Below are 114,958 nucleotides of genomic sequence, written 5' to 3' on the forward strand. Positions count from 1 at the left end.
CTGGCGCGGTTGTCGAGCGACTGGGCGGTGAAGAAGTTGGTGGGGTTGTCCAGAGCCGAGTTGACACTCTTGCCGGTGGCCAGACGATTCTGGGTGGTGGCGAGAAGATCGGCGGTGGACTGGAGGGAGAGCAGGTTCTGACGAACCGATGCGGAGAGAACGATACCGGACATTGGATGTTACCTTTCTGGTAAACGACGCTACTGTTACGCGTCCTGGGATCTTGATTGACCCAGCGACCGGCGGACGGTGGCTCCGAGAATCTAACGAAGCATGAAATGAAACCCGCGCTTTCGCTGAGTCGCGGCGTGATTCGGCTCGCCTACGCAGCGGCGGCGGGGCGCCGCCCGGCAATTTCATCATTGATATGATAGAGATTTTTCGTGGCGACGGTCGGGATTCAGAACTCGTTAACTAATGTTGAGGGAGTATTGCACCCTGCACCGCCACAACATGCGCTTCGGTTACGAAAGCGTTGATGGAGAACAGGCAAATGGCCCTCAAGGTCGAGCTCAGGCCGCACGAACGCATCATTGTCGGCAACTGCGTCATCACCAACACCGACCAGCGCGCCCGCCTTCTGATCGACGGCGACAACGTGCCGATCCTACGTGAGCGCGACATCCTCACGCCCGAGACCGCCGATACCCCTGCCAAGCTCGTCTATCTCGCGGTCCAGCTCATGTACATCTCGCCGGACCCGCAGACCCAGCACGGCACCTATTTCAACCTGGTGCGCGACATCGTCACCGCCGTACCGAGCTCCTGGCCGATCATCGAGGGCATCAACAACAACATCCTGAACGGCGACCTCTACAGGGCGCTGAAGGATGCTCGCAAGCTGATCGCCTATGAAGAGAAGCTGCGTGACCAGTACAACGCTGCGCATCCCGAGGGCCACGTCAGCACGGCGGCCTGATCTTCGCAAAAAGTTCGCGCAAACGACAACGGCCCCGGATCATCTCCGGGGCCGTTGTCGTTTTCAGCCCATTACGAACACTCCGCCGCGAGCGGCGGCGCCTCGACCTCGATCAATCCGCCGGTCCGCTGCATGCCGAATTTGATCACGGCCGCCACCAGCGCGTCGATATCGCTCTTCGCAGTACGGTGATTGACGATCGCGGCGCGGATCGCGAACTTGCCGTCCAGAATCGTGCCCGACGGCGCGGCGATGCCGGATTCCTGGACATCGGCGACGACTTCGCGATTGACCGCGTCGTCGGCACGGTAGCGGAAGCAGACGATATTGAGATTGACCGGCGCCAGCAGCTCGAGCCGGGGCTCGGCGAGCACACGCGTCTCCAGATATCTTGCGAGCGCGCAGCTTCGCGCGATCGCCTCGCCGAGCCGATCGGTGCCGAACGTCTTCAGCGTGAACCACGTCTTCAGCGCGCGGAAGCCGCGCGACAGATCCGGGCCGAGATCGCAAGGCCAGACAGCGCCGGCCGCAAGCCCCCTCGCCTCCCGGCTCAGATAGGCCGCCGGCTGCGCAAACGCCTGCCGATGACGTTCGCCGTCGCGCACCAGCAGAAAGCCGGCGTCGTAAGGCACCTGCCCCCATTTGTGGAAGTCGAGTGCGATCGAATCCGCAAGCGCGATGCCATCGAGCAATGGCGCGAGCTCGGGCGACAGGATCGCGAGCGCACCGAAGGCGCCGTCGACGTGAAACCAGATACCCTCATCGCGACACAACTCAGCGATCGCCCTGAGATCGTCGATCGCACCGATATCGACGGTGCCGGCCGACGCAGTGACCAGGAACGGCTTGAAACCGACGGCGCGGTCGATTGCGATCCGCGCGCGTAGCGCAGCGACATCGAGGCGATGATCGGCATCGACATCGATCTTGCGCAGCGCATCGGTGCCGAATCCGGCGATGTCCATGGCGCGGGAGATGCAGCCATGCGCAGCCTTCGACGCGTAGGCCGTAAGCAGCGCGCCGTCGCTGCCGATGCCGTGCTGCCGCGCCAGCGCGCCAAGCACATTCGTACGCGCCACCAGCACCGCCATCAGATTGGCCATCGACGTGCCGGTGACGAAGATCCCGCTCGCACCTTGCGGAAAGCCGAACAGGCCGCGCATCCACTCGACAATCTGGCGCTCGACCTCGATCGGCATGTGATCGCGTCCGCCGAGATTGGCATTGAGGCCAGCTGCAAGCATCTCCGCGAGCATGCCGACGGCGGTGCCGCCGCCATGCACCCAGCCCATGAAGCCGGGATGAACATTGCCGGTCGCGTAAGGCGCAACATGTTCGGAGAACTCGCGATAGACTTCAGCGAGACCGGTTGCCTCGCGCGGCACGTCTGTTCGAACAGCCGCGCGGACCTCGTCGGGGATCGGCTGCCAGACCGGCCGCGCGCGGACATTGGCAATGCCGTCGATCGCTTCGTCCAGCATGCGATGGGCAAGCGTGCGAAACGCGCTCCAGTCCTGCGGATCGAGCGATCCGCTGGTGCTGCCGGCTTTCTGATTCCGGATGACCTCGTTCATGCTGCGCTCCCGACGTCCGCCTGTGCGGCCGCCTTGGCATGCCGCGACAGCATCGCGGTGAATGCGGCAAAGATCTTGCGCATCTGCGGCGGCTTGTACGGAAACACGACCGGCGAATCCATGTTGTGCACGACGGCGGTGTTGTCCGCTTCGAACACCAACAGCTCGCCGTCTTGGTTCTCGGCGCAATCGACGATGAAATAATCGAGCCCGACGCGCCGGCTCATTTCGTCGAGCGCGCGTCTATGTCGCGCGGCGAAGGCGCGATCGAAGTCCTGCATGAAGATTGCTTCTTCAGCGCGCTTCTCTTCGTTGAACGCCATGTAGGCGTTGAGATACCAGATGTCCCAGCGATCGGCGATCGCCATGTGGCAGGCATAGGGCTTGCCGTCGACCATGGTGAGCCGGATCTTGCGATAGAAGCCGTCGGGGCTCGCGTAGTTGACGAAACGCGCCACGAAGAAGTCCTGCTCCCGCCGCTCCGCAAGATAGGCCGCGAGCGCAGCGGAATCATCGAGCTTGGCAAGTCCAACGCCGGCATGCGTACCGCGCGGCCGCGCAATCATCGGGAAGTGCAGTTCGTCTGTGATCTCCGTGCAGGCAATCCGGCCTTCCGCAAGAGCCGACAATTGTGCACGGGTCGCATGGGCGGTCACGGGAATGTCGAGACCGGGGATATCAGCGAGCAGCCGGAATAATTTGTCGCGATCGAGATTGCCGATCAGCTCGGGGCGATTGAGCAGCGGCCGCGGCCAGCGTGGCGCGGCCTTTTCGATCAGCGCAAGCGCTTCGCGACACTCCTCGGAGTCGGATGCGACCACGATGGCAACATCATGTTCAGGCAGTGTTTCCGGCAGCCCGGTTGCCTTGGTAACGTAGAGGGTCAGGAGCTCGATGTCGGAGCCTTCGAGCAGGAATTCGATCGGCGTGTTGCCGCCCATGTCGATGTCGGCAGCAAGCGCAAGCACGCGCAGGCCCGGCTTCGGCGCGGCAGTGGGCGTACGAAACAGCTGATGGAACGACAGCACCTCGGACTGGATCACGAGGCCGGCTTCCTTCTCTCCCATCAGCTGGGCGATCAGGGACAGATCGAGGCCCTCGCCGGCCTGCGCCGTCCCTTCGGCAATCCGCGCCAGCAGATGCTCGCGCAGCGGGTGCAGATCGACGCCCTCGAAGGCCTGGCGCGTCAAATGCGCAAAGCCGATACGGTCGGCATAATTCGGCGCGGCAAGCGGATGCAACATCTCACACCTATACGGGCTACGCCGGCACAGCGGCGGTACGGTCAAGCAGCAGCTCGATCTTCACCAGGACGTGGGCGATGCGATCGAGAATGTGCTGCACATTACGTTGCGCTTGCGCGCCGTCGAGCGACCAGGCGTCGGTGACGAGCCGCGCGCCGACACATAGCCGCAACGCGGCCCGCGGCGCGCCGTCCGGCTGCTCCAGCCGCACCGGCTGGCCGACGAGACAGCGTTGCGCCGCGACCTGCCGGTCCGCCGCGCTGCCGCCGATGTCATCGTTCATGTCGCGAGCAAGCGCGCGATGGACGGTGCTGGTATCCGAGATCGACACCGGCCTATTGTGGCGCAATAGGGTGAACGGAAAGATCGACCGCTGCATAAATTCTTCATCATCGGCATTAGTGGTGCCGACGGGTGACGGGACGGCGCGCAGTGACGGAGACAGCGCAATCATGCTGTCGATGCCGGCTGCAAGCTCGGCCATCGCCTTCGCGCGGAACGGGCCGGGCACGGCGTAGTAGCTTCCGATCTCGGCCAGCGCCGCTTCCCAGCGCAGCCATTGGCCGAAATTCGGTCGGCGTTCGAAGCGCGAGCGTAGCGCCGTCCACGCCATCGGCCAGTCGCAGCGGCCGGCATAGTCGAAGAAATCAGGCGCAATCCCTTCAATCCGTTCGAGCGCACGCGACAGGCCCTTCGGCAGCAGCAACGCGCCACTGAAGGCGGGACCACCGAAGAACTTGGAACCCGTCATCAGCACCATGTAACCGCGATCGAGATAGGAGCGCAGTCGTCGTCGGCCGAGCCGCGCCTGGCAGGCATCGACGACGACCTGAACCTCGCGCGGCCAGCGCCGCGCGATCTCATCGAGACAAGCGGCACTCGGTGCACGCCAGCCGAGCTTTGACGAATCCATGATGTGCAACAGAACGCGCCGGCCTTGCGCGAGGCTGGCCTCGATTGCACGGATGACCTCTGCGTCCGCGTCGGAGCGCATCGCCATGCCAAAGGCCCGGTCAAGCAGCGGCACCGCGATCGTGTCGCCGGCAAGGCCTGCGATCGCAGCATCCTTGCGCACCGCAACACCGCTCGCCGTCACTGTGCTGAAATGGCGCCCGCGCGCGGTATGCGCCGTACCGCTACCGGTCTGGTCGGCACCGACCACGACCGTCACCGGCGGCGCGCCGAGCACCGCGTGGGCAAGGAACAGAGCGTGGAGCTGGGAATCCGTGCCCGAGGGCGAGAACACGACGTCGACGCGAGGCGAAAGCTGGAAGTGACCGCGCAGCTCCTCGCGCATGTCCTCGCAACGCCGGTCGAAGGCGATCTCGATCTCGTCGAACAGCGATTTGTGGACCAGTTCTTCGCGCGCCAGCGCGGCGCGGTCATAGGCGGGCTGCGAGATCGTCGACGCCGTCGAGGAGGCGAAATTCCAGATTTCGGGTTCAGGCGACGGCGCGCAGCCATAGGCGTTGACGCGCTCTTTCGGATCGAGCGCCAACCGCCCATCACCGCCGGAGACGAGCAGCGTATCCAGCGGCGTGAACAGATCGCGCAGACGATAGCGCGAGCCGCCCCGGGATGCGCGCTCGATGTCTAACGGGCGGGATGCGCCGATGCTCATCCCGACAGGCTCACGCCGCGTCGGCCGCCGCAGGGGCCGGCGCGAATTGCGAGGCGATGTCGCCGTGGAACACCGAGGGACCGACATGGTCGAGCGAGCTCTGGATGTCGGCCCAGATCTCGCCACCTATATCGGTCCAGCGCTTGCAGAAGGCGAAGTCCTCGGAGAGGTAAGTGCCGGTCGCCGGATCGATCATGCATTCGAATAGCGCGAACCGATTCCGGCTCGCGGCCAGCGTGTCGTGCGAATGCTCGCGGAAGAATTGCAGATTGGCATAGTTCGGATGCCGGCACATCGCCTCCAGCGCCTGACGGCGGATCATCAGGAAGCCGGTGCCGGCATAGCGCACCCGGGTAAAACCGTTGACGACCACGATGCGATCGGGGTCCTCGATCTCGAGTACGTAGTCGAGCGAGGCCGCCGTCACGTCGGTCCGGCCGGCATGGATCGCCCTCCTCGCCTTGTCCCAGTTGACGCGCTTGATCGGATAGCAGCCGGCGACGACGTCCGCGCCGCATTCGATCAGCCGGAACACCTGCTCGGGCTTGAAGCCGATATCGGCGTCGATGAACAGAAAATGCGTGGCGTTCGGGTCGTCCAGGAACATCGCGACAAGATTGGCCCGTGCGCGCGTGATCAGCGCATCGCCGTCGCGCAAGTGCACCTTGAGGGCGAGATTAGACATGCCGTGCACGGCGCGCTGGAGCGCGAAGATCGAGCTCGCGTAAATGCTCGACACCTGTCCGCCGAAGCACGGCGTCGCGACCACCAATTGCATCTTGTCCGACATCGACGGCTCCGCCCGCTCAAATCCTCTCCAAGAGGTAAAGAGGCATGGTTAACGGCGCCTTAATGCGCCGTTACAGGTACTTGACCAGCGAGAGCTGCGCGAGGTTGGCGGTAGTCTGGTAGGACGCCTGCAGCGCGTTCTGGAGCGACAGGATCTCGCTCGCGACCTGGTCGGGCGACGCCGACTCCGCCTGATCGACGATGGTCTGGAGTTGCGCCTTGGCCTGGGTCTGGCGCGTGGAGGCGTCCTTCATCGTGTTCTGGGCCATCGCGATGTCGGTCTGGATGTCCTCGATCTTCTGTTGCCCGGCCTGCGGCGTCAGCGCCTGCGTCGTGCGCAGGCTCAGCGCGGCCACCTGCCCGCCCGAATACTGCCCGGTCGGCGAGGTCGAGAACGTGCCGAACACGGCGATCGCCTGCAACTGGCTGCGGATCGCGTTCTCGTCGGCCTGCGCGCCATATTGCACCGTGACGGAATCGTCGACCCGCGCCACCGCCGTCGAGCGCGCGGAGCCCGGCCCGTCATTGCCCGTGTACCATTTCACTGTGTTGGCCGAGCCATTCACCAGCGTCGTCGCCGAGCCGAGGGGCGAAGAGCCGACGCGCAAGGGAGCCTTTGCCGCCGTGACCGGGGAGGTCGTGAAGCCGAGCGCCGCGAACGCCGCACTGTTCGAGCTCGTGATGTTGAGGCTCGCGGGATCGTCCGTGTTGATCGTGATCACGCCGCCATGGATGGTCGACGGCTTCGTGGTGCCGGTGATCTGATCGATCTTGCCAAGCAGAGTTGTGACGTTGTCGGTAATGTTGATCTGGTTTGGGCCGGTGGCGCCCGAGGTCATGAACGTCAGAGTCTGACCGTTGACCGTGATGGTGTCGCCAGCCACGAAGCTCGTTGACAGGACTTCCGGGCCGCCCGTGGTCGCAGTGCCGCTCAGCACAGTTGAACCGGTGATCGGAGGCGTCGAGCCCACGTTGCCGCCACGCGTCACGGTGCTGAGACCGAGCGCCGTGGCCGCCGCGCCGGCGGTGACCGTCACGTCGGTGCCGGTGCCGGTCGCGATCTGGATATTGCCGCTGGCGCTCAGAGTCACGTTGGCGGCGGGGACGCCCGCGGCCGTTGCGATCGCATTCAAGATATCAGACACCTTCGCGGCGCTGCCTGAAGCCAATCCGATCGTGGTATTGCCGCTGGCCGTCGTGACAGTGGTGACGGTCGGGTCGAAGGTGATCGTGCGGGCGCCGCTCGCGCCGGTGATGGTCAGGGTGGTACCGGTCGGAACGTTGGCGAGCGCGTTGAGAGTGGTTCCGTTGAGATGGGGCGTCGCCGAAGGATCGAGCGACGTGGTCGTAGACGCAGGCGCCAATGCGCTGTCCTGCAACGCGACCGAGCCCGTCCCGGTCGTCGAGGTATAGGCCGAGATCAGATTGCCGGTGGCCGCCACATTCGCGGTGGCTGATCCCATCGTATTGAAGAAATTGTCGCCGGCGGCAACGGCCGACGCCGCCACCAGCGAGGTGTTGGCGAGCTTCGTGATCGCCGTGTTCAGCGCGGTGTTGAGGTTCGCCGAGGTGATGGCCGGGTTGGAGGGAACCGGTGGAATGATGTTGGGATTGCCGGGATCGATCGCAAAGCTGCCGACCGGCGTCGGTGTCGCAGTGGACGCGGTCAGGTTGATTTGCTCGGTCGAGCCGTCAGGCAGCGTGAACTGCAAGCTGAGCTTGTCGCCATTGTTCGGATTGACGCCATTGAGATTGACCGAGAACGCCACCGGCGAGCCACTCGGGCCGGTTACGGTCGCGCCCGTCAGCGTCGAGGACACCGCCGCGATCTTCAGACCGAACGGCGACGTCGGCGAATCTTCCTGCACCTGTATCGCGCCTGATGGCAACGTCGACTGCACCAGCCGCCCCATGCCGTTGGTGCCGAGGTCGGCGGCCTGGCGTTCGGCCATGACGGTCTTCAGGCCCGCCTGCGTGGTGGTGCCGTTGATGATGTCGCCGGCATCGGCCACCGATTGCGTGTTGTAGGCGGTGCCGGAGAACAGATAGCGGTTGCCCGACTGCGTGTTGAGGACGCCGACCATCGAGCCGAACTGGGCGGCGGCGGTGTTCTGCGCGATCGTCTGGCCGTTGACGTTGAGATCCTGCGAGGTGCCGGCGGAGCCGGTCTGCACCGTATTGCGGATCGTCGTCAGCGACTGCAGCGCGGTGTTGGCGAGGTTGATGTTGACGTTGACGTTGGTGATCGTGTCGGTATAGGCGGCGATATTCGAAAGCTGCGCGCGCGAGGCGATCGCAAAGCCTTCGTTGGTGCCCATCCCGGAATAGTTCTGCGACAGCTTGCCGGTCGAGAGCTGCGTCGACAGGTCGGTGAGCTGCTGGTTGATGTTGCGGATCTGCGCGCCGAGGACTGACGAGCCGTAATTAATGCTGCTGATCGACATGTTTCAGAGCCCTACTGATTACCCCTGAGCCTGGAGCAACGTGTTCATCATGCTCTGCACCACCGACATTACGTGCGCGTTGGCGGCATAGGCATTCTGAAGTTGGATCAGGTTCGACATCTCCGAGTCCAGGTTGACGCTGGAGGTCGAATTGAACTTGGCCTGCAGCGTCGAGACCACGACGCTCTGGCCCTGCTGGAGCTGGGTCGCCTGGGTCGAGGCGTTGGCCTGCACGCTGAGGAACTGCTGGAGGAAGTTCGAGACGCTGCCGGTGAACGGCTGGCTCGCTGAGCCGAGACCGGTCTGCGGCGAATAGGAATACACCGCAGTGGTGAGCTGCGAGTAGAGATAGTCCGAGCGCGTCGTGTCGCCCGTGGGCGTCACCGGCGAGGTGCTGTAGATCGACAGCCTGGTCGGGTCGGCGGTGAGCTGCGTGTTCACGGCGATGCGGCCGGCAAGGCCGGTCATCTGCGAGCCGGATCCCGTGATCGCGCCGGTGTAGAGTGCCTGGCCGCCATCGGTGAACAGCGGCAGCTGCGGGCCGCCCGAGGTCAGCGAGGAGACCGTCTTGCTGCTCGACGCCGCAGTGACCTTGGCGAGGCCGCTGTTGTCGTCGGTGACGCGCAGCGTCGTCGCCGTGGCGGGCGACGGCGCCGGGGAGAACGACAAATGCGAGCCCGGCAGCGCGGTATTGAGCGCCGCCGCGATCGCGCCCATGCCGCCTGAAAAATTTAGGCCGATCTGCACCGGATTGGCATTGGTGCCGTTCGGCAGCGGCAACGCCGTCGGATCGGTCACATTCACCAGCGTGACCTGGCGCTGGGTGTTGGTGGAGTCGATATAGGTGATGTTGACGGTGTTGCCCGGCTGCGCGCCGGCGAGATCGATGTCGAAGCCAGCGGGCGGACCGGAGACGGGGGTGCCCGCCGTGGTCTTGTCCGACATCGCGCTCGACATCGTCGCGGCGAGCTGGTCGACCTGGTTCTGCGCCTGAACCAGCGTCTGGTCGCGCAGCTTCAGATCGGCCGCGATCTGGCCGGAGGACACGACGTTGTTGCCGGCGACGTCTATGGACGAGCCGTTCGGCAGCTTGATGGTGAGCGCGCCAACGCCGGACTTGGTTGGATCGATGTTGTAGAGCGAAGTCGCACTCAGCGCGCCTGCGGACGCGAAGGAGAATTGCGAGGCGAGCCCCGCGCCGACCAGCTGGATGCCTGTCGTGGTGTAGATGTTGGCCTGGTTCGACCCGTCGGTGGTGACGCGGACGTCGACATATTTCGACAGGCTGTTGATGGCCTGGTCGCGCTGATCCATCAGGGTTGCCGCGGACGGATCCGTCGGCGCCAGGCCCTGCAGCTTGGTGTTGATGTCGGCGATCTGGTTCAATGCCGCGTTCGCAGCTTGCGACGAGGTGCCGAGATCCTGCTCGACGTTCGAGCGCAGCGACTGGATGCCCTTGGTGGTGAGGTTGAGCTGCGTCGCCAGCGCTTGCGCGGCGCCGAGCGCAACGCGCTGCGCCGACGAGGAGCCTGCGCTGGTGGAGAGCGCCTGCAGCGAAGAGGTGAAATCGTTCAGCGCGTTTTCGAGCGTGCCGCTGTTGCCGGGCGTGCCGTAGACACTCTGAAGCTGCTTCAGAATGTTGGCCATCTGGTCGGCATAACCGCTGCCGCCGGTCTCGGTGCGCAGCTGGTTCTGCACATAGCTGTCGATGTCGCGGCTGACGCCTGTCGTCTTGGCCGTCGAGCCGAAGTCACCGGTGGTGACTTCGATCTGGTTCGGCGTCTGGGCGACGTAACCCGGCGTCTGCGAATTTGCGACGTTCGACGAGACGATCGAGAGCGCAGCCTGGTTGGCACGCAGACCGCTCATCGCACTGGCAAGGGCTGAACTCAAACCCATGTTACTTGCCGCCTTTGGTTACGTTACGCGCCGGTCAGCGCAACACGTTGAGGAGATCCTGGACCATCGAATTCGCCGTCGTGATCACCTTGGTGTTGGCCGAATAGGCCTGCTGGGTCACGATCAGCTTGGTGAATTCGTCGGCGATGTCGGTGTTGGATCCCTCCAGCGACGAACCGCTGATGGTGCCCGAGGCGCCATCGATCGCAGGTCCGGACTGGTCGGTCGCAGCGTAGGCGCCCCCGTCAAGCGCCTTGAGGTAGTTGGTCCCGTTGAAATGCGACAGCGACACCTGGGCGAGGTCGAGGTTCTGGCCGTTGGAGAAGGTCCCGACCACGAGACCGTTGTTGTTGACGGCGACCGAGCGGAGCTGGCCGGCGGCGTAGCCGTTTTGCGTGATGGTGTTGATCGTCACCGCACCGCTGGTGCTGGCATATTGCGTCAGGCCGCCAGAGGAGATGTTGAAGGCGACCGAGCCGAGCGACTGACCGCCGACGCTGACGTTGTTGATGGTGATGCCGGAGCCACTCGGCGAGGTCAGCGAGCCGTCGGCAGCGAAGGTGAAGGCCTGCCCGGTGTTGACCCAGCCGACCGTCGTACCGGTCGCATTCGGGTCGGTCTGGTAGAACAGGTTCCAGCTATCGGAATGACCCGCGCCCAGCGACGCACTGTCGGTCTTGGCCCAGCGCAATTGCAGGTTCACCGGCGTGCCGGCGGCATTGTAGGCGGTCACCGCGCCGCCGCTGATCGATTCCTTTGTGAAGGTGGCGATGTCGTTGCCGATCACGCCGCCGGTGCCGGCGGTGCCGCCACCGTCGCGGTTCTTGGTGATGGTCGAGGTGAAGCCGAGCGCGGCGAAGGCCGCGCTGTTGGAGCTCGACACCGACAGGTTCGAAACGGTGCCGGTGTTCAGCGTGATCACGCCACCGGCGCTGATCGATGATCCCGACGCACCGGAAAGAGCATCAATCTTGCCGAGCAGGGTCGTAATGTTGTCGGTGACGTTGATCTGGTTCGGGCCGGACGCGCCCGACGCCATGAAGGTCAGTGTCTGACCGTCGACCGTGATGGTGTCGTTCGCAGCAAACCCTGATGTGAGCACTTCGGCGCCGCCGGCCGTCGCGGCGCCGCTCAGCACAGTCGCGCCGGTGATCGCGGGGGAGGACAGCACGTTGCCGCCACGCGTCACGGTGCTGAGGCCAAGCGCGGTGGCCGCCGTACCGCTGCCGACCGCCACGTCGGTGCCGGTACCCGTCGAGATCTGGATGTTGCCCGTGGCGTTCAGCGATGCTGTAACACCGGCGCCACCCGCGGTTTGAATCGCGGTCAGGATGCTCTGAACCGTCGCCGACGTGCCCGCGCCGAGACCGATCGTGGTGTTGCTGCCGGCCGTCGTGACGGTGGTGCCGCCGTTGAAGGTGATGGTGTTGCCGTTAATGGTCAGCGTCTGGCCGCTCAGCGCGGTGAGGATGCTGGAGGCGAGATGGGTGCCCACCGAGTTGTCGAGGGACGTGGAGGTCGAGGCCACCGCGGCTGAATTGTTCTGGAGCGCAACCGTGCCTGTCCCCGTCGTCGACGAGTAGGGCGAGCGGATATTGCCGGTTGCGGCTGCACCTGACACGGTCGCGCTGGTATAGGGCGCGGGCGGCGTGCCGACCGGCAACGGGTTGGCCTGGAAGTCCGACGGGTTCAGTCCTCCGGCCGCCAGTAGCGTGCCGGTCGCAGCAGTCGAGCTCGCCACCGTGTTCGGCACGGATGGCAGGTTCGCGGCGTACTGGATCGAGGTGGTGGCCTGAGCCGGGATGAAGTTGTTTTGGAATTTCAGGACGGTCGCAACGTTGCCCTGCGGGTTGCCGGTCTTCGGGTCGACCGTGACGCCCATCAAATAGTAGCCGGCGCCATTGACGAGGTTGCCGTTGGAATTGAGCTGGAAGTCGCCGCGCCTTGTGTAATAGGTGACGCCGCTGAACTGCGGCAAGTTGTCGACGACGCTGGTCGCCTTCTGGATCGAGAAGAAGCCGTCACCGGTGATCGCCATGTTGGTAGCGACGGTGGAGGACGAGATCGTGCCCTGGGTGGTGATGGTGGCCTTGGCATTGGCAGTCACGCCGCCGGCGACCTGCTTGCTCGGCACCGAGGCGTCGGGAATGAGATCGACGAAGCTGGTCCCGATGCCCTTGTAACCGGTGGTGGATGAGTTCGCGATATTGCCCGAGATGTTCTGAAGCGCGTAGGACTGCGCCTGCAGGCCACCCACCGAGGTGTTCATTGCATCGAAGATACCCATAACTTTGTCTCCAAATCCGATCTCGGCGGCCGGCAGACCCGTGGCCGCAGTCGGAGGAGACGTCGCAAGGCCTATGCCAACGCGGGTATTCCCATGAAATCAATCACTTAAATAAATATGCCCCAGCCGATGGACCGGGGCATATTTGCCGGACCGGCAACAATTGCCGGGGAAACTCGTCAATAAGACCTCACGTCGCCGACGGTGTCGCCGGGTGGAAAACCAGCCCGAAACCGTCGATGCAATAGCGCAGGCCGGTCGGCTTCGGACCGTCGTCGAAGACGTGGCCGAGATGGCCGCCGCAGCGCCGGCAGTGCACCTCGGTGCGCACCATGCCGAAGGTGCGGTCCTCGGTCTTGCCGACATTGCCCTCGATCGGCTGGTAGAAGCTCGGCCAACCGGTGCCGCTCTCGAATTTGGTCTCGGACGTAAACAGCGGCAGGTCGCAGCCGGCGCAGGCGAAAGTGCCCTTGCGGTGCTCGTTCAGCAGCGGGCTCGAGCCCGGGCGCTCGGTGCCTTCCTTGCGCAAGATCTCATATTGCTGCGGCGTCAACTGCGCCCGCCACTCGGCGTCGGTCTTCTCGATCTCGAACTTTTGCGCGGCCTTCTCTCCGGCCTCGGCCGGCGTTGCTCTCAGCCAGCGGAAGGCCGAAAGGCCAAACAGGCCGGCGACAGTCGTTAGCAGGATGCGGCGGTCAAACATCTCATTCTCCGTGCGGGAGCTGTACGCCCTGAGATACGGGCTCTGACGGCCAATGTTACACGTCAAGGCCGAATTTTTCGCGCCCTTATTGCGGAACGCCTTGCACCTGCGAGGTCTCCGGGGCGGCAGGTTCCGCCTCCTCGGCCGCAGTTGGCTGTGGCGGCGGCGGGGCCATCCGCGGCCGAACCCCTGAGGGCGGACGGCGCGGACCGGTGCCGGCGGCCCGGTTGGCCTCGGCGAGGCGCGCCTCGCGTTCCCTGTCCTTCACCCGCGCCCGCTCGCGATAGCGGGCAAGCGTCCCCGCGGCCGCGGAACTCGCCCTGCCCCATAGGCCGACCAACTGGCCCGCAACCCGTCCCGTCGCGCCGCCGGCCCAGACCAGCTCGAACGGCGAGAACAGCTTCCAGCGCTCCTCACCCCACAGGATGCTGCGCGCAATCAGTTGTCCGGCCATGGCTGAGGTATTCATGCCCTGGCGGCCGAATCCGCTCGCCACCCACAGGCCTTTGCGCAGCTGGCCGATCTGCGGCATGCCGTGCACGGTCTGCCCGGTGGCGCCGCCGAACATGTCAGTAACCTCGACATTGCCGAGTTCGGGGAAGATCGAGCGGATGCGACGCTTGACGCTGCCCGCGAAGCGCTGCGGTCTCGCGGCCCAGGTGGTCTCGGGGCTCTCCCACATCAGGCGGTCGCCATCGACGATGCGGAAGTGATCGACGCCGTCGGAATCCATCACCGATCCCTTGAAGCCGATGATTTCGTGCACGCGCTCGCCGAGCGGCGCGGTGATGCCGGCATAGCGCCAGACCGGCAGCAACGTCTCCGACAGGCGCCGCAGGGGCGCGCCGAGATGAATGTTGCCGGCAAGCACGATGTGGGAGGCGCGCAGTCGCGCCGAGGGCGTGACGATGCGCTTGCGGATACCGGAATGGTCGATGCTGACGACTGGCGTGTCCTCGAAGATGCGCGCACCGGCGCGCCGTGCCAGCGCCGCAAGGCCATGCACATATTTGCGGCCGTCGACCTGGAACGCCTTGGGGTAGTAGACACCGTGGAAGTAACGATCGGTCTTGAGCGCTGCGCGCACGCGATCGACCTGCCAGCCTTCGACCTCGGTATCGAAATCCTCGTACAGCATCTGGAGGCGGCTGATCAGCCGGTCGCCGGCATCGACGTTGGAGACCTCGAGCACGCCCTCGGTGAGGCCGATATCAGGCATGTTCTCTTCGGTCGCGTTGGCCCGTACGAGCTCCGCGCCCTCCTTCGAGAGCGCCCACAATTCGCTGGTATCCTCGAAGCCGATGCGCTCGATCAGCTCGGTGAGCGGCAACGCAAAGCCCGGCATCACGGTGCCGAGCTGGTTGCCGGAGGCGTTCCAGCCGATATGACGGCCCTCGAGCACCGCGACGCTGGCCCCGAGCCGTGCCGCCTCGAGTGCAATGGAAAGGCCGGCAAGCCCTGCCCCGATCACGCAAATATCAGCGTCAAGATCGAAGGACAGCCGAGCGCGCTCGCGAAAGCCGGCTTCTTCCTGGGACGCGCTTGTGAAAGTCTCGCTCATAGCGTTTCTTAGAGCATGATCCGGAAAAGTGCGCAGCGGTTTTCCGATAAGATCATGCTCAAAATAATAAGCTGATACCAATCGGGCGCTTGTCACCTTGTCCTCAATGGGCCGCCTGTAGATTATTCTGAACGTGGAACGATTCGAGAATGCCATGCGCCGTTTGATGCTGCTGCGTCACGCCAAGACCGAGACCGACGCGCCAAGCGGCCGCGACCAGGACCGCCGGCTCGACCATCGCGGTCAGCGGGATGCCGCCGAGATGGGCGACTGGATGGCCGCCCATCCGCCCGTCCCCGAGACCGTGCTGGTGTCGCATGCCGTCCGTGCCAGACAGACCTGGGACATCGCCTGGGAAGCGATGAAAGACCGCGTCGCAGCGCCTAAGGTCGAGATCCTGCCGGAACTCTACGGCGCCGATCCCGCGCAGATTCTCGAAACCATTCGCACTGCAACGATCCCGGCCAATCCCAAGCAGCTCCTGCTGGTCGGGCACAATCCCGGCATGCATGAGGCGGCCCTGATGCTGACGGGCGGCGGCGACCAGGCCAGTGCCAAGGCACTCGCCGACAATCTGCCCACGGCGGGGCTTGCGGTCCTTGACTTTGATGTCAAGGATTGGGGGGACGTGGCCTACCGCCGCGGCAAACTGGTGCTGTTCGTCAGCCCCAAATTGCTTCGACTGGGATGATCGCGCGACGTACCGGGACAACGTGCTGACCGGAAGATTTGGAGGCGCAGATGTTCAAGTCCATTCTCGTGCCCATCGACCTCGCCGACACCGATCTAGCAAAGCCAGCGATCGCAACCGCGACGACGCTGTCGCAGAACTGGAGCGGATCGGTCCGGCTGCTCAACGTGCTGCCGATGACGCCAGTGATGCTGGCCGAATATGTCCCGGCCGACTTCGACGAACAGCAGCGCCAGACCTCTGAAGAGGCGCTCGCCATCGTCGCCCGCGAGTCGGGCATCGACGCCTCCCACATCTCCAGCGTGGTCCGCCAGGGCGGCATCTATCACGAGATCCTGGAGGAAGCCGCGCAGATGAAGGCCGACCTGATCGTCATGACCTCGCACCGGCCGGCGATGCGCACGTATTTCCTCGGCTCCAATGCCGGGCACGTGGTGCGTTATGCCAAATGCTCCGTACTGGTGGTGAGGCACTGAAACAGGAACAATGGCGTGAAGCAATTCTGGCGGAGGTGGACCTACGAGGTCCCGCTAGCAATCGGCGATGCGCTGTGGGAGGTGCTGGTCGTGCAACTCGCCGCGCTGCTCGACAGGCTGACGGTGCGCAAGGTCATCGCCTTCATCCCCGTCGTCATCCTCATCGCCGCCTACTATCACAGCATCCCGATTCCGCCGGAGCTAATGCTGGTAGGCGACTTCCTCGCCTATATCGACATCTTCTCGGTGCTGTTCCTGCTCGGCGTGCTGAGCCGCATCACGACGATCATGTTCGTCGTCAAACAGGCGGCGGCGCGCATCGCGGCGCTCGCGGACAGTACCGTTTCACGAGTAAAGCGCTTCGATATCAGGCATGGGCGCCAGCGTAGCACTCCGATGCGTCCGCGTCGTAAGCCTAGTGCATCTGAGGAAGATCGAGCTTATGGAGTGTGGGGTCAGATCGCGCTCGCCTGATTGCAGCGATGCGGGGTCAAAGCTCTCACCAAGCCGTCATTGCGAACGCAGCGCTTGTTCGGCGGTACGCTGCAGAGCCGGGGCCCATGCATCAGCGTATCAGCTTCTGGGTCCCGGCTCTGCGCCGCAACGCCAAGGGCGTTGCAGCGCGTCCGGGACACAGAAGAGCAAGCTCACAGATACCGCGTCAGCTCGGTCTTGAACTGACCGTAGACGGCGTCTTCGATCTGGCTGCGGTTGATGCCGATGTCGCGCAGGGCGCGCTCGTCGAGATCGTTCAGCGTCTTGATGGCGGAGCGGCGCTCCAGGCGATCGAACAGGGCGTAGGCGGCGTTGACGAGCGTGGCAAGAAATCCGCTCGACGAGGATGGGCGTAAAGACCGCCCGGCAGTTTGCGAGATCGTAGTCATGTTTCTTCTCCGGCCTTATATCCCGCGCGGCGAAGCAGAGGTGCCGTTGGCGCAAACGCTGGAAGCGCTTGCACCTCATCTTACCGTCGGATTGCTCTCGCTCACCTCGGTTCAATCGCGGAACTTGATGGAACTTAAATGCTCCAGTACATTGCTCGGAGCAAGAAAAACATTGCTCTCGGTGCAATAATGTCCAAGTTCGAGTACGTGAAGCTTGCGGATGCCATTGCCGCAGATATCTCTAAAGGAACGTTAAAGCCCGGCGACCGGCTGCCGCCACAGCGCAATTTTGCCTATGACCGTGGCATTGCGGTCTCGACTGCCAGCCGGGTTTATACGGAGCTGCTGCGCCGTGGTCTCGTGGTCGGCGAGGTCGGCCGCGGCACCTTCATCTCCGGCGACATCAGACGCGAGGTCGAAACCATCGCCGAGCCGCGCGACGCCCGCATCGATTTCGAGGTCAATTATCCGCTGCTGCCGCAGCAATGGGCGATGATCGCCAAGAGCCTCGCGGGGCTCGAGCGCGTCGATGCGCTGGAAGCCGTGCTGCGCTCGTCGACCAGCACGGGCACCAAGAGTTCGCGCGTTGCTGCGGCCACCTATCTCGCGCGCAAGGCTTTTACGCCGCAGGCCGAGCAGATTGTGTTCACCGCCAACGGCAAGCAATCGCTCGCCGCTGCGCTTGCAGCGCTCGTGCCGACCGGCGGCCGTTGCGGCGTCGAGGCGCTCACCTATCCCTACGTCAAGAGCATCGCCGCGCGGCTCGGCATCACGCTGGTGCCGATCCCGATGGACGAATTCGGCGCGCGCCCCGATGCGATCCAGAAGGCACACCGCGAAGCGCATCTGTCGGCGCTGTATCTCCAGCCCATCATCCAGAATCCGCTCGGCGTCACCATGAACGCGACACGGCGCGCCGACATCATGCGCGTCGCCGAGAAGCTTGATCTCACCATCATCGAGGACACCGTTTACGGCTTCCTCGCCGACGACACGCCCCTTGCAGCGCTCGGACCGGACCGCTGCATCGTGCTCGACAGCCTCTCCAAGAAGGTCGCACCCGGTCTCGCGCTCGGCATCCTCGTCGCGCCGCCGCACTTGCGCGAAAGCCTGATGGGCGCGGTGCGCACCGGCGGCTGGATCGCCTCAGGCCACGCACTCGCAGCAGGACAACGGTTGATGGCCGACGGCACCGTCGCCGAGCTGACGCGGCTGAAGCGGATCGATGCCGCGCGGCGCCAGCAGACCGCGGCACGGCTGCTCGCCGGCTATCAACTCTCGGCCGATCCACGTTCCTATCATCTCTGGCTGACGCTGCCGCCGCATTGGCGCTCGCAGACCTTCGTTGCCGCGGCGGCCCGGCGCGGCATCGCGCTGACGCCGTCCTCGACCTTCGCAGTCGCGCATGGCCATGCCCCGAACGCGGTGCGGCTTGCGCTTGCCCCACCCTCGTTCGAGCAGCTCGATTCCGGCCTGCGCACCATCGTGTCGCTGCTCGGCACCAAGGAGGAAGATTTCGACTCGACCGAGTAGCCCTCTCAGGGCTCCGGCCATTCCGCGATAAAACCCTTCGCCTTGTAGGGCTCGATCTTGTCCCATTCATGCAGGACACGACGTCGAAACTCGGCATTGGTATGCCAGAGCGCGCGCGACGTCGCAAAGCTATCGACAGTGAGCAGCAGCTTCGTCACCTCGGGCCAGTGTCGGTGCAATGTCATCGGATAGCGCCGCGCCGTCCAGGTGTTGCCGAGACAGATTACGCTGCGGATGTCGCGCAGTCCCAGCGCCGCATCGATGACGGGGAGCGAGAAGATCACGTTCTCGCCGGTGTTCATCGCGCGGTGCTCCTCCAGGATCCGGTCCGCCGGAATGCCCGCAGCGACCATCGCCGCCTTGATGATCGTGCACTCGGATTGCTCCGCGCCCGGCGTCACGCCGCCGCTGACAATCGACCAGCGGTAGAGGCCCTCGCGCCAGAGCCGCGCGGCCGTCTCGACGCGCAGCGCAACGTCCTCACGGGTGCCGAACAGAAACAGCAGATCGGCCGGCCGGAGCGGCGTATCGATCAGATGGGTGCGGTTGATCTCGGCGATCTCGTCCGCCGTCGGCACGCGCGTGCTGCGATTCATTGATGTCATCGTGGCAGGATGCGAGGCCGACGCGCGGCTGCGAAGTCAATTTTGATTGCGGCTGATTGCAAGCGCTACGGCAGCAAGCCGGCCGGCAACCGATCGAAACTGTAGCTGCGCGGCTGATTGCGCCGGATGAAGCCGCCCACCTGCCAGGCGAACAGCGCCGCAAAGCCAAGGATGAACAATATGCCGGCGAGTTCGCCTGTTATCAGCGCGCGGATAAGAAGCCCGGCCATCGCCACGGCCAGCGCCGCCAGGAAGGCCAGCACTGCAGCATAGGTCTTGCGGCCGAGGCCGGCGGTCAGCTCCGCCCGGCTGCCGGCCTTCGCCATCCGCGCGTGCAGCGCGACGACGAAGTCGCGGAAGCCGTGGTCCTGCGGCGCCATCAGCGCCGCGGTCTGCCAGCTCGTCGACAGGATCGCGATGCGACCGCCCTTGACGTGGCTGAGATCGGCGCGAAAGCGGTGCTGCTGCATCGAGACCGGGCGGAACGACAGCCTGATTGCACTGATCTCGTCATAGCGCCAAAGGCCGGCGCGACCGGCAATGTGCCAGGACAATCCCTCCTCAGTCAGCTCGAAGCGATGCGCCGAGCCGATCAGCGACGCCTTGTAGGCATAGCTGACGACCGGTCCGCCCTGCCCGTCCGTATCCTGCATCACTCGATCCCGTCTGCGATGCGCTTGCGCGATCGCCCTTCCCCATCCTACAAGCGAGCCATGGCTGAGACGATCTATTTTCCGCGCCGCCTGATTCTCGGGGCCGCTGCGATCGCTGGCGTGCTGCTCGCGCTTGCGGTGCACATGCTGGGTGCGCGCTACGGGCTCGACCTCGGCGGCCTCTGGCGTTCCGACACGCACGAGTTCATGCCGACCGGTGCTGCGATCGCCTGGTGGCTGATTGCATCAGTCGGATTCTCCGGTGGTTATTTCACGGCGACGTTGATGCAGAGCGCGGTCTCCGGCCAGATCCCGCAGCGGATGCGCCAATTCCTGATCGTGGTCGGCGTGCTCCTGCTCGCGGGCGCCGGGCAAGCGGCCTCGGCGCCGAGCCCGCTTCCGACCGTTTCCGGTGTGCTCGCGGGCCTCGCGGCGCTGTGCCTCGGTGCCGTCATGGCTTTCTGCGGCGCGCATTTCGCGCTGCGCGGCGGCAAGTCCAATTAAGCCGAAGCCCGCAGCCGGGGCCGATCCAGCATCATCGCGACCTCGCAGGCGGGCCGCGGCTGGCTGAACAGATAACCCTGCGCCTGGGTGCATCCCTCGCGCCTGAGCAGCTCGAGCTGCGCGTCGTTTTCAACGCCCTCCGCCGTGGTGACGATGCCGAGGCTGCGTCCAAGGCCGGTGACGGCGCGAATGATCGCCACGGAATCCTCGCGCGTGGCAAGCTCCGACACGAAGGAGCGGTCGATCTTGATCTTGTCGAAGGGGAAGCTGCGTAAGTAGCTCAGCGAGGAATAGCCGGTGCCGAAATCGTCGAGCGAAATCCGCACACCCATGGCGCGCAAATCGTGCAGCGTGGTCAGCGTCGCCTCGCTGTTCTGGAGCAGCACGGATTCGGTGATCTCGAGCTCGAGGCGACGCGCCGCGAGCCCTGAATTCCTCAGCGCTTCCGTCACTGAGGCAATCAGACTTGGATTCTTGAACTGGACCGGCGACAGATTGACGGCGACGCCGACATCGTCCGGCCACGTCGCGGCATCCGCGCAGGCGCGGCGCAGTACGAGCTCGCCGAGCTGGACGATGAGACCGGTCTCCTCCGCGAGGGGAATGAAGTTGATGGGCGAGATCAGGCCGCGCTCCGGATGATTCCAGCGCAAGAGCGCCTCGAAGGCGACAACGCGATCGCTGGCGACGTCACGGATCGGCTGATAATACGGCTGGAACTCATCGCGCTGTAGCGCCGCGCGCATATCCATTTCCAGCAGGCGCCGGGCCTGCGCGCGCGCATCCATGCCGGTTTCGAAGAAACGATAGGTGCCGCGGCCGTCGGCCTTGGCGCGATACAGCGCCAAATCCGCGTTTTTCAGCAGCTCGTCCGGACTGCTGCCGTCCTGCGGCGACAACGAGATGCCGATCGAAACGCCGATCACGATTTGATGGTCCTCGATCTCGTAGGGCGCGGAGACCACCTCGACGATGCGTCTTGCAAGTGCCCGCGCGGCAGCCTCCTCCGCGCGACCGATCTGGACCACGGCGAACTCGTCGCCGCCGAGGCGGGCCACGGTGTCGTGCTCGCCGACCGTCGCCTTCAGCCTTTGGCCGACCTGCTTCAGCAGCGCATCGCCAATGGGATGGCCGAGCGAATCGTTGATGTCCTTGAAGTGATCGAGGTCGAGGCAGAACACCGCGAGCTGGTCGTCCGCGGCCGCCCGGCCCAGCCCCTGCTCGAGCTGCTCGTGGAACAGCACGCGGTTCGGCAGATTGGTCAGCGCGTCATGACGCGCCATGTGCGAGATCTTGGCCTGCGCGTCCAGCCATTCGGTGATGTCCTCGAAGGTGGCGACCCAACCGCCGCCCTGCATCGGCTGGTTGACGACACGGATCGAGCGATCGAACCGGCGAACCACATCCGTCGTTGTGCGTCCCTCCCGGGCATCCTCGACGAGGCGCGCGAAGAATTGTTCGGCATCGCCGTTCCACTGGCCCTTCGCCGCCTCCTCGCGGAGGATATCGAGCAGGACGCGGCCGGTGAGCTGAATGTCGGAGCGGCGGAGCATCGCCGCGTAACGCTCGTTGAACAGGATAATCTTGCCTTCGGCATCGAACATGCACAGTCCCTGCGACATGTTCTCGAGCGCGGTGTCGAGCACGATCTGCTGGCGGCCGATCTCGCCCTTGGCGCGACGGTCGAGCACGGCGGCCGTGAGCGCGATAGCGATGATGGCAACGGCTGCGCTGGCGGTCAGGATGGACAACGACGCCGGCGGAATCGAAAGACCGCCGATCGCAAGCGTCGGATCTGGCGTCAACTGCAATGCGCCCATCGCCGTGAAATGGTGTGAGACGATGGCAACCGTCAGCAAGGTCGTTGCGGCAAGCGCGTTGGATAGGCTGTCGTCTCGACCTGCCACGTACAGGGCGCAAGATCCAAAGACGATGCCGAGCAGGATGGATACCGTCACCGTTCCCGCGGCCCAACCGACATGGGCAGGAATCTCGAACGCCATCATGCCGGTGTAATGCATCGCCGCCACGCCGCCGCCCACGACAGCGCCGCCAAGCGCGACCAGAGCTCCGCGCCTCGTCGAAACCGAAATACTGAGACCGATGAAGGTGACCGCAATCGCAAAGATCAGCGAGAGGATCGTCACGGGGATGTTGTAGGCGCCACCGGCGCCGGGCCCGTAGGCCTGCATCGCGATGAAATGGGTTGCCCAGATGCCGCAACCGGCCACAACGGCGTCGAGCGTTATCCAGACGAGGCGAGCACCGCCATTCGCCGCACGTGCCCGATGAAAAAGACTGATTGCCGCCGCGCTTGCCAGCAGACACACGGCGCCGCCGAGTGCGACCAGACGCCAATCATGCTGGTCCGTAAGACAAAACAGAACTTGATACATTGCCGGCCCCTATTCCATCGGGCAGTACAGCCGGCAGAGGTGGACAGTCGGTAACCGGCTATGCGCCGGTTGCCGCAATGGTGAACAGAGAATGTGTGCGGCCGCTCACATATCTCGCGCCCGCGCGGTGACGCCAAGGCCGATCACGCCGGCGGCCAGCAGCAGCACCGCCGCCGATATGATTAGCGATTGGTGAAGGCCGCTCATGAACGCGCGATCGGACGCCACCAGCGAGCCGAATAGCGCGACGCCAAGGACGCTGCCGGTTTGCCGTGTCGCGTTGAGGACGCCCGCAGCGATACCCGAGCGCGCCTTCTCGACGCTGCCGAGCATGGTCGAGGTCAGCGGTGGGACCAGGAGGCCAAGCCCGCTGCTGATCGCGATCATCTGCGCAAAGATCGCGGGATAGCTCGTCCCGGCCTCGATCCAGACGAGGCCAAGACAGCCGAGCGCAGAGATGCAGGCGCCGGCCACGATGATCGGGCACGGGCCGATACGCTCGGCCAGGCGCGGCGCCAGCAGATTGACCGGCAGCACCGCTCCCATCATCGGCACGAAGGCGAGCCCGGTCCACCACGCGGACAGGCCGTTGATGCGCTGGAAGTAGAGGCTCAGCACGAAGATCAGGCCGTAGATTGCGACGTTGACAAGCAGGCCGACGATCGTGGTCAGGGTAAACAGCCGATGACTGAACAACGAGAGCGGCAGCATCGGCTGCTCAGTGCTGGCCTCGCGCCAGACGAACAACGCCGCGAGGATGGCGGAGGTCACGAAGGCGGCGATCACCGCCGGATGATCCCATCCGAGCGCGCCAGCTTCGATGATCGCACCAGCGAGCGCACCCAGCGCCCCGATCGCGGCAAGCTGGCCGGGTAGATCGATCTCGCGTGAGCGCGCCCGCGTGGTCTCGGTCGCATAGCGCCAGCTCAGCCACAGGCCTGCGACGCCGATCGGCAGATTGACAAGGAAGATCGCACGCCAGCCGACCAGCGTGATCAGCGCACCGCCGACGAAGGGGCCAGCGGTCAGCGCCAGGCTCGCGCCTGCCGCCCAGACCGCGACAGCACGGCCGCGCGCACGATCGTCCGGATAGGCGTGATTGAGAAGCGCCAGCGAATTCGGCACCAGGATCGCCGCCGCCAGTCCCTGCACCAGCCGCGCGCCGATCAACACGATCGCGTTGGGAGACAGCGCACAGGCCAGCGAGGCCGCAGTGAAGATCGCGAATCCCGCTATGAAGATGCGCTTGGCGCCGATGCGATCGCCGAGTGCACCGGCCGTCAGGATGAAGGCGGCAAAAGCGATGGTGTAGGCGCTGACCACCCATTGCAGCTCCGCGACGCCGCCGCCGAGTGTCTTGCCCATGGCGTCGAGCGCAGTGTTGACGATGGTGACGTCGAGCTGCACGACGCCATAGCCGAGGCTCATCGCGGCCAGCGTCAGCGACGTTGCAAGGCGCGGTGCGTTGCGCGGCGCGCCGCTCGCGAAGGTCTCATATTTGATGGTATTTGCTCGCATGCTGCCACCTCGATTGCGGCCCCATGCGACATATATGCCGCTCTCCCGCTGGCATGCTTCGGCAATGATCGAATGATGGGTACCCGAAATGCAAGCGCCGCGTGGGGGAACCGCGCGGCGCTCTTTGGAGACCGGTCAGGCTTAGCTCGCCGCCCTCAGGTTCACCTTGCTCTCGGCCAGCGTCGTCAGCTTTTTGTCGGTTGCCTTCTCTTCCTCGAGCGTCTTGGCAAGCACGGCCGCACAGTCACTGCGGCCGAGCTGCTTGGCCCAGGCGATCAGACTGCCATAGCGGACGATCTCGTAATGTTCGGCGGCCTGTGCCGCGTTGATTAGGGCTGCATCGAGCACCGCCTTGTCGGCGACCTCGCCCGCAGTTTCCTCGGCCTCTTCGATGATACCGTCGATGGCCGGGCAATCGACTGCCTTCACCGCGACGCCGTGCATCTTGAACACTTCCTCGAGCCGCGTGACGTGCTGCCTGGTTTCTTCAAGGTGCGTCAAAAAGCCCTGCTTCAGCTGCGGATCGGTGGCCTTATCTGCCATTTTCGGCAGGGCTTTGGTGAGTTGCTGCTCGGCGTAATAGATGTCCTGCAGCTGATGCACGAACAGGTCGTTCATGGTCTTGATGTCTTTGGTGAACAGTCCCATCGTTCCAATCCTCGAGAAGTCTTTGGGAACACGACGGCACCGGCTTGGACAAAAGCCGCGATTTCGCCGTGTTCGATTGCTGATGGAGCGCTAACCGGTGCGCAGCGTCGTCGTTCCAAAAAACTCTCGCCTCGCTTGCGCCGGAACAATGCTTGCCAGCGCGGGATTTGGGACCATTTGCAAATACGGGGGCGCAGTCGAAGCTTCACCCTCGACTCATATGCTTAACGCGCCGTCCATGTGAACCACGTATGACAAAACGGCCGGTCCGGCGCAGAACCTGTCGTTGTCAAGGGCTGCACAAGTCGGTGTTTTTGCCTTAAATGAGCTAGATCATGCCTAGCGATCGCCCCTCATTTCGGGCAGTGATCGCAACCGACCGGCCAATGTCTGACCCGGTCGGTCTTGCCCCCCCGCCGGGAGGATGAATGGACGGACTGCTGCCCGCGCTGAAACGCGGCTTCAAGAGATGGATCGGCTGGCGACGGCTCGGAGTTGCCGCGAGCGTGATGATCATCGCCTTCGCGGTGACCACGCTCGTGCGGACCCTCAAGGGCATCGATACCGGCGTCATCCTGACCGCATTGGCCGATATTCCCCGCGGACATATCGGGCTCGCCGCGATCTGCGTGTTCTTCGCGTTCTGTACGCTGACCTTCTATGACTTTTTTGCACTGCGAACGATTGGCAAGAAACACGTGCCGTATCGCATCGCAGCGCTGTCCAGCTTTACGTCCTATTCGATCGGCCACAACATCGGTGCCACGGTATTTACCGGCGGCGCGATCCGCTTCCGGATCTATTCGGATTACGGGCTGAACGCGATCGACGTCGCCAAGATCTGCTTCCTCTCCGGCCTGACCTTCTGGCTCGGTAACATCTTCGTGCTGTCGATCGGCATGGCCATCCATCCGGATGCGGCGTCCTACATGGATCAGCTGCCATCGTCGATCAACCGGCTGATCGCGTTTGGCGGCCTCGCCTCGATCGCCGCCTATCTGGTCTGGCTCAGCATGGGCGAGAAACGCCGCGAGCTGGGCCAGAAGGGCTGGAAGGTGGTGCTGCCGTCGGCGCCGCTGACGCTGGTACAGATCCTGATCGGCGTGGTCGATCTCGGCTTCTGTGCCTTCGCGATGTATCTGCTGATTCCGGCCGATCCGCCGATCGACTTCCTGTCGCTCGCGGTGGTGTTCATCCTGGCAACGCTGCTGGGCTTCGCCAGCCACGCACCCGGCTCGATCGGCGTGTTCGACGCCGCCATGCTGGTGGCGCTGCCCGAATTCGGCCGCGAGCAACTGCTCGCGACCCTGCTGGTCTTCCGTATCCTCTATTTCGTGATCCCGTTTGGTCTGGCCATTTCCATTATGGGCACAAGAGAGCTCTGGATGAACGTGGTCCGGCCCTGGCAGGAACGGCGGCGGCTGGCGGAAGCTTGCGCGCAGGCCAACCTGCCCAAGGAGGTGACGCCGATGGAGCGCGAACGGTTGGTGCGCCAGGCCAGCAAGCGGTAAGGTCGGCCTGCGGCCGCGCCGGAAGCCCGCAAAAGGCGGCAAGCAGAAGGTTGCAGGCCGGGGAGCTATGCTCTCTTATTTCCGCCTCAACTTTGCCGTTGAAGACGCGGGCCATGATCCCAGTTTCCCCTCGCCGTTTCCTTGCGGGCGCCCTGCTGTTGGCCGGGCTCCTCACCGTTCTGCCGCTTCAGCGCGTCCTCGCGCAGGATGCCGGCGCCATGCAGATCAATTGGGAGGTCCGCAACCGCTTCCGCCTGTTCCGCGAGGAGCGCGACTTCCTGCTGCATGTCGAGAATGCGCGTAACCGCAGCATTCTCGCCGCGGAGCAGTCGCTGGAGCTCCAAAGCGAAGGCCGCGGCTGGGCCCGCAACATGGTCAACCGGCTCTGCATCGACCTGCAGGGCCGGGTCAACCAGCCCTGCACCCGCGACAACGTCAAAGAGAACTACCTCACCCCGGTCGACCATCCCATCACCGTGCGCCTGACCGGCGCGGTGCCGGTCGGCGCCACCTGTGCCTGGTCGTTCGACGACGGTGACGGTCCGCAATCCTCCACCTTCGACTGCGCCGAACCGGTCAATCTGCGGGTCCGCTACGGCAAGCAGACGGTGGCAACCGTCGATGTCTCTTCGGGCTCGGATCCAAGCCAGCGCCTTCAGACCGAGATCCAGGTCCGCGACATCTTCATCGCCGGCCTTGGCGACAGCATCGCCTCCGGCGAGGGCAATCCGGACCGGGCGCTGGCGCTGTCGGACGAGGGCTTCTGCTTCCGCTCCTATCTCGGCACCGCCGGCGGACAGTATTACCGGCCGAGCCGCGCCGGCTTCAAGGGTGGCCGCGCCTGCGAGGCGCCGGATACGCTCGCCAACTGGCAACGCTACGGCGCGCTCTGGTTCAACTCGCCGTGCCACCGCTCGCTCTACAGCTATCAGGCCCGGACCGCGCTCGCCCTCGCCGTGCGCTACACCCATATTGCCGTCACCTATCTGCCGCTCGCCTGCACCGGCGCCAGCATCAGCGACGGGCTGCTCGGCTCTCAACGCGCCCGCGAATGCCCGCCCGGCAAGTCCGGCGTCTGCAACACCAGCGTGAATGCGCAGGTCGCCGAACTGCGCGAGGCGCTCACCGCGGCGAAGAAGCGTCAGCCGGATCGCAATCTCGATCTCGTGCTGCTCTCGATCGGCGCCAACGACGTCTACTTCTCCGGCCTGGTCGCCGACGTCATCGTCGACACAGCGACCGAACGTGCACTGTTCCGCCGCTCCGGGGTGATGGCGAGCGTCGACGATTCCCGTGACGCGCTCCAGCGCGAGCTGCCGCAGAATTTCGCCAAGCTGCGCGAGGCGCTGAAGCCACTGGTCGGCGGCGATCTCTCGCATGTGGTCTATGTCTCCTACGCCAATCCGGCGCTTGCAGACGGCGGCGTGCCCTGTCGCGGAGGCCGCGGCGGCTTTGACATCCATCCTGCCTTCAAGGCCGATCCGCAGCGCCTCGCGCGCGTCTCGACCTTCGTCGACACGGAGTTCCTGCCGCAGCTGAAGGGGCTCGCCACCTGCACGAACGGTGCGCTGTGCCGCGATCCCGAAGCTGACCGCATGACGTTTGTCGATACCCACCAGGCCGCATTCGCCGATCACGGCTTCTGCGCGCATGCCGGCAACGATCCCGAATTCGACCGCACCTGCTTTGCCGAGAACGGACAGAGCTTCAATCCGGACATCGTGTCGGGGGCGAGCCAGCCGATGTTGTGCGGCCGCGGCGCCTCGGAGTATCGCGCCTACCTGCCGCGCGCGCGCTGGATCCGCGACGCCAATGACAGCTATTTCGCGGCGATGACCTATCCCCAGGGGTTGCCGGCGGCGAGCCAGCCGAACGACATCCACGACGCGACCTGGGGCGTGCTCTCGGCGGTCTACGGCGGCGCCGTGCATCCGAGCGCCGAAGGCCACGCCGCGATGGCGGATGCGACGCTGCCCGCTGCAAGCGCAGTGCTGGGGCTGGATGCCGTGCCGCCGGGCGTCACGCGCGGATTGCTAGCGCCACTGCTGGGCGGCACGCAGCAGTAGGCGAGCTCTCTCCACCGTCATTGCGAGCGCAACGAAGCAATCCAGAAGCTTTCCACGGAGGGACTCTGGCCTCCGTGAAAGGCGCGATGAATCGAGAAGCTGCGGCTTACTGGATTCCCCGCCTTCGCGGGGAATGATAGTGGAGCACGTGGCGCCTGCCGTTCCATCAATTCAAAACCGGCATCAATCGATACCCCCTTCAACTTGGACACTTTCCCGCGCGCGCCTCTAGGAGTCGCAGAGAGGAAACAATTCGAGTTCGAGGAGGCGCCAGATGAGCGCAGTGGTGTCCGCAACGGATGTGAGGAGGTCTCGCGTCAGGCTGTTCATCGTGACCATGCTGTTCCTGGTCACTACGGTCAATTACGCCGACCGCGCCACGCTCTCGATCGCAGGCCCCGCCCTCTCCAAGGAACTTCATCTCGATCCGGTCGCCATGGGCTGGATCTTCTCGGCCTTCGGCTGGTCCTATGTCGTGGCCCAGGTGCCGGGCGGCTGGCTGCTCGACCGCTACGGCTCGCGCCTCGTTTATGCCTTCAGCATCATCGTCTGGTCGCTGTTCACGATGATGCAGGGCTGGGTCGGCTTCCTCAGCGCCGGCGTTGCCGTCACCGTGCTGTTCGCGCTTCGCCTCCTGGTCGGCGTCGCCGAAGCACCGTCCTTCCCCGCCAACGCCCGTATCGTCGCGGCCTGGTTTCCCGGCAATGAGCGCGGCACGGCGTCGGCCTTCTTCAATTCGGGGCAGTATTTCGCCACCGTGATCTTCGCGCCGCTGATGGGCTGGATCGCCCATGATTACGGCTGGCGCTACGTGTTCTTCGTGATGGGCGGGCTTGGAATCCTCATGGGCCTCGTCTGGATCAAGACCGTTTACGGCCCGAAGGAGCATCCCGGCGTCAACGAGGCCGAGTTCGACTACATCAAGGAGGGCGGCGCGCTGGTCGATCTCGACGCGCCCAGAGACGAGCGCGCAGCGGACTCCGGTCCGAAATGGGACCATATCCGCCAGCTGCTCTCCAATCGGATGATGCTCGGCGTCTATCTCGGTCAATACTGCATCAACACGCTGACCTATTTCTTCCTGACCTGGTTTCCCGTGTACCTCGTCAAGGAGCGCGGCCTGTCGATCCTGCAAGCCGGCTTCGTCGCGACGCTGCCCGCATTGTGCGGCTTCGTCGGCGGCGTACTCGGCGGCATCATTTCCGACGTCATCCTGCGCAAGACCGGCTCGCTGACCTTGGCGCGCAAGATCCCGATCGTCGGCGGCATGCTGCTGTCGATGTCGATCATCGCCTGCAATTATGTCGACGGCCAGGCGCTGGTGGTCGGCTTCATGGCACTCGCCTTCTTCGGCAAGGGCATCGGCGCGCTCGGCTGGGCTGTGGTCTCCGACACCTCGCCTGAGGAAGCCGGCGGTGTCTCCGGCGGCCTGTTCAATGCCTTCGGCAACCTTTCCTCGATCACCACGCCGATCGTGATCGGCTACATCGTGGCCGCAACGGGCTCCTTCAACGGCGCCCTGGTGTTCGTCGGCATCAACGCGCTGGTGGCCGCCGTCGCCTATCTCGTGGTGGTCGGCAAGATCGAGCGGGTGGTGCTCGAACATTCCTCCTGAGCGCTCCGAGTGATCGGAGTGGGACAGGCAACTCAACGGCGGCTCCCAAAAGGCCGCCGTCTTTGTTTTGGAGGCGATCGATGCTAGAAGTGCCGGGGAAACGCCTTATCCATCCAAGGCATGTATCGATGTTCGACCTCAACCAGCTCCGCTGTTTCGTCACGGTGGCGGAGGAACTGCATTTCGGCCGCGCCGCCGCGCGGCTGAACATGACCCAGCCGCCGCTGTCACGGCAGATCCAGGTGCTCGAGCATATCATCGACGCACCACTGCTGGAGCGCACCAGCCGCTCGGTGCGCCTGACACCGGCGGGCCGCAGCTTCCTGCCCGAGGCGCGCCGCATCCTGAAGCTTGCGGAAAGCGCTTCGCAGGTGGCTCGCCGCATCGCGCTCGGCAAGACCGGCTCGGTCAAGATCGGGTTCACAGCCGCAGCCGCCTACGGCTTCCTGCCTGAGCTGGTCGCGGCCTGCCGCGCCAAGCTGCCGGAGGTCGACTTCTCGCTGAAGGAGATGGTCTCCGGCGATCAGTTCGAGGCCCTCACCTCGGGCCAGATCGATGCCGGCCTGCTGCGGCCGCCGATCGCGCGGCCGGAGCTTGCCAGCCGCCGCGTCGTCGCCGAGCCCCTGCTGGCCGCGATCCCGAAGAAGCATCCGCTGGCGAATGCCGAGAACATCACCATCAAGGACTTCGACGACCAGCCCTTCGTGATGTATTCGCCCTATGAGAGCCGCTACTTCCACGATCTCCTGGTGGCGCTGTTCACCCGCGCCGACATCCTGCCGCGCTATGTCCAGCACTTGAGTCAGATCCACTCGATCCTGGCGATGGTGCGCGCCGGTCTCGGCCTTGCCATCGTGCCCGCCGCGGCCGCCGGCCTCAAGATCTCCGACGTCCGGCTGCGGCCGCTGAAGCTGCGCAACCGCGTCCCGGTCGAGCTCTTCATGGTCTGGCGCCGCGACGACGAGAATCCGCTGCTGTCGGCGCTGGTCAAAATCGCCAGCGAATTGTCGTCCGCGGAGGTCGTGGAGGATTGATGCTCAATCCGCATCGGTCGATATAGGCTTTGGCTTGGACGCGCATCGAACGGTTTCCTAAACAGCGGTCTATGGACGCGTGCCTCAGTGAGCGTCCCCGACACATACGAGAGCAGGGAGCGGCGCCCATGAGCAAGATGACCCCGCAGGAAATGGCCCAGAAGATCGGATCGGGCCTCCTGTCCTTCCCCGTCACGCCATTCAAGGCGGACTACTCCTTCGACGAAGCGACCTACCGCGCCAACATGGATTGGCTGTGCGGCTATGACGTCGCAGGTCTGTTCGCCGCCGGCGGCACCGGCGAGTTCTTCTCGCTGACCCCGACTGAAGTCCCGCAAGTGGTCAAGGTCGCCGTCGACGAGACCAAGGGCCGCGTGCCCGTTCTCGCCGGCACCGGCTATGGCACCGCCATCGCTCGCGAGATCGCTGTTGGCGCCGAGAAGGCCGGCGCGGATGGCCTGTTGCTGCTGCCGCCCTACCTCACCCATTCCGAGCAGGACGGCCTTGCCGCCCACGTCGAGGCCGTCTGCGCCTCCGTGAAGATCGGCGTCATCGTCTATAACAGAGACAACGCCATCCTTCAGCCGGATACGCTCGCGCGCCTCGCCGAGCGCTGCCCGAACCTCGTCGGCTACAAGGACGGTATCGGCGACATCGAGCTGATGACCCGTGTCTATACCAAGCTCGGCGATCGCCTGACCTATGTCGGCGGCCTGCCGACCGCGGAGACCTTCGCGCTGCCCTATCTCGACATGGGCGTGACGACCTACTCCTCGGCCGTGTTCAACTTCGTGCCTGAGTTCGCCACCAATTTCTACGCCGCGGTCCGCAAGCGCGACCATGCGACCATCCATGCCGGTCTGAAGGATTTCATCCTCCCGCTGATCGCGATCCGCAACCGCAAGAAGGGCTATGCGGTCTCGATCATCAAGGCCGGCATGAAGGTGATCGGCCGCGATTCCGGCCCGGTGCGTCCGCCGCTGACCGACCTGACCGAGCAGGAGGTGACGGAACTGGCCGCGCTGGCGAAGAACCTGCCCGCCATCCACTCGTCACAACAGGCTGCAGAATAACAAACGACAACAGGGAGGAGTGTGCGATGGACCGGACAGATATTTCTGGTGCGTCAGTCGCTGGCGCACCGGTCGTCACGGCGATGCAGGTGATCCCGGTTGCCGGCCGCGACAGCATGCTCCTCAACTTGAGCGGCGCGCACGCGCCGTTCTTCACCCGCAACATCGTCATCCTCACCGACAATGCCGGCCATACCGGCGTCGGCGAGGTGCCGGGCGGGCAGAAGATCTGGCAGACGCTGCAGGACGCCAGCGATCTCGTGATCGGCAAGACCGTCGGCGCGATGAACAACATCCTCGCCGATGTCCGTTCGACCTTCGCCGACCGCGATGCCGGCGGACGCGGCAAGCAGACCTTCGACCTGCGCGTGATGATCCACGCGGTCACCGCAATTGAATCCGCCCTGCTCGACCTGCTCGGCCAGCATCTCAATCTGCCGGTCGCAGCCCTGCTCGGCGAAGGCCAGCAGCGCAGCAGCGTCGAAACGCTCGGCTACCTTTTCTTCGTCGGTGACATCGGCAAGAGCAAGCTCGACTACGTCAAGGGCGAGACCGGCAAGGCGGAATGGTTCAACCTCCGCCACCAAGAGGCGATGACGCCGGAGACCGTGGTGCGCCTGGCGGAAGCCACGCAGGACCATTACGGCTTCGCCGATTTCAAGCTCAAGGGCGGCGTGCTCCGCGGCGAGCAGGAGATCGAGGCCGTCACGGCGATCGCCAAGCGTTTCCCCAATGCCCGCGTCACGCTCGACCCGAACGGCGCCTGGTCACTCGACGAGGCCATCAGACTCTGCAAGAACATGCACGGCATCCTCGCCTATGCCGAGGATCCCTGCGGTGCCGAGGCCGGCTTCTCCGGCCGCGAGATCATGGCCGAGTTCCGCCGCGCCACGGGTCTGCCGACCGCGACCAACATGATCGCCACCGACTGGCGTCAGCTCTCCCATGCGCTACATCTAGGCGCGGTGGACATTCCGCTCGCCGATCCCCATTTCTGGACCATGCAAGGCTCCGTGCGCGTCGCCCAGACCTGCCGTGACAACGGCCTGACCTGGGGCTCGCACTCCAACAACCACTTTGACATTTCGCTCGCCATGTTCACCCATGTCGGCGCGGCTGCCCCCGGCAAGGTGACCGCGATCGACACCCACTGGATCTGGCAGGATGGCCAGGCGCTGACCAAGGAGCCGCTGCTGATCCGCGGCGGCAAGATCGCGGTCCCGGATCGTCCGGGTCTCGGCATCGAGATCGACCGGGCGGCCATCGAGGCCGCGCATGAGCTCTACAAGAAGCATGGACTCGGCGCCCGTGATGACGCTATTGCCATGCAGGATTTGATCCCGGGCTGGACCTTTGACGACAAGCGTCCCTGCCTCGTTCGCTAAGAAACTGAGGCATGATCCCGGAAAAGTGGGTACCGGTTTTCCGACTAGGATCATGCCCCCTTAAATGACTTGGAGGACTGTATGACTGCGATCCTGAAAAACTTCATCGGCGGCGAGTGGGTCGATGGCTCCGGCGTCACCAAGAACATCAACCCCTCCAACACCAACGATGTCGTCGGCGAATACGCCAAGGCCGACAAGGCGCAGACCGAGAAGGCGATCGCCGCCGCGAAGGCCGCCTTCCCTGCCTGGGCGCAGTCGACGCCGCAGGTGCGCTACGACGCGCTGAACAAGATCTCCACCGAGATCCTCGCCCGCAAGGAAGAGCTTGGCCGCCTGCTGGCGCGCGAGGAAGGCAAGACGCTGCCCGAGGGCATCGGCGAGGTCGCCCGCGCGGGTCAGATCTTCGCGTTCTTCGCCGGCGAGGCCCTGCGGCTGATCGGCGAGAAGGGTGCTTCGGTGCGTCCCGGTCTCGATGTCGAGCTGACCCGTGAGCCGGTTGGCGTCGTCGGCATGATCACGCCCTGGAATTTCCCGATCGCGATCCCCGCCTGGAAGATCGCGCCCGCGCTCTGCTACGGCAACACCGTGGTGTTCAAGCCGGCCGAGCTGGTGCCCGGCTCGGGCCACGCGCTCGCCGAGATCATCACGCGCTCGGGCATTCCGGCCGGCGTGTTCAACCTCGTGGTCGGCTCCGGTTCGGTGGTCGGCCAGACCCTGCTCGAACACCCCGATGTCGCGGCGATCTCCTTCACCGGCTCGGTGCAGACGGGCCGCAAGATCGCGCAGGCCTGCGTGCTCTCGAACCCGATGAAGAAATTCCAGCTCGAGATGGGCGGCAAGAACCCGCTGGTCGTGCTCGATGATGCGGACCTCAAGACCGCAGTCGAGGTCGCCGTCAACGGCGCCTATTTCTCGACCGGTCAGCGCTGCACCGCCTCGTCCCGCCTGATCGTGACCGAAGGCATTCATGACCGCTTCGTCGCCGCGGTGGCCGAACGTCTGAACAGCCTGTCGGTGGACGATGCGCTCAAGGCCGGCGTGCATATCGGCCCGGTGGTCGACCAGAGCCAGCTCGACCAGGACCTGCGCTACATCAAGATCGGCCAGGACGAGGGCGCCAAGCTCGCCTTCGGCGGCGAGCTGCTCAAGCGCGAGAATCCCGGCCACTATCTCCAGCCGGCGCTGTTTACCGAGGCCAACAACAACATGCGCATCGCGCGTGAAGAAATCTTTGGCCCGGTCGCCGCCGTCATCCGCGCCAAGAATTACGAGGACGCACTGGCGATCTCCAACGACACCGAGTTCGGCCTCGCCTCCGGCATTTGCACCACCAGCCTGAAATACGCCTCGCACTACAAGCGCAACAGCGAGTCAGGCATGGTGATGGTCAATCTGCCGACCGCCGGCGTCGACTACCATGTGCCGTTCGGCGGCCGGAAGGGCTCAAGCTACGGCGCCCGCGAGCAGGGCTCCTATGCACGCGAGTTCTACACGACGGTGAAGACGGCTTACACCTATCCGGGTTGATGGGCTGACTTCGTAGTCTCGTAGGTAGGGTGGGCAAAGCGAAGCGTGCCCACCACTGACCCTCGGTGTGAAGACGGTGGGCACGGCGCGTTGCGCCTTTGCCCATCCTACGATTTCGGAGGCAAGCGCAGATGGACCAGGACGTCGCAGCCAAAGAGCAGCCCCGCTACATCAAGCTCAACGCGCGCGACAATGTCGCGATCGTGGTCAATGATTTCGGGCTTCCCGCCGGCTCTCGCTTCGCTTGCGGACTGACGCTGCGCGCCTTTGTCCCGCAAGGGCACAAGACCGCCCTGGTCGACATCGCACAAGATGAGCCGATCATCCGCTATGGCGAGGTGATCGGCTACGCGCTTTCGCCGATATTGGCCGGCGAATGGGTCGACGAAGCCCGCATCCGTATGCCCGAGGCCCCTGCGCTCGACAAGCTGGAAATCTCCACCGCCGTCCCCGCGCCGCTGGCGCCGCTCGAAGGTTACGCCTTCGAGGGTTATCGCAATCCTGATGGATCGGTCGGCACCAAGAACATCCTCGGCATTTCCTCCTCCGTGCAATGCGTCAAGGGCACGATGGAATACGCAGTGAAGCGCATCCGCGCCGAGCTGCTGCCGAAGTACCCGAACGTCGACGACGTCGTGCCGCTGACGCACGCCTATGGCTGCGGCGTCGCCATCACCGCGCCGGACGCAGTCGTCCCGATCCGCACGTTGCAAAACCTCGCGCTGAATCCCAACTTTGGTGGCGAGATCCTGGTCGTCGGCCTCGGCTGCGAAAAGCTCGCGCCCGAGCGGCTGGTGCCGGAAGGCGTTGATAACGCCATCGTGCGCATGCAGGACGAAGCCTTTGACGGCTTTGGCGCGATCGTCGATGCGATCATGACCCAGGCGGAGGCGCGGCTGAAGGTGCTCAACACCCGCACGCGCGAGACTTGCCCCGCGTCCGACCTCGTTATCGGCCTGCAATGCGGCGGCAGCGATGCCTTCTCCGGCGTCACCGCCAATCCTGCCGTCGGCTTCGCCGCCGACCTGCTGGTGCGCGCCGGCGCCACGGTGATGTTCTCGGAAGTCACGGAAGTCCGCGACGCGATCCAGCTCCTCACACGTCGTGCCATCAACGAGGACGTCGGCCGCGCGCTGGTGCGCGAGATGGCCTGGTACGATTCTTATCTCGCCCGCGGCGGCGCCGATCGCAGCGCCAACACCACGCCCGGCAACAAGAAGGGCGGCCTCGCCAACATCGTCGAGAAGTCGCTCGGCTCGATCGTGAAGTCAGGCTCGAGCGCGATCACCGGCGTGCTGTCGCCCGGCCAGAAGGCGACGCAGAAGGGCATGCTGTTCGCGGCAACGCCGGCCTCCGACTTCATCTGCGGCACGCTCCAGCTCGCCTCAGGCATGACGCTGCAGGTGTTCACCACCGGCCGCGGCACGCCTTACGGCCTCGCGGCTGCGCCCGTGATCAAGGTCGCGACCCGCACTGAGCTCGCCCGTCGCTGGAAGGACCTGATCGATTTCGATGCGGGCGGTATCGCCACCGGCGCAAAGACCATCGAGGAAACCGGCTGGGACCTGTTCCGCCTGATCCTCGATGTCGCCTCCGGCCGCACCAAACCGTGGTCCGACCGCTGGGGTATCCACAACGATCTCACGCTGTTCAATCCGGCGCCGGTGACGTGAATCGGCGCCGCGCCCGCGAGCGGTCGAGGCCCGCAGTGGTGCGAGAGTCCGGGCTCGACGCGTAGAGCAGGATCATCCGTCTTTCGCGAAGCCGTCCTGAAACACTGGCGCGGAAAATTTCCTCCTCGTTTCATTCCGCCGTGTCGCGCAACCAAATTTATCCACCGACCGCGATCGAATGTTCGCACACAAGCGAACCTGTCGCGACTGTGGCGCGACCAAACCTCCGATTGACGTTTTTCCCACGGAGATTTTGAAATGCGTATTCTCTCGATGATTGCCGTGACAGGCGCGATGATTGCGAGCACAGCCAGCGCATTTGCCGGCGAGCTTCCCTCCTATGAAGTGAAGTCGTTTCCGATCTCGGCGACGCAAGTGCAGGTGCTCGGCGGCGCCGGTGTCGAGGAGCAATCGACCGCGCCCACGATGATCGTCGCCGGAATGCCCGCCTCGCCCGCACAGATGTCGGTGCTGTCACCGCGTGTGAAGCGGTTCGCCAGCACGACCTCCGACAGCGAAGCGCGCTAGGCGTCATCCGCAATTCGCAGCGCTCGCATCCCGTGCGGGCGCTGCAAGCATTCTCAGGTCATGCTGCCCGGCATGAAGCACCGCACACGCGGGTGGCCATCTATATAATGCTTCCACACCATGGTGCGCCCAATCTTGTTCGGTTCGGTGATCACGGCGCCGTCGGGCACGACGACCCACTCCTCGTCCAGATGCACACGGTAGTGTCCCTTGTCGGACTCCCAGTCCACATCGGCAACGACATAGCCGTCGGCATCGGAGCAGCACTGTCCGTACTCGCTGCGCAGGCTCTCGAACCACGGCTTGAGCGGAGAGTTGGCGTAGCGTCCATCATCGCGCGCGAGTGCGGATGTCGCCAGCAGCGTCACCAGCGCCAGCAACGTCGCTGCACATGGTCTTGCAAGTCTCATGGCGTTGTCTTTCGGATCGAAATCAGCGCCGTAGGGGACAGACAGGACCGCTCGCGCCCTTAACAGGCACGGAATCGGCAAATCGCTCCCCAGCGGCTTTGCCGACAGCTATGCAAATCCGGCGCCAGCGTGCATTCCGGGGAACTACTGGCACAGGTGTGCCGAGCATTCGTCTTTCGACGAACGCACCTCTGCGGAGAATAGCGGTGGTGTATGTGGCGGAAGCCTTAACGGCCGTGCGGCGAGCCTACTTCTTCGCTGCCGGCGCCATCATCATTGCGCCGCCCTTCTTGGCCGCAGGCGCAGCCTTCGGCGCGGTCGCGGCGGATTGCGCGGGGAGATATTTGGCGATGATCGCGGGATCGACCTCAGCCATGTTGGCATCCGGCAGGCGCTGCCAAGTCTCGTCCTTGCCGAACAGGGAAATGCCGAGGAAGCCGCGCATGGTCAAGACCTGCCCATCCGGGCTGACCGTCATCTTGGCCTTCCAAATGTTGCCGTCACGCGGATTGACCACGTTGCCGCCCTCATACTTCAGCCCGTCGCGCTTCATGTCGCGGATGAAGGAGAGCCCGAGCACCGGCTGGTTCTTGCGATCGTCAGTGCATTTCGCACAGACCTCGTTCGGATCGTCGCCGGGGCGGGGGAAGGTCTTGGCGATGACGCCTTCGAAGATGCCGTTGTGATCGATGAAGAGAAACCAGCCCACCGGCCTGCCGTCTTCGACCTTCTGCCAGAGGCCCGCTGCGGTCGGCTGCTGAGCCTGCGCTTGCGCCGCAGCCGGGTTCGCCGCGCCAATCGACAGGGCGACAGCGAGCGTCAGAAGCGAGAGCAGCCGAAAGCTCGAAAAAGGATTCCGCATCATCATCACCTTGCTAAGCCAAACACCTTGCTTGCCAAGACCGGATTGGCCGCAGACTACGGCGATTTCGCGAACGATTCCAGCACCAGAACTATGGGAGGTCACACGTCCGACACCGGTGCCACTAGTTGACACCGAGCTTCTTTTGCAGGCTGGAGGACGAGGTCGTGTACTGGAACACGAGCCGCTTCTCCGGATACACGTAGCGGTGGGCTTTTTGCGACATCAGTGCGCCCTCGTGGAAGCCGCACAGGATCAGCTTGATCTTGCCTGGATAGGTGTTGATGTCGCCGATCGCGAAGATGCCGGGCACGTTTGTCTCGAACGCTGACGTCTCGACCGGCACCAGATTGTTCTCCAGCGCAATGCCCCAGTTCGCAACCGGACCAAGCTTCATGGTCAGTCCGAAGAACGGCAGCATGGTGTCGCAGGCGATCTCGCTGACATTGTTGTCGTTGCCCTTGACCGTGGCGCCGGTCAGCCGGCCATCAGCACCTGACAGCGCTGTGACCTGGCCCAGCCGCAGATCCATCTTGCCGTCGGCAACCAGCCCGCGCATCTGCTCGACGCTGTGGGGCGCGGCGCGAAAATCGTCGCGACGATGCAGCAGCGTGACGCGCTTGGCCAGGGGATGCAGGTTGAGCGTCCAGTCGAGCGCGGAATCGCCGCCGCCGACGATCAGCACGTTCTTGTCGCGAAAATTTTCCATCTTGCGCACGGCGTAGTGCACCGAGGTGCCTTCATAGGCTTCGATCCCCGGCACCGGCGGACGCTTGGGCTGGAACGAGCCGCCGCCGGCTGCGATCACCACCACCTTGCATTCGAACACCTTGCCGGTGTCGGTGGTGCAGCGGAACGCGGGATCGCCGATCTTCTCCACGGTCTCGACCATCTCGCCGAGATGGAAGGTCGGATGGAACGGCTTGATCTGCTCCATCAGCGCCTCGGTGAGGCCCTGCCCCGACACCTGCGGAATCCCTGGAATGTCGTAGATCGGTTTTTCCGGATAGAGCTCGGCGCACTGGCCGCCGACCTTGTCGAGGATGTCGACGAAATGCGCCTTCATGTCGAGAAGGCCAAGCTCGAAGGCGGCGAACAGACCGCAGGGGCCAGCGCCAATAATCAGCACATCGGTTTTGATCACGTCGCTCATGTCGTCTCTTTATCGGTCGTTATCGGTTGGACGGCGCCCTATGGGCAGAGGAACCCTGCCTGTCTAACCAACGGGGATGGATCAGGGAAGGCATAAAAGCGGGAGCGCCCCGCAAGCACACCACTTGCCGGGCCAAAATAACTGGGCTGTAACGAGGTTGGATTTGACGGAGATCAATCGGTGAACGCACCAAGCCGCCTCGAAACGACGCCGCGCCTGGAGGACTTCCCTTTTCGCCTCAGCGACAACGTCCGCTTCGGCGATCTCGACCCCAACCAGCACGTGAATAACGCGGTCTACGCCACATATTTCGAGACCGGCCGTGTCACCCTGATGAAGCTCCCCGAATACGGCCTGACACCGCCGGGCTTCGCCTGGATCATGGTGCGGCTCGACATGCATTTCCGCGCCGAGCTACGCTGGCCGGGCACGATCGAGCTCGGTCTCGGCGTCGTGAAGCTCGGACGCACGTCAGTGACCTTCGAGCAGGTCGTGTTCTCGCATGGAAAGTGCATCGCGTCGGCGACGTCAGTCGGCGTTCTGCTCGACGAGGCGACGCGGCGGCCGGCGCCGCTGACCGCAGAGGTGATCGCGAAATTCAAGCCCTGGCACAAGCGCGGCATCGAGGTCGCGCTGCCGAGCACTTAATTCGGGCGATCAGGCCTGACGTTCCGGCGTCGACACCACGAGCCCGTCGAGCTCGTCGGAGACCTTGATCTGGCACGACAGGCGCGAGTTCGGGCGCACGTCGAAGCCGAAGTCGAGCATGTCCTCTTCCATCGGCGTCGGGCTGCCGACCTTCTCGCGCCACGCTTCGTCGACATAGACATGGCAGGTCGCGCAGGCGCAGGCGCCGCCGCACTCGGCCTCGATGCCGGGAATGCTGTTGCGGATAGCGGCTTCCATCACGGTCGCGCCGTTCTCGACGTCCACCGTGCGGGTTTCGCCCTTGTGATCGACAAAGTGAATTTTGGCCATGTGTTCTCGTGCTGCCGCGATCTGGGGAAAAAGGAGGGTCCGGGTTGTCCTATAACGGGTCGCTCCGGGCCGCGCTAGTGCGCAGACCACGGCCCTTTGGAGACCCCGGCTTTAGTGCTTGAGGATCGTCGCAATGGCCGCGCGAACCTCGGCGACCGCCTCTTTCAGCGCGGCAAGGGCATGTGGCTGGTTGCGGCCGATCCGGACCGCCGTTTCGAGGCTGGCGGCGGCATCGGCGACCGCGAACGCGCCAATCCCGCGCGCCGAGCCTTTCAGCTTGTGCGCGAGCGCGCCGGTCTCCGCCGGCAGCGCGGCCATTGCCGCGATCAGGCGGACTGCCTGCTCGGCGAACATCGCCAGCACCTCCTGCTCAAGCTCGGCATCGCCCAGCGTCATGCGCGAAAGGTGGTCGAGGTCGAGCGGGCTGTCGATGGGCGCAAGCGGGGGCGAGGGCATCCAGTCCATCCGTTGCAGTTCAGGCGTCATGGCGCAGGCCCCGGCATCGCGCGATGGTCCGCCGGTCCGGCGGTTCCGCTCAACCGAAGCACGGAAATGGTTAACGAAGTGTTTGGGTCGTTTTACGCAAATCCGCCCGTTTCTTGACGAAAAGTTGCCGCAATCGGCCGAGTCCGGTGGAGAATTTCATTTAGGGCTAAGGTGTTACGGCCCGTTCCTGTTAACGATGATTAAGAATGTCTTAATCGCGGGCATTTCATTCGCGACGCTCTGCCAATAGGATGTTGCGGAAATTGGCGGACAAGCCGTCCGGGTGGGGATGGCTCGGAGATCCGCGCAAGCGGCATGATCCGGTCTGTGGGCTTGCGCAGCGCGCAGGGCTCGCGGGGGGACGCGTAAAAGTAACGAGGGCTCGGACTGAACATGGCCAATACTCCCAAAAAGGTCAAAGACCCCACAGAAGTTGCGCTTTCTGCGATCCAGGAAGCCCTCAACATCAGCGACACGGCTGCCGATACCAGCCGCAGCGCATCGATGCGCAACGAAACGGCACCGCCGGTCGCATCGCCCGCGCCGCCCGTGTTCGACGAGCCGGCTTTCGAGCCGCGGCCTGCCGCCAACGAGCGCGCCGTGTTCGATTCCATCGAGGAACCGCGCGCCTCGCGCCGCGCCGCCAATGACGACCGCGAGACCATCGGCCAGTTGCTCCAGTCGCTGCAGACGGGCCGCCCTGCCCGCAACATCTACACCGGCGCGACCATCTTCACCGTCGTCTGGCTGGCGGCCTGCGCCGCGCTGACGGTCGGCTTCCTGCCCTCGATCCGGGCGGCCATGGGCGAGAGCGGCGGCGTGCTGGCGATCGCCGGCCTCGCCACGATGTTCTTCGCGCCGATCATGCTGTTCTATTTCCTCGCGAGCCTGGTCTGGCGCGGCCAGCAGATGAGCCAGGTCGCGCAGGCGATGGCGCAGGTTGCGATCCGCTTCTCCGAGCCGGAAGGCTCGGCGTCGGATTCCATGGTCACCGTCGGCCAGGCCATCCGCCGCGAGGTCGCGGCGATGGGCGACGGCATCGAGCGCGCCATCGCGCGCGCCGGCGAGCTCGAGACGCTGGTCGCCAACGAGGTTGCCGCACTCGAGCGCGCCTATTCCGACAACGAAGTCCGTATCCGCGCCCTGCTGCAGGATATCGCGCATCAGCGCGACAACCTGGTCGGCCAGGCCGAGCAGGTCCGCAGCGCCATTTCCGGCGTGCAGATCGACCTCCGCCACGACATCGCGCTGATCTCGGACGCGATCGCCTCGCGCGTCGACGAGGTCGCGAAATCCATAACCGGCGCGCTGGAAGAGCGCGGCGCTCACATCACCGGCGCGCTGAGCCATGCCGGCGACAACATGATCCTCGCGCTCGGCGAGCGCGGCGGCGACCTGCTCGACCGGCTCGAGGAGGCCAGCGCCGAGACCACGCGCGCGGTGCTCGACGCCAGCGAGCGGCTGACCACCAGCCTCAACTTCAAGACCGGTCACGTCCACGACGAATTCGTCGACCTCGCCGACCGCGTCCACGAGATGCTGAACGAGCGCATCGACCGCATCACCGGCGAGTTCGAGCAGCGTTCCGCCGCCATCGTCGACGGCATCTCCGAGCGTACCGAGCAGGTGCACGACAGCTTGAAGAACTCGTCGGACTCGCTGCTGCTCGAGCTCGAGCTGCGCTCCAACGACATCTCCGCCAAGATCGACGACGCCGGCAACCGCCTCGCCGGCCAGATCATGACCTCCGGCGACAAGGCGAGCGAGGCGCTCGACGCCACCGTCAACACCCTCGTCGCCAAGGTCGTCAGCCAGACCGAGACCGCGCACGACTCGCTGTCGCTGCAGATGAGCGCGTTCGACGAGCTGGTGAAGAACCAGGGCACCGAGCTGGTCGAGAAGTTCGCCCGCGATTCCGGCACGCTGGGCGCCCTGATCACGCGCCACATCTCCGAGTTCGACCGCACCGTGAAGACCTTCGGCGGCGAGATCGTCGAGCGCATGGGCCAGCGCACGCAGGACATCCATGAGTCGCTGAAGAGCTATGTCGAGAATTTCGACACCCGCTTCACCTCCAACGGCGGCGAGATCACGGCCATTCTCGACCAGCGCCTGGTGCAGTTCGAGACCACGATCGGCGAACGCGTCTCCAACTTCGACGCCTCGCTGAACGGCAAGATCGCCAGCCTCGACGGCACGATCGAAGGCCACATCAAGACCTTCGACGAGCAGCTCGGCGGCCGCGTCAGCGCGCTCGAGCAGTCGTTCGACGCCCGTGCCAAGTCCGTCACCGAGACCATCGACGGACGTCTCAACACGCTCTCGACGACGCTGACCGACGGTGCGACGCAGGCGATCCAGTCGATCGACGCGCGATTGACCAACCTCACGACGACGCTCACCGGCGGCGCGGCACAGGCGCTCGAATCCATCGACTCGCGCCTGACCAACCTTACGACGACGCTGACCGACGGGGCTTCGCAGTCGATCCAGGCGATCGATACGCGGCTGACGCACCTCACGAGGACGTTCAACAGCGGCGCATCGCAGGCACTGGAGTCCGTCGACAGCCGCCTCACCTACCTGACGAGCGCGCTGACCAACGGCGCTTCGCAGGCGGTGCAGTCGATCGACACCCGCCTCACTTTGCTGACCTCGACGCTGACGGACGGCACCGCGCAGGCGATCGACGCAGTCGACCGCCGCATCACCAGCGTTGCCGAACTCATCGACGGCCGCAGCATGCACCTGACCGACACGGTCACGGCACGCTTCCAGGACATCCAGCAGGCGATCGAAACCAAGGTCGGTTCGGTCGCGAGCGACATCGACGTCCGCGTCGCGCAGTTCGAGGACCTGCTCGGCTCGCGTGTCGAGGCCGTCGCCGGCCGCATCGAGAGCAGCGGCCGTCAGGCCAGCGAGGACATGATATCCCGCGCCGAGATGATCTCGACCGCGATCCGCTCGCATGTCGAGGACGCCGAGCGCTCGCTCACCAACCTCGTGGTCAACACCAGCGAGACGATCCAGACCGGTGCGCGCACCGCGCAGCAGTCGCTGATGACGGTCTCCTCCGATGTCAACGCCCAGCTAAAGATGACCTCGGCCGAGGTCGAGCGCGCGCTGACTGCGGTCGGCACCGGTGCCGCGAACTCGATCCTGACCAGCGCCCGCGAAGCGCAGTCGTCGCTGGTTGCGGCCTCGGGCGATGCCTCCAACCAGATCAAGGGCCTCGCAGCCGACGTCGAGCGCACGCTGTCCGCAGCCGGCTCGGCCACCGCGGCCTCGATCCTGGCCGGCGCCCGCGAGGTGCAGACCACGCTCGTCACCGCGTCCTCGGACGCGGCCAACCACGTCAAGACGCTTACCGCCGACGTGCAGCGCTCGCTCTCGCTGGCCGGCACCTCGACGGCTGAATCGATCACGGCGGGCGCGCGCGATGCGCAGAGCACGCTGATCGCGGCCTCGACCGAGACCGCCAACCAGATCAAGGCACTGTCCTCCGACGTGCAGCGTTCGCTCTCGATGGCGGGTACCTCGACGGCTGAGAGCATCATGAGTAGTGCGCGCGAGGCCCAGAGCACGCTCGTCGCCGGATCTGCGGATGCGGCAAACCAGGTCAAAGCTCTTACGGCCGACGTGCAGCGGTCGCTCTCCATGGCTGGCACCTCGACGGCAGAGAGCATTTTGGCCGGCGCGCGCGAGGCCCAGAGCACCCTGGTCAACGCGTCCTCGGAAGCGGCGAGCCAGGTCAAGTCGCTCGCGGCCGAAGTGCATCGTTCGCTGTCGCAGGTCGGCCAGAGCACCGCCGAAACGATCACGGCCAGCGCCCGCGACGCCCAGAGCACCCTGCTCTCGGTCTCGGCGGAACAGACCGGCCAGGTCCGTTCGCTCGCGGCCGAGATGCAGCGCGCGCTGGCGACCGCCGGCGGCGCCACCATCGAGGCGCTCACCAGCGGCGTGCGCGAAGCCCAGGGCACGCTGATCTCCGCCTCGACCGACGCGGCGAGCCAGATCAAGTCGCTGACGACGGATATCGAGCGCACGCTGACCGCGGTCGGCGCCGACACCGCCTCGACCATCCTCAACAGCGCGCGTGAGGCCCAGACCTCGCTGACCTCGACCTCGGCGGATGCCGCCAGCCAGATCCGCACGATCTCGACCGAGATCGAGCGCGCGCTGAGCACGGCCACGTCGAACGCGACCAACGACATCCAGACCAGCGCGCTCAACGCCCAGAACGCGCTGATCTCCGCCTCCAACGAGGCGAGCTCGCGGGTCAAGTCGAGCTCCGCCGACGTCGAGCGTTCGGTGCTCGCCGCCAGCTCGAGCTTCGGCCAGGCGATGACCGGCAAGACCGACGAGATCGTCACCTATGTGCAGCAGCAGGCCGACCGCCTCTCCAACATGATCGATGCCAAGCGCGGCTCGCTCGTGGACGCGATCGGCTCGAAGACCAGCCAGCTCACGCTCGACATCGACCGCGTCACCTCCGACGCGCTGAAGTCGATCGAGACGCGCGGCCAGGCCTTCTCGCAGACCATGATGGGCAACGGCAACGAAGTCGCCCGCACCATCAACGCGGCGAGCGAGATCGCGACCAGCGCGGTCGGCAAGTCGCTCAAGGACCTCGAATCGGCCTCGCGCGCGGCGATCGACCAGTCGCGCCAGGTCTCCATCGCGGCCGTCACCGAGATGCAGGAGACCAGCAAGATCCTGCGCACCGACACGGTCGCCCTGTTCGAGCGTCTGCGCGAAGGCAACATCCTCCTCCAGGAGGTGCTGACCGGTGCGCACGACAACCTCAACTCGCTGGAGCGGGCGCTGGTGACGCGTGTCGCCGACTTCGTCTCGGCGATGAACGACGTCACCTCGCGCAACGGCGCGGCGACCCAGAACCTGGAAGACCAGCTCAACGTCTTCAACACGAAGACCACGCGGGCGCTCCAGGACCTCGGCGAGTTGTCGACCCAGTTCGACGCACACGGCAAGGCGCTGGTCGATGCCGCACAGGTCGTCGAACAGAGCAACAAGAACACCACCGCCTCGCTGGCCGAACGCAAGGCGGCGCTGGAATCGCTCGTCACCACCATCGACCTGCGCACCGCCGATCTCGACCAGCGCCTGTCGCGCTTCACCGGGCTGCTCGATGAGTCGCTCGCTGCGGCCGAAGAGCGTGCCCGCGACATCGCCCGCGTGGTCGCAGAGACCGCCGGCGCAGGTTCGGCCGCGATCACCCGCCAGTTCGAGGCGGTGCGGTCGGCGTCCGAAGAGGAGCACCGCCAGACCATCGAGGCCATGCACGACATCTACCGCCAGACCACCGACGAGGCGGATGCGATGTTCAAGCAGTCGACCGAGAAGTTCGGCAACCTCGTCGCCAGCATGAAGCAGATGGCGTTCGAGATGCACAACGAGCTCGAAGCCACCCGCAACGAGCTGCGCCGCGGCGTGCTCGAGATGCCGCAGGAGGCCGCCGAGAGCACTGCGCAGATGCGCAAGGTGATCGTCGACCAGATCGAGGCGCTCGCCGAGCTCAACCGCATCGTGGCCCAGCACGGCCGCGGCCTCGACGTCACCACCGCAGGCCGCGCCTCCGTCGCCGTCCAGCGCCAGGAAGAGCCGGTGATGGCGTCTGTGGGCGGTCGTGGCACCGAGACGCGCATGCGCGACACCGGCAGCGCCTCGACGCTGCCGCCGCCGGACCTCGGCATGCCCGCCTCCTCGCGCCGTACCGAGGCCCCGCCGGTCGCTCCTGGCGGCAACGACCAGGGCCGCGACGGCTGGCTATCGGATCTGCTCAACCGCACGGACGCCAACCAGGCGGCTCCGACCGGACGTGAGGCACCGCGTGGCCGCCAGGCTGCACCCGTTCCGCAGCCGCAGGCCCCGCAAGCCAGCAGCAATCCGCTGGAATCGCTGTCGCTCGACATCGGCCGACTGATGGACCGCAACCTCGCCTCCGAGATGTGGGACCGCTACCAGCGCGGCGAGAACAAGGCCTTCACCAAGCGCCTGTACACCCCCGCCGGCCAGAAAGCCTTCGACGAGGTCGCCCGCAAATATCGCGCCGACCGCAACTTCAAGGGCACGGTCGACCGCTACATCAGCGAGTTCGAACGCCTGCTCGACGAAGTCGCCCGCGAGGGCCGCGGCCCGCAGGAGCTGCGCAGCCACCTGACCTCGGAGACGGGTCTGGTCTACACGCTGCTGGCACATGCGGCCGGCCGGCTGGGATAAGCGGCAAGGCCAGCGATGACGATAAGAACGGAGGCCTCACGGCCTCCGTTTTGCTTTTGACCTTGCGAGATCAGCTCCCGCCGGGCTGCCCGAACGACAGCCGCTCGGCGAGGACCGCGGCCTGGGTCCGCGAGCCGACACCTAGCTTGCGCAGGATCGTGGAGACGTGGCCCTTCACGGTCTGCTCGGCGATGTCGAGCTCGCCCGCGATCTGCTTGTTGAGCTTGCCCTCGACGATCATCGCCAGAATGCGCAGCTGCTGCGCCGACAGCGAGGCCATGCGGGCGGCAAGCTCGACATCGGCGCTCTGGATCGAACCGCGGCCGCCGACATTGGGGGGCATCCAGATTTCACCGGCCAGGACCTTCGTGATCGCGTCCGCCATCTCGGGCAGACCAAGCGATTTCGGGATGTAGCCGGACGCGCCATAGGCGATGGCGCGACGGATCGTGGCGGCGTCCTGCCGCGCCGAGATGATCGCAACCGGCACCGTCGGGAATTGTGCCGACAGGATGAACAGCGCGGCAAATCCCTGGATCCCCGGCATCGTCAGGTCCCACAGGATGAGGTCGATCTCGTCCGACTGCGCCGAGAGCACGCTGATCGCCTCGTCGAGGGACTGGCAGGCGATGATGTCGAGGTCGGGCAGCACGGTCGACAGCGCGCTGCGGAGCGCAGCCTGCACCAGCGGATGATCATCGCCGATAAGGATGCGCATTCTCACGCTGACGAGGCTCCCTGTTTGGTCCCGAACTGCCGGCTCAAGGCTTCGCCGCCAAGGAAGCGCCGCAGCGCCGCCGGCTTGACCGGCTTGGAAAGCAACTCGCAGCCTCGTGCCTTTGCCGCCGTGCGGACGGCCTCGCTGCGATCTGCTGTGACGACCAGCGCGCGGGTGCCGCGGCCCGATGTCTGCCTGAGATCGTCGAGAAAGTCCAAGCCGGTGCGTTCCCCATCGAGATAATAATCGACCAGCACGACGTCGGGCGGGCTCGCCGCGGCCGCCGCCATTGCGCCGGCGGCATCGGTTGCGACCAGCACGCGATGACCCCAGCCGCCGAGCAGCGCCGTCAGGCCGTCGAGGATCGTCGCATCATTGTCGAGGCACAGGATCGTCAGCGGCCGCTCCGTCACCGCAGGCGCAGCGTCCGCCGATTTGCGCTGGAGCGACGTTCCCGGGCCCTGCGCGAGCGGCACCGTAACGGCAAAGCATGAGCCGTGACCCGGGCGCGAACGGAGGTCGACCGGATGACTTAGCAGCCGGGAGACACGATCGACGATCGCGAGCCCCAGGCCCAGCCCCTTCTCCGATCCCGGCGCCAGGCGCTGGAACTCCTCGAAGACCCGTTTCTGGTCCGCCGCGGCGATGCCGACACCGGTGTCCCAGACCTCGATGCGCAGATCGCCGCCGCGTCGCCGGCAGCCGAGCAGGATGCGTCCTCTGGGCGCGTAGCGCAGCGCATTCGACAGCAGGTTCTGCAGGATCCGCCGCAGCAAGTGCGGATCGCTGCGCACAGCGAGCTGGCAATCGACGACGCGGAGGACGAGCCCGCGCTCGCGCGCCATCGCGGAGAATTCCACGTTCAGTTGCACGAGCAGATCGGCGATCGGAAAGTCTGATGGCTCGGCACTGACAGCGCCGGCATCATAGGAGGAGATGTCGAGCAACCTGTCGAGGACATGCTCGGTCGAGCGCAGCGCCGTGATGGCACTACCGGCGAGAGTTCGTTCCTTCTCAGTGACACCAGCGTGCGAAGAAGCGTGCAGGCTTTCGTCGAGCGCCGACAGGAACAGACGTGCCGCGTTCAGCGGTTGCAGCAGATCATGGCTCGCCGCCGCCAGGAAGCGGGTCTTGCCGAGATTGGCCTGCTCGGCCTCCGCCTTGGCCTGCTCGAGCGCCTCGGTCCGCTCACGGACACGCAGCTCGAGATCCTCGTTGGCGTGCCGCAACGCCTCCGCAGCGCGGTGGCGCTCGGTCACGTCGGTGTAGGTCGAGACATAACCGCCCTCGGCGGCGCGATCGTAGACGATCTCAAGCACCGTGCCGTCCGGCCGCTTGCGCTCGTAGAGATAGGGCCAGCTTTGGCTCGCGACGTCGCGATTGACCAGGAGCGCCGCGAATTCGGACGCGGCGTATTCGCCGCGCTCGACATTGAAGGCAATGAGCTCGGAGAGCGGAAGGCCGACGCGCACGAAATCCGACGGCAGGTCGAGCAGCGCGATGAACCGCCCGTTCCAGGCCGTGATGTTGAAATCGGCATCGAACGCGCAGATGCCCTGCGGCACGCTCTCCAGCGTGCTTTGCAGCAGAGTGCGATTGAAGCGCAGGGCTTCCGAAGCCTCATCCAGCATCGCCATCGCCGCCCGCCGCGACAGCGAATGCCCTTCCAGCGAGGCCGCAATCACCACGCGTGCCGACGCAGCACCGATCGCGCCGGCGAGCAGGTTTTCGGTGAAGCGGATCGAGTCGAGATCGACGAGGCCGGACGGATCGAGGCGCGGCCCAGTGCCCGACATGCGCGCGGCGAGATAGCCGTCAAAAGCCGCCTCGCCGCGCTCCGCACCGACAAAGCGCCGGGCGAGCGCACGAAGATCGTCAAGTCGGACCACCACGCGCGAGGACAGTTTTGGCACGGTGTCGCGGACGACACCGTCGGCAAATGCCGCGGCCTGGTTGCGCTCGACGGTGGTTTGCCGCCCCAGCAGCGAAAACGCGACGAAACCGATGAGGTTGGCGGCAAGGCTCCACAGCGTCGCATGCGAGATCGGATCGAGCCCCTCGAGGCCGAACAGCGCGTTCGGCTTGAGGAAGCCGAGCTGCCACGGGCCGTGGCGAACGATCTCCGCGAAGGCGGGCCACAGCGGCGCGGCCGAGGGAAGCAGCAGCGTATAAGCCCAGATCAGGAATCCGACGGCGATTCCGATCGAGGCACCGATCTTGTTGGCGCGCTGCCAGAACAGGCCACCGACGAACGCCGGACCGAATTGCGCGACCGCGACGAACGACAACAGACCGATCACGGTGAGCGGATAGGCCTGGTTGACCAGGCGGTGCATGAGATAGGCCAGCAGCAGGATGCCGAGGATCGAGAGCCTGCGCACTGTCATCAGCACCGAGGCGACCTGCCGGCTTTGCGCGCGCAGGCCAAAGAAGCGCGAGCGCAGCAACAGCGGCATGATGACGTCGTTGCAGAGCATGGTGCTCAGCGCGACGGAGGTCATGATCACCATGCCGGTGGCGGCCGATAGCCCACCCAGGAAGGCGATCAGGCTGATGGTGCCCGCATCCGCCGCGATCGGCAGCGAGATGACGTAGGTGTCGGGGTCCATCATCGCACCGAACCTCGCAAGGCCGGCGGCGGCGATCGGCAGGATCAGCAGGCTGAACAGCACAAGATAGGCTGGATAAAGCCACGCTGCGGTGCGCGTATGACCAGGACTCTCGTTCTCGACGACGGCGACGTGGAACGCCTGCGGCAGGCACAGGAAGGCAATCGCCGAGATGACGATCGTCGAGGGCCAGACCGGCTGGGCGGGATCGAAGGCGAGGATTCCAGCCAGTTGCGGATCCGAAGTGAACTGCGACAGCAGCGCGGCCGGTCCGCCCGAGAGCCCAAACAGCACGAACAGCGCGACCACAAGGAATGCGACCAGCTTGACCACGCTCTCGAACGCAATCGCCAGCATCAAGCCACGATGATGCTCGCTGGCATGGACGTGGCGAACGCCGAACACGATCGCAAACAGCGCCATCGACGCGGCGACGCCAAAGGCCGAGTCCTGCCAGAACCGCAGCGCCTCGCCGCCGGCGCGCTCAGGCTGCAGGATCAGATAGTCAAAGCTTTTGCCAACGGCTTTGAGCTGAAGCGCGATATAGGGAAGCACGCCGAGCAGCGAAGCGAGGGTCACGAAGGCGGCAAGCGCCTGGCTCTTGCCGTAGCGCGCGGCGATGAAGTCGGCGATCGAGGTGACATTCTGCGCTTTCGCAATCGCGATCACCTTGGCGAGCAGCTTCCGGCCGAACAGCAGCACCAGCGTCGGACCGATATAGATCGTGGCAAAGTCCAGTCCGCTGGTGGCGGCGCGGCCGACCGATCCGTAGAAGCTCCAGGAGGTGTTGTAGACCGCAAGTGTCAGGCAATAGCTGACCGCGGCCGCCCAGGATTTTGGCGAGACCAGCGGTCCGTCCACGCTCCGCCGATCGCCCCACCAGGCAATCAGGAACAGCGTGGTCACATAACCGGCTGCGACCGCGAGAACGAACCACGCCTGCAAGATATCCTCACTCAAGACCGATCCGCCCGCTTATCGAGGGGGCGGAACGCGGGCGGATATTAGAGCGTTTTCCAGCGAAGTGGACACCGGTTCGCGGCAAGAAAACGCGTCAAAAACAAGAATCCAGAGCTCTCCGTTCCGATACGATCGGAACGGAGAGCTCTAAAGCGTTTTCAATCGCGTGGAAGGCACTTTTGGATCGGCGGCCGGGTGTCCGGCCGCCGATCCAGGGTTGACGTCAGGCCGCCTCGCGCGACAGGCGGGCCTGCGGCAGGCCCTTGAGCACGACGTTTACCACGACCGCGACGGCGATGTTGAGCGCAAGCGCCAGCACGCCGGTGTAGATCGCGACCTTGCCGGCGCCGAAGTCGATGCCGTGCAGCGGCTTCAAGCCGTCCGACCAGGCCAGCCACGATCCGCCCGCAAGGCCAACGGCCCAGCCGGCCAGCAACGCCGTGCTCGAGAACCGGTTCAGATACAGACCGAACACCAGCGCCGGCAGCGTTTGCAGGATCCAGAGGCCGCCAAGCAGTTGCAGGTCGAGCGCAAACTGCGTCGGCATCAGGAGGATGGCGAGCAGTGCGCCGACCTTCACCAGCATGGAGGTGATCTTGGCAACCTTGGCCTCACCGGCCGGCGTCACCTTCGGATCGACCCACACCTTCCAGAAGTTGCGGGTGAACAGGTTGGCAGCGCCGATGCTCATGACGGCTGCCGGCACCAAGGCACCGATCGCGATCGCGGCGAAGGCAAAACCCGCGAACCAGCTCGGGAAGAGCGTCTTGAACAGCTCCGGCACGACGTCATTGTTGCTCGCGAGCTTCAGCCCCGCCGCGTGGCCCATGTAGCCGAGCAGCGCCAGCAGGCCGAGCAGCAGCGTGTAGGCCGGCAGCAGCATCGCATTCTTGCGAATGGTGTTGCCGCCTGACGACGCGAAGATGCCGGTCAGCGTGTGCGGATACATGAAGGCGGCGAGCGCCGAGCCCAGTGCCAGCGAGGCGTAAGGCACGATCTGCGCCGGCGACAGCAGGATACCGCCCGAGCCCTTCGCCGCAAACGCTGCATCCGCCCCGTTGAAGATCGCGCCATAACCGCCGAGCTTGGACGGCACGATCGCGATCGCGGCGATCACCACGATGTAGATCATGATGTCCTTGACGAAGGCGATCAGCGCAGGCGCGCGCAGGCCCGACGAATAGGTGTAGAGCGCCAGCACCAGGAAGGCCAGAACGAGCGGCACCTCGCCGCTCAGCCCGAGCGCCTTGATCGCAACTTCCATGCCGATCAGCTGGAGCGCGATGTAGGGCATCGTCGCCAGCACGCCGGTTGCGGCGACCGCAAGTTCGAGCCCGCGCGAGCCGTAGGCACCGCGCACAACGTCGCCGGCGGTGACATAGCCGCGCTCCTTGGCGACCTTCCACAACACCGGCATCACCGCGAACACGAAGGGATAGACGATGATGGTGTAGGGCAGCGCGAAGAATCCGTAGGCGCCGACCGCGTAAACCAGGGCAGGCACCGCGATCACGGTATAGGCGGTGTAGAAATCGCCGCCGACCAGGAACCAGGTGATCCAGGTCCCGAACTTGCGGCCACCGAGGCCCCACTCGTCGAGATGGGCGAGCGTCTCCGGCTTGCGCCAGCGCGCGGCGACGAAGCCCATGCCGGTGACGAGGATGAACAAAGCGAGGAATACGGCGAAGGCCGCGCTATCGACATTAGCCAGCACGACGCACGCTCCTGTAGACGATGTAGGTGAGCAGCGAGGTCAGCGGCACCCAGGCGAGCTGATACCAATAGAAAAACGGGAAGCCGAACAGAAGGGGCTCCCGGATATTGTAGAACGGCACGATCATCAGGCCGATGAACGGCAACAATAGCAGCAGACGTATCACGCTCTCTCCTCCCCTGTGAGTGAAGTCGACGCGCTTTTCGTGAAGCGCGCCTTAAGCGCGATATAGCTGAGATCACCCGCCAGCCCCTCCCCCTACCTTGGCGCGGCCAGCCCCCCATACTTTCGTATGGGCGCCAACGCTGGATCAGTTTGCATTCCGACCTATTTCTGGATATATATCCAGAAATAGAACTTGGAGGACGGCCCTTGGCCGACACAGCCCAAAAAAGAGCACTTCGAAACTACCGAGCCCGCCTGACCAAGCGTGGCATGGGACGATTCGAGGTGCTCGGGCTCGATACCGATCGCGAATTGATCCGGTCCCTTGCCAAGCAACTCGCCGAAGATGGCGCCGACGCCGAACGACTACGCTCCACACTGCATCAAACGATGGCAACGGAACTTCCCAGGAAGGGCGGCATCCTTGCCGCGCTGCGACGCTCGCCGCTTGTCGGGACCGATCTCGAGGTCAAGCGCACGCGCGTAACGGGTCGCAAGGTCGACCTGTGACACGCTACGTCCTCGACACCAACATCATCAGCAACGTCACGAAACCGCGCCCGTCGCCAACGCTCCTGGCGTGGCTGGCCGCACAGAACGATGATGATCTGTTCGTCTCCGCTTTAACGATCGGAGAAATCCGGCGAGGTATCCTGGAAAAACCAGCGGGGAAAAAACGGAGCGCATTAGAGGCCTGGTTCGCAGGTCCTGAAGGGCCGCCATCGCTTTTCGCGGGGCGCGTGCTGGCTTTCGACGAGCAAGCAAGCCTAGTCTGGGCGCGCCTCATGGCGCGTGGCACCACCACCGGCAGGCCCCGCAGCGCTCTCGATATGATCATCGCCGCCGTGGCCGAGGCCAATGACTGCATTGTTGCGACCGACAACGAGAAAGATTTCGCGGGACTGAAATTCGTGAACCCGCTGCGAGAGCGCAAGGCCGACTAGTCGGGCATTTGACCTACGGTGTCTGATTTATCTTGAACGAAAGGGATCTGATAGGAACCGGCTAATGGTGTTCATTCTCTCGGACGACGGGCGCGACGATGAATATCCTGAAGCAGAACGTGCGTTCGAGCGGTACCAGACCTATCTCGCCGAAAACCAAGCGGTGTTCCCGCCTCGCGCCTATGAGCTCGCAACTTCGGACTGGTTCTACCATACGAGGGATCACCGCTGTCCGCATGATGCCTGGCTGGAGTCGCTGCAAGTATTGGAGAGGCCGGGCTCCCAGCCTCGTCAACGATCCTGTTCGATCGCGCTTCGCTTGCTCGGCGCCTACAAGGATGGACACATCGAGATTAGGTATCCGACCGTGTATGCTTACTCACTCCGTGAGCTTTCGCCCGATGCGCCGTCGCACGGTGATTGGCGCTACGACGAATTTCGCATCTCGATCGCGGTCACTTGATCCACGAGATTGAGTGGGCCTATCGCGCCCAATGCAAAGCATTCGTATGGGTGATCGAAGCCGATGATATCGACTTCCGATGGATACCGATGCAGGGAACTGACGGAAGCTAGAACGCTCGACGCCTACTGCCGCTTGCGCTCGTTCGCCGGTGCCGGCTTCGGAGCCTCGGCCGGAGGCGGTGCGGCTGCCGGCGCACTGCTGTTGCTGGCGCCGAACAGCACGCGGGTCGGGTTGCGGTCGAAATTGTTCACGGCGCGGCTGATGTCGCCGAGGGTGCGGCGGCCATCGGTCATCAGCGCGCCGGAGCGCTTGTCGAAATCCTCGGCGAGCTCGCGGATCGATTTCACCGTCAGGAACAGCTCGCCGCCGTCCTTGCCGCCGGCGAGCGTGTTGAGGCCGAGCATGAGGTTGTCGGCCTTGACGATCACGCCGTCGACCTTGGCCATCACGCCATCGATCTTCTCGGAATTGCGCGCGAGCGAATTGGTGAACGTCTCGAGATTCTTCAGCGAGTTCTTCACCGACTCCTGATTGTCGGCGACGATCTTGTTGATGTTCTGCAGCGTGCCGCGGATCGCCTCGGTGACGTCCTGGAGCTTGTTCGGATCCGCCGTCAGCGTTGGGATGCCGTCCTCGTCGAGCGGCGGCGGAGGCGCGGCCTCCTCGCCGCCCTTGAGCGAGATCGCGGCGACACCGGTCAGGCCCTGGAATTCGAGGCCGACCAGGGTGTCCTTGCGCAGCGGCGTGTTGTTCTCGATCATGGCGAGTGCGACAACCCGCCGCGGATTGTCGAGCTTCACCGAGACCACCTCGCCGACCCGGATACCGTTGAAATTGACGCTGCCGCCGTTGCGCAGGCCCGCCGCAGGGCCCTCGAACACGACGCGGAAGGGGCTGCGCTGCTTGGTGGTGTGCAGCGACTGGAACCAGAGCACGAAGCCGATCGCAGCCGCGATCACCGCCAGCGTGAAGGATCCGATCAATACGTAATTTGCCCGCGTTTCCATCAGGTGCTCCGGCTACTCAACTCATCACTGCGCGGGCGCGCTTGCCATGGAAATACTGCCTCAGCCAGGGATGCTGCGAGGCCTGCATGTCGGCAATCGACCCTGCCGCAATGATCTTACCGTTCCCTAAAACGGCGATGCGGTCGCAAGCTGTGTAAAGGCTGTCGAGATCGTGGGTTACCATGAAAACGGTCAGCCCCAAAGTCCGCTGCAGCGTCCTGACCAGCTCGTCGAAGTCGCCGGCGCCGATCGGATCGAGCCCGGAGGTCGGCTCGTCGAGAAACACGAGATCGGGATCGAGCGACAGTGCGCGGGCAAGCGCGACACGCTTGATCATGCCGCCGGAGAGTTCCGAGGGGAAACGCTCGGCCACTTCAGGCTTGAGGCCGACCATGGCGAGCTTGGCCATGGTGATCTCGTCCATCAGCCGCTGCGAGACGCGCAAGTACTCGCGCATCGGAAACTGGATGTTCTGCCGCACGGTAAGCGATGAGAACAGCGCACCCTGCTGGAACAGCACGCCCCAGCGCCGTTCGACATTGCGGCGCTGCGACGTGTTGGAGGAATCCAGGTCGACGCCGAAGACCTCAATGCTGCCCGCGACCTTCGGCACGAGACCGATGATCGTGCGCGTCAGCACTGACTTGCCCGCGCCTGAGGGACCGACAAATCCAAGAATCTCGCCGCGCTTGACGTCGAGGTTGAGGCCATCGAGCACGCGCGTGCTGCCGAACTGCACGGTGATGTCGCGGACGCGGATGATGGGGCTTTGGATCGCGTTTTGAGTGTCTTGCGCCATCGTCACATCCCGATCGAGGCGAAGAAGATGGCGAACACGCCGTCCATCACGATGACGAAGAAGATGCCCTTCACCACCGAAGCGGTGGTGTGCTGTCCGAGCGATTCCGCGCTGCCCTGCACGGCAAGTCCCTCGACGCAGGCGACGATGCCGATCACCGCCGCCATCACGGGCGCCTTGACGATGCCGACGATGAAATGGTCGATCGAGATGGCATCGCGCAGACGCAGCAGAAACGCTTCGGGATCGACGCCGCCATAGAGCCAGGCGACGAGGCCGCCGCCATAGAGCGCGGCCATGGCCCCAAGAAACGCCAGGATCGGCAGCGCCAGCACCAAGGCCAGCATGCGCGGCAATATCAGCACCTCGATCGGGTCGAAGCCCATGGTGCGCAGCGCGTCGATCTCTTCGCGCATCTTCATCGAGCCGAGCTCGGCGGTGTAGGCGCTGCCCGAGCGGCCGGCGACCATGATCGCGACCAGCAGCACGCCGATCTCGCGGAGCACCAGGACGCCGAGCATGTCGACGACGAAGATATCGGCGCCGAAGCGGCGGAAATGGAAGATGCCCTGCTGGGCGATGATGCAGCCGATCAGAAAGGTGATCAGCACGATGATCGGCACCGCGCGCCAGCAGACCTGCTCCATGTGATGCACGGTCGAGGTCAGGCGGAACGAGCGCGGATGGATCAGCACATGCGCGCCCGCCGCGAGCACCGCGCCTAACATGTCGATCAGGCCGGCAAAGGTGCCGCCGACGCCGGCCACGGCGCGACCGATCTGCTCCAGCATGCCGGTGATGGTGATCGCTGAGGTCTCGACCACGGGGGTCGCCCTGACGCGGCGCACCTCATCGACGAGGCTCGAATAGTTTGCGGACAGCCCGGCGATCTGCGCTTCGACCTCACCTTTCGTCAGGCTGCGGCGCAGCCGCTCGATCAGCCAGGCCCCAAAGGTGTCGAGCTTGGCGACCTCGGAGACGTCGATGAAGATGTTTTGGGGGCTGCCGGCGAGCTTCTCGGCGTCGGCCACCATCCGCTCCAGGGCCGGCGCGAAGCTCGCGGTCCAGGTTCCGGTGGCGCAGAGGGCCAGCGCATTGCCTTTGGCAATCCGTTCCAGTTTCGGATCGCCGCTCAAGGTGCCCGCTCCCATGCCAGGGCGGGGGAAATCAGATCGTTGCGCACGCGCCCTTACCCAGAAAAGGTATCCCCAACTGGTTAATATTAGTTGCTAGAGGTAACCAGCAGGTTCAGATTTCGCCAGAGTTCAAAATGACTTCCAGCAAAGTTCCTGCCCTTGCCGCCCGAATCGAGCGGTTTCCGATCGCCGGCAGTTTCACCATCAGCCGGGGCGCCAAGACGGAAGCGGCGACCGTTGTGGCCGAACTGAGCCAGAACGGCCTGACCGGCCGCGGCGAATGCGTCCCCTATCCCCGCTATGGCGAGACCCCCGAGGCGGCCGTTGCAGCCATCGAGGCCATGCAGGCCGCCGTGGCGGGCGGGCTGACGCGGCAGGCCCTCGAGGCCGCCATGCCGCCGGGCGCTGCCCGCAATGCGCTGGATTGCGCCCTGATCGACTTAGAGGCTAAGGCGGCCGGCCAGCGGGCCTGGAACCTGCTGGGCCGCCCGGAGCCGGGGATGCGCACCACCGCCTACACGATCTCGCTCGGCACGCCGGAGGCCATGGCGGCGGCGACCGCCAAGGCGGCGCACCGGCCGCTGCTGAAGATCAAGCTCGGCGGCGATGGCGACGCGATGCGGATCGCGGCGGTGCGCAAGGCCGCCCCCGAATCCGAGCTGATCGTCGATGCCAATGAATCCTGGAGCGAGGCCAATCTGGAAGCCAACCTCGCCGCCTGCGCCGCCGTCCGCGTCACCCTGGTGGAGCAGCCGCTGCCGGCGGGCAAGGACGAGGCGCTGGCGCGGATCAAGCGGCCGCTGATGGTCTGCGCCGACGAGAGCGTGCATGACCGCCACTCGCTGGCGCCACTCCGCGCGCGCTACGACGCCGTCAACATCAAGCTCGACAAGACCGGCGGCCTCACCGAAGCGCTCGCCATGGCCGATGCGGCGCAGGCGCTCGGCTTCGAGATCATGATCGGCTGCATGGTCGCGACATCGCTGTCGATGGCGCCTGCCATGCTGGTGACGCCGCAGGCGCGCTTCGTCGATCTCGACGGTCCCTTGCTGCTGGCGCGCGACCGCGATCATGGGCTTCGTTACGACGGCAGCCTGGTCTATCCGCCCGACGTCGCGCTGTGGGGCTGATCCTTGAGCCGATGGCGCGCCGACCAGATCAGAACGGCACCGGCCGCGGCCATCGCGGCCATGACGTAGTACAGCCCCTCGCCGTAACGTGCGTAGATCGCGCCCGAGATGATCGACGTCGCCGAGCTCAACAGCCCGCCGATCGCCGCATAATATCCCTGTCCCCGCGCCATTTGACGGGGAGGCACGTGATGCACCAGGAGAGTCATCACGCCGACCTGGGTCAGGCCGAAGCTCAGGCCATGTCCGAGCTGCGCGATCGCGAGCAGGCCGATCGGCGGCTCATGCGCGGTGATCGACCAGCGCAATACGGCACTCAAGCCCCCGATCACCACCAGCAGCGAGGGATGCAGCGAAAAGCGCGGCGACACCGCAAAGACGACGATCTCGGCACAGACGCCAAGCGTCCACAGCCCCGCGATGGTCAATCCGCCAAGACCGTGGCTCTGCCAGTTGATCGAGGCGAAGGTGTAATAGGCGACGTGGCTGGACTGGATGAACGCGGACGAGACAATGATGGCGAGGAAGCCAACATCGCGCAGCAGAGGCTTGCCGGCCTCCGCCACCCCAGACGTTCGCGGCACATCCGCCAGCGGCCGCAGCGAAAGCCCTGTCAGGGCCGAGATCGTCGCCATCGCGACGATGATCCAGATGAGCTGGCGCGCTGCGATCACGTCGATCAACAGCCCGCAAGCGAGCGCACCGAGGATGAACGCGACCGATCCCCAGAGCCGCACCGGCCCGTAATCGAATTTGTAGCGGGCGACGCCGCGCAACGCATAGGCATCGGTGAGCGGCGTCAGCGGAGTCCAGCAGCAACAGGTCACGATGTAGAGCACGAGCAGCGGCGAAGGCTGCCGCTGGGTGCCGACCAGCACAAAGCAGAGCGCGGTGGCCGACGCCGTCAGGAGCATCGCGCCGCGCAATGCGCGGCGCCGTTCGGCGAGGCTGGTCACGAAAGGCAGCGTCGTGAAGCGCGTGACGGCGGGCACGGCGCTGATGATTCCGATCCAGCCCGGCTCGATGCCGATGGCTTTCAGCCACACCGTGAAGAACGGCAGATGGGTGCCCAGGACACCGTACGACGTGCCGTAGAACAGCGCGAGACTGACGGCGAATCGCCGCTTGATCGCTGCTGGCGTGGGGATTTGTGATTCGGGAGGCATCAAACCAATTGCGATTCGGTCGATATCGTGGTGATCGTTACAGTAACGCGCGGTGATTTGCGCGACGAGATTGTCATGGCCAACGAAGCATTCGCCCTCTCGCCCATGTCTGCCCGCGCGGCCGAGCCGAACGAGCAGGATTACGACGCGATCCGCGAAGCCTTCATGGAGACCGCGCGCGGCCGCTGGTTCCTCGGCGAATACGCCAAGCGCAACCGCAATGCCGACACGCGCATGGTGCTCGACGCGGTCGCAAAAATCGAAGAAACCCTTGCAGCACAGCGACAACCCGTCGTCGAGGATCGCCTGCCCGAAGCGCTGGTCGCGATCCGCCGCGCGGTCGAGGACGCAGAAAGCGCAGCCGGGAAGGCGTTCGATCCCGCCGCGATCGAGGCCAGCCTCGCGCCGATCCCGCGCGGCGTGCGCATCATCAAGGAGATCTCGTGGCGCTGGCGCGAGATCGGCGCCGACGGGCGAATCTGCGACCTGATTGATTCGCAGCTCGCCTCGATCGAAGCGGCCTGCGCCCAGGTGTCGGCCATCGATCCGCGCGGCGACCTCAAGGCCGCGTTCGATCTGCTCAAGGACCGGGTCGAGCAGACCGACATGGACGGCATCGCGGCGCGGCAAGGCTCGGTACAGCGGGCTCCGGCGCCCGCACCGCAAGCGCCGCCAGTGGCGGAAGCGCCAATGGCCGAAGCGCCCACCGCGATGGCGAGCGAAGCACCCGTGGCTTTTGCGGAGACGCAGCAGATCGCTCCCGAGCCCGAGGCATCCGCCGACATCAGCGGCATCACCGAGGACGCGACGATGGACGTCGGGATCGCGCTCGAGATCGTCGAGAGCCACACCGCCGTCGAAGAGACTTTTACGGCCGTCGAGGACAGCCTCGCCGATCCCACAGACGTCGCCGAGATCACCGACGAATTCTCGCTCGATGCCGCCGCGGAAGCCGAGGACGACGCCATCCTCGACGCCATCGCGCTGGCGATGGCCGCGCCCGATCCGGAGTTCGACGCGATCGTCGAGCCCGCCGAGATGGCAGCAGCCGTGACGGAGTCGCTGCCGGAACCGATGGTCGCAGAGATCGCGGAACCGGTCGCCGAGCAGGCATGGATCGCGCCCCATGTCGAGGAGCCTGAGGTCGAGGAGCCCGTCGTCAAGGAGCCTATCGTCGAAGCCCCGATCGCGATGGAATCGCTGGCGCGCCTCACCGATGCCATTGCGGAAGCCGCAGCCGAAGTGATGGAGCAGCCGGCCCCCGCCATGGCCGCCGCGATGTCATTCGACCCAGCCCCCAGCGCGGGGCTGCCGATGCCCTCCCCCCTGCCCGAGCCCTCGCTCGGCGCCACCATCCTCGCCAGCGGCATCGTGCAAAAGCCCCGCCCCGCCGCCAACGACGCACTCGCGCCAATCCGCCGCATGACCCAGGCCGAGAAGATCGCGTTCTTCTCGTAAGAGCGCGCTCGTGTCCCCTAGCGAACACACGCTCACCCTCTGGCGCCCCGTCGGCCCGAAAGAGCTCGAGCTGATCCAGCAATCCGGCATGCGCGCGTTTCCGCCACGCCTGCCGGACCAGCCGATCTTCTATCCGGTGCTGACTGAAGACTATGCGATCAAGATCGCGCGCGACTGGAACGTTCCGGCGAGCGGCGTGGGCTACGTGACGCGCTTTTCGGTCAAGCGCAGTTTCATTGCGAAGTACAACGTGCAGGAGGCTGGCGGCCGCTCGCACCTGGAGTATTGGATTCCGGCCGAGGACCTCGATGCCTTCAATGCCGCAATCGTCGGGCAAATTGAGCTCGTCCGCAGCTTCCCCTAGTGCACCGACGCCTTGCGTGACCTAGATCACGCCCCGTCCAGGGTGATCGCGATCACGGACCGCGGCTTCGAACGCGACCTAGCTTCCTCGCAACCAATCTCGCATCGAGATGAGTGCCAAAGGAGCACGCCATGTTCCGCCTGAAATCCGCCTTGATGACTGCCGGCCTGCTGGGAAGCCTGTTCGGCTTCGCCTGCGGCCCTGTTTCCGCGCAAGTTGCCCCCGTCGTGCCTGCCCCGACTGCGCTGCAAGGCCCGGAGCAGCGGGTGGCGCTGGTGATCGGCAATTCGAACTACCGGAACGCGCCGCAGCTCGCCAATCCCGACAATGACGCCCAGTCGATGGCGCAGTTCCTCAACTCGGCCGGCTTCGAGGTGATCTCGGCCACCGACCTCGGCCAGAACGACATGCTGCGCGTGGTGCAGGATTTCTCAGCAAAAGTGTCCGCGCGCGGTCCGAACACCGTGGCGATGGTCTATTACGCCGGTCACGGCGTGCAGCTTGCCGGTGAGAACTATCTCGTTCCCGTCGACGCGAAAGTCTCGAACCAGACCGAGCTCGTCAACGACTCCGTCCGTCTGGTCGACGTGATGTCGACGCTCGAGACGATCCCGAGCCGGATGCGCATCGTCGTGCTCGACGCCTGCCGCAACAATCCGTTCCCCAACGTGAACGACGCCGGCCGCGGCCTGGCCATCGTCGATGCGCCGAACGGCTCGATCGTCGGCTATTCGACCGCGCCGGGCGCCGAAGCGCTCGACGGCAACAACGGCCACAGCCCCTATACGCAGGCCTTCCTGAACGTAGCGCGCGAGCCCAACGTGCCGATCGAGCAGTTGTTCAAGCGCGTGCGGCTCGCGGTGAACCAGACCACCAGCGGCGCGCAAGTTCCCTGGGAGAGCTCCTCGCTCACCTCCGACTTCACCTTCTTCGGCGACACCGCCGTGGCCGCCAACCGCGCGCCGGAGCATGCGCCGGTGGTGCAGATGGCCTCCAACCTGCCGAGCCGCTCGGCGCGCCAGGCCTATGATTACGTGCTGTCGGAGGGCAGGCCGGAGTACTATCAGGAGTTCGTCGCGATGTATCCGCACGACCCGCTGTGCGATCACATCCGCTGGCTGCTGGCGAACCTGCTGATCTCGCAGGCCTGGCACGAAGCGGTGCTCTTGAACTCGCCGATCGGCTACCAGGCCTTCTATAGCAAATACGGCAACAGCCCCTATGCGCAAGCCGCGCTGAAGCTCGAGACGCAGCCGAAGATCATCCCGCTGATGCAGGCAACCAAGTTCCTGGCGCCGCAGAACGTCGCCCCGACCTTGAAGATGGGCAATCTCGGCCAGCCCAAATACATGCCGCTGATGCAGCAGGGCAATGGTTTGCCGATGAACGCCAACCTGCCGGTCGTGCAGAAGCCCGTCGATGGCACCGTCAACAAGATCATCACCCTGCCCGCGCCGACCAACACCACCACGAACAATAACGGCATCGGCAAGATCGTGACGCTGCCGGTGACCAACACCACGCCGAACACGGGCAACAACAATGCTGGCCCGGCGGGCAAGATCGTGAGCATGCCGGTGACTACAGGCAAGACCGGTTCGACCGTCGACGTCAAGACCACCGACGTGAAGACCACGAATGTTCAGCCACAGAACCAGCCGATCCGCGTCAACAGCGGCGTCGTGAAGCTCAACAACAACCCGGTGAACAAGGCGCAAGTCCAGAACAATCGGCCGCAGTTCAATGCGATGGGGAACGGTGGCGGCAACAACAACTTCCGCCAGTCGATGAACCAGTCGCCCGCGATGAACGGCGGCAACAACCACCGCAGCTTCATGCATTGATCGCGGCAGGCAACGAACGACAAAGGGGCAGAGCGGAACGCTCTGCCCCTTCTGCATGTTCGCGGCACGTACTTTACGGGCCGGCCAGAACCGCGCCGCTGCGATAGTCAAAAAGGTACACTGAGCGATTGAAATCTACGACTTCGATGCCTTCAGCCAAACATCTGAACCCTTCCGAGAAAATGTCGGCGCCTATCGCGCTCCAGAGTTCGTCGCCCACCAGAGACAAACGAGAAATCTGTACCTCACCGTGAGATATGAGCGCTTCGTGAGGGCGATCCCAATAGACCCCGAAGCAAGTTGCCGGATCAACGCGCCGCGACCACTCCATCAGACCTGTTCCAAGGTTTAGGCAGACCACTCGGTCACCGACCGCGAGATATAGACGACCGTCGACTTCGACAGCGGAGTGCTGATGGACACCGGAAAATCCACCGCTGGCGCCAACGATCACGGACCACTTCCCGTCGACTCTTGCTCCGTGAACGGAATTGAGATGAGCGTCGTCAAGGCGCATCTCCGCATTGTACTTTCGCAGATTATCGGCTGAACCGAACGAATATGTCGGCTCATCGAAAATCTCTACTTGGCCCTCGCGGGTCTCCAGAACGAGGCTGTTCAGCGGTCACAATCTCCCGGAAAATCAGGCCACCAGCTCGGCGAACAAATCCGCATCGACATTGCCGCCGGAGAGGACGATGACGACGTTCCTGCCGGCAACATCCAGACGTCCCGCAAGCAGCGCAGCAAGGCCAACTGCGCCGCCTGGCTCGACCACAAGCTTCAGCTCGTGATAGGCAAAGGCAACCGCCGCGCCGACTTCCTTGTCCGACGCCGTCACGCCGCGCGCCAGCAGCTTGCTGTTGATCGCAAAGGTCATCTCGCCCGGGATCAACGCCATCAGTGCATCGCAGATGGTGCGGCCCGCCGGCGGATGCGGCTCGCGATGGCCAGCGGTCAGCGAGATGCCGTGATCGTCGAACGCTTCCGGCTCAGCTACGACGATCTGGGCTTGCGGATAACGCGCCTTCACGGCGGTAGCGACGCCCGCGATCAGGCCGCCGCCGGAGGCCGGCGCCACCACGATGTCAGGTGAGAGGCCGAGCGCTGCCATGTCCTCCGCGATCTCGCGGCCGGCGGTACCCTGGCCTGCGATCACGAAGGGATCGTCATAGGGCCGCACCAATGTCGCGCCGCGCTTCTCGGCGATGCCGCGCGAGATCGCCTCGCGGTCGTCGTTGTAGCGGTCGTAGAGCACGACCTCCGCGCCGTATGATTTGGTGCGCTCGCGCTTCGACAGCGGCGCGTCCCCCGGCATCACGATGGTCGCGTGCATGTCGAGGATTTTTGCAGCCGCCGCCACGCCCTGGGCGTGGTTGCCCGAGGAGAACGCGACGACGCCGCCGGCGCGCTTGTTCTGCGGGATCGAGAACACCTTGTTGAAGGCGCCACGGAACTTGAAGGAGCCGGTGCGCTGGAGCATCTCCGGCTTCAGGAACACTTTTGCGCCCACGCGCTCGTTGAGCACGGGAAAGGACAACAGCGGGGTGCGGACGGCGAAGGGCGCGAGCACGCGCGCTGCGGCGTCGATATCGGCGGGGCCGATCGGAAGGGGCTGTTCGGACATGGCGGGATGTTATCGCGCGGGATGTGGCGCGGGCAAGACACCTCCGCGCGAGGATTTTTCCCGCTGGGTCAGGCCACGAAGCGCGCCTGTTCCACCCCGTCCAGGCCGGGCAGCACCGCGCCGACTGCGCGGATACTGTCGACAAAGGCCCTCGCCGAGGCCTCCCATGTGTAGGCGGCGGCAAATTCGACGCAGGCCTGCCTGGAAATGTCGAGCGCGGCGAAACAGGCGTTACCCAGGTCATGGTCCAACGCGCCGACCGGCGCATCGCCGATGACATCGCGGGGGCCCTTCACCGGGAAGGCCGCGACCGGCAGGCCGCTCGCGAGCGCCTCGAGCAGGACCAGGCCGAACGTATCGGTCTTGCTCGGAAACACGAAGACGTCGGCCGCCGCATAGATGTCCGCCAGTTCCTCGCCGTGCTTTTCGCCGAGGAAAATCGCGTCGGGATAGGCCTCTTCCAGCACGTTGCGCGCCGGGCCGTCACCGACAATCACCTTGGTGCCGGGCAGATCGAGGTCGAGGAACGCCTCCAGATTCTTCTCCACCGCGACGCGGCCGACCGAGAGGAATATCGGCGCCGGCAGGCAAAGATCGACGGCACGGGGATGGAACAGATGGGTGTCGACGCCGCGCGGCCACAGCACGACATTGTCGAAGCCGCGCTCACTGAGCTCCCGGGCCAAAGCGGGCGTCGCCGCCATCACGGCCCGGCTCGGGCTGTGGAAACGGCGTAGCGCCCGCCAGATCAGCGACCCCGGCACCGGCACGCGGGCGCGGACATATTCGGGAAATCGCGTGTGGAAGCTGGTCGTGAACGGCAGCTTGCGCTGGCGGCAATAGCGGCGGACCATCAGGCCGATCGGCCCTTCGGTCGCGATATGGATGCTGTCGGGCCGCGCTTCCTCGATCAGCTCTACAATGCGCGCCGGGCGCGGCATCGCCAGCCGCACGTCGCGATAGCTCGGCATCGCGAAGGTGCGGAACGATTGCGGCGTCAGGAACGTGAACTCGACACCGCGACCTTCGATTTGAAGCCCTTTGGCGGCGTCAGCGAGCTTGGTCAGCGTCCGAACCACACCGTTGACTTGCGGGTGCCAGGCGTCGGTCGCAACCAGGATGCGCATCAGGCCGCCCTTGCTGCCACCTGCGGCACTTGTACCGGCTTCTGCAGATGATCCGCCCAGGTGATGATCTCGAAACGGCCGTCGTCGTGCTCAACCAGCGCAGTGCAGCTTTCGACCCAGTCGCCGCAGTTCATGTAGCGGATGCCGTTCTCGTCGCGGATCACGGCATAGTGGATGTGGCCGCAGATCACGCCGTCGGCGTCGTGGCGCCGCGCTTCGGCGGACAGTGCCTGCTCAAACGCGCCGATATAGTTGACGGCGTTCTTCACCTTCTGCTTGGCCCATTGCGACAGCGACCAATAGGGAACGCCGAACAGGCGGCGGAAGAAGTTGACGAAGCGATTCATCTGGATCGCGAAATCGTAGGCCTTGTCGCCGAGATGGGCGAGCCAGCGCGCGTTCTGCACCACGAGGTCGAAGATGTCACCGTGGATTACGAGATAGCGCTTGCCGTCCGCGCCGGTGTGTACCGTGTTCTCGACGACGTCGATGCCGCCGAAATGGGTGCCGTAATAGTTGCGAAGGAACTCGTCGTGATTGCCGGGCACGTAAATGATCTTGGCGCCCTTGCGCGCCTTGCGCAGCAACTTCTGGACCAGATCGTTGTGCGATTGCGGCCAGTGCCAGCTCGATTTCAACGCCCAGCCGTCGACGATGTCGCCGACAAGATAGATCGTGTCGGCATCGTGGTAGCGCAGGAAATCCAGCAAAAGGTCGGCTTGAGAGCCGCGGGCTCCGAGATGAACGTCGGAGATGAACAACGTGCGAAAGCGCCGCTCCGGGCTCTCGTCACTCACATCGTAACTTCCCATGCGCCAGCCTGTAACTGTGTCCCGTGACAGGGGGATGACCGATTGAACCCTTGAGGCACCCTCAGATACGAATCGAACCTTGCCTCGCCCTCCCCGCGAATATCAGTCACATGCGACAATCAGGCGACATGGTCAGGCAACGATGGCCCGCAAGACCCGGAACCACGGCCAAATTGGTTAATGGCCGGACTGGCGGCGCCAGCAAAGACGCCGGCGTCAGTAAAACTTGTGGAAATGATGGATCGGCCCGTGGCCGTGACCGACGCTGAAACGGTCGGCAGAAGCGATCGCCGCGCTGATCCAGCTCTTGGCATTGCGTACGGCCGTCTCGAGATCCTCGCCCTTGGCGAGGCTCGCCGCCACCGCTGACGACAGCGAGCAGCCGGTGCCGTGGGTATTGCGGGTGGCGACGCGCGGCGCGGCAAGCGCGATCGTGGTGTCCGCACCCACGAGATAGTCGGTGCTCTCCGCCCCCTCGCCGTGCCCGCCCTTGATCAGGACCGCGCGGCAGCCGAGAGACAGCAGGCGGCGGCCCTGGCTTTCGATCTCGACCTCGGTTAGCGCAATCGGCTCGTCGAGCAGCGCGGCCGCCTCCGGCAAGTTGGGCGTGATCACGGATGCGAGCGGCATCAGTTTGGTGCGCAACGCTGCGACGGCCTCTGCGGCGAGCAGGCGGTCGCCTGATGTTGCGACCATCACGGGATCGAGGACGACATGGCGAGGCTTCCAGCGCGCCAGCGCAGAAGCGATCGCATCGATGCTCGCGGCCTGCGCCACCATGCCGATCTTCACCGCGCCGACATCGAGATCGGAAAACACGGCATCGATCTGCGCGGTGACGAACGCTGCGGGCACCGCATGAATGCCGGTGACGCCCTTGGTGTTCTGCGCCGTCAGCGCCGTGATCGCGGACGCGCCATAGACGCCAAGCGCGGCAAACGTCTTCAGGTCGGCCTGAATGCCGGCGCCGCCGCTCGAATCCGAGCCGGCGATGGTGAGCGCCACGGGCGTGGTCATCGCAGGATACGCTTGTTTGAAGAAACCACGGCCATGATCCGTCCTCACATGCCCTGTCCTAGCGCGCCCCCGCAGCCCCAGCAAGCCGGCGAATCAGGCAGAACAAAGCCGCGCAGCCCTGTCGTCCCGGAAGCGGGCATACCCTGCGAAAATATGACCTCGGCATCGCCCGGCCTTGGCGGCCAACTGTGCGAATGACACGTTAGGGGATGGATTCGTCCAGCCAAATTGCGGGCCGGCCTCGGCCCGCAATCCTCTTGGGAATAAATCATGTGGGCCTATTTCGAACGCATCCTCGACTCCTCGATGTTCTCACCGCACGGCATCTGCCTGCTGTGGGAGCCCGAGCTGATCTGGCTCCACGCCGTCTCGGACGCCGCCATCGCGGCGGCGTATTTCTCGATTCCGTTCGCACTCGCGATCCTTGTCACCAAGCGGCGTGACCTCCAGTTCGGCTGGGTGTTCTGGGCGTTCGCGATCTTCATCATGGCCTGCGGCCTGACGCATATGCTCTCGATCTACACGCTCTGGGTGCCGATCTATGGCATCGAGGGCCTGGTCAAGGCGGCAACCGCCGTCGCGTCGATCTTCACCGCGGCCGCGCTCTGGCCCCTGCTGCCGAAAATCCTGACGATCCCCTCCCCGTTCGAGCTGCAAAAAGTCCAAGCCGCGCTCGAGGTGGAGGAGATCAAGAGCCGCGATGCGACCCAGCTGTTGAAACAGGTGGGCGAGGCCCAGCGCGCGATGCGCGAGAGCATGACGCGTCTCACCGCCATCGTCGAGACCGCGGTCGACGGCGTCATCCTGTTCGACGCACAAGCCCGCATTCTGCTGTTCAACCCCGCCTGCGAACGGCTGTTCGGCTATCGCGCCGACGAGGTCATGAATCTCGACATCGGTATGCTGATGGCTGACGAGAAGAGGCCCTCATCGACCGGTCGTGCGCCGGGTTTCGCAACCGGGGAGACCGCCGGCCTGCGCAAGGACGGATCGACCTTCCCGATGGACCTGTCGGTCGGCCAGGCCTGGCAGGATGGCGAGCTGATCTACGTCGGCATCGTTCACGACCTGACCGCGCGCAAGCTGACCGAGCAGCAGCTCCAGCAGGCGCAGAAGATGGAGACGGTCGGCCAGCTCTCCGGCGGCATCGCCCACGACTTCAACAATCTCCTCACCGTGATCATCGGCAACGCCGAGCACCTCAGCGAGCAGCTCAAGGCGCGGCCCGATCTGCGGCAATTTGCCGACGACATCTGCGAGTCCGGCGAACGCGGCGCGGAACTGACGCAGCGGCTGCTGGCGTTCAGCCGTCGTCAATTGCTCCAGCCGCGCACGATCGATTGCCGCGAGCTGATCTTGTCCATGCTCAAGCTGTTCAAGCGCACCTTGCGCGAGAACATCGAGATCAGGACGACGTTCGGTTCCGGCACCATCCAGGCCTTTGCGGACCGCGCCCAGCTCGAATCCGCCGTGCTGAACCTGGCGCTCAACGCGCAGGACGCGATGCCATCAGGCGGGCATTTGACGCTGAGCACGGAGATTGCCGCAATCGACGAGGACTATCGCGCGCTTCACCCCGAGGTCGCATCCGGCAGCTATGCCCTGATCTCGGTGACTGATGACGGCGAAGGCATGACGCCTGAGGTCATCGAGCGCGCCTTCGAGCCGTTCTTTACCACCAAGGAAGTCGGCAAGGGGTCCGGCCTCGGGCTGAGCATGATCTATGGCTTCGCCAAGCAATCCGACGGCCATGTCTCGATCTATAGCGAGCAGGGTCTTGGGACGACGGTCCGGATCTACCTGCCGCGCGTCGGCGCCGGACAAACCGTGGCCGAAATGCCCGAGAACGACGAAGCCGCACCGCGCGGCCATGAGACCATCCTGATCGCAGAGGACGATCCGTTCGTGCGTTCCTCGGTGATCCTCCGCGTGGAGGCGCTCGGCTATCGCGTCGTCGCCGCCGTTAACGGCAAGGAGGCCCTGCAGCGGCTGCGCGCCGACCCCGGCATCGATATGCTGTTCACCGATATCGTCATGCCCGGCGGCATGAGTGGATGGGAGCTCGCCGATCAGGCCCGTCGTATTCGTCCCGGCCTGCCGGTGCTGTTTACCTCGGGCTATGCGCTGGAAACCCTGGTCGAGCAGGGCCGCGCGCAAGCTGAGGCCGTCGTCCTGACCAAGCCCTATCGCAAGACCGAGCTCGCCCAGCGGCTCAGGGATGCATTTGCGGCAGCGGCGGTGACGTCGTAAAGCCGCGGACCGGTGTCTGGCGGTCGGCCAGCCCGCTTGCTAAATGGGGCCGGTTTTGGCCTATTAGCGGCAAGATATGTCTTCGGAGTTGACTGCAATGGTTCCTTTCTTCGTCCAGATTAAATGCAAGCTTGGCCAGTCCTACACGGTGGCCAATGCGCTTGCCGAAGCCGAGATCGCCTCCGAGATCTACTCCACCGCCGGCCAATACGATTTGCTGGTAAAGTTCTATGTCGACAAGGACACCGACATCGGCCACTTCGTCAACGAGAAGGTGCAGGTGCTGCCCGGCATCCAGGACACGCTCACCATCATCACCTTCAAGGCGTTCGGCACCGGCTAGCCGGTGCCGCTCAGCCGCCGCCTTCCTTGCGCTTGGGCGGCGTCGGGCCGTCGACCGGCGGCAACGACTTCAGATAGGCGGCCATCGCGGCGCGATCCTCCGGCTTCAGTTGCGCGAGGTTCTTGATTACCGGCCGCATCGCGCCCGATGCGCTGTCGCCCTCGGGCATGTCGCCGGTTTCGAGGAAGTCGGCAATATCCTTCTCGCTCCAGTCACCGATGCCCTTCTGGGTGATGTTCGGCACCCAGCCCTCGCCTTCGGGATTGGGGCCGCCGGCAAAGCGCTGCGAGCTGATGACGCCGCCCAGAACATTGCGCGGGCTGTGGCATTCGGCGCAGTGGCCAAAACCGTTCACGAGATAGGCGCCGCGATTCCACTCTGCCGGATGCATCGCCGCCGGCACGAACGGCCTGACATCCATGAACAGCAATTTCCAGATGCCGACATTGCGGCGGATGTTGAAGGGAAACGGCAGATCGTGGTCGCGCACGCGACCCGCGACCAGCGGCAATGTCTTCAGATAGGCAAAGAGATCGCGGACGTCGTCGACCTTGGCGATGTGGTAGGACGTGTAGGGAAACGCCGGGAAGTAGTGCGTGCCCTCAGGCGAAATGCCGCGCATCACCGCATTGACGAAATCGGCCTCGCTCCAGCGGCCGATGCCGTCGGTGGGATCAGGGGAAATGTTCGGCGCATAGAACGTCCCGAACGGCGAGCCGAGCGCGAGGCCGCCGCCGAGCTTCAAACGATCCGGTTGATTGGGCACGGCGTGGCAGGACGAGCAGCCGCCGGCATTGAACAGCTCCTGCCCATTGGCAAGATCGGGCGCGCGCGTCGGCGCCGGCAAGGCCAAGGCGGTCGGCGCGGTCAGCCACCAATAGACGGCAAAGGCTGCGACAACGGCAACCAGGAAGACGGAAATTGTTCGTCGCAGCATTCAGGATCCCTTTGAGCTCGAGCGTATTTACGGATCATCCCGTAGCCGCTCCAGCCACGAATAATTTAGGTGGTTTGATCGGAATCCGGGAATAAAGTCGGAACCGCACTGTTTGCAAGTTGACAGCAATCAGGCGTCAACAGGGAGAGACCCATGAACAAAGCGCTTTTTGCCACGCTGGCACTCGGAGCCGCCGTCGCATTCGCAGGCCCGGCCAGCGCGGAGAAGCTGAAGGCGACACTGGACGGCAAATCCGAAGTCCCCGCCACCACCAGCAGCGCCACCGGCACCGCCGATCTCGACTATGATGCCGCCACCAAGAAGCTGTCCTGGAAGGTGAGCTATTCCGGCCTCTCCGGCCCGGCCACCGCCGCCCACTTCCACGGCCCCGCCGAGGTCGGCAAGAACGCCGGCGTCGCAGTGCCGATCCCTGGCATCGCCAAGAGCCCGGCCGAGGGCTCGGCAACGCTGACCGACGCGCAGGCCTCCGATCTCCTCGCCGGCAAGCTCTACGTCAACATTCACACCGCGGCGAACCCGGGCGGCGAAATCCGCGGCCAGGTGACCAAGTAAGTTTTAGCGTAACTTTTCGCGAAGGCCGGGCGCGGGAAGCGTCCGGCCTTTTCGATTCCGGACGGCCCACATGGCATCGCACGGCCCGGATAGAACCAATCAGGCTGCCAAGCTAGAATACCCGAGCGCGCCACCCTTCGCGGCGCCGGGAGCGGTTCATGACGAACGCATCGATGCAACGGAATATGCCGACACACGTCGCGTCCGTCAACGCAGCTCGCCCGTTGGCAGCCTTTGTGATTGCCGCAGCAATGCTGCTGTCATCGGCCGAGATCGCCGGCGCGCAAACCGACTTGGAACGGCAGGCGCAATGCGAGCTGGCGGCCATCCGCGACACGAGATCGCCGCTTGCCGTCCAATACATCCGTTCGGCCTGCAACTGGCTCGTGGTCAACGGCGAGTCCCTGCTGAACGCATCCAGCAAGGGCTACTATGTCTGCCTCGTGCGCCAGCTCTCGGGTGCCCAGTCCAACGAGGCGGCTGCGGCGATCATGTCGGCATGTCGCGCGTCCAATCCGCTTTGAAGCCGCCGCCTAAGCCCCGCTGAGCGCATGCTCGAGATCGGCGATCAAATCGGACGGATTTTCGATGCCGATCGACAGCCGAATGGTGCAATCGAGCACGCCGATCTTGCGGCGGATATCGGCGGGCACGCCGGAATGGGTCATCGTCGCCGGCAGGCTCGCCAATGATTCCGTGCCGCCAAGGCTAACCGCGAGCTTGAAGATCTGCAGGCCGTTGAGAAACTTCTCTGCCGCCGCCTGGCCGCCGACGATGTCGAACGAGAACGTCGATCCCGCGCCCAGGCATTGCCGCGCGAACACGCGCCCTGCCGACGAGGTCTCCGCATGATGGCCGAGATAGTGGACCTTCGCCACCTTGGCATGGTCGCGCAGGAAATCCGCAACGAGGCGCGCATTGCTGTTGGCCTTCTCCATGCGCAGGCTCAAGGTTTCCAGGGAACGGTTGATCATCCAGCAGGAATGCGGATCGAGCTGGGTGCCGATGGCGCCGCGCAGCGCCTTGATGCCCTTCATCACCGCCTTTGTGCCGAGTGCCGCCCCCGCGATCAAATCGGAATGGCCGCCGACATATTTGGTCAGCGAATACAGCGAGATGTCAGCGCCATGCTCGATCGGCCGTTGAAATACCGGGCCGAGCAGCGTGTTGTCGCAGGCGATGATCGGCGTGTGGCCTTGGGCCTTGCCGATGCTGTCGGCGACGCGGCGCATCAGTGCGACGTCGACCAGCCCATTGGTCGGGTTGGCCGGCGTCTCGACCAGGATCATCGAAACCCGCCCCCGACGCATCGCCTCTTCCGCGGCCTGGTTGACCACCGCCTCATCGATGCCGTCGGCAAAGCCGACCGCGCCGATCGAGAAGCGCGACAGTGTGTTCGTCAGCAGGGTTTCGGTGCCGCCATAAAGCGGCTGCGAGTGCAGAATGACGTCGCCAGGGCGAACGAACGCCAAAATCGTCGTCGAGATCGCCGCCATGCCTGACGAGAACAGCGCGCAGCTCTCGGTGCGCTCATAGACCGCGAGCCTATCCTCGACGATCTCGCTGTTGGGATGGTTGAAGCGCGAATAGACCAGGCCCGCCCCCATGCCCTCTGGCGGCTCGCGGCGGCCCGCAACGTAATCGAAGAAGTCCTGCCCGTCTTCTGCCGTTTTGAAAACGAAGGTCGAGGTCAGGAACACCGGCGGCTTGATGGCGCCTTCCGACAGCTGCGGATCATAGCCATAGGTCAGCATCAGCGTTTCCGGATGCAGCATATGGTTGCCGATATGGGTTTTCGACGGGAACGGTTTTGCCATGGCCTGTCTCGCTGTTGCCTGAGATCGCCGCCGCGCGCCGGAACACGGGACGGCGTCGGGCATCAACGCCGCAGCGGCGCGAGCAAACATAATCCTTCTGGTGGTGATCCGTCAGGGCATACGGACAGAATTTGCGGCACACACAGCTGTCATTCCCCGCGAAAGCGGGGAATCCAGTATTCTAGAGACAGTAAACGTTGCCTGCGCCGCTGCGACGTACTGGATCGCCCGCCTTCGCGGGCGATGACACCTAGCTTGTGGAAGGACTCGCAACTGCTACTTCAGCTTCAGCCGGTAGGTCTCGTGGCAGTCGTTGCAGCGATCGTTCATCGCGGCGTAGGCCGCCTTCAGGCTTGCCACGTCCTTGATCTTGCCCTTGACGTCGGCGATCGCCTTTTGCACCGGCGGGATCTTGGAGTCGAAATCGGCCTTGTTCTGCCAGACCTTCGGCGAGGAACCATAGTTGGCGTTGACCACGTCCTGCTTGGGATTGACCTCGAAGGTCTTTGCGATTTTGGCGACGTCGGCCTCGAGGCTGGCGATCGCCGCGTCGGCTGCTTTCTGATCGTAGGGGATTTCGCCTTTCGTCATCTTGAGGATCACGCCGTACATGCTCTTCGCCTGCGAGCGCATCAGATTGTCCTGCTGGACGGCGACCTCCTGCTGCGCCATCACGGCGCCTGCACCCAGAAGCAGGGTGCCCGCGACAATCAACATTCGTTTCATAGGCTTATTACTCCGGCTCGCAAGTCGGTTTGGGGGAAACCATAGGGGTTAGAACCCGGCCGCGGGCCGTTCATTCCCGCGGAGCCGGGCGGCAGCCTTACAGGCTGTGCCGGCGGTGGTGCTCGTTGATCGCGATCCACACCCGCTCCGGCGTTGCCGGCATGTCGATGTGGTCGATCTTGTACTCGCGCCAGAGCCCGTCGACGATGGCGTTGACGACGGCCGGGCAGGAGCCGATCGCGCCGGCCTCGCCCGCGCCCTTCACGCCCATTGGATTGGTCGTGCAGGGAATGTTGTTGGTCTCGAACACGAAGGCGGGACCATCGGCCGCACGCGGCAGCGCATAGTCCATGTAGGTGGCGGTGATCAGCTGGCCGTCGGTCGCACCATAGACCACCTGTTCCATCAGCGCCTGGCCGATGCCCTGCATGGCGCCGCCATGGACCTGGCCCGCCAGGAGCAGCGGATTGAGCGTCTTGCCGAAATCGTCGACGATGACGTAGTTGACGATTCTGATGATGCCGGTGGCCGGATCGATCTCGACCTCCGCCAGATGCGTGCCGTTGGGATAGGTGCCGTCGGCGCTGGCGAAGGTCGCGCTGCCATTGAGCTTCGACGGATCGGCGCCCGCGCGCTTCGCGACGTCGGCGAACGAGATCGAGCGGTCGGTGCCGGCGATCCTGATGATGCCGTCGGTGATCTCGAGGTCACCGGCGCTTGCTTCCAGCGCCTGCGCCGCGATCTCCTTGAGCTTCTGGCCGAGATCGCGTGTGGCGCGCTCGACGCTGACGCCGCCTGACGGGATCGAGGCCGAGCCGCCGGTGCCGAGGCCCGTCGCAATCTCCGCGGTGTCGCCCTGGCGGACGTGCACGCGCTCCGGCGCAACGCCGAACTGCTCGGCGACGATCTGCGCGTAGGCGGTCTGGTGGCCCTGCCCGCTCGACTGCGTGCCGATGAGGACGGTGACGTCGCCGTTGGGGTCGAGGCGGACATTGGCCGTCTCTTCACCCATCACACCGCAGACCTCGACATAGCTTGCAAGGCCAATACCGCGGATCAGGCCATGCTTCTTGGCCGCCTTGGCGCGCTTCGAAAACTCCTTCCACTCGCCGATCTCCATCGCGCGCTTCAGATGCGCGGCGAAGTCGCCGGAATCGTAGACCTTGCCGGTCGCGGTCTTGTAGGGCAGCGCCTTCGGCGGGATGAAATTCTTGCGGCGGATTGCGTCCGGCGTCATCTCGAGCTTGCGCGCGCAGGCATCGACAAGGCGCTCGATGACATAGGCGGCCTCGGGTCGGCCCGCGCCACGATAGGCATCGACAGGCACGCTGTGGGTGAAGATGGTGCGCACCCGGCAATGGAAGGCCTGGATGTCATAGAGGCCCGGCAGCATGCCGGCGCCGCCATGCGGGATGTAGGGCCCGAAGGTCGAGAGGTACGCGCCCATGTCGCCGATCAGGTCGCAGTCCATCGCCAGGAACTTGCCGTCCTCGGCCAGCGCCATCTTGGCCGTGGTGACGTTGTCGCGGCCCTGCGCGTCGCCCATGAAATGCTCGGAGCGATCGGCCGACCATTTGACGGCCTTCTTCAGCTTGCGCGCTGCGACGGCCATCAAGGCGTATTCGCGATACGGGAAGAGCTTGGTCCCAAAGCCGCCGCCGACGTCGGGGCAGATCACCCGCATCTTGTCGGTGGGGATGTTGAGCACGTTCTGGCAGAGGATGTCGCGCAGGCGGTGGCTGCCCTGGCTGCCGACGGTCAGCGTCAGATGATCGTTCTTGGCGTCGTATTCGCAGACCGCCGCGCGCGTCTCCATGAAGCTCGCGACCACGCGCGGATTGACGATCGAGATTTCGGCGACCGCGTGCGCCTTGGCGAATGCGGCTTCAGTCGCCGCCTTGTCGCCGATCGAGACGTCGAACAGCACATTGCCCGGCTTGTCCGGCCAGACCTGCGGTGCGCCTTTCTTGATGGCGTTGACGACGCCGGTCACCGCCGGCAGCGGGCTCCATTTAACCTCGATCGCCTCGATCGCGTCGCGCGCCTGGTCGATGGTCTCGGCAACCACGAAGGCGACCGCATCGCCGACATGCCGCACCTCGTCCTTGGCCAGGATCGGGTAAGGCGGGCCGGTGAACGGATCGGTCTCCAAATTGAACAGGCAGGGCAGATTGCCGAGATCCCCGACCTCGGCGGCGGTCAGAATCAGTGCAACGCCAGGAAGGGTGCGGGCGCGGCCGGCATCGATGGTGAACTTTGCATGCGCATGCGGCGAGCGCAGCACCAGACAGCGCAGCACGGCCTGCGGCGCGTAATCGTCGGTATAGCGGCCCTTGCCGCGGATCAGCGCGTCGTCCTCCTTGCGAAGCACGCTTTGGCCGACGCCGAACTTGATGGGGGCTGCCATTGTCTTGTCCCGTCCTATGGTTGTTTTGCCGGCATATTGCCGTGGAAAAAGAGGCAGTGCAAACGGCTTTAGGCCGGTGAGACCCGCGAAAAATCGTCCCGTGGCCCGCTCCTCAGAGCGGGATCGGACGGAACGGCCGCAGCGCGGTCATTTCCATGTGAAGATCGATGATCCGGAGCCTGACATAGCGTTTGCCGCCGCTCGAATGACACAAACCAAGATGTCACGCCCTCTGCGCGCCCCTCACCTCTTTGCGCATCGGATGCCTCATCGTCACCCCGAACCCAGGCTGCGGCGGCCCGATCATGGTCCAGCCACTCGACAGGTAGAAGCGGAGCGCGGCGGCCGTGGTGTCGAGTCCGAGCCATTCGAGGCCACGACGTGATGCCCAGAGTTCGATATCGCTCAGCAGCGACTTGCTCGCTCCCTTGAATCTTGCCTCGGGCGCCACATAGTTCAACAATATAAATCCATCGGACCGAACGGCCGCAACCCCGGCTATCTGCTCATCGTCGACGGCCACATGAACAGCGTGAGTGGCGATCCATCGCCGCATGTTGTCCGCCGTCTTGTTGCTGAGCCATATCGAAAGAGTAGCCGCGTCACCCCTGTGATCGGACACGCACAACTCCTGGATTGACCGCCGCACGACGTCGACTGCCCGATCTGCATCCGCGATTTGAGCCAGCCTAACCTGCATTTTCAGGCGCCCCGTCAAAAGCAATATCAACGTCTTCTTCACGGAGCCTGACGCATCAGGCCTCTTCGCTCATCAGAAGCGGCCATGCGCGTTGGTCAAGCGCACGTCCGCTTCTGACGCGTGATCGATTACATCCCACGGCGGCTCCACAGATACATCGTGCTATCCCTGAGCGTATCGACGGCTCGCTGAGGCGTGAGATAGTCGACCTCGCCGCGCGTCAGGCCGATATCCATCAGCTCCCTGTCGCTCAGGTCCTGCAAGGTAAGCTGCGGGTTCTCGCGCCGAGCCAGAAACGCCAGCCAGGCTTGCTTGAGCAGTCCGAGGAGGCTGGGCGTCGATGCCGCCGTTGGTCTGGCAGCTTCCTCGTCCAGCGCCTTGGCGGACGCTTTGAGGCGCTCCGCCAACGCATGGTCGATCGCGCCCTTCGCCTGCACGATCGAGAGACTAAGGCCGCGCCTTGCGGCCTCACCCCCAATTCCGGGTGAGATATCCGTTAGTTGTGGTGGCATCGTACGCTCCTGCTGTTGTGCCGGCAGGGAGCGTGACCAAACAAAAGGCCCCGTCCGATGCCGGCGGGGCCTGGTGGAAAAGATGTCGTCGTCTAAATGCTAGCGCACGACTCCTTCCACGGCCCAGCCGAAGCGGGTCATGTGGTTGAAGTTGACTTTGCGCGAGCATTTAATCATGCGCGGCCAATAGCACGGCAATCGCGCGAAATCAAGAGATGCATGGGAGCCAAGCACTCCTTTCAGGCGAGTGGCGACAGGTGTTCGCGAGCATCCGGAATGGTGTTGCAGGGACAGATCAAGGCAAGCCTCCTTTCCGCGGCCGCATGCCGCGGAAAGGAGATCGCCGACCGACAAGACAGCCGCTCTCCTGCGAAGGAGCTCAGCAGAGGTCATGAAGGATTCCGGCCATGGACAAGATCAGCGCGATCAACGTCCAGACCAGAGGGCTATTCAGAAACGGCGACACCTGAGCCTCCGAACTCGGCGGGAAAATCCTTCAGTTTCGGTAGGCCATCCCTGATCGGCAACACCGTCTCGGAATAATTGACGTGCACGCCCGGCGCGAACTTCAGCGTTGGTAATGTGGCTGCGTACACGTCGACCAGCCCAAGCGGCGGATGGTCGCACATCAGATGCCCCCCGCAGCCCTTGCAGTATTGCCGATGGCTTAGCTCCGATTGTGCGTAGGTGGCGACGAATTCGGCGCCCTTGGTCACCCGCACGTTCTGCGGCTTCCACAATGTGAATGCGCTCACCGGGGCGGCCGACCAGGAGCGGCACGACGAGCAATGGCAATATCCCATTGCCTCCGGTGCTCCCTCCGCTTCGATTTCAACCTCGCCGCAAAAGCACTTGCCGTTGTAACTTGTCATGATGTTGATCTCCTTGATCTGGTCTGCTGAACGTCTGAAGCTTCGGCCTTATTTCGCGAACCTTGCCTGGATTTCGGCAAGCCCGGCGTCATAGACCCCGAGCAATGCTTCGCTCGCGGCCTTCTCTTGCCCTCGCTCGGGAGTATAGGAGCCGTTCCAGGTGACGGTGGATGATCCATTGGCTTTCGCAGTCACCTTGATCGTTGCGGTGTAGTTCGAGACGGGAAGAGGGCTCGTCAGAAACTTGTAGGAGTAGCTGCGCTCGGCTTCATTTCGAGCGACTTGCGTCTCGACGAAAGCCGCCTTTCCGTCCTTCGTGACGAGAATGCGCGTCGATGGCGCCTTGCCATCCTCGATGCACTGCCCCACCGGAGGCAGCCAATCCCTGATCGCGCAGAACGGCCCGATCAGCGACCAAACGTCCTGGGCAGTTGCCTTCACGTCGACGCTACGGGTGATCGTGGCTGTAACGGCGGATGCCGTGCCCGAGTGGAGCAACACCGTGCCGAACATCGCAGCGCTCGCCAGGGAGAGCCTGAGCCTGCAGAAAATCTTTATCATCGCAATTACCTTGTCATTGTGAGTTGACGCCATAAGGCTCCTGGCCGACGCATCGCGACGGCCCTTTAAGCCCGGTGGAGCGGTCCAAGTCCGCATTGCTGAGGGTTAGCAAGGGCCTTCTGCGCGCCACTAGTTCACGAACTGAATCGATGCCGGTACAGATTTTGAACTGGAAGCCCGAGCGAATTCCGCAGTACGTTCGCAAATGGTCCACAAGGAGAGAGAACATGGCTGCTGGCAGCTACAAGCAGTTCTGTCCCGTCGCAATGGCCGCCGAGGTTTTGTGTACACGCTGGACTGTGGTGCTACTGCGAGAGCTGATCGCCGGCTCGACGCGGTTCAACGATCTGCGCCGTGGTGTCCCCCGAATGTCGCCCGCACTGCTATCCCAGCGGCTCAAGGATCTCGAGTCTGCGGGGATTGTGGCGCGGGAAGCATTGGTTTCGGAGCCTGGCGTCCATGAATATCGGCTGACGCCGGCGGGACGTGAACTCACTCCAATCGTCGAAGGATTTGGAATCTGGGGCCAACGCCGGATCAAGGCCGACCTGTCGCTCCAACACCTCGACGTTCAACTGCTGATGTGGGATATGCGGCGAAATCTGAATCCAACGCCGATGCCCAGGCGGCGAAACATCATTCAGTTTGTCTATCCCGAGCTTTCAGCGACCCAACGACATTGGTGGCTGATCGTCGATCCCGAGGAAGGCGTCGATCTGTGCTCGGTCGATCCCGGATTTGACGTCGACCTCTATATTTCCGTCGATCTGCGCAGCATGACCGCAATCTGGATGGGGCTCGACACGGTCCGGGCGGCCGTGGGCAATCGTCGGATGATTCTGACCGGCGACCGGCAAATCGCATCCTCGATGCAAACCTGGCTCGGTCTCAGCCCGTTCGCCAAGGAGAGAAAACTGGCGAGTTGAAGGCCGGCCATTCGCTCGCGCCTAGCCGCGCACCAGCGAGACGAGCCATCTGCGGCCGAACAGCACGAGGACCGCGAGCGCGTAAACGATGGTGCCCCCGACGGCCAACAGCACCAGAGTCACTTCATCGTGGAAGCGCATCGCACCTAGCGAAGGTCCGCTGACACGTGCGATCAGCCAGAACGCAGCCGCGAGGATAATCCCGGTCAGCAGGAATTTGCCGAGTGACATCAGCCACGCCCGGTCGAGCACGAGAAAGCCGCGCCGCACGGCGAAGAACAGCACCAACATGAGATTGGTCCAGACGCCGACGGCCGTCGCGAGCGCAAGGCCGATCTGGGCCAGCGATCCCATCAAGGCCACCTTCAGTGCGACGTTGACGGCAATGCCGGTCAGCGACGCGCGGACCGGCGTTGCGGTATCCTTGCGCGCGTAGAAGGTCGCGACCGCGCTGCGGATCAGCACGAACGGAATGAGGCCGATGGCATAGGCCGCAAGCGTGCCGCCGGCGGCAACCGCATCGGCCTTGGAGAACGCACCGCGGGCGAACAGCGCGCGCATGATCTCGTCGGGCACGGTGAGAAAGGCCGCGACGAACGGGATCGAGAACAGCAGCGTGAAATCGAAAGCGCGGCGCTGCGCCTTCATCGCGCCGTCATGGTCGTCGGCCGTGATCCGTTTCGACATCTCCGGCAGCAGCACCGTGCCGATGGCAATGCCGATGACGCCGATCGGCAATTGATTGAGACGGTCCGCATAGTACAGCGCCGACAGCGCGCCTGCAGGCAGGAAGGTGGCGATGATGGTGTCGGCGAACAGCGCAACCTGCGTACCCATCGAGCCCAGCGTCGCGGGACCCAGCGCCTTGAAGAAGCTGCGGACGTCTTCATCGAGCTTGAGCGGCGCAAAGCGAGGCAAGCCGCCATGAAGCGCGAGATCGCCGGCCAGCAGGAAATACTGCAGGAAGCCCGAGATCAGGACGCCCCAGGCCGCGGCATGGCCCGCGGTCGGAAACCAGACGGCAACCGCCAGCGTCATCATCATCGCGACGTTGAGGAAGATCGACGCAGCCGCCGCGCTGGCAAAGCGCTGCATCACGTTGAGCATGCCGCCATAGAGCGTCACCAGCGTGATCAGCAGCAGATAGGGAAAGGTGATCCGGGTCAGCTCGATCGCGAGCTTGCGCTGCTCGGCATCCTCGGAAAAGCCCGGCGCCAGAATGCTCATGGCCTGAGGCATGAACAGCCAGGCGACGATCAGCAGCACCACCTGCGAGGCGAGCAGCAGCGTGAAGATGCGGTCGGCGAACAGGTGTGCCGCCCCCTCCCCCTTCTCGCCATGGACATGCGCATAGGCCGGCACCCAGGCGGCGTTGAAGGCGCCCTCGGCAAAGATCGCGCGGAAATGATTGGGCAGCCGCAGCGCCACGAAAAAGGCGTCGGCCACAGGGCCGGCGCCGAGGATCGCCGCGAGCATGATGTCGCGGGCGAACCCCGTCAACCGCGAGAGCAGCGTGTAACCACCGACCGTGAAAATGCGCCCGAGCATGCGTCTGTTTTAGAGACCTATCAGCCTGACGATAAGGCTTTGAAGTTTGACGTGATCAAAAAAGACGAGGGCTCGGCCTCCGATGCGGATTGCTGTGCCCTCTCCCCTTGTGGGAGAGGGCAGCGCCGCAGGTAGATACAAACTCAATCGGGTGAGGGGTCTCTCTCAGCTTTCCGCACGGAGAGAGACCCCTCACCCGTCTCGCCACTGACGCGGCGAGCCACCCTCTCCCACAAGGGGAGAGGGGAAGAAATCACCCCGCGAGCGCGCCGCGCACGGCGGCGATGACCCGCTCCTGATCGGCTACGGTCAGATAGGCGTGCATCGGCAGGCTGATGACGTCCTGCGACAGGCTCTCGCAGCCAGGCAGGCCGCCCTCGGCGACCGGATACTGCTTATAGGCGGACTGCTGATGCATCGACTTGCCGTAATAGACCGCGGTCGGCACGCCCTGGGCCTTCAGCGCAGCGGCGAAGCCGTCGCGGTCGGTACCTTCAGGCAGGCGGATCGTGTACTGCGCCCAGACCGAGGTGTTGCCCGGCGCCAGCCGCGGCACCGTGACCACGTTGGAGAGGCCCCGCGCGTAGCGCTCGGCGACCCTGTTGCGGGCGGCGATCTCGTCGTCAAAAATCTTCAGCTTCTCGATCAGGATCGCGGCCTGCATGGTGTCGAGCCGGCCGGTGAGGCCGAGGCGGATATTGTCGTATTTGTCGACGCCCTGCCCGTGCACGCGGATGCTGCGCAGGGTCGCCGCCAGCTCGTCGTCATCGGTCAGAATCGCACCGCCGTCGCCGAAGCAGCCGAGCGGCTTCGCCGGGAAGAAGCTGGTCGTGGTGGCGAGCCCGAAGGTGCCGAGCTTGCGACCCTTGTAGCTGGCGCCAAAACCTTGCGCGGCGTCGTCGATGATGAAGAGGCCTTCGGCCGCGGCGATATCGGCGATGGCATCGTGGTCGGCAGGCTGTCCGAACAGATCGACCGGAATGACCGCGACAGGCTTCAGGCCGGCCTTGCGCGCGGCCGCAATGCCGTGCTTGAGCGACTCCGGGTCCATGTTGAAAGTCGTCTCATCGACGTCGACATAGACAGGCGTCGCGCCGGTCCTTGCCGCGGGCGAGGCGGTCGCAATGAAGGTGAAGGAGGGACACATCACGGCATCGCCGGGCCCGACGTTCCTCGCCATCAGCACCATCAGCAGCGCATCGGTGCCGTTGGAGCAGGTCACCACGTGCTTGGCGCCGCAATAGGCCGCAAGCTGCTTCTCGAGCTCGAAAACTTCAGGGCCATTGACGAACTGGCAATGGTCCATCACGCGCTTGACGGCCGCATCGAGCGAGGCGCCAAGCCGGACGCGCTGCGAGGCGACGTCGATGAAGGGAATGGGTTCGGAACGCAGATGCTGGTTCATGGTCTGGTTTTTGGCGCCTTCTTGCCTGGTCGACATGGAATGGGTGTTAGCCGGCGACGCGGCGCGGGGCCTTGCGGGCGGGCGACGTTGCTGCGGGCCGTGACGGCGTCTCAAGGCACTGCGTCGCGATCTCGAGGCTGGCGACGCCTTCATCACCGGTGACCGCAGGGGTCTCGCCATTGCGCACCGCCTTGAGGAAGGCGATCAGCTCGGCCCGCAGCGGCTCGTCATGGCCGACGGGCAGATGCCGCATCGAGTAGCTGCCATCAGGCTTGAAGCCGAAGCATTCGGTGACCTGGCGCGTCAATAGATCGCCCATCACGTATTTGCCGCGGGTCGCGACCGTGACGCTGCGCGCCTTGAACGGCGTCAGCCAGTTGGTGTTGATGTGGGCAAGCACACCATTGGCGGTGCGGAACTGGAGTAGCGCGATGTCCTCGCGCTCGGCGACTGCGCTCGACAGCTGCGGCTGCACCTCGACGATGTCGGATTCGGTGAACCAGCGGATCAGATCGATGTCGTGCACGGCGAGGTCAATGACGACGCCGACATTGGACATGCGCGGGGGGAACGGGCCGACGCGCGTGATCGCGATAGAGAGAATGTCCTCGCCCGCGATGGCCTGCTTTACCGCGGCAACGGCCGGATTGAAGCGCTCGACATGACCGACCATCAGCGTGACGCCGGCCTTTTGCGCGGCGGCGACGATGTCGCGGCCCTCATCCACCGTGGAGGCGATCGGCTTCTCGACCAGCACGTGGATGTTCTTGGCGATGCAGGCAAGCGCGACCTCGTGATGCAGATGGGTCGGCGCTGCGATGGTGACGGCATCGACGCCCTCCGCGAGGAGCTGGTCGAGCGTCTCGAAGCTGTTGCAACTGGCAAGCTCGGTCGCCCGCGCGCGATGCGCCGGCGAAGGATCGACCACGCCGACCAGGCTGACGCCAGGCAGACCGGCGAGCACCCGCGCATGGTTGCTGCCCATCACGCCGGCGCCGATGACGCCGACGCGAAAGCCGGCCTTTGCCGGTTGTGACCCCATGGAACTCATTTGAGCAAACCCCGATTCAACGCAAATCCCCGGGCCGCTTCTAGCACGGGTGCCACAGACGTGGCGAATGCCGGCCAAACTGCCCGGACACGATTTGATTCAAAAAGTTACACGTTCTCCGGGCCTTAGGCCGCAGAAAGCAGGCTTTTCACGCCCGGATCACGTGATTCGGAGTTCGCTGGTTACGACCTTTGATAGTCGTCTTCAATCCGGATGATGTCGTCTTCCCCGAGATAGGACCCGGTCTGGACCTCGATCAGTTCCAGCATGATTTTACCGGGGTTCTCCATCCGGTGGACGGCGCCCATCGGGATGTAGATGGACTCGTTTTCATGCACCGTCTTCACGGTCTCGTTGACGGTGACGCGGGCTGCACCGCGGACGACGATCCAGTGCTCGGCGCGATGGTGATGCTTCTGCAGCGACAGACGCCCGCCCGGCTTCACGACGATGCGCTTGACCTGGTGGCGCTCGCCATTGTCGACCGACTGGTAGCTGCCCCAGGGACGATGCACCTTGAGATGCTCCTCGGTGACCTTCGGCGCGACGGCTTTCAGCTTGGTGACGAGACGCTTCAGCCCGTTGGCATCCTTCTGCCGCGAGACCAGCACCGCGTCCGCGGTCGCGACGACGACGAGATCGTCGACGCCTTCGAGCGCCACCAGTGCATGGTCGGTCGTGACGTTGCAGTTGTGTGAATCCTCGAACACGGCAGTGCCGTGGGCCGCATTGCCTTGCGCGTCCTTGTCGGACAATTCCCACACCGCGCGCCAGGAGCCGACGTCGGACCAGCCGCACGACACCGGCACGACCGCCGCGCGCGAGGTCTTTTCCATCACGGCGTAGTCGATCGAGATCGCCTTCGCCGCGCCAAAAGCCTGCGGCTCCAGCGTCACGAAGCCGAGATCGCGGCCGGCGTTAGTGACCGCGTTGGAGACCGCCTCCACGCTCGCCGCGTCGACCCTGCGATATTCGTCGAGCAACAGCGCCGCCGGGAACATGAAGTTGCCGCTGTTCCAGAGATAGCCCGAACTGACGTAATCCGCGGCCTTCACCGCATCCGGCTTCTCGACAAAGCGCGCGACCGCGTGCACCTCGCCAGAGATCACCTCGCCCGGGCTGATATAGCCGTATTCGGTCGCCGGTCGCTCCGGCTTGACGCCGAAGGTGACGATGCGTCCCGTGCTCGCAGCCACGAGGCCCTCGCGGCAGGCCGCGACGAAGGCGGCATTGTCCTGCACCACGTGATCGGCGGCGAGCGCCAGCACGATCGCTTCACTGGTGCGGTTTTGCGCGAATGCAGCGCCGGCGGCAATCGCCGGACCGGAATCGCGGCGCATCGGCTCGAGGATCACGTCGGCCTCGATGCCGATCTCGGCGAGCTGCTCCAGCGCCATGAAGCGGTAGGCCGCATTGGTGATAACGATCGGGCGGTCGAACAGCGACGCATCTGAAACACGCAGCAGCGTGTCCTGGAAGGTCGAGCGCGTGCCGAACAGCGGCAGGAACTGCTTCGGGCGCACCTCGCGCGAAGCCGGCCACAGCCGCGTGCCGGCACCACCGCACATGATCAGGGGGATAATGCGTTTGTCCATCGTCGTTTCAAACCTTGTAGTGGTCGCGATACCAGGTGACAAAATTGTGGACTCCGCGCTCGATCGGCGTTGACGGTGCAAAGCCGGTGTCGCGCATCAAATCCTCGACATCCGCGAACGTTTCCACCACATCTCCCGCCTGCATCGGCAGCAATTCTTTGATCGCCGTCCGACCCAGCTCCCGCTCCAGAAGTCCGACGACATGCATCAGCTCTTCGGGGCGGTGATTTCCGACATTGTAGACTCGAGACGGCGCATTTGCGGCAGCCGGATTGTCCACAGGCACAAGATCGATCAGTTTGGACACGACACGGGTCACGTCGTCGATATAGGTAAAGTCGCGGCGCATCCTGCCATGGTTGAAGAGCCGGATCGGCTTGCCAGCCATGATGGCGTTTACGAACAGAAACATGGCCATATCAGGCCGTCCCCATGGGCCGTAGATGGTGAAAAAGCGCAAGGCGGTGACCGGCAGCCGGTACAGATGGCTGTAGGACTGCGCCATCACCTCGTTCGCCTTCTTGGTCGCAGCGTAGAAGCTCACGGGTTGATCGGTCCGGTCCTGCACGGAAAACGGCAGTTTCGTGTTCGCACCGTAAACGGAGGATGACGAGGCGTAGACAAGATGACGACACCCGTTGTTCCGACAGCCCTCCAGCACGTTGAGAAAGCCCTGGAGATTCGAATCGACGTAACTGTGGGGCTGGTCGATCGAGTAGCGGACGCCGGCCTGGGCCGCCAGATGCACGACTTTGGCAAATCGATGTCTCGCAAACAGCGCCGCCATCGCCTCGCGATCGGCAAGATCGGCCTGAACGAAGGAGAAATCGGGTTCGCTCCGCAACAGCGCCAGCCGCGCCTGCTTCAGCGCCGGATCATAATAGGTGTTGAGATTATCCAATCCGACGACAGGCCTGCCCTCGGCCAGGAGCTGCCGGGCGACGTGAAAGCCGATGAAGCCGGCGGCTCCCGTGACCAAAATCGCCTGATCCGTCATCCTGTTCCCAAAGCAAACCCGAGGACGTGCTTCGCCACAATATCAGTCTCTTTAGACGTCGCCCCGAGGGGGCCGCAATAGCCAGCAACTTTAACGGTAAAGAGCCCCCACAGGAGCTCAAGGGCGATTGCAGGAGAGCTCAACAGAGCTATTGCAAGATCGGCGCCAAAACCATACCAAAGCGGCCGAATTCGGCGCCTGGCGTCGGGTGACCTCAACCTTCGCCAAACCCCTGTTCATGCGTGCGAGATGCGCCGAATCCTGCTGTCGACGGCCAAAATCCTGATCTCCGCGGCGCTGCTCTATCTGGCGTTGCGCAAGGTCGACCTGACCGAGCTGTTTTCACGCTTCACCGTGTCCAGCCTGCTCTGGATCGGCATGGCGATCGCGGTGACATTCCTGCAGATCTTCGTCGGCGTGCTGCGCTGGCGCGACGTCAGCGCCGCATGCGGCGCGCCGCTCGAGCTCGCCCGCGCCATGCGCTACAACGTGATCGGCTCGTTCTTCAACCAAACCTTGCCGTCCGCAATCGGCGGCGACGCGGTGCGACTGTGGCTGGTCGCGCGCGCCGGCGCCGGATGGCGCGCGGCGACCTATTCGATCTTCGTCGATCGCGCGATCGGCCTGATCGCGCTGGCGATCCTCATCGTCGCGAGCCTGCCCTGGAGCTATCAGCTGATCACCGATCCGCACGGCCGCTCGGCGCTGTTGCTGGTCGACCTCGCCGCGCTCGCCGGCGGCATCGGCTTCCTGATCTTTGGCGCGCTGAGATGGTCGTGGCTGAAGACCTGGTGGGCGACCCATCATCTCCACGCCTGCGCCGTGATCGCCAATCGCGTCATCTTCAACCCGACGCGCGGACCGAGGGTGGCGATCCTGTCGCTGCTCGTTCACGTGCTCACCGCCGTCATCGCCTGGTGCGTGGTGCAGTCGATCGCAGCACCGGTCAGCTTCGCCCAGGTCTTCCTGCTGGTGCCGCCGGTGATGCTGATCACCCTGATGCCGATCTCGATCGCCGGCTGGGGCGTGCGCGAGGCCACCATGGGGCTGGCCTTCGGCTTCGCCGGACTTGCCGCGAATGAAGGCGTCAACGTCTCGCTGCTGTTCGGCGCGGTCGTCTTCATCGTCGGCGCCGTCGGCGGCCTTGTCTGGATCCTCAGCGCGGAGAAAGCCGCGCAGGGCTCGGCGCAGCTCGGGGTTCCGGAGTGACGACGCTCACCATCGTGCCGTCACTGCTCGCCATTGCGATCGCCGCTCTGATCTCGGCGGTGATCACCTGGACCAGCCGCCCCTTGCTCCAGCGCTACGCGCTGGCGCGGCCGAACGCGCGCTCCTCGCACCGCATCCCGACACCGCAGGGTGCAGGCATCGCGGTGATAGCAGCAACGCTGCTCGTCGCTTCCGCCTGGGCGGCGTGGGTGGGCGTTGCGATCTCGCCGGCGCTGGTGATTGCGACCATCGTGATCGCGCTGGTCGGCTTCGCGGACGACATCGTATCCCTGCCGGTGCTGGTGCGGCTCGTGCTGCAGGCCGCCTGCGTCGGCGCCGTGGTATTCACCGCGCCCGAGACCGCTCGCATTGTGCCCGCTTTGCCGCTCACGATAGAGCGCGGCCTGATCCTGCTCGCGGGCGTCTGGTTCGTGAACCTCGTCAACTTCATGGACGGGCTCGACCTGATGACGGTGGCGGAGGTGGTGCCGGTCACAGCAGTGCTAATGCTGCTCGGCCTGCTCGGCGACCTGTCCTGGCCGGCGGTGCTGGTCGCAACCGCCCTATGCGGCGCGATCCTCGGCTTTGCGCCGTTCAACAAGCCGGTCGCAAAAGTGTTTCTGGGCGATGTCGGCAGCCTGCCGATCGGCCTTCTGCTCGGCTGGTGCCTGCTGGAGCTCGCCTGGCACGGGCAACCCGCCGCGGCGCTGCTGCTGCCGGCCTATTATCTCGCGGATTCCACCATCACGCTGTTCCGGCGGATCGCAAGACGCGAGCAGTTCTGGTCGGCGCATCGCTCGCATTTCTACCAGCGCGCCACCGACAACGGTTTTTCGGTTCCGCGTGTCGTCGGTGACGTATTTGTTCTCAACCTCGTGCTGGCGGCACTTGCGCTTCTCACGGTGCGTGCCGGCTCGGTGACGGTCACGCTGATCGCGCTGTTGGCAGGCGCGCTCGCGGTCGCCTTCGTGCTGCGGCGGTTCTCCCGCCCTCAGGCGTCCTGAGCCGCCAGCGCCAGCCGCAGACCCTCGTCCAACGAGACTTGAGGCCGCCAGCCGGTACCGATCGCCTTCGAGATGTCGAGCTCGAGCGAACCGAGCAGACTGTCACAGGTTTCTTGTCGACCGATGATGCTGAGAAACGAGCGGAGCAATCCCGGCGACATGCCAAAGAGCTTGGGATGGGTGCCGGATGCTTTGGCAAGACGCGAGATGAATTCTGGAGTCGATATCTGCTCTTTGTCCGCGACCAGGAAGGTCTCGAAATTGCTGTTGGAATCCGGGTGGGCAAGTCGATAAGCAATGAACGACGAAAGATTCTGTACGGCCACAAAGGCACGTTGATTATGGATATCGGCCAGGGGAAGTGGAAAGCCCAAGCTGACCGCACGTGTCAGCAAGGCAAAATTGCCTTTCGCCCCGGCACCGTAGACCAGTGGCGGCCTGATCGTTGAGATTTTCATGTCGGTCTCGGACGCCAGCGCCTTCAGGCCCGCCTCCGCCTCAGCCTTCGAGATTCCGTAGACGCCATGGGGCGTCAGGGTATCCTCCTCGCTGAATGGCGCACGACCCGCGTTGCTGCGGCCATGGACAAGAACCGTACTGATGAAGATAAACTGGCCAACACCAGCCTCCGCTGCACTGCGCGCCAGTTGCAGCGTGCCAGCGCTGTTGATCATCCTGTAAAGGTCGGCCGCGTGCTCTTCGCGCTTGTGATGAACGCGTGCGGCAAGGTGGACGACGGCATCGACATCGGCAAGCGCCATCTGCCAGACCGTGTCAGGCCCAATCGATGGAATGACAACCTCCCCATCGAGACCTTCCGCCATGCGAACCGCGCGGCGGACCGACCATCCGTCACGCGCCAACATCGGAACGACATGGCGGCCGACGAAGCCGCTCGCTCCCGTCACCAGCACAACCGGCTTCCGCTCGATCATCTTCGCTCCGAAAGGTTGGGTTGGTGCAGCAATTCGTCAATGAGCGCGGCATAGTCGTTCATCGCGCGCGCCCGGTCGAAGCTTGCAGCCACCTTTACCGCACGCGCCGCCATGTCGCCATCGTCGGAACGGGACGCCGCGCAGATCGCCGTGGCGAGCTGATCGGCGCGGCCCGGCGGCACCACCCAGCCGAGCCCGTTCTCCACCACCGTCAACGCCGCCTCCGACTCCGCCTCCGAGACCAGCGCAACCGGCCGGCCGACCGCCAGCAGATTATAGAAACGGCTCGGCACCGACACTCCGGCGACGTCCTTCCGGTACGGGATGATCCAGAGGTCGGCCGCGACCAGGAACGTCTCGAGCTCGGCATCTTCGACCCGCGCCACGAACGAGACATTGGGCAGGTTGGCTTCGGCCTGCAACTGCTTCAGCCGGTCGAAGCCGATGCCCCAGCCGGAGAGCAGGAAGCCAATGTCCGGCTCGTCCTTCAGCAGGCGCGCCGCCTCGAACACGATCTCCGGATCGTGGGTGAAACCGAGATTGCCCGAGAGCCCGACGACGAAGCGGGCCGCAAGCTGCTTGCGGAACGGATTATCCGACGTCACCGTCCGCACCGCCGGCACCAGCGTCGCCCAGTTCGGGATGAAGCGGATCTTGTTGCGCATCATGCCGGAATAGCCGAGCAGCGGCGCTTCCGCATCGCGCCCGATGGTCACGACGGCATTGAGAGCGCGAAACATCAGGCCGTTGGCAGCGCGCATCATACCCGCGACGAGCGAGCGCGGTCGCAGAAGACCGGCCATCACCAGCACGTCGGGAAAGAGATCGTGCAAGATCAGCGCCGAGCGCGCGCCCTTGAGCCATGCCGCGGCCACAACTGCGTAAGGCAGCATGAACGGCGCAGTGACCGTGAGCACGACGTCACCTCGCTGCAAGCGCCGCAGCAGCGCGACGAAGATGCGCAGCACGAACAGCAGCTCGGAGATGCCGCGCCGGACCAGCGCCGCCTTTCCCGCCATCCGGTTCTTGACGGCGACGACGCGCGGCTTGTCCGGGCCGATCTGCGAGGCCGGCAGCGCACCTGACGAGCCCGACAGCACCACGACGTCGTGCTCGGAGGCGAGACGGCAAGCGATCTCGGCCATGATCGCTGCAGTCGTGCTCGTATCCGGCGGATAATGCTGGCTCGCGACAACGATCTGGCCTTGCGACTTCATGTTCAGGCCGCGGTTGACCCGAACTCGGGGACCGCATCTTTGAGGATGGCGCTGATGGTCGCCCGATCGTCGCGCGCGATGGCTTGATCGAGCGCCGTGATCCATTTGCGCAGGGTCTGCATCGGCGGCTCGTTCGGCTGCGCCGCCATGATGCCGGCGACACCGATCTCGCGGGTCGGCTCTTCCGACGCAAAGAGGATTTCATGCAGCCGCTCGCCCGGCCGCGTCCCCGTGAACACGATCTCGATGTCGTAGCCGGGTTGCAGGCCTGAGAGGCGGATCATGCGTTCGGCGAGATCGACGATCTTCACCGGCTGGCCCATGTTGAGCACGTAGACCGAGACATCGGGACGCTGCGTGCCGAGCGCATGCGTCGCCGCCGTGATGACGAGGTCGCAGGCCTCGCGGATGGTCATGAAATAGCGGACCATGTCGGGATGCGTCACCGTCACAGGTCCGCCGGCTTCGATCTGGGCCTTGAACTTCGGCACCACCGAGCCGTTCGAGGCCAGCACATTGCCGAACCGGACGGAGATCAGCCGCATCGGCGGCTTGGCGCCGGCAGTCCCTGCCGCAAGATCATGATCGAGCGCCTGGCAGTACATCTCGGCGAAACGCTTGGTGAGACCCAGCATCGACACCGGCTCGATCGCCTTGTCGGTCGAGATCATGACCATGGCTTCGGCGCCGGCGGCGAGCGCCGCATCGGCAACGTTGATCGACCCGAAGATATTGGTCTTGACGCCCTCGCTCCAGTCGCGTTCGAGGATCGGCACATGCTTGAGGGCTGCCGCGTGGAACACGATATCTGGCTTGAACTCGGCCATCAGGCGCATCACGCGCTCGCGGTCGCGAATGTCGGCGATCCGTCCCTCGATCGCAGCGCCGACCCCGTGAGCGGCGAGCGCTTCGGTGATCGCATAGAGCGCCGGTTCGGAATTCTCCAGGATCAAGAGGCGCGCGGCGCCGAAGGCGACGACGCGCTCGCAGATCTCCGAGCCGATCGAACCGCCTCCTCCGGTGACGATCATCGCCTTGCCCCTGATCAGGGCTTCGAGGCGCGCATAGTCGATCTTTTCGCTCGGCCGCAGCAGCAGGTCCTCGACCGCAACGGCGGTCAACCGCGGCGTGTCGCCGCTCTCGAGCGAGGGCATGCGGTTGACGATCACGCCTAGCCTGCGCGCCCGCATCAGGATGGATTCCGGATGCGCCTCCGGCTCAAACGCAGACGGCGTCATCACCACGCGGGCGATCGCTTTGCTGCGCTTGGCGAAGTCGGCGACGACGTCCTCGATGTCGTCGATGCCGCCCAGCACCGGCACGCTGCGTATGAACTGCCCGCGATCGGCGCTCGACGGCGACAGCACCCCGACCGGCCAGATCCGCTTGATGGCGCCGCTCTCGATGCCGCGCAGGAGTACCTCGGCATCCGCGGCACGGCCGATCAGCAGCGTCGGGGCCGCGTCTTCGGTACGGGCATGGCGCCGCACCCGCGTATAGCGGAAGTAGCGGTAGGTCATGCGCAAGGCGCTGAGAGCGAAAATCTCGAGGAACCAGTAGAGGACGATCGTCGCTTTGCCGAGGAAAAAGGCGCCGCGGACATTGGGCGCGACGAAGATGTAGTCGAGCGCCAACAGCGCCACCGTCAGTACGGTCGCGACGCGGACGATGTTCATCGCGTCGGGCAGCGAGATGAAGCGCCATTTCGTCGTGGTCAGGTTGAGGACGAAGAACACGACCACGCTGAAGGCGAGGAAGTACGGCAGGATCTGGAACAGCAGCGGCAGGCGGTCGTAGAAGTTCTCGCCACCCTCGAAGCGCAGGTAGAAGGCCGCAAACAGCGCCGCCGTGGTCGCCAGCAGGTCGTGGAGCGCGATCAGGAAATTGCGCAAAGTGAGATGCGAAAAACGCGTCATCCGTCGGCCGATGAATATCCCAATAGCTGCAACCTGACCGCGCTGATACCCCATCCCGGCAGGACTTGCTAGCAACAAGGCTTGCTAGCAACAAGACTTGCCAGTCAGAGGATGTCGGCAACGGGGTCGCTCAGGAACCGCCTGCCCCCGCCTTCGCCGCCTCCCGTCGTGCCCGCATCACCATGCCGCCGGCGACACCGACGCCGATGACGTACATCCAGCCCTCGTGGAAGTCGAACAGATGGGAGTTGAACAGCGAGGTGAAGACGTTCTGCACGACAACCAGGAGGCCGATCCAATGGGCCAGTCCGTCGCCGCGAAACAGGAGCAGATGGAGGGTCCAGATCGCGTAGAGAACGGCAATGCCGATGACGCCCCATTGCACCGCGACGTTCAGCGTCTGGTTGTGGGGATTGCCGATCACTTCGGCCGAGGCTTGGTCGCCACTCCCCGTTTTCGCCTGCTCGAACAGGCCTCGCGTCGAGCCGGTGCCGTGCCCCATGATCGGTGCCTCCGCGAAGAAGCCGAGGGATTTCCGCCAGAATTCGAGCCGGAGGCCGAGCGAGGTCGGCTCGCCCTTTTCCATGTAGCGCGTGTAGTCGCTGACGAACCTATCGGCGGTCTTTCGCAATTGCGGAGAGGCTTGCCAGGCGATCGCAGCGCCGGCGATCAGGGCGACGGAGATAACCACGATGCTGCGCCATCTCAAATGAAGCAGCGCGAACACGCCGAACATGATCGGAACGGTGACGAGCGCGGTGCGCGACACCACCACGAAGACCATGTTGACGAAGAAGCTCAGCGCCAGCGCCGTCAGCAATCCGGCAAGCCAGTAGCGCTTCTCGCGCAGCAGCAGCCCGACCGGATAAGCCAGCGCGACCGCGCAAAGCGTGAACTCCTGGCTCTGGTCGATGTAGTTCTTGACGAAGATGCCGCGCTCGAGATGGTCCGGCTTAAGCGTCAGATTGGGATAGAAAGCGACCAGCCACGACATCACCGAGAGCAGCGCGCAGGAGACCAGGAAGGCGATGAAGATCCAGTTTCCACGCGACGAGCGCTCGAAATGGTAGAGCAAAACGGGCAGCACCAGCAGCTTGACGGTGGGACTGAGCGCATAGAGGCGCGCGCCCCAGGCCGCGTCCGACCACAGCGTTCCCACCAGCGCAAGCACGAACAGCGCAATCGGCGCCGCGCAGATCGGTCGCGTCAGCGATTGCAGGAATGCCCTGATGTCGAGGAACGGCACCATGCAGACCAGGAACGCGGCGTTGAAGATTGCCGCAAGCGAGGTCGACCACGGCAGCGAGGCAACCGTGAGGATCGCGAACAGGTCGACGGTCTCGCTCCAGGCGGCCGGACTGCGGAAACGCCGCCAAAGCATCTGGGCGGTCGTCTCCCCTGCAAGTGCCGTCACTCGGTGCCTCCGCGCGCACGATGGACCAGCGCGGTCGTGCTGAATCCCTTGAGGATGTCGACCAGCACGACCGTTCCCCCGGCGGCCTCGACGACCTCGTGACCGACCACCTGCTCGCGGGTGTAATCGCCGCCCTTGACCAGCACGCTCGGCGTAATCCGCCTGATCAGGTCGATTGGCGTGTCGTCCTCGAAGATGACGACGAGATCGACCGCTTCGAGCGCGGCCAGCACCTCCGCGCGCGCCCGCTCGTCCTGGACCGGGCGATCGGCGCCCTTCAGCCGCCGTACCGAGGCGTCGCTGTTGAGCCCGACAATGAGGCGGTCGCAGGCTGCGCGCGCCGCGGTCAGCACCTTGACGTGGCCGGGATGCAGGATGTCGAAGCAGCCATTGGTGAAGCCGACGCGCAGCCCCTCTCGCTTCCATTCGGCAAGCTGGGCCTCGAGGTGACCTGACGCGCTGACGACCTTCTCCTCGGCCGCGAGTGTGGCATGTGGCAGGATCTTTCGGCGCAGCTCATCGACGCTGACGCTGGCGGTGCCCTGCTTGCCGACCGCCACCGCTGCCGCGGCACTGGCGACGCGCAGCGCCGTATCCCAATCCGCGCCGGCCGCGATCGACACCGCGAGCGCGGCGGCGACGGTGTCGCCCGCGCCGGAGACGTCGCGCACCTTCACCGGGAAGGCGGGAACGTGGACGGCCTCGCCATGGCGCGGCACCAGCGTCATGCCCTGCTCGCCTTGCGTGACCAGGATCGCCTCGCAATCGGCGAGCCGCATCACGTCCTCGCCGGCATCGACGATGCTCTGCGGTGTGTCGGCGCGGCTGCGGGTGGCTTCCGAGAATTCCTTTCGGTTGGGCGTGAGCAGCGTGGCGCCGCGATAGATCGCCCAGTTCAGGCTCTTCGGATCGACGATCACCGGCTTGCCGGCCGCGCGTGCCGCATCGATGGTGTGGCGGATCACGCGCGCGGTCAGCACGCCCTTGGCGTAGTCGGACAGCAGCACGATATCGGCGCGCGCGATCTGCGGCAGGATCGCCTCGATTAGCCTGGTCTCGACCTCATCGGAGGCAGCCAGCGCCTGCTCCCAGTCCGCGCGCAGCATATGCGTGGAAAAATGCTCGGAGACGAAGCGGACTTTTCGCGTGGTCGGCCGCGACGGGTCGCACACCAGCACGCTTTCGATCCCGGCATAGTCTGCCAATGCCAGGGCGAGCTGCCTGCCGGCATCGTCCTCGCCGACGAGGCCGACGAAGACGCAGCGCGCACCGAGCGAAGCGATATTGCGCGCGACGTTGCCGGCGCCGCCGATATGGATCTCGCTGCGCTGGGCCGCGATGACGGGGGTCGGCGCCTCAGGCGAGATCCGCGACACCTCGCCATAGACGAACTCGTCCAGCATGATGTCGCCGATGCACAGCACCGTGCGGCCGGAAATGGCTTGCGCGAGGGCATCGAAATCGAGAATCGGCGTCGGCATGGTCAAATGGCCTTAACGGAAGCGGTCGGGCCGGTCGAGATAGTCCCCGACATAGGCCTTCACCGCGTCCTCGAGCGTCGTGAAGCCGCCGTTATAGCCGGCGCGGTGGAGACGATCGACCTTGCTCTCGGTGAAATACTGGTAAGCACCGCGGATCTGCTCGGGCATGTCGACATAGTCGATGTTAGGCCTTGTGCCGAGCGCGGCATAGGCAGCCAGCATCAGGTCCTTGAAGCTGCGCGCCTTGCCGGTGCCGACATTGAAGAGGCCGGAGACAGCAGGCGTCGCCAGCAGCCACAGGATGACGCGCACGACGTCGTCGACATAGATGAAATCGCGGCGCTGGTCACCGTCGGCGATGCCGTCGCGATGCGACTTGAACAACTGCACCACGCGGCCCGCCTTGACGTCGTCGAAGCGGCGCGCCAGCACGCTCATCATCGAGCCCTTGTGGTATTCGTTGGGGCCGAACACGTTGAAGAATTTCAGACCGGCCCATTGCGGCGGTAGTTTCTCAGCCCGCGCGACGCGCTCGGCGACCGCGAGATCGAACAGCTGCTTGCTCCAGCCATAGAGATTCATCGGCCGCAGCTTCTTCAACGCCGCCAGCGAGGCATCGTCGTCAAAACCTTCCGCACCGTCGCCATAGGTCGCGGCCGACGACGCGTAGATCAGCGGCACCGCACCCGCCGTGCACCAGTCCAAGAGGCGCATCGAGAAGCGGAAATTGGTCTCGATCACGAGATCGCCGTCGGTCGCGGTGGTCTCGGAAATCGCCCCGAGATGGATCACGGCATCCAGCTTGCGGCCCTTCAGCCAGTCGGGGAGCTCGGCCGGAGGCACGATATCCACAAGCTGTCGCTTGGCGAGATTGCGCCACTTGCCGTCGCTGCCGAGGAGGTCGCAGACCACGACGTCGCCGCGGCCGGAATCGTTGAGCGCAGCGACGACATTCGATCCGATAAAACCGGCCCCGCCGGTCACCAGCAACATTCCAACCACCCTGCCCGATCTTGTGCGGCCCGATACCTGCCGTAGCGCATCATCTGCCAAAGTGTAAGCATTTTGGGCGGACGCATTTGGACTCGCCCTCTCCCGGCTTTACCTGCGGGCCCGGAGCGGCTACCGAACCGCCACATCGAGAGCATTGCGGTCCAATTAACGAATGAATATTGATTCGCATCTTGGCGGGAATGAGGAGCGGAGCGACACACGCCCGATTCTGATCATCCCCTATATGTGGATCGGTGATTTCGTCCGGAATCACACCGTGGTCAGGGTCCTGAAGGAGCGATGGCCGAACCGGCCGGTGGATCTCCTCGCCACGCCCCTTTGCGCTCCCCTGGTCGACTACATGCCCGGCGTGCGCGCCGGCATCGTCTGGGACCTGCCCCGCAGCCGCCTGGCGCTGCGCCGCCAGTTCGGCCTGGCCAAGCTGCTGCGCGAGCGGAACTACGGCACGGCCCTGGTGCTGCCCCGCACCTGGAAGGCCGCCATTGCGCCGACGCTTGCCGGCATCCCCGAACGGGTCGGCTGGGTCGGCGAATTCAGGTTCGGACTGATCAATCGATGGCGCTGGGGCGAGAGCAAGCTCCCCCGCTTCATCGACGAGAATGCCGCTTTGGCGCAGCCGGACGGCGCGCCGCTGCCCCCGGAATGGCCGGTGCCGCAATTGCGGGTTCCGCCTAAGGAGATCGCCCGCTGGCGCCAGGCCAACAGCCTCAGCACCGGCGCGGCCGTGGCGCTCGCCCCTGGTTCGGTCGGGGTATCAAAGCGCTGGACCTCCTATCCGGAGGCCGCCCGCCTGCTGGTCGCGCGCGGCCTCGAAGTCTGGGTGGTCGGCGGTCCCGCGGAAAAGGGCCTCGCGCAGGAGATCGTCGCAGCCGGCGGCCCGGGGACCGCTGGTGGCCCCGGCGTGCGCGACCTCACCGGCAACGATTTGCGCAACGGCGTCCTCGCCATGGCGGCGGCCGGCGTCGCCATCTCCAACGATTCAGGCCTGATGCATATCGCGGCCGCACTGGGCACGCCCACCATGGGCATTTTCGGCCCGACCAGCCCCTATCTCTGGGCGCCATTGAACGGCCTTGCCGCGACGGTCGTGCAGACCAAGAGCGTGCTGTCGTGCCAGCCCTGCCAGAGCACGGTCTGCAAGATGAACGATCATCGCTGCATGCGAGACATCGCGGCAAGCGACGTGGTGGGGATTGCGCAGCAGGTGCTGAGCGAGGCTGGCAAGCAGGCTGAGAGCTGAGCGATCGACGGCTTTTGCCGGACGTCGCGCCGAACCTAACTTATGTTGGATACACCCTCGGGAAGAATTGGCATCCTCTCGCTTCAGGGGAAAAAGCCAATGGACGAAGACTTCATCAGAGGGCGCGCTCAAGACATCCGCGAGCTCGCGGCGAAAGCGGACCCGTTCACCCGGAAGCGTCTGCTCGATCTTGCCGACACCTACGAGCGCAGGCTTCATCCGGTGCCGCATGCCGCGCCAGGACTCGCGGGCCGGCATTCGCAGCCGCAGATGAAGCGGTAGGCATGCTCAAGGAGAAAGAGCGCGAGAGCCAGCGCGTTTCGTTCGAGCGGCCGCTGTCGGCGCAGATGATGTCGATCGACGGCACCTGGCGCCGCCCCTGCCTGGTCAAGGACGTATCGGAAAGCGACGCCACCCTTCGCATCGAGACGTCGATTGAGGGCCTGGCGCTGACCGAGTTCTTCCTTCTCCTTTCCTCGACCGGCCTTGCCTATCGGCGATGCCAGCTCGACCGCATCAACGGCGACGAGCTCGAGGTCAGCTTCTTGCGGCAGAAGGCCCGGAAGAGGTCTAGCCGCGAGATGCCGGCTTGATCAAAGCGTGACGATTGGGTTTGCCGAAATTCGCGTGCGCGGCGCGCCGGCGAAATGTCGGCGGTGATCTTGGGATGATGTCAATCTACACCTGTTTTGCCCGACAGGTCAAACAAATTTTGTAAAATTCGAATTTCGGCCGTGCGCGTCCGGCAAGCCATCTGCGCCGGCTACTGTGCATGGGGTTGTTTTCGCTTTTTGGAAAAGCGGCTCAGAGCAGCGGACGATAGATCTCGCCGATCCGGACCGCCTCGGCATCGAGGCTGAACTTCTCGAGCACCCGAGCGCGCCCCCGCTCGCCCATCGCCGTCGCTGCAGCGACGTCGCGCATCAGCGGTTCCAGCGCCGCCGCCAGCGCCTCCGCATCGCCGGTCGGGATCAGCACGCCGCTTACGCCATCCTCGACCACCAGCGTCGCGGCGCCTGCACGCGCGGCAACAAGCGCACTGCCGGTCGCCATCGCTTCGATCAGCGTCAGGCCAAAACCTTCGTTGCGCGAGGTGAAGGCGTAGATCGTCAGCCGCTGATACCAGCGCTGCACCTCTTCGATCGGAAGCTCGCCGGTGATGACGATGCGCGATTGCAGGCCAGCCGCCTCGATGCGCTTCTTCAGGTCGTTCGCAAACGGCGTCTGTTCGGCCGTGACCTGGCCGACGATGACAGCCGTGAAGTCAGGATAGCGCGGCAGCGTCAGGCACATCGCATCGACGAACACATCAGTGCCCTTCTGCGCCCTGACGCGGCCGAAGCAGCCGATGGCGTAACGGCCGGGCAAGCCGCTTTCCGCGAACGCTGCGGCGCGATTGACCGGAGGCGCGTAGACATCGGTGTCGACGCCGTGCGGGATTACCGTCGATTGCACTTTCAGGAACGAGGCGGAGATGTCCGAGGTCGCGATGATCGCGTCCATCTGGCGGAGCAGCCAGCGCGTGATCCAGGTGTGATGACGCTGCCCCGCCGAGGTGAAGACCAGCTTGAACGGCCAGCCCAGCGCGCGCAGCAAGACGCCCACGATCATCTCGTTGTTGCGCCGCGCGTGCCAGATCATGGGCCTGTTGCGGCGCCATAGTTTCAGGACATCGCCGACGCCAAGCCGCGCAATCCCCTCCGGCGCATCGGAGCCGAACCAGCCGGCGCGATAGAGCTTTGCCAGCCGCGGCGCCACCATCCGGTTGGTCGCGGTGACCCCGGAATAGCGCCTGTGCAGATTTGGCACGATCACTTGCAGATCGTCCGGGGAATTCGCCACGTCATGCTCCGTTTGGTGCGTCCCCTATACGCAACATTAAGCATAGTGACCAGTTCAGCCGGGCCGAAACCCCCTCTTCACCGCGCAAACGTTAACTTGGCGCGTTGATCGATGACGGGTGAGACCATGACTGTGCTAGTCACCGGCGGCGCCGGCTATATCGGAAGTCACACGGTCCTAGCGCTGGCGGAAGCCGGCGAGGACGTCGTCGTGATCGACGATCTCTCCACGGGTTTCTCCACCTATCTACCCGAAGGCGTGCCGCTGTTCATCGGCGATGCCGGCGACGAGAACCTGGTCGAAGGCGTCATCGCCCAGCACGACATCGAGAGCATCATCCATTTCGCGGGCTCGGTGGTCGTGCCGGAGTCGATGCGCGATCCGCTCGGCTATTACCGCAACAACTTCATGACCGCGCGCAATTTGCTCAACGTCGCGGTGAAGCGCGGCATCAGCCGCTTCATCTTCTCCTCGACCGCCGCCGTCTACGGCAATCCCGACCTGGTGCCGGTGCCCGAGCACGCGCCGACGCGGCCGCTGTCGCCTTACGGCTCGTCGAAGCTGATGACCGAGATCATGCTGCACGACGTCGCCGCCGCCTACGGCATGCAGTACGTGACCCTGCGCTACTTCAACGTCGCCGGCGCCGATCCGCAGGCGCGCATCGGCCTTGCCACCGTCGGCGCCACGCATCTGCTCAAGATCGCGGTCGAGGCCGCGACCGGTCAGCGCGCCAAGATCGACGTGTTCGGCACCGACTATCCGACCCCCGACGGCAGCTGCATTCGCGACTTCATCCACGTCACCGACCTGTCGCAAGCGCACCGCTCGGCGCTGGCCTATTTGCGCAACGGCGGCGCCTCGACGACGCTGAATTGCGGCTATGGCCGCGGCTATTCGGTACTGGAGACCATCGACGCCGTGCGCCGGGTGTCGGGCCGCAGCTTCGCCGTCCAATACGCCCCGCGCCGGCCCGGCGACATCATGACCATGGTCGCCGACACCAGCCGCATCCGCGGCCTGCTCGACTGGAAGCCGCAATACGAGGACCTCGAGACCATCGCGGCCCACGCGCTGGCCTGGGAGGACAAGCTGTTCCGGGAGCGCCATGGCGAGCTCCGCCAAGCCGTCTCGGCCTAAAATCGCATCCTGTGCAAGCCCTTAATTGGGCTTGAAAAGCGGAGCTTTAGCGGGCACAGAGGCCATTCGATCCCTGACGCGCGGGCAGGCTTTTCCCTGCGCCGTCAATGGACTACGGATGGCCCAGTTTCCAAAGAAAATCACCGACGATCCCTATGCGGCGATGGTCCTCATCCGCCGCCTGGTCATGGAACAGGGGGTCGTCTACTGGCGGCGCTACCTCATTGCCTTCACGTTCATGGCGGCTGCCGCGGGCGCGACCGCAGGCGCGACCTACGTGCTTGGCCAGGTCATCAACCAGGCCTATGTCGACAAGAACATCCCGGGCATCGCGATGTTCTCGGGCATCACGGTGATTCTGCTGTTCATCAAGGGCGTGGCGACTTACGGCCACATGGTGATCCTGACCAAGATCAGCAACGCCATCCTTGCCAACAACCAGCGCCAGCTGTTTGCAAAGCTTATGCGCGAGAGCATCGGTTTCTTCTCCGAGCGGCATTCGTCCGAATTCCTGGCGCGGCTCACAGCCGGCGCCAAATCCATCACTGACGTGCTCAACATGCTGGTCAACGCCATCGGCCGCGACCTCCTGATGCTGGTGGCCATGATCGGCGTGATGGTGTGGCAGGATCCGCTGATGTCGTTCATCGGCCTCGTCGCAGTGCCGCCGGCGATGCTGGTGCTGCGCAAGCTGGTCAAGCGCATCAAGGGCCTCGCCTACAACCAGTTCACCGGCACCGCCGACATCATGGAGACGATGCAGGAATCGCTGCAGGGCATCCGCACCGTGAAGGCCTTCACGCTCGAAGCGACGATGCAGGAGCGTATCGACGAGAACATCGCGATCGTCGAGCGCAACGCCAACAAGATGGCCCGCGTCGCCAATCGCTCCAATCCGCTGATGGAGATGCTCGGCGGCTTCGCGGTCGCCGGCTGCCTGCTCTACGGCGGCTACAGCGTGGTCGCGCTCAACGCCACGCCGGGCGCGTTCTTCTCGTTCATGACGGCGTTCCTGATGGCGACCGAGCCCGCCAAGCGGCTGGCCCGGCTCAACATCGATTTGAACAGCCAGCTCGTCGGCGCACGCATGCTGCTCGAAGTCGTCGACAGCCCCGCCAGCGAGCACTCCGACGACGACAAGCCGGCGCTGAAGCTCTCCGACGCCCGCATCGAGCTGCGCGACGTCAGCTTCTCTTATCGCAATGGCGAGACGGTGCTCAACCGCATGAGCTTCGTTGCCGAGCCCGGCAAGGTCACGGCGCTGGTCGGTCCGTCCGGCGGCGGCAAATCGACCGTGCTGGCGCTGCTCTTGCGCTTCTACGAGGTGACGCAAGGCGACATCGTCATCGACGGCCAGTCGATCGGCGCGGTCTCGCGCAAATCGCTGCGGGCCCAAACCGCCTATGTCGGCCAGGACGTCTATCTGTTCCGCGACACCATTCGCAACAACATCGCCTTCGGCAAGCCGGGCGCAAGCGAGGACGAGATCATCGAGGCCGCAAAGGCCGCCTGCGCGCATGATTTCATCACGAGCTTCCCGCTCGGCTATGACACGCCGGTCGGCGAGCACGGCACGCAGCTCTCCGGCGGCCAGCGCCAGCGCATTGCGGTGGCGCGTGCGCTGATCAAGAACGCGTCGATCATTCTCCTCGACGAAGCAACCGCCGCGCTCGATTCCGAATCCGAGCGGCAGGTGCAGGAGGCGATCGAACATCTCTGCCAGAACCGCACCACCATCGTGATCGCGCATCGCCTGCACACCATCATGCGCGCCGATGCGATCCTGGTGGTCGAGGGCGGCGAGATTGTCGAGCAGGGCCGGCATGACGATTTGCTGCGCCGCTCGGGCCGCTATGCTTCGTTCTTCCGCCTTCAAAACCACGATCCAGGCTTGGCGCTGGCGCCGATCAGCGCAACCGCATAGAGTTCCTTCCACCTCAAGAGCAGCGAGACCCGCCTCATGAACGCCGCCTCCTACGTGATTCCACTTCCGCCCCAGGCTTCGCTCCCTGTCGTCGGCGAGAGCGGCCGCTATCCGGTGCGCCGCATCTGGTGCGTCGGCCGTAACTATCTCGAGCACATCCGCGAGATGGGCAATGACGAACGCGCGCCGCCGTTCTTCTTCGCCAAGCACGCCGACATGCTGGCGCCCGATGGCGCCACCATTCCCTATCCGCCGCTGACCAAGGATCTGCATCACGAGGTCGAGCTCGTCGTCGCGATGAAGAGCGGCGGGCTGAACATCCCTGCCGACAAGGCGCTCGATCACGTCTACGGCTATGCCGTCGGCATCGACCTGACCCGCCGCGACCTCCAGATCGCCTCGCGCAAGAAGGAGCGTCCGTGGGAGATCGGCAAGTCGTTCGATGGTTCGGCGCCCTGCTCCGAGGTGCAGCCGGCCTCGAAGATCGGCCATCCCTCCAAAGGCAAGATCTGGCTCACTGTCAACGGCAAGGAAGCGCAGAAGGGCGACCTTACCGAGCTGATCTGGAATGTGCCTGAAATCATCTGGCAGCTCTCGCGGCAGGTGAAGCTCGCCGCCGGCGACATCATCATGACGGGCACGCCGGCCGGCGTGTCGCAGCTTCAGCCTGGCGACAAGCTCGAATGCGGCGTCGACGGCGTCGGCACGCTGAAGGTCTCGATCGGCCAGCCGGAATAGGCCTCCAACATCCCGAAATTAAAAGGGCCCCGGACATTGTCCGGGGCCCTTTTTAGTTCGATCTTTCTACCAGGCTTTCACCGGCCGATTCGCGTGGCTCGCCTGCGGCACACCGCGATTGAGCGACATGTGAGAGTGAACACACAGCCAGCCATCGCCATTCCGCGAAAAGATCATGGTCGCGCGGCCAGGGCGCGGAAACGCGCTGCCATCGGGATGATAGCCTGAGCTCGTCCATGGTGCGATCACGGTCGCCATCGTGCCGTCGGCCGACGCGAGGATCGAGGTCTGGTCGAGCACGAAGCGGAAGTCGGTCGTCTTCGGCCAGACGCTATTCCATTGCGTAGTGACCCACTGATCAAGCCCCGGGATGACGTCATTGTGTGTGCCGAAGGCGAGTACGTCTGGGTGAAAGAGCGGCCGAGCCGAGGCGTAGTCGACCTCGCGGACATAGCCCGCAAAGTTCTCCAGCCACTGCCGAAAGAATTGAACGATCTCGGTGTTCGCAAGTGGCAGCGGGGCCATTGCCTGCTCCATATTTGGCAACTCGCTCAGGCAATCTTGTTGCCACGGGACGAACCGTCCAGCAAGATATGCTGCCTCGATAGCACCGGCGGAAATCGATCAGCAAACCGGCCGACCTTACGGAGTGAGACTCATGAGACGCCTTCTGCTTGCGGCCACGCTTGTCATCATGTGCAATGCTGCCGATGCGCAGTCGGACCAGCCTTATGCCGGTCTTGAGCAACGTCCCGTCAAGGCGCTGTCGCGACAACAGATCGACGATCTGCTGAGCGGACGCGGAATGGGCTTGGCGCTGGCCGCTGAACTCAATGGATACCCCGGCCCGAGCCATGTTCTCGAACTCGGTGATCGCCTTGAGTTGACTTCGGATCAACGTATTCGAGTTCAGAAACTCTACGACGCCATGAAGCAAGAGACGGTCCCGCTAGGCAACAAGCTCGTCGAGCAAGAGAGGGAACTGGATCAGCTTTTCTCGGCTCGTGCGGTGACACCGGAATCGCTCAAAGCCACCATCGCTGCCATTTCCGAAACCCAGGCGCAGCTGCGTGAAAGCCACCTCAAATATCATCTGACGACCGCAGCTTTGCTCAATCAGAGTCAAATGCAGCGATATGCCGAACTGCGAGGTTATCAGCACCCCATCGGTTCCGAAGGACACAGGCATCATCACTAGAAAATGCTGACGGCATTCTTCGCTGCAATTTCGCTTCTCTATGCGACAGTAGGTCAAGCGGGCGGAACAGCATTTCTTGCGCTCATGGCCTTTGCCTCGTTTCCCCCAAACGAGATGAGGCCAACTGCCCTGTTGCTCAATATCGTTGCGGCTACCTATTCCACGTGGCTATTCAATCGCGGCAGCCATATCGACTGGGCCAAGCTGAAGCCACTTCTGATCGCCTCACTGCCAACCACTCTGGCGGGCGCATCCATCGTTCTGGCCGATGATATCTACCACACCATCACGGGAATCGTGCTCCTGCTCGCCGCTATCGTCCTGGTGATCGGACGGAGAAACGAAGATTTGCCGGATCGAGCCACGCCACTCGGGGCCGCAATATTGACGGGCGCCGGCGTCGGCTTCATCTCGGGGCTAACCGGCGTTGGCGGTGGCGTGTTCCTAGCTCCCATTTTGGTTGGAATGCGCTGGGCATCACCCAAACAGACCGCGGCGCTCTCCGCGCCTTTCATCCTCGGAAACTCCGCCATCGGATTGGTCGGGGCGATCCACGTTGGACAGGTACCGTCGTCCCAAACTTGGCTGTATGCACTGGGCGCGCTCGCCGGCGCGATAGCCGGAACCACGATAGGGTTGCGATGGCTCTCGCAAACGGCAACACGCTACGTTCTTGCCACTGTCCTTGGCTCCGCTGGCGTTCAGCTCGTAGCGTTCGCTGCCAGATGAGTGCGGAGAATGGTGGGCAGATTGCGCTTTCGCCTTCGCTCTTCGAGCTACGGCGCACAAGTCGCTAATCCGCCCTACCTACATCACTTCAACGCCGAAAACACGATGAGGCCCAGGATCAGCGCCGTCAGCGAATATTTCAGCGTGTAGTAGACGTTGCGGTTCCATTCCTTGACCTTGCGGCTGCCGAGATGGATCTCGTAGAGCTTGCCGAACACCTTGTTGAGCGCGCCGACATGCTCGCCATCGACGTTCTGGGTCGCCGACGCCTTGACGATGTGATGACTGACCCAGCGGTTGATCGCGGTCATGAAACCGTACTTCATCGGGCGCTCAACGTCGCAGAACAGGATGATGCGGTTGACGTCAGTCTGGTTCTCCGCGCTGTGGATGAATGTTTCGTCGAACATGAAGGCTTCACCGTCGCGCCAGACGCATTCGACGCCGTCGACCAGGATACGGCACTTGTTCGAGTTCGGCGTGACGAGACCGAGGTGGTAGCGGAGCGAGCCGGCGAAGGGATCACGATGAGCGCCGAGCTTGCCGCCTGGCGGCAGCATGGCGAACATCGCACCGTGCACGCTCGGGATCGACTTGAGCAGCTCCACCGTCTTCGGGCACAGTGCGTTCGCCGAAGGCAGGAAGTCGTCGTACCACTTCAGGTAAAATCGCTTCCAGCCACTCTTGAAGAATGAGTAGAAGCCCCAGTCATTGTTCTTGGCAGCGGCGCGGATGAAGCCCTCGTCGAACAGGCGCACGGCCTCGTCGCGGATGGTCTCCCAGTTTTCGCTGAGTGGCTTCAGCTCCGGAAACTGCTCAACCGAGATCACCGGTTTGTTTGGCACCGCCGAACCCGCATACATCAGCACATTGTAGGGCGCGAGGTAGGTCGAGTGATCGCCGAGCTGGCGCGCAAAGCGCAGCCGCTGCTTGCCGCGGAAGTGAACGTAAATCGTCGATGCCACAAGCACATACAAAATGACAAGTTGCGGCGCAAAAAGCTGTTTCAGCATTTCCCCAAATCCCGAGTGACCCAGCCGGGGACGTGATCTAACGCGACCCGGCCCAACCGGCAAGTTATTCACCAGCGGGTTGTGTTCACGCTGGGGGGAGCGCGGGACTAGAGATTTGGGCCGAAACGGACCGAAACTAGCCGAATCAAGCCCGCGACAGCGCCTGCAAGCCCTTGAAAGTCAGGCGCTTGGGATCGGTGACGCCGGCGAGGTAGAGCCGGCGGATGAATGCGATGACGGCGTCGCGGTCGCAATCGGTCAGCGCGACGACAGCGTCGACCGCGATCTTCTGGGCTTCCATTGGGCTCACCTCGGCCTTGCGAGTAACCCCGGCCGAGACAGGCTAGGACTCATCCGTTAAATCGGCGTTAACCGTTTGGGAACCATCGCCGATTCAGCCGGGCGGCCGTATACGCGAAACAACGCATTGGCTGCCGCGCCGTGGCCGCGATGTCTAGCGCGCACCGAGACTCTTCTTGAGCAGCGCGAACTGCTTCCTGAGCCGCGGGACTGCGAAGTCGGTGAAAGCCCGCACCTTCGACACTGTGAGCCGTCCCTGCGGACAGATCAGGTGAACCGGCATCTCGGGATCCTCGTCACCGGCAAGCACGATCTCGAGCTCGCCGCGCGCCACCTGCTCGGCAACCTGATACGAATACATCCGCGCCACGCCGCGCCCGGCGACGGCGGAAGCCACCGCCGCATAGGTGCTGCTGACGGTGAGTCGCGGTGTGAACTGGACCGTGCGAGGCGCCGACGAATTTTTCGGCGGCTTGAACGTCCATGAATTGGGAAGATGGGCCATCGCCACGACCTGATGCTTGGCGAGATCGCCGGGCTCTTCGATCCGCGGGTGTTGATTGAGATAGCGGGGAGCTGCCACGACGACACGGCGGACCTCGCCGATCCGCGTCGCAACCATCGCCGAGTCCGCGAGCGGACCGATGCGAAGCGCGACATCCACGCCTTCATCGATCAGACTGACCGCGCGATCGAACAGCAGGAGCTTTGCCGACACCGTCGGATAGGCGTCCAGAAACGCATCGAGGATCGGACGCAGCACCATCTCGCCTGACACCACCGGCGCGGTGATCGTGAGCAGGCCGCGCGGCGCGGTGCGCGGGCCAGCTGCAATGTCGTCGGCTTCTTCCAGCTCGATCAGCACGCGGCGGCAGACCGCGACGTAGCGCTCGCCCTCCTCGCTCAGCTTGATTGATCGCGTGGTCCGATGCAGCAGCTCGGCGCCCACCCGCTCTTCGAGAAAGGCGATGGCGCGGCTGACCGCCGCAGGCGAACGGCCAAGCTTGCGGCCGGCGGCGGCAAGGCTGCCCTCGTCCACCGCGAGGACGAATACCTTCATCGCATCCAGACGATCCATGCTTTCCCGCGGCCCTTCTGAAATTCCACCCGCAAGCTAGGCGTTTGCCCCAACCGCGACAACTCCCCGCCAGCTGCCGGCCGGGCATTCGTGCGCGCCGCGAAAGAGTGTCTGCCGGACAGCGCGCATTCGCAGCCGGCCTACCGCAGCATAGATCACCCCCAGGCCAGCCAGCGCTGGCACGGATCAACAACAGGAGCCCGTCATGGGTATCGAGCAGAAGGTTGCCATCATCACCGGTGCGTCGCAGGGCATCGGCGCCGCCCTCGTCCAGGGCTTTCGCGATCGCAATTATCGTGTGGTCGCCACAGCAAGGTCGATCAAGCCGTCGGGCGACGACGAAGTTCTCGCCATTCCCGGCGACATCGCCGACCGGACAACCGCCGAGCGCGTGGTTGCGCAGGCCGTCGCCCGCTTCGGCCGCGTCGATACGCTGGTCAACAATGCCGGCATCTTTGTCGCAAAGCCGTTCACGCAGTATACCGCCGAGGATTACGCGTCTGTGATGGGCACCAACGTCGCGGGCTTCTTCAACATCACCCAGCTCGCGATCGCCGAGATGGAGAAGCAGGGGTCTGGCCACGTCGTCCAGATCAGCACCACGCTGGTCGACCATGCCAATTCGAACGTGCCCTCAGTGCTAGCCTCGCTGAGCAAGGGCGGCCTCAACGCCGCGACCAGGTCGCTCGCGATCGAATACGCCAGGCGCGGCATCCGCGTGAACGCGGTGGCGCCAGGAATCATCAAATCGCCGATGCATCCGGTGTCGACGCACGCGCAGTACGGCGCAATGCACCCGGTCGGCCACATGGGCGAGATGTCCGACATCGTCGATGCCGTGCTCTATCTGGAGGGTGCGTCCTTCGTCACCGGCGAGATTCTGCATGTCGATGGCGGCCAGAGCGCCGGCCACTAAGGACATCTGCGCGCCCGTGCGCGCAGGAGGATGACATGACCGAACTCCATGCAAATACCAAGCACGAGGCCCGGCTGCAGCAGCGGCCGGGCACGACGTCAGAGGCAACTTGGCGATATGCCGTCGCCGGCCTCGCCGCATCGCTGGTCGGGCTTGGCCTCGCCCGCTTTTCCTACACGCCGTTGATCCCGGCGCTGATTGCAGCAAAGTGGTTCAGTGCCTCCGACGTCGTCTATCTCGGTGCCGCGAACCTTGCCGGTTATCTCGCCGGCGCGTTCGCGGCGCGAGCTGTCGCCGCCCGTATCGGGGCGATCCGAGCGTTACGGGCAATGATGCTGCTCGCCACCCTCTCCTTCTTTGCCAGCTCTGCTCCGGTGTCTTTCATCTGGTTCTTCGCCTGGCGCTTCCTCTCGGGTCTCACCGGCGGCATCATCATGGTGCTGGCTGCTTCTGTAATCCTGCCACACACCCCGGCCAGCCGGCGCGGCATCGTCGGCGGCGTGATCTTTGCGGGCGTTGGGCTCGGCGTGGCTGCATCGGGCACCTTGGTGCCGCTGTTGCTGCAACAGGGCTTGCCGCAGAGCTGGTATGGCCTTGGCGTCCTCGCCGCCGTCCTCACACTCCTGAGTTGGTGGAACTGGCCCGCGGAAGCCAGGGGCGATACTGCGTCCTCGCACCACACGAAACGGCGTCACACCTCGCCGGCCGCCCGGGCGCTCCTGATCCAGTACGGGCTCAACGCGGTCGCGCTGGTGCCGCACATGGTCTTCATCGTCGATTTCGTGGCGCGTGGTCTGGGCCAGGGCATTGCGGCCGGATCACGCTATTGGGTACTGTACGGCCTCGGCGCGATCGTAGGCCCGCTCGTCACCGGACATCTCGGCGACCGCTCCGGATTCGGCCCGGCCTTGCGCGCAGCCTTTCTGATCGAAGCAGCCGCCGTGCTGCTGCCCACCGTCAGCACAGCACCGGTGTCGTTGATCGTATCGAGCGTAGTGGTCGGCGGCTTCACGCCGGGCATCGTGCCCTTGGTGCTCGGCCGCATCCATGAGCTCGTTCCGCACTCCAGCGAGCAGCAGCGTGCGACATGGAGCCACGCCACCACCAGCTTTGCGCTGTTCCAGGCGGCTGCGGCCTACGGCTTGTGCTGGATCTTTGCGCAGACCGGCGGCGACTATCTCGTCCTGTTCGCTCTCGGCGGCGGCGGCGTGATATTGGCGCTCGCGATCGACCTTGGCCTCGCGCTCACGACGCGCAAGGCGTGACCGCAGGCGGCGGCGTGGTCAGGAGTACCGCATCACGCCGTCGTCGATCTTGCCGAAGCGCAAGGAAACGATGTCGAGCGCATAGTTCTGGTACAGGGCGGACAAACTACGGCAGTTCTTTGAGTAGCTTTTCAAAATAGGCAATCGTCCTCGCAATCCCTTCGCCAAGCTGCGTCTTCGGCTCCCAGGCCAGTTCCAGCTTCGCTTTCGTAATGTCTGGACGTCGTTGACGCGGATCATCGGCCGGTAAAGGAAGGTGCACAATCTTGGAGGATGATCCAGTCATATTGATTATGGTACTTGCGAGCTCAAGCATCGAAACGTCTGCCGGATTTCCGATATTGATTGGTCCGGTAACTCGATCATCGGTGTTCATCAAACTGACGAGCCCATGGATCAAGTCATCGACGTAGCAAAACGCGCGAGTCTGAGATCCATCCCCGTAGATGGTAATGTCTTCACCTCGCAGCGCCTGAACAATGAAATTCGACACGACGCGCCCGTCATTGGGATGCATGCGAGGACCATAAGTGTTGAAGATTCTCGCAACTTTGATCCGCAACTTGTGCTGACGCCGATAGTCGAAAAATAGGGTTTCGGCGCAGCGCTTGCCTTCATCATAGCAAGAGCGCATCCCGATGGGATTTACGTTGCCCCAATATTCCTCGTTTTGCGGATGGACACTAGGATCTCCATAAACTTCAGAAGTGGAGGCCTGAAGAATCTTGGCTTTGGTACGCTTGGCCAAGCCAAGCATATTGATCGCCCCATGTACGCTCGTTTTCGTCGTCTGGACCGGATCGTGCTGGTAGTGCACGGGGGACGCTGGGCACGCGAGATTATAGATCTCATCAATTTCAAGATAGATCGGAAACGTCACATCGTGACGGATGAGCTCAAAGCGGGTCTGACCAATCAGGTGCTCGATGTTGCGGCGCGTTCCGGTGAAGAAGTTGTCAAGGCAGATGACTTCCGCTCCCGTCGCCAGCAGCCTCTCGCACAGATGGGAGCCGAGGAATCCTGAACCGCCTGTGATAAGTATCCGTTTTTGGAGATGCATGGGATGGTCCTCACTCGATCTTGTAGTAACTTTGAGCTTCTGCCGGTTTGATGGAGTATGAGTTAAGTTAATCCCACGATGCGCTTGAACTCTACTCCGCTGAGATAACAGATGGTCGAGTCCCCGCGATAGTGTTGTAAATTTTTTTTGGCCGCTGCCAGAACCTGGTATCCCGGGGCGGAAGCAAGAATACGAGACCAAGGCGACGAATGAACATCGCGGTTAGACGACGAAGAAGCCGTAGCCCGTGACGGCCGGAGTGATGCATTGCGGGACCCCGCATTCGCCACCATTAACCTGTGTGCATATAGAGGCGATCTGTTCCGGATCGACAATGGCCGCGACATGTCGAGAGGTGCGCCTTGGCGCATATCAGCCGCCACTCAATGCGGTGCGTATGTTCGCACTCACTTCGACAGCATCGTTTAACCATTGCCGGCACCATTGCGGCCGGGCTGCAAGTGTCAGCCGGCGATCAGGAGTACCGCATCACGCCGTCGTCGATCTTGCCGAAGCGCAAGGAAACGATGTCGAGCGCATAGTTCTGGTACAGCCGCCACGGCCGCTTCGAGCCCTGCTTTGGCATTTTCGCGACGGAGCGCTGCACATAGCCCGAGGTAAATTCCAGCGACGGCTGTGCGGTGATATCAGGATCGTCATTGTGCGGCACGGCTTGCCGGAAATTGTGCCGCTCCATGTAGTTGATGAGCCGGCAGACATATTCACAAGTGAGGTCGCATTTCAGCGTCCAGGACGCATTGGTGTAGCCGAAGGCCGATGCCATGTTCGGCACGTCGGCATACATCATGCCCTTGTAGGTGAGAGTCTTGGCAAAATCGACGATACGGCCGTCGACGCTGACCTCGAGGCCGCCGACGACCTGGAGCACCAGGCCCGTCGCGGTCACGATGATGTCGGCGGCAAGCTCGCTGCCGTCCTTGAGGCGGATGCCGTCGTGCGTAAACGTGTCGATCTCGTTGGTGACCACGGCCGCGCGCTTTTCGCGGATCGCCTTGAAGAGATCCCCGTCCGGCACGAGGCAGAGCCGCTGGTCCCAGGGATTGTAGCGCGGCGTGAAATGGGTCGCGACGTCGTAGTCCGGCCCGAGCGCGGCTCTCACGCCCGTCAGGATCAGGTTCTTCACCTTCGCCGGCTTGCGTCGGCTGAGCTGGAAGAAGAACATCCCCCACATCACGTTGCGCCAGCGGATCAAATGATAGGCCAGCCGCGCCGGCAAGTTGCGGCGCAGTTTGTTGGCGACGGGATCCTGGGCCGGACGCGACACCACATAGGTGGGCGAGCGCTGCAGCATGGTGACCTGCGCAGCCTTCTTCGCGAGTTCCGGCACCAGCGTCACCGCGGTCGCGCCCGAGCCGATCACGACGACGCGTTTGCCGGCGTAGTCGATATCCCCGGTCCATTTCTGCGGATGCACGATGCGGCCGGCGAAGTCAGCTGCGCCCGCGAACTCCGGCGTGTAGCCCGCCTCATATTTGTAATAGCCCGCGCACATGAACAGGAAATTGCAGGTGAAGCGCACGAGCTCCGTGGCGCCCTCGCCCGCCATGCGCTCGGCCTCGATGGTCCACCGCGCATCACTCGTCGACCACGCCGCGCGCTTGACGCGATGGCGGTAACGGATGTGCTTGTCGATGCCGTTCTCGGCTGCCGTCTCGCGCACATAGTTCAGGATCTGCGGCCCGTCGGCGATCGCCTTCGGATCGGTCCACGGCTTGAAGGAATAGCCGAGTGTGAACATGTCGCTGTCCGAGCGGATGCCGGGATAGCGAAACAGGTCCCACGTGCCGCCGATGCAGTCGCGCCCCTCCAGAATGACGTAGCTCTTGCCCGGGCACTTGGTCTGGAGATGATAGCCCGCGCCGACGCCTGATAGCCCCGCACCCACGATCAGCACGTCGAAATGTTCTTGTTGCATGGTTTCCTCCGCCACCGGCGATTGTCGGCCCGTCGCCGCTGGGCGTCAATCGGCAATCAGCCGTGCGGAAACCACGAAACGGGTTGAATTCCATGCGCCGAAACAACAAAGCCCCGGATCGCTCCGGGGCTTCGCGTTGTTGATCGATAGGTCTGCCGGTCAGTACCGGTAGTGGTCCGACTTGTACGGACCCTCCTGCTTCACCCCGATGTAATCGGCCTGGTCCTTGCGCAGCTCGGTGAGCTTGACGCCGATCTTGGCGAGGTGGAGACGTGCGACCTTCTCGTCGAGCGACTTCGGCAGCACGTAGACTTCCTTCTTGTACTTGCCGTCCTTGTTGTTGGCGAACAGCTCGATCTGCGCCAGCGTCTGGTTGGTGAAGGACGCCGACATCACGAAGGACGGGTGGCCCATCGCGTTGCCGAGGTTCACGAGCCGGCCTTCCGACAGCATGATGATGCGATGCTTGTCGGGGAACTCGATCTCGTCGACCTGCGGCTTGATGTTGGTCCACTTCAGATTGCGCAGACCCGCGATCTGGATCTCGTTGTCGAAGTGGCCGATGTTGCAGACGATGGCGCGATCCTTCATCGCGCGCATGTGCTCGATGGTG

At 64.3% G+C, this 114,958-nt stretch carries 101 protein-coding genes and 1 pseudogene (1 of these 102 cut by a window edge); 41 read left to right on the plus strand and 61 right to left on the minus strand.

What is annotated here, in order from left to right:
• Positions 1–173 (minus strand): annotated as a pseudogene (locus L6639_RS29885) (flagellin); the annotation flags it as partial.
• Between the two features lie 320 nt (positions 174–493).
• Between L6639_RS29885 and flbT the strand changes: the two are divergent.
• Positions 494–919 carry a flagellar biosynthesis repressor FlbT gene (gene flbT / locus L6639_RS29890; RefSeq protein WP_237864948.1) on the plus strand — a complete coding sequence of 142 codons (426 nt, stop codon included), beginning with the start codon at positions 494–496 and terminating at the stop codon, positions 917–919.
• 71 nt (positions 920–990) lie between these two features.
• Here flbT and L6639_RS29895 read toward each other — a convergent pair whose 3' ends face one another.
• The 9 genes from L6639_RS29895 to L6639_RS29935 all read right to left on the minus strand — a co-directional run bounded on the left by L6639_RS29895 (position 991) and on the right by L6639_RS29935 (position 15,041).
• Positions 991–2,493: a pyridoxal phosphate-dependent decarboxylase family protein gene (locus tag L6639_RS29895; protein WP_237864949.1), complete on the minus strand. Its 1,503-nt coding sequence runs from the start codon at positions 2,491–2,493 to the stop codon at positions 991–993.
• Complete coding sequence (locus L6639_RS29900) at positions 2,490–3,737, minus strand: ATP-grasp domain-containing protein (protein ID WP_237864950.1); 1,248 nt, start codon at positions 3,735–3,737, stop codon at positions 2,490–2,492. Before L6639_RS29900 ends, L6639_RS29895 begins: the two co-directional genes overlap by 4 nt.
• A gap of 16 nt (positions 3,738–3,753) precedes the next feature.
• Positions 3,754–5,358: a hypothetical protein gene (locus tag L6639_RS29905; protein WP_237864951.1), complete on the minus strand. Its 1,605-nt coding sequence runs from the start codon at positions 5,356–5,358 to the stop codon at positions 3,754–3,756.
• A gap of 10 nt (positions 5,359–5,368) precedes the next feature.
• Positions 5,369–6,148 (minus strand): hypothetical protein, encoded by a 780-nt coding sequence (locus tag L6639_RS29910; protein WP_237864952.1) that lies wholly within the window; start codon positions 6,146–6,148, stop codon positions 5,369–5,371.
• A gap of 70 nt (positions 6,149–6,218) precedes the next feature.
• Entirely contained in the window at positions 6,219–8,591 is a 2,373-nt protein-coding gene (locus L6639_RS29915; protein WP_237864953.1) for a beta strand repeat-containing protein, read from the minus strand.
• Between the two features lie 18 nt (positions 8,592–8,609).
• Entirely contained in the window at positions 8,610–10,490 is a 1,881-nt protein-coding gene (flgK, locus tag L6639_RS29920) for a flagellar hook-associated protein FlgK (RefSeq protein WP_237864954.1), read from the minus strand.
• Positions 10,491–10,524: 34 nt separating this feature from the next.
• Positions 10,525–12,777: a flagellar hook-basal body complex protein gene (locus L6639_RS29925; protein ID WP_237864955.1), complete on the minus strand. Its 2,253-nt coding sequence runs from the start codon at positions 12,775–12,777 to the stop codon at positions 10,525–10,527.
• 190 nt (positions 12,778–12,967) lie between these two features.
• On the minus strand, positions 12,968–13,480 hold the full coding sequence (msrB, locus tag L6639_RS29930; protein ID WP_237864956.1) for a peptide-methionine (R)-S-oxide reductase MsrB: 513 nt from the start codon (positions 13,478–13,480) through the stop codon (positions 12,968–12,970).
• An 85-nt stretch (positions 13,481–13,565) separates the two neighbouring features.
• Complete coding sequence (locus tag L6639_RS29935) at positions 13,566–15,041, minus strand: NAD(P)/FAD-dependent oxidoreductase (protein ID WP_237864957.1); 1,476 nt, start codon at positions 15,039–15,041, stop codon at positions 13,566–13,568.
• 154 nt (positions 15,042–15,195) lie between these two features.
• On the opposite strand from L6639_RS29935, the gene L6639_RS29940 reads away from it, so the two are divergent.
• From L6639_RS29940 to L6639_RS29950, 3 genes are read left to right on the plus strand one after another with little or no spacing between them, the layout of a single operon-like run.
• Positions 15,196–15,732, plus strand: coding sequence for a SixA phosphatase family protein (locus L6639_RS29940; protein ID WP_237864958.1), 537 nt, complete (start codon positions 15,196–15,198; stop codon positions 15,730–15,732).
• A gap of 50 nt (positions 15,733–15,782) precedes the next feature.
• Positions 15,783–16,208, plus strand: coding sequence for a universal stress protein (locus L6639_RS29945; protein ID WP_237864959.1), 426 nt, complete (start codon positions 15,783–15,785; stop codon positions 16,206–16,208).
• Positions 16,209–16,223: 15 nt separating this feature from the next.
• On the plus strand, positions 16,224–16,682 hold the full coding sequence (locus L6639_RS29950; protein ID WP_237864960.1) for a hypothetical protein: 459 nt from the start codon (positions 16,224–16,226) through the stop codon (positions 16,680–16,682).
• A 173-nt stretch (positions 16,683–16,855) separates the two neighbouring features.
• On the opposite strand, the gene L6639_RS29955 is transcribed toward L6639_RS29950, so the two are convergent.
• A complete protein-coding gene (locus L6639_RS29955) occupies positions 16,856–17,092 on the minus strand; it encodes a DUF1127 domain-containing protein (protein WP_237864961.1) in 237 nt (78 codons plus the stop codon).
• A 189-nt stretch (positions 17,093–17,281) separates the two neighbouring features.
• Between L6639_RS29955 and L6639_RS29960 the strand changes: the two genes are divergently transcribed.
• Positions 17,282–18,625 carry an aminotransferase-like domain-containing protein gene (locus tag L6639_RS29960; protein ID WP_237864962.1) on the plus strand — a complete coding sequence of 448 codons (1,344 nt, stop codon included), beginning with the start codon at positions 17,282–17,284 and terminating at the stop codon, positions 18,623–18,625.
• A gap of 5 nt (positions 18,626–18,630) precedes the next feature.
• Here L6639_RS29960 and L6639_RS29965 read toward each other — a convergent pair whose 3' ends face one another.
• Together L6639_RS29965 and L6639_RS29970 are read right to left on the minus strand one after the other, a co-directional pair.
• Positions 18,631–19,230, minus strand: coding sequence for a YdcF family protein (locus L6639_RS29965; protein WP_237864963.1), 600 nt, complete (start codon positions 19,228–19,230; stop codon positions 18,631–18,633).
• Positions 19,231–19,295: 65 nt separating this feature from the next.
• Complete coding sequence (locus L6639_RS29970; RefSeq protein WP_237864964.1) at positions 19,296–19,883, minus strand: hypothetical protein; 588 nt, start codon at positions 19,881–19,883, stop codon at positions 19,296–19,298.
• 60 nt (positions 19,884–19,943) lie between these two features.
• Here L6639_RS29970 and L6639_RS29975 point away from each other — a divergent pair, with 60 nt between their 5' ends.
• A complete protein-coding gene (locus tag L6639_RS29975; protein ID WP_237864965.1) occupies positions 19,944–20,387 on the plus strand; it encodes a hypothetical protein in 444 nt (147 codons plus the stop codon).
• Here L6639_RS29975 and L6639_RS29980 read toward each other — a convergent pair.
• The 3 genes from L6639_RS29980 to L6639_RS29990 all read right to left on the minus strand — a co-directional run bounded on the left by L6639_RS29980 (position 20,384) and on the right by L6639_RS29990 (position 24,949).
• The gene (locus L6639_RS29980) at positions 20,384–22,783 is read right to left on the minus strand and encodes a bifunctional diguanylate cyclase/phosphodiesterase (RefSeq protein ID WP_237864966.1); all 2,400 of its coding nucleotides are present in this window, start codon (positions 22,781–22,783) and stop codon (positions 20,384–20,386) included. The two genes, L6639_RS29975 and L6639_RS29980, sit on opposite strands and share 4 nt — an antisense overlap.
• Before the next feature lie 105 nt (positions 22,784–22,888).
• Complete coding sequence (locus tag L6639_RS29985; RefSeq protein ID WP_237864967.1) at positions 22,889–24,301, minus strand: MFS transporter; 1,413 nt, start codon at positions 24,299–24,301, stop codon at positions 22,889–22,891.
• Positions 24,302–24,442: 141 nt separating this feature from the next.
• On the minus strand, positions 24,443–24,949 hold the full coding sequence (locus L6639_RS29990) for a YciE/YciF ferroxidase family protein (protein WP_237864968.1): 507 nt from the start codon (positions 24,947–24,949) through the stop codon (positions 24,443–24,445).
• Between the two features lie 428 nt (positions 24,950–25,377).
• Here L6639_RS29990 and L6639_RS29995 point away from each other — a divergent pair, with 428 nt between their 5' ends.
• The 9 genes from L6639_RS29995 (at position 25,378) to L6639_RS30035 (ending at position 37,364) form a co-directional block, all read left to right on the plus strand.
• Positions 25,378–26,460, plus strand: coding sequence for a lysylphosphatidylglycerol synthase transmembrane domain-containing protein (locus L6639_RS29995; RefSeq protein ID WP_237864969.1), 1,083 nt, complete (start codon positions 25,378–25,380; stop codon positions 26,458–26,460).
• Between the two features lie 113 nt (positions 26,461–26,573).
• Positions 26,574–28,526 (plus strand): SGNH/GDSL hydrolase family protein, encoded by a 1,953-nt coding sequence (locus L6639_RS30000; protein ID WP_237864970.1) that lies wholly within the window; start codon positions 26,574–26,576, stop codon positions 28,524–28,526.
• Between the two features lie 274 nt (positions 28,527–28,800).
• Positions 28,801–30,141 carry an MFS transporter gene (locus L6639_RS30005; RefSeq protein WP_237864971.1) on the plus strand — a complete coding sequence of 447 codons (1,341 nt, stop codon included), beginning with the start codon at positions 28,801–28,803 and terminating at the stop codon, positions 30,139–30,141.
• A gap of 128 nt (positions 30,142–30,269) precedes the next feature.
• Entirely contained in the window at positions 30,270–31,175 is a 906-nt protein-coding gene (locus L6639_RS30010; RefSeq protein WP_237864972.1) for a LysR family transcriptional regulator, read from the plus strand.
• Positions 31,176–31,303: 128 nt separating this feature from the next.
• Positions 31,304–32,248: a 5-dehydro-4-deoxyglucarate dehydratase gene (gene kdgD, locus L6639_RS30015; RefSeq protein WP_237864973.1), complete on the plus strand. Its 945-nt coding sequence runs from the start codon at positions 31,304–31,306 to the stop codon at positions 32,246–32,248.
• A gap of 26 nt (positions 32,249–32,274) precedes the next feature.
• The gene (gene gudD, locus L6639_RS30020; protein ID WP_237864974.1) at positions 32,275–33,633 is read left to right on the plus strand and encodes a glucarate dehydratase; all 1,359 of its coding nucleotides are present in this window, start codon (positions 32,275–32,277) and stop codon (positions 33,631–33,633) included.
• Between the two features lie 81 nt (positions 33,634–33,714).
• Positions 33,715–35,163 carry an aldehyde dehydrogenase family protein gene (locus L6639_RS30025; protein WP_237864975.1) on the plus strand — a complete coding sequence of 483 codons (1,449 nt, stop codon included), beginning with the start codon at positions 33,715–33,717 and terminating at the stop codon, positions 35,161–35,163.
• Positions 35,164–35,294: 131 nt separating this feature from the next.
• On the plus strand, positions 35,295–36,836 hold the full coding sequence (garD, locus tag L6639_RS30030; protein WP_237864976.1) for a galactarate dehydratase: 1,542 nt from the start codon (positions 35,295–35,297) through the stop codon (positions 36,834–36,836).
• Positions 36,837–37,094: 258 nt separating this feature from the next.
• Positions 37,095–37,364 (plus strand): hypothetical protein, encoded by a 270-nt coding sequence (locus L6639_RS30035; RefSeq protein WP_237864977.1) that lies wholly within the window; start codon positions 37,095–37,097, stop codon positions 37,362–37,364.
• A 53-nt stretch (positions 37,365–37,417) separates the two neighbouring features.
• Here the strand turns inward: L6639_RS30035 and L6639_RS30040 are convergent, their stop codons facing one another.
• From L6639_RS30040 to L6639_RS30050, 3 genes are all read right to left on the minus strand, one after another.
• Positions 37,418–37,774 (minus strand): hypothetical protein, encoded by a 357-nt coding sequence (locus L6639_RS30040; protein ID WP_237864978.1) that lies wholly within the window; start codon positions 37,772–37,774, stop codon positions 37,418–37,420.
• Positions 37,775–38,021: 247 nt separating this feature from the next.
• Positions 38,022–38,636, minus strand: coding sequence for a DUF2147 domain-containing protein (locus L6639_RS30045; RefSeq protein ID WP_237864979.1), 615 nt, complete (start codon positions 38,634–38,636; stop codon positions 38,022–38,024).
• A 124-nt stretch (positions 38,637–38,760) separates the two neighbouring features.
• Positions 38,761–39,789: an NAD(P)/FAD-dependent oxidoreductase gene (locus L6639_RS30050; protein ID WP_237864980.1), complete on the minus strand. Its 1,029-nt coding sequence runs from the start codon at positions 39,787–39,789 to the stop codon at positions 38,761–38,763.
• 180 nt (positions 39,790–39,969) lie between these two features.
• Between L6639_RS30050 and L6639_RS30055 the strand changes: the two genes are divergently transcribed.
• Positions 39,970–40,437 carry an acyl-CoA thioesterase gene (locus L6639_RS30055; RefSeq protein ID WP_237864981.1) on the plus strand — a complete coding sequence of 156 codons (468 nt, stop codon included), beginning with the start codon at positions 39,970–39,972 and terminating at the stop codon, positions 40,435–40,437.
• Between the two features lie 9 nt (positions 40,438–40,446).
• Here L6639_RS30055 and L6639_RS30060 read toward each other — a convergent pair whose 3' ends face one another.
• Complete coding sequence (locus L6639_RS30060) at positions 40,447–40,767, minus strand: 2Fe-2S iron-sulfur cluster-binding protein (protein ID WP_237864982.1); 321 nt, start codon at positions 40,765–40,767, stop codon at positions 40,447–40,449.
• A gap of 111 nt (positions 40,768–40,878) precedes the next feature.
• Positions 40,879–41,253, minus strand: coding sequence for an Hpt domain-containing protein (locus tag L6639_RS30065; protein WP_237864983.1), 375 nt, complete (start codon positions 41,251–41,253; stop codon positions 40,879–40,881).
• Positions 41,254–41,646: 393 nt separating this feature from the next.
• Here L6639_RS30065 and L6639_RS30070 point away from each other — a divergent pair, with 393 nt between their 5' ends.
• On the plus strand, positions 41,647–47,493 hold the full coding sequence (locus L6639_RS30070) for an apolipoprotein A-IV repeat region-like domain-containing protein (protein WP_237864984.1): 5,847 nt from the start codon (positions 41,647–41,649) through the stop codon (positions 47,491–47,493).
• 70 nt (positions 47,494–47,563) lie between these two features.
• Here the strand turns inward: L6639_RS30070 and L6639_RS30075 are convergent, their stop codons facing one another.
• The 4 genes from L6639_RS30075 to L6639_RS30090 form a co-directional block, all read right to left on the minus strand.
• Positions 47,564–48,217, minus strand: a complete 654-nt coding sequence (locus L6639_RS30075; RefSeq protein ID WP_237864985.1) for a response regulator — start codon at positions 48,215–48,217, stop codon at positions 47,564–47,566.
• Positions 48,214–51,780: a hybrid sensor histidine kinase/response regulator gene (locus L6639_RS30080; RefSeq protein ID WP_377818976.1), complete on the minus strand. Its 3,567-nt coding sequence runs from the start codon at positions 51,778–51,780 to the stop codon at positions 48,214–48,216. The genes L6639_RS30075 and L6639_RS30080 overlap by 4 nt, the downstream gene beginning before the upstream one ends.
• Before the next feature lie 223 nt (positions 51,781–52,003).
• Positions 52,004–53,494 carry a monocarboxylate uptake permease MctP gene (gene mctP, locus L6639_RS30085; RefSeq protein ID WP_237864986.1) on the minus strand — a complete coding sequence of 497 codons (1,491 nt, stop codon included), beginning with the start codon at positions 53,492–53,494 and terminating at the stop codon, positions 52,004–52,006.
• Entirely contained in the window at positions 53,484–53,660 is a 177-nt protein-coding gene (locus tag L6639_RS30090; protein ID WP_237864987.1) for a DUF3311 domain-containing protein, read from the minus strand. Before L6639_RS30090 ends, mctP begins: the two co-directional genes overlap by 11 nt.
• Positions 53,661–53,866: 206 nt before the next feature.
• Here L6639_RS30090 and L6639_RS30095 point away from each other — a divergent pair, with 206 nt between their 5' ends.
• The 3 genes from L6639_RS30095 to L6639_RS30105 all read left to right on the plus strand — a co-directional run bounded on the left by L6639_RS30095 (position 53,867) and on the right by L6639_RS30105 (position 55,066).
• On the plus strand, positions 53,867–54,169 hold the full coding sequence (locus L6639_RS30095; protein WP_237864988.1) for a hypothetical protein: 303 nt from the start codon (positions 53,867–53,869) through the stop codon (positions 54,167–54,169).
• Positions 54,166–54,603: a type II toxin-antitoxin system VapC family toxin gene (locus L6639_RS30100; protein WP_237864989.1), complete on the plus strand. Its 438-nt coding sequence runs from the start codon at positions 54,166–54,168 to the stop codon at positions 54,601–54,603. Before L6639_RS30095 ends, L6639_RS30100 begins: the two co-directional genes overlap by 4 nt.
• Before the next feature lie 64 nt (positions 54,604–54,667).
• Positions 54,668–55,066 (plus strand): hypothetical protein, encoded by a 399-nt coding sequence (locus tag L6639_RS30105; RefSeq protein ID WP_237864990.1) that lies wholly within the window; start codon positions 54,668–54,670, stop codon positions 55,064–55,066.
• A gap of 125 nt (positions 55,067–55,191) precedes the next feature.
• On the opposite strand, the gene L6639_RS30110 is transcribed toward L6639_RS30105, so the two are convergent.
• Genes L6639_RS30110 through L6639_RS30120 form a run of 3 tightly spaced genes read right to left on the minus strand, consistent with a single transcriptional unit; the run spans position 55,192 to position 58,011 of the window.
• Positions 55,192–56,076: an MlaD family protein gene (locus L6639_RS30110; protein ID WP_237864991.1), complete on the minus strand. Its 885-nt coding sequence runs from the start codon at positions 56,074–56,076 to the stop codon at positions 55,192–55,194.
• A 16-nt stretch (positions 56,077–56,092) separates the two neighbouring features.
• Complete coding sequence (locus tag L6639_RS30115; protein WP_237864992.1) at positions 56,093–56,875, minus strand: ABC transporter ATP-binding protein; 783 nt, start codon at positions 56,873–56,875, stop codon at positions 56,093–56,095.
• A 2-nt stretch (positions 56,876–56,877) separates the two neighbouring features.
• Positions 56,878–58,011 carry an MlaE family ABC transporter permease gene (locus tag L6639_RS30120; protein ID WP_237864993.1) on the minus strand — a complete coding sequence of 378 codons (1,134 nt, stop codon included), beginning with the start codon at positions 58,009–58,011 and terminating at the stop codon, positions 56,878–56,880.
• A 134-nt stretch (positions 58,012–58,145) separates the two neighbouring features.
• Between L6639_RS30120 and dgcA the strand changes: the two genes are divergently transcribed.
• Positions 58,146–59,141 (plus strand): N-acetyl-D-Glu racemase DgcA, encoded by a 996-nt coding sequence (gene dgcA / locus L6639_RS30125; protein ID WP_237864994.1) that lies wholly within the window; start codon positions 58,146–58,148, stop codon positions 59,139–59,141.
• Here dgcA and L6639_RS30130 read toward each other — a convergent pair.
• Positions 59,111–60,307, minus strand: coding sequence for an MFS transporter (locus L6639_RS30130; protein WP_237864995.1), 1,197 nt, complete (start codon positions 60,305–60,307; stop codon positions 59,111–59,113). The genes dgcA and L6639_RS30130 overlap by 31 nt on opposite strands.
• A 75-nt stretch (positions 60,308–60,382) precedes the next feature.
• Here L6639_RS30130 and L6639_RS30135 point away from each other — a divergent pair, with 75 nt between their 5' ends.
• The 3 genes from L6639_RS30135 (at position 60,383) to L6639_RS30145 (ending at position 63,973) form a co-directional block, all read left to right on the plus strand.
• Positions 60,383–61,765: a hypothetical protein gene (locus L6639_RS30135; RefSeq protein ID WP_237864996.1), complete on the plus strand. Its 1,383-nt coding sequence runs from the start codon at positions 60,383–60,385 to the stop codon at positions 61,763–61,765.
• 10 nt (positions 61,766–61,775) lie between these two features.
• Complete coding sequence (locus L6639_RS30140; RefSeq protein ID WP_237864997.1) at positions 61,776–62,129, plus strand: ADP-ribosylation/crystallin J1; 354 nt, start codon at positions 61,776–61,778, stop codon at positions 62,127–62,129.
• A 131-nt stretch (positions 62,130–62,260) separates the two neighbouring features.
• On the plus strand, positions 62,261–63,973 hold the full coding sequence (locus L6639_RS30145; protein ID WP_237864998.1) for a caspase family protein: 1,713 nt from the start codon (positions 62,261–62,263) through the stop codon (positions 63,971–63,973).
• A gap of 73 nt (positions 63,974–64,046) precedes the next feature.
• On the opposite strand, the gene L6639_RS30150 is transcribed toward L6639_RS30145, so the two are convergent.
• The 5 genes from L6639_RS30150 to thiD all read right to left on the minus strand — a co-directional run bounded on the left by L6639_RS30150 (position 64,047) and on the right by thiD (position 68,556).
• Complete coding sequence (locus L6639_RS30150; RefSeq protein WP_237864999.1) at positions 64,047–64,427, minus strand: hypothetical protein; 381 nt, start codon at positions 64,425–64,427, stop codon at positions 64,047–64,049.
• Positions 64,428–64,616: 189 nt separating this feature from the next.
• Positions 64,617–65,600 (minus strand): threonine/serine dehydratase family protein, encoded by a 984-nt coding sequence (locus L6639_RS30155; RefSeq protein WP_237865000.1) that lies wholly within the window; start codon positions 65,598–65,600, stop codon positions 64,617–64,619.
• A 68-nt stretch (positions 65,601–65,668) separates the two neighbouring features.
• Positions 65,669–66,727, minus strand: coding sequence for a glycosyltransferase family 4 protein (locus L6639_RS30160; protein ID WP_237865001.1), 1,059 nt, complete (start codon positions 66,725–66,727; stop codon positions 65,669–65,671).
• Complete coding sequence (locus L6639_RS30165) at positions 66,727–67,539, minus strand: UDP-2,3-diacylglucosamine diphosphatase (protein ID WP_237865002.1); 813 nt, start codon at positions 67,537–67,539, stop codon at positions 66,727–66,729. The genes L6639_RS30160 and L6639_RS30165 overlap by 1 nt, the downstream gene beginning before the upstream one ends.
• A gap of 216 nt (positions 67,540–67,755) precedes the next feature.
• Positions 67,756–68,556 carry a bifunctional hydroxymethylpyrimidine kinase/phosphomethylpyrimidine kinase gene (gene thiD, locus L6639_RS30170; protein WP_237865003.1) on the minus strand — a complete coding sequence of 267 codons (801 nt, stop codon included), beginning with the start codon at positions 68,554–68,556 and terminating at the stop codon, positions 67,756–67,758.
• A 270-nt stretch (positions 68,557–68,826) separates the two neighbouring features.
• Between thiD and L6639_RS30175 the strand changes: the two genes are divergently transcribed.
• Positions 68,827–70,806 carry a PAS domain S-box protein gene (locus L6639_RS30175; RefSeq protein WP_237865004.1) on the plus strand — a complete coding sequence of 660 codons (1,980 nt, stop codon included), beginning with the start codon at positions 68,827–68,829 and terminating at the stop codon, positions 70,804–70,806.
• 97 nt (positions 70,807–70,903) lie between these two features.
• Positions 70,904–71,149 carry an Lrp/AsnC ligand binding domain-containing protein gene (locus L6639_RS30180; RefSeq protein ID WP_018642903.1) on the plus strand — a complete coding sequence of 82 codons (246 nt, stop codon included), beginning with the start codon at positions 70,904–70,906 and terminating at the stop codon, positions 71,147–71,149.
• A gap of 10 nt (positions 71,150–71,159) precedes the next feature.
• On the opposite strand, the gene L6639_RS30185 is transcribed toward L6639_RS30180, so the two are convergent.
• Entirely contained in the window at positions 71,160–72,086 is a 927-nt protein-coding gene (locus L6639_RS30185) for a c-type cytochrome (RefSeq protein ID WP_237865005.1), read from the minus strand.
• 153 nt (positions 72,087–72,239) lie between these two features.
• On the opposite strand from L6639_RS30185, the gene L6639_RS30190 reads away from it, so the two are divergent.
• Entirely contained in the window at positions 72,240–72,659 is a 420-nt protein-coding gene (locus L6639_RS30190) for a CHRD domain-containing protein (protein ID WP_237865006.1), read from the plus strand.
• A gap of 158 nt (positions 72,660–72,817) precedes the next feature.
• Positions 72,818–73,183: a VF_A0006 family four-cysteine protein gene (locus L6639_RS30195; protein ID WP_237865007.1), complete on the plus strand. Its 366-nt coding sequence runs from the start codon at positions 72,818–72,820 to the stop codon at positions 73,181–73,183.
• Positions 73,184–73,192: 9 nt separating this feature from the next.
• On the opposite strand, the gene L6639_RS30200 is transcribed toward L6639_RS30195, so the two are convergent.
• From L6639_RS30200 to L6639_RS30230, 7 genes are all read right to left on the minus strand, one after another.
• Positions 73,193–74,476, minus strand: a complete 1,284-nt coding sequence (locus L6639_RS30200; RefSeq protein WP_237865008.1) for a cystathionine gamma-synthase family protein — start codon at positions 74,474–74,476, stop codon at positions 73,193–73,195.
• Positions 74,477–74,752: 276 nt separating this feature from the next.
• A complete protein-coding gene (locus tag L6639_RS30205) occupies positions 74,753–75,202 on the minus strand; it encodes a cytochrome c (protein ID WP_237865009.1) in 450 nt (149 codons plus the stop codon).
• A 97-nt stretch (positions 75,203–75,299) separates the two neighbouring features.
• Complete coding sequence (locus L6639_RS30210; RefSeq protein ID WP_237865010.1) at positions 75,300–77,609, minus strand: xanthine dehydrogenase family protein molybdopterin-binding subunit; 2,310 nt, start codon at positions 77,607–77,609, stop codon at positions 75,300–75,302.
• Positions 77,610–77,832: 223 nt separating this feature from the next.
• Positions 77,833–78,351: a GNAT family N-acetyltransferase gene (locus L6639_RS43335; RefSeq protein WP_237865011.1), complete on the minus strand. Its 519-nt coding sequence runs from the start codon at positions 78,349–78,351 to the stop codon at positions 77,833–77,835.
• 86 nt (positions 78,352–78,437) lie between these two features.
• Entirely contained in the window at positions 78,438–78,821 is a 384-nt protein-coding gene (locus tag L6639_RS30220; RefSeq protein WP_237865012.1) for a YjiS-like domain-containing protein, read from the minus strand.
• Between the two features lie 446 nt (positions 78,822–79,267).
• Positions 79,268–79,693 (minus strand): GFA family protein, encoded by a 426-nt coding sequence (locus L6639_RS30225; RefSeq protein WP_237865013.1) that lies wholly within the window; start codon positions 79,691–79,693, stop codon positions 79,268–79,270.
• Positions 79,694–79,741: 48 nt separating this feature from the next.
• Positions 79,742–80,254 carry an SRPBCC family protein gene (locus L6639_RS30230; RefSeq protein WP_237865014.1) on the minus strand — a complete coding sequence of 171 codons (513 nt, stop codon included), beginning with the start codon at positions 80,252–80,254 and terminating at the stop codon, positions 79,742–79,744.
• Positions 80,255–80,481: 227 nt separating this feature from the next.
• On the opposite strand from L6639_RS30230, the gene L6639_RS30235 reads away from it, so the two are divergent.
• Positions 80,482–81,180, plus strand: a complete 699-nt coding sequence (locus L6639_RS30235; RefSeq protein WP_237865015.1) for a winged helix-turn-helix transcriptional regulator — start codon at positions 80,482–80,484, stop codon at positions 81,178–81,180.
• Positions 81,181–81,201: 21 nt separating this feature from the next.
• Here the strand turns inward: L6639_RS30235 and murJ are convergent, their stop codons facing one another.
• The 5 genes from murJ to L6639_RS30260 form a co-directional block, all read right to left on the minus strand.
• Positions 81,202–82,728, minus strand: a complete 1,527-nt coding sequence (murJ, locus tag L6639_RS30240) for a murein biosynthesis integral membrane protein MurJ (RefSeq protein ID WP_237865016.1) — start codon at positions 82,726–82,728, stop codon at positions 81,202–81,204.
• 253 nt (positions 82,729–82,981) lie between these two features.
• Positions 82,982–84,169 (minus strand): DegT/DnrJ/EryC1/StrS family aminotransferase, encoded by a 1,188-nt coding sequence (locus tag L6639_RS30245; RefSeq protein WP_237865017.1) that lies wholly within the window; start codon positions 84,167–84,169, stop codon positions 82,982–82,984.
• A gap of 10 nt (positions 84,170–84,179) precedes the next feature.
• Positions 84,180–85,184, minus strand: a complete 1,005-nt coding sequence (locus L6639_RS30250; RefSeq protein WP_237865018.1) for a Gfo/Idh/MocA family protein — start codon at positions 85,182–85,184, stop codon at positions 84,180–84,182.
• 182 nt (positions 85,185–85,366) lie between these two features.
• Positions 85,367–86,779: a mannose-1-phosphate guanylyltransferase/mannose-6-phosphate isomerase gene (locus L6639_RS30255; RefSeq protein WP_237865019.1), complete on the minus strand. Its 1,413-nt coding sequence runs from the start codon at positions 86,777–86,779 to the stop codon at positions 85,367–85,369.
• Between the two features lie 7 nt (positions 86,780–86,786).
• Positions 86,787–87,776, minus strand: coding sequence for an NAD-dependent epimerase (locus L6639_RS30260; RefSeq protein WP_237865020.1), 990 nt, complete (start codon positions 87,774–87,776; stop codon positions 86,787–86,789).
• A gap of 249 nt (positions 87,777–88,025) precedes the next feature.
• Here L6639_RS30260 and L6639_RS30265 point away from each other — a divergent pair, with 249 nt between their 5' ends.
• Together L6639_RS30265 and L6639_RS30270 are read left to right on the plus strand one after the other, a co-directional pair.
• The gene (locus L6639_RS30265; RefSeq protein WP_237865021.1) at positions 88,026–88,985 is read left to right on the plus strand and encodes a lysylphosphatidylglycerol synthase transmembrane domain-containing protein; all 960 of its coding nucleotides are present in this window, start codon (positions 88,026–88,028) and stop codon (positions 88,983–88,985) included.
• Positions 88,982–89,989, plus strand: coding sequence for an MraY family glycosyltransferase (locus tag L6639_RS30270; RefSeq protein ID WP_237865022.1), 1,008 nt, complete (start codon positions 88,982–88,984; stop codon positions 89,987–89,989). The genes L6639_RS30265 and L6639_RS30270 overlap by 4 nt, the downstream gene beginning before the upstream one ends.
• On the opposite strand, the gene L6639_RS30275 is transcribed toward L6639_RS30270, so the two are convergent.
• The 6 genes from L6639_RS30275 to rfaD form a co-directional block, all read right to left on the minus strand.
• Positions 89,977–90,924: an NAD-dependent epimerase/dehydratase family protein gene (locus tag L6639_RS30275; RefSeq protein WP_237865023.1), complete on the minus strand. Its 948-nt coding sequence runs from the start codon at positions 90,922–90,924 to the stop codon at positions 89,977–89,979. The genes L6639_RS30270 and L6639_RS30275 overlap by 13 nt on opposite strands.
• A complete protein-coding gene (locus L6639_RS30280) occupies positions 90,921–92,141 on the minus strand; it encodes a glycosyltransferase family 4 protein (protein WP_237865024.1) in 1,221 nt (406 codons plus the stop codon). Before L6639_RS30280 ends, L6639_RS30275 begins: the two co-directional genes overlap by 4 nt.
• Positions 92,142–92,143: 2 nt before the next feature.
• Positions 92,144–94,057, minus strand: coding sequence for an SDR family NAD(P)-dependent oxidoreductase (locus L6639_RS30285; RefSeq protein ID WP_237865025.1), 1,914 nt, complete (start codon positions 94,055–94,057; stop codon positions 92,144–92,146).
• A 130-nt stretch (positions 94,058–94,187) separates the two neighbouring features.
• Positions 94,188–95,471: an O-antigen ligase family protein gene (locus L6639_RS30290; protein ID WP_237865027.1), complete on the minus strand. Its 1,284-nt coding sequence runs from the start codon at positions 95,469–95,471 to the stop codon at positions 94,188–94,190.
• Positions 95,468–96,952 carry a D-glycero-beta-D-manno-heptose-7-phosphate kinase gene (gene rfaE1 / locus L6639_RS30295; protein ID WP_237865029.1) on the minus strand — a complete coding sequence of 495 codons (1,485 nt, stop codon included), beginning with the start codon at positions 96,950–96,952 and terminating at the stop codon, positions 95,468–95,470. Before rfaE1 ends, L6639_RS30290 begins: the two co-directional genes overlap by 4 nt.
• 12 nt (positions 96,953–96,964) lie before the next feature.
• Entirely contained in the window at positions 96,965–97,945 is a 981-nt protein-coding gene (gene rfaD / locus L6639_RS30300) for an ADP-glyceromanno-heptose 6-epimerase (protein WP_237865030.1), read from the minus strand.
• A gap of 172 nt (positions 97,946–98,117) precedes the next feature.
• Between rfaD and waaF the strand changes: the two genes are divergently transcribed.
• From waaF to L6639_RS30315, 3 genes are all read left to right on the plus strand, one after another.
• Positions 98,118–99,206, plus strand: coding sequence for a lipopolysaccharide heptosyltransferase II (gene waaF / locus L6639_RS30305; RefSeq protein ID WP_237865031.1), 1,089 nt, complete (start codon positions 98,118–98,120; stop codon positions 99,204–99,206).
• A 99-nt stretch (positions 99,207–99,305) separates the two neighbouring features.
• The gene (locus L6639_RS30310; protein WP_237865032.1) at positions 99,306–99,488 is read left to right on the plus strand and encodes a hypothetical protein; all 183 of its coding nucleotides are present in this window, start codon (positions 99,306–99,308) and stop codon (positions 99,486–99,488) included.
• A 2-nt stretch (positions 99,489–99,490) separates the two neighbouring features.
• Complete coding sequence (locus L6639_RS30315) at positions 99,491–99,799, plus strand: PilZ domain-containing protein (protein ID WP_237865033.1); 309 nt, start codon at positions 99,491–99,493, stop codon at positions 99,797–99,799.
• A 211-nt stretch (positions 99,800–100,010) separates the two neighbouring features.
• On the opposite strand, the gene L6639_RS30320 is transcribed toward L6639_RS30315, so the two are convergent.
• Positions 100,011–101,048 carry a glycosyltransferase family 4 protein gene (locus L6639_RS30320; protein WP_237865034.1) on the minus strand — a complete coding sequence of 346 codons (1,038 nt, stop codon included), beginning with the start codon at positions 101,046–101,048 and terminating at the stop codon, positions 100,011–100,013.
• A gap of 126 nt (positions 101,049–101,174) precedes the next feature.
• Between L6639_RS30320 and galE the strand changes: the two genes are divergently transcribed.
• From galE to L6639_RS30335, 3 genes are all read left to right on the plus strand, one after another.
• Complete coding sequence (gene galE, locus L6639_RS30325) at positions 101,175–102,188, plus strand: UDP-glucose 4-epimerase GalE (protein WP_237865035.1); 1,014 nt, start codon at positions 101,175–101,177, stop codon at positions 102,186–102,188.
• A gap of 118 nt (positions 102,189–102,306) precedes the next feature.
• Complete coding sequence (locus tag L6639_RS30330) at positions 102,307–104,112, plus strand: ABC transporter ATP-binding protein (protein ID WP_237865036.1); 1,806 nt, start codon at positions 102,307–102,309, stop codon at positions 104,110–104,112.
• Between the two features lie 36 nt (positions 104,113–104,148).
• The gene (locus L6639_RS30335; protein ID WP_237865037.1) at positions 104,149–104,850 is read left to right on the plus strand and encodes a fumarylacetoacetate hydrolase family protein; all 702 of its coding nucleotides are present in this window, start codon (positions 104,149–104,151) and stop codon (positions 104,848–104,850) included.
• Between the two features lie 66 nt (positions 104,851–104,916).
• On the opposite strand, the gene L6639_RS30340 is transcribed toward L6639_RS30335, so the two are convergent.
• Complete coding sequence (locus L6639_RS30340; RefSeq protein WP_237865038.1) at positions 104,917–105,375, minus strand: YybH family protein; 459 nt, start codon at positions 105,373–105,375, stop codon at positions 104,917–104,919.
• A gap of 133 nt (positions 105,376–105,508) precedes the next feature.
• On the opposite strand from L6639_RS30340, the gene L6639_RS30345 reads away from it, so the two are divergent.
• Positions 105,509–106,048 (plus strand): Spy/CpxP family protein refolding chaperone, encoded by a 540-nt coding sequence (locus tag L6639_RS30345; protein ID WP_237865040.1) that lies wholly within the window; start codon positions 105,509–105,511, stop codon positions 106,046–106,048.
• A 3-nt stretch (positions 106,049–106,051) separates the two neighbouring features.
• Positions 106,052–106,777: a sulfite exporter TauE/SafE family protein gene (locus L6639_RS30350; protein ID WP_237865041.1), complete on the plus strand. Its 726-nt coding sequence runs from the start codon at positions 106,052–106,054 to the stop codon at positions 106,775–106,777.
• A gap of 83 nt (positions 106,778–106,860) precedes the next feature.
• On the opposite strand, the gene L6639_RS30355 is transcribed toward L6639_RS30350, so the two are convergent.
• The 3 genes from L6639_RS30355 to L6639_RS30365 form a co-directional block, all read right to left on the minus strand.
• Positions 106,861–107,790: an aspartyl/asparaginyl beta-hydroxylase domain-containing protein gene (locus tag L6639_RS30355; protein WP_237865042.1), complete on the minus strand. Its 930-nt coding sequence runs from the start codon at positions 107,788–107,790 to the stop codon at positions 106,861–106,863.
• 145 nt (positions 107,791–107,935) lie between these two features.
• The gene (locus tag L6639_RS30360) at positions 107,936–108,091 is read right to left on the minus strand and encodes a hypothetical protein (RefSeq protein ID WP_014493894.1); all 156 of its coding nucleotides are present in this window, start codon (positions 108,089–108,091) and stop codon (positions 107,936–107,938) included.
• 153 nt (positions 108,092–108,244) lie between these two features.
• Positions 108,245–109,168, minus strand: coding sequence for a LysR family transcriptional regulator (locus L6639_RS30365; RefSeq protein WP_237865043.1), 924 nt, complete (start codon positions 109,166–109,168; stop codon positions 108,245–108,247).
• A gap of 205 nt (positions 109,169–109,373) precedes the next feature.
• Between L6639_RS30365 and L6639_RS30370 the strand changes: the two genes are divergently transcribed.
• Positions 109,374–110,084: an SDR family NAD(P)-dependent oxidoreductase gene (locus tag L6639_RS30370; protein WP_237865044.1), complete on the plus strand. Its 711-nt coding sequence runs from the start codon at positions 109,374–109,376 to the stop codon at positions 110,082–110,084.
• Positions 110,085–110,119: 35 nt separating this feature from the next.
• Positions 110,120–111,349, plus strand: a complete 1,230-nt coding sequence (locus L6639_RS30375; protein ID WP_237865045.1) for a YbfB/YjiJ family MFS transporter — start codon at positions 110,120–110,122, stop codon at positions 111,347–111,349.
• 106 nt (positions 111,350–111,455) lie between these two features.
• Here L6639_RS30375 and L6639_RS30380 read toward each other — a convergent pair whose 3' ends face one another.
• The 3 genes from L6639_RS30380 to ahcY all read right to left on the minus strand — a co-directional run.
• Positions 111,456–112,409 carry a UDP-glucuronic acid decarboxylase family protein gene (locus tag L6639_RS30380; protein ID WP_237865047.1) on the minus strand — a complete coding sequence of 318 codons (954 nt, stop codon included), beginning with the start codon at positions 112,407–112,409 and terminating at the stop codon, positions 111,456–111,458.
• A gap of 475 nt (positions 112,410–112,884) precedes the next feature.
• Positions 112,885–114,345: a flavin-containing monooxygenase gene (locus tag L6639_RS30385; RefSeq protein ID WP_237865048.1), complete on the minus strand. Its 1,461-nt coding sequence runs from the start codon at positions 114,343–114,345 to the stop codon at positions 112,885–112,887.
• Between the two features lie 159 nt (positions 114,346–114,504).
• Positions 114,505–114,958, minus strand: the end of a protein-coding gene (gene ahcY / locus L6639_RS30390) for an adenosylhomocysteinase (RefSeq protein ID WP_237865049.1). 968 nt of this gene lie beyond the right edge of the window; 454 of the gene's 1,422 nt are visible here — the last part of the coding sequence; the start codon falls outside the window, past its right edge — the gene reads right to left on this strand; the stop codon is at positions 114,505–114,507.

Origin of the sequence: Bradyrhizobium zhengyangense (genome assembly GCF_022012555.1) — a bacterium.
In the GTDB taxonomy this organism is placed as follows: domain Bacteria; phylum Pseudomonadota; class Alphaproteobacteria; order Rhizobiales; family Xanthobacteraceae; genus Bradyrhizobium; species Bradyrhizobium zhengyangense.

What these genes read in the sequence shown, in the direction of transcription:
- L6639_RS30065 (WP_237864983.1), bottom strand. Translation starts at nt 41,253, where the DNA reads ATGACGCCTGAACTGCAACGGATGGACTGGATGCCCTCGCCCCCGCTT.
- L6639_RS30230 (WP_237865014.1), bottom strand. Translation starts at nt 80,254, where the DNA reads ATGATAAAGATTTTCTGCAGGCTCAGGCTCTCCCTGGCGAGCGCTGCG.
- L6639_RS29945 (WP_237864959.1), top strand. Translation starts at nt 15,783, where the DNA reads ATGTTCAAGTCCATTCTCGTGCCCATCGACCTCGCCGACACCGATCTA.
- L6639_RS30135 (WP_237864996.1), top strand. Translation starts at nt 60,383, where the DNA reads ATGGCCAACGAAGCATTCGCCCTCTCGCCCATGTCTGCCCGCGCGGCC.
- L6639_RS30175 (WP_237865004.1), top strand. Translation starts at nt 68,827, where the DNA reads ATGTGGGCCTATTTCGAACGCATCCTCGACTCCTCGATGTTCTCACCG.
- L6639_RS29975 (WP_237864965.1), top strand. Translation starts at nt 19,944, where the DNA reads ATGGCTGAGACGATCTATTTTCCGCGCCGCCTGATTCTCGGGGCCGCT.
- msrB (WP_237864956.1), bottom strand. Translation starts at nt 13,480, where the DNA reads ATGTTTGACCGCCGCATCCTGCTAACGACTGTCGCCGGCCTGTTTGGC.
- L6639_RS30385 (WP_237865048.1), bottom strand. Translation starts at nt 114,345, where the DNA reads ATGCAACAAGAACATTTCGACGTGCTGATCGTGGGTGCGGGGCTATCA.
- murJ (WP_237865016.1), bottom strand. Translation starts at nt 82,728, where the DNA reads ATGCTCGGGCGCATTTTCACGGTCGGTGGTTACACGCTGCTCTCGCGG.
- L6639_RS30210 (WP_237865010.1), bottom strand. Translation starts at nt 77,609, where the DNA reads ATGGCAGCCCCCATCAAGTTCGGCGTCGGCCAAAGCGTGCTTCGCAAG.
- L6639_RS30360 (WP_014493894.1), bottom strand. Translation starts at nt 108,091, where the DNA reads ATGGAAGCCCAGAAGATCGCGGTCGACGCTGTCGTCGCGCTGACCGAT.
- L6639_RS30145 (WP_237864998.1), top strand. Translation starts at nt 62,261, where the DNA reads ATGTTCCGCCTGAAATCCGCCTTGATGACTGCCGGCCTGCTGGGAAGC.
- L6639_RS30130 (WP_237864995.1), bottom strand. Translation starts at nt 60,307, where the DNA reads ATGCCTCCCGAATCACAAATCCCCACGCCAGCAGCGATCAAGCGGCGA.
- L6639_RS30250 (WP_237865018.1), bottom strand. Translation starts at nt 85,184, where the DNA reads ATGAGTTCCATGGGGTCACAACCGGCAAAGGCCGGCTTTCGCGTCGGC.
- L6639_RS30200 (WP_237865008.1), bottom strand. Translation starts at nt 74,476, where the DNA reads ATGGCAAAACCGTTCCCGTCGAAAACCCATATCGGCAACCATATGCTG.
- L6639_RS29915 (WP_237864953.1), bottom strand. Translation starts at nt 8,591, where the DNA reads ATGTCGATCAGCAGCATTAATTACGGCTCGTCAGTCCTCGGCGCGCAG.
- L6639_RS30275 (WP_237865023.1), bottom strand. Translation starts at nt 90,924, where the DNA reads ATGATCGAGCGGAAGCCGGTTGTGCTGGTGACGGGAGCGAGCGGCTTC.
- L6639_RS30180 (WP_018642903.1), top strand. Translation starts at nt 70,904, where the DNA reads ATGGTTCCTTTCTTCGTCCAGATTAAATGCAAGCTTGGCCAGTCCTAC.
- L6639_RS30220 (WP_237865012.1), bottom strand. Translation starts at nt 78,821, where the DNA reads ATGCCACCACAACTAACGGATATCTCACCCGGAATTGGGGGTGAGGCC.
- L6639_RS29970 (WP_237864964.1), bottom strand. Translation starts at nt 19,883, where the DNA reads ATGCAGGATACGGACGGGCAGGGCGGACCGGTCGTCAGCTATGCCTAC.
- L6639_RS30315 (WP_237865033.1), top strand. Translation starts at nt 99,491, where the DNA reads ATGCTCAAGGAGAAAGAGCGCGAGAGCCAGCGCGTTTCGTTCGAGCGG.
- L6639_RS30350 (WP_237865041.1), top strand. Translation starts at nt 106,052, where the DNA reads ATGCTGACGGCATTCTTCGCTGCAATTTCGCTTCTCTATGCGACAGTA.
- L6639_RS29985 (WP_237864967.1), bottom strand. Translation starts at nt 24,301, where the DNA reads ATGCGAGCAAATACCATCAAATATGAGACCTTCGCGAGCGGCGCGCCG.
- L6639_RS30025 (WP_237864975.1), top strand. Translation starts at nt 33,715, where the DNA reads ATGACTGCGATCCTGAAAAACTTCATCGGCGGCGAGTGGGTCGATGGC.
- L6639_RS30035 (WP_237864977.1), top strand. Translation starts at nt 37,095, where the DNA reads ATGCGTATTCTCTCGATGATTGCCGTGACAGGCGCGATGATTGCGAGC.
- L6639_RS30110 (WP_237864991.1), bottom strand. Translation starts at nt 56,076, where the DNA reads ATGGAAACGCGGGCAAATTACGTATTGATCGGATCCTTCACGCTGGCG.
- L6639_RS29955 (WP_237864961.1), bottom strand. Translation starts at nt 17,092, where the DNA reads ATGACTACGATCTCGCAAACTGCCGGGCGGTCTTTACGCCCATCCTCG.
- L6639_RS30310 (WP_237865032.1), top strand. Translation starts at nt 99,306, where the DNA reads ATGGACGAAGACTTCATCAGAGGGCGCGCTCAAGACATCCGCGAGCTC.
- L6639_RS30060 (WP_237864982.1), bottom strand. Translation starts at nt 40,767, where the DNA reads ATGGCCAAAATTCACTTTGTCGATCACAAGGGCGAAACCCGCACGGTG.
- L6639_RS29895 (WP_237864949.1), bottom strand. Translation starts at nt 2,493, where the DNA reads ATGAACGAGGTCATCCGGAATCAGAAAGCCGGCAGCACCAGCGGATCG.
- L6639_RS30365 (WP_237865043.1), bottom strand. Translation starts at nt 109,168, where the DNA reads ATGGATCGTCTGGATGCGATGAAGGTATTCGTCCTCGCGGTGGACGAG.
- L6639_RS30070 (WP_237864984.1), top strand. Translation starts at nt 41,647, where the DNA reads ATGGCCAATACTCCCAAAAAGGTCAAAGACCCCACAGAAGTTGCGCTT.
- L6639_RS30045 (WP_237864979.1), bottom strand. Translation starts at nt 38,636, where the DNA reads ATGCGGAATCCTTTTTCGAGCTTTCGGCTGCTCTCGCTTCTGACGCTC.
- L6639_RS30000 (WP_237864970.1), top strand. Translation starts at nt 26,574, where the DNA reads ATGATCCCAGTTTCCCCTCGCCGTTTCCTTGCGGGCGCCCTGCTGTTG.
- L6639_RS30280 (WP_237865024.1), bottom strand. Translation starts at nt 92,141, where the DNA reads ATGAAGTCGCAAGGCCAGATCGTTGTCGCGAGCCAGCATTATCCGCCG.
- L6639_RS30190 (WP_237865006.1), top strand. Translation starts at nt 72,240, where the DNA reads ATGAACAAAGCGCTTTTTGCCACGCTGGCACTCGGAGCCGCCGTCGCA.
- L6639_RS30245 (WP_237865017.1), bottom strand. Translation starts at nt 84,169, where the DNA reads ATGTCGACCAGGCAAGAAGGCGCCAAAAACCAGACCATGAACCAGCAT.
- L6639_RS30380 (WP_237865047.1), bottom strand. Translation starts at nt 112,409, where the DNA reads ATGCATCTCCAAAAACGGATACTTATCACAGGCGGTTCAGGATTCCTC.
- L6639_RS29925 (WP_237864955.1), bottom strand. Translation starts at nt 12,777, where the DNA reads ATGGGTATCTTCGATGCAATGAACACCTCGGTGGGTGGCCTGCAGGCG.
- L6639_RS30195 (WP_237865007.1), top strand. Translation starts at nt 72,818, where the DNA reads ATGACGAACGCATCGATGCAACGGAATATGCCGACACACGTCGCGTCC.
- L6639_RS30255 (WP_237865019.1), bottom strand. Translation starts at nt 86,779, where the DNA reads ATGGACAAACGCATTATCCCCCTGATCATGTGCGGTGGTGCCGGCACG.
- kdgD (WP_237864973.1), top strand. Translation starts at nt 31,304, where the DNA reads ATGAGCAAGATGACCCCGCAGGAAATGGCCCAGAAGATCGGATCGGGC.
- L6639_RS29960 (WP_237864962.1), top strand. Translation starts at nt 17,282, where the DNA reads ATGTCCAAGTTCGAGTACGTGAAGCTTGCGGATGCCATTGCCGCAGAT.
- L6639_RS30235 (WP_237865015.1), top strand. Translation starts at nt 80,482, where the DNA reads ATGGCTGCTGGCAGCTACAAGCAGTTCTGTCCCGTCGCAATGGCCGCC.
- L6639_RS30260 (WP_237865020.1), bottom strand. Translation starts at nt 87,776, where the DNA reads ATGACGGATCAGGCGATTTTGGTCACGGGAGCCGCCGGCTTCATCGGC.
- L6639_RS30375 (WP_237865045.1), top strand. Translation starts at nt 110,120, where the DNA reads ATGACCGAACTCCATGCAAATACCAAGCACGAGGCCCGGCTGCAGCAG.
- L6639_RS30155 (WP_237865000.1), bottom strand. Translation starts at nt 65,600, where the DNA reads ATGTCCGAACAGCCCCTTCCGATCGGCCCCGCCGATATCGACGCCGCA.
- L6639_RS30165 (WP_237865002.1), bottom strand. Translation starts at nt 67,539, where the DNA reads ATGGGAAGTTACGATGTGAGTGACGAGAGCCCGGAGCGGCGCTTTCGC.
- L6639_RS30040 (WP_237864978.1), bottom strand. Translation starts at nt 37,774, where the DNA reads ATGAGACTTGCAAGACCATGTGCAGCGACGTTGCTGGCGCTGGTGACG.
- L6639_RS30010 (WP_237864972.1), top strand. Translation starts at nt 30,270, where the DNA reads ATGTTCGACCTCAACCAGCTCCGCTGTTTCGTCACGGTGGCGGAGGAA.
- L6639_RS29980 (WP_237864966.1), bottom strand. Translation starts at nt 22,783, where the DNA reads ATGTATCAAGTTCTGTTTTGTCTTACGGACCAGCATGATTGGCGTCTG.
- garD (WP_237864976.1), top strand. Translation starts at nt 35,295, where the DNA reads ATGGACCAGGACGTCGCAGCCAAAGAGCAGCCCCGCTACATCAAGCTC.
- L6639_RS30335 (WP_237865037.1), top strand. Translation starts at nt 104,149, where the DNA reads ATGAACGCCGCCTCCTACGTGATTCCACTTCCGCCCCAGGCTTCGCTC.
- rfaD (WP_237865030.1), bottom strand. Translation starts at nt 97,945, where the DNA reads ATGTTGCTGGTGACCGGCGGGGCCGGTTTTATCGGATCGAATGTCGTC.
- L6639_RS29935 (WP_237864957.1), bottom strand. Translation starts at nt 15,041, where the DNA reads ATGAGCGAGACTTTCACAAGCGCGTCCCAGGAAGAAGCCGGCTTTCGC.
- L6639_RS29940 (WP_237864958.1), top strand. Translation starts at nt 15,196, where the DNA reads ATGCGCCGTTTGATGCTGCTGCGTCACGCCAAGACCGAGACCGACGCG.
- waaF (WP_237865031.1), top strand. Translation starts at nt 98,118, where the DNA reads ATGAATATTGATTCGCATCTTGGCGGGAATGAGGAGCGGAGCGACACA.
- L6639_RS30330 (WP_237865036.1), top strand. Translation starts at nt 102,307, where the DNA reads ATGGCCCAGTTTCCAAAGAAAATCACCGACGATCCCTATGCGGCGATG.
- L6639_RS30285 (WP_237865025.1), bottom strand. Translation starts at nt 94,057, where the DNA reads ATGACGCGTTTTTCGCATCTCACTTTGCGCAATTTCCTGATCGCGCTC.
- L6639_RS30160 (WP_237865001.1), bottom strand. Translation starts at nt 66,727, where the DNA reads ATGCGCATCCTGGTTGCGACCGACGCCTGGCACCCGCAAGTCAACGGT.
- flgK (WP_237864954.1), bottom strand. Translation starts at nt 10,490, where the DNA reads ATGGGTTTGAGTTCAGCCCTTGCCAGTGCGATGAGCGGTCTGCGTGCC.
- L6639_RS30345 (WP_237865040.1), top strand. Translation starts at nt 105,509, where the DNA reads ATGAGACGCCTTCTGCTTGCGGCCACGCTTGTCATCATGTGCAATGCT.
- L6639_RS30370 (WP_237865044.1), top strand. Translation starts at nt 109,374, where the DNA reads ATGGGTATCGAGCAGAAGGTTGCCATCATCACCGGTGCGTCGCAGGGC.
- L6639_RS30185 (WP_237865005.1), bottom strand. Translation starts at nt 72,086, where the DNA reads ATGCTGCGACGAACAATTTCCGTCTTCCTGGTTGCCGTTGTCGCAGCC.
- L6639_RS29965 (WP_237864963.1), bottom strand. Translation starts at nt 19,230, where the DNA reads ATGACATCAATGAATCGCAGCACGCGCGTGCCGACGGCGGACGAGATC.
- L6639_RS29910 (WP_237864952.1), bottom strand. Translation starts at nt 6,148, where the DNA reads ATGTCGGACAAGATGCAATTGGTGGTCGCGACGCCGTGCTTCGGCGGA.
- L6639_RS30355 (WP_237865042.1), bottom strand. Translation starts at nt 107,790, where the DNA reads ATGCTGAAACAGCTTTTTGCGCCGCAACTTGTCATTTTGTATGTGCTT.
- L6639_RS30115 (WP_237864992.1), bottom strand. Translation starts at nt 56,875, where the DNA reads ATGGCGCAAGACACTCAAAACGCGATCCAAAGCCCCATCATCCGCGTC.
- gudD (WP_237864974.1), top strand. Translation starts at nt 32,275, where the DNA reads ATGGACCGGACAGATATTTCTGGTGCGTCAGTCGCTGGCGCACCGGTC.
- L6639_RS29995 (WP_237864969.1), top strand. Translation starts at nt 25,378, where the DNA reads ATGGACGGACTGCTGCCCGCGCTGAAACGCGGCTTCAAGAGATGGATC.
- dgcA (WP_237864994.1), top strand. Translation starts at nt 58,146, where the DNA reads ATGACTTCCAGCAAAGTTCCTGCCCTTGCCGCCCGAATCGAGCGGTTT.
- L6639_RS29905 (WP_237864951.1), bottom strand. Translation starts at nt 5,358, where the DNA reads ATGAGCATCGGCGCATCCCGCCCGTTAGACATCGAGCGCGCATCCCGG.
- L6639_RS30225 (WP_237865013.1), bottom strand. Translation starts at nt 79,693, where the DNA reads ATGACAAGTTACAACGGCAAGTGCTTTTGCGGCGAGGTTGAAATCGAA.
- L6639_RS30205 (WP_237865009.1), bottom strand. Translation starts at nt 75,202, where the DNA reads ATGAAACGAATGTTGATTGTCGCGGGCACCCTGCTTCTGGGTGCAGGC.
- thiD (WP_237865003.1), bottom strand. Translation starts at nt 68,556, where the DNA reads ATGACCACGCCCGTGGCGCTCACCATCGCCGGCTCGGATTCGAGCGGC.
- galE (WP_237865035.1), top strand. Translation starts at nt 101,175, where the DNA reads ATGACTGTGCTAGTCACCGGCGGCGCCGGCTATATCGGAAGTCACACG.
- L6639_RS30050 (WP_237864980.1), bottom strand. Translation starts at nt 39,789, where the DNA reads ATGAGCGACGTGATCAAAACCGATGTGCTGATTATTGGCGCTGGCCCC.
- L6639_RS30005 (WP_237864971.1), top strand. Translation starts at nt 28,801, where the DNA reads ATGAGCGCAGTGGTGTCCGCAACGGATGTGAGGAGGTCTCGCGTCAGG.
- L6639_RS30105 (WP_237864990.1), top strand. Translation starts at nt 54,668, where the DNA reads ATGGTGTTCATTCTCTCGGACGACGGGCGCGACGATGAATATCCTGAA.
- flbT (WP_237864948.1), top strand. Translation starts at nt 494, where the DNA reads ATGGCCCTCAAGGTCGAGCTCAGGCCGCACGAACGCATCATTGTCGGC.
- L6639_RS30340 (WP_237865038.1), bottom strand. Translation starts at nt 105,375, where the DNA reads ATGGCCCCGCTGCCACTTGCGAACACCGAGATCGTTCAATTCTTTCGG.
- rfaE1 (WP_237865029.1), bottom strand. Translation starts at nt 96,952, where the DNA reads ATGCCGACGCCGATTCTCGATTTCGATGCCCTCGCGCAAGCCATTTCC.
- L6639_RS30265 (WP_237865021.1), top strand. Translation starts at nt 88,026, where the DNA reads ATGCGCCGAATCCTGCTGTCGACGGCCAAAATCCTGATCTCCGCGGCG.
- L6639_RS29990 (WP_237864968.1), bottom strand. Translation starts at nt 24,949, where the DNA reads ATGGGACTGTTCACCAAAGACATCAAGACCATGAACGACCTGTTCGTG.
- L6639_RS29900 (WP_237864950.1), bottom strand. Translation starts at nt 3,737, where the DNA reads ATGTTGCATCCGCTTGCCGCGCCGAATTATGCCGACCGTATCGGCTTT.